At 45.0% G+C, this 115,343-nt stretch carries 93 protein-coding genes, 1 tRNA gene, 2 other RNA genes and 2 riboswitches; of the genes, 27 read left to right on the forward strand and 69 right to left on the reverse strand.

Features of this window, described 5'->3' with window-relative positions; all coding sequences use genetic code 11:
• Positions 1 to 190: 190 nt before the first annotated feature.
• Both B9N86_RS27810 and B9N86_RS27815 read right to left on the reverse strand, forming a co-directional pair.
• Positions 191 to 832: a CpsD/CapB family tyrosine-protein kinase gene (locus B9N86_RS27810; RefSeq protein ID WP_208916307.1), complete on the reverse strand. Its 642-nt coding sequence runs from the start codon at positions 830 to 832 to the stop codon at positions 191 to 193.
• Positions 813 to 1,583: a YveK family protein gene (locus B9N86_RS27815; protein ID WP_342193424.1), complete on the reverse strand. Its 771-nt coding sequence runs from the start codon at positions 1,581 to 1,583 to the stop codon at positions 813 to 815. The genes B9N86_RS27810 and B9N86_RS27815 overlap by 20 nt, the downstream gene beginning before the upstream one ends.
• A 370-nt stretch (positions 1,584 to 1,953) precedes the next feature.
• On the opposite strand from B9N86_RS27815, the gene B9N86_RS27820 reads away from it, so the two are divergent.
• The 4 genes from B9N86_RS27820 to B9N86_RS27835 all read left to right on the forward strand — a co-directional run bounded on the left by B9N86_RS27820 (position 1,954) and on the right by B9N86_RS27835 (position 5,629).
• Positions 1,954 to 2,382, forward strand: a complete 429-nt coding sequence (locus tag B9N86_RS27820; RefSeq protein ID WP_208916311.1) for a VanZ family protein — start codon at positions 1,954 to 1,956, stop codon at positions 2,380 to 2,382.
• A gap of 135 nt (positions 2,383 to 2,517) precedes the next feature.
• Positions 2,518 to 4,467 (forward strand): asparagine synthase-related protein, encoded by a 1,950-nt coding sequence (locus B9N86_RS27825; RefSeq protein ID WP_208916313.1) that lies wholly within the window; start codon positions 2,518 to 2,520, stop codon positions 4,465 to 4,467.
• A 15-nt stretch (positions 4,468 to 4,482) separates the two neighbouring features.
• Positions 4,483 to 4,608, forward strand: coding sequence for a paeninodin family lasso peptide (locus B9N86_RS27830; protein ID WP_208916315.1), 126 nt, complete (start codon positions 4,483 to 4,485; stop codon positions 4,606 to 4,608).
• A 100-nt stretch (positions 4,609 to 4,708) separates the two neighbouring features.
• A complete protein-coding gene (locus B9N86_RS27835) occupies positions 4,709 to 5,629 on the forward strand; it encodes a phosphoenolpyruvate carboxykinase (ATP) (RefSeq protein ID WP_208916317.1) in 921 nt (306 codons plus the stop codon).
• A gap of 244 nt (positions 5,630 to 5,873) precedes the next feature.
• Here the strand turns inward: B9N86_RS27835 and B9N86_RS27840 are convergent, their stop codons facing one another.
• Positions 5,874 to 8,660 (reverse strand): glycoside hydrolase family 3 C-terminal domain-containing protein, encoded by a 2,787-nt coding sequence (locus B9N86_RS27840; protein WP_208916319.1) that lies wholly within the window; start codon positions 8,658 to 8,660, stop codon positions 5,874 to 5,876.
• A gap of 1,045 nt (positions 8,661 to 9,705) precedes the next feature.
• On the opposite strand from B9N86_RS27840, the gene B9N86_RS27845 reads away from it, so the two are divergent.
• The 3 genes from B9N86_RS27845 (at position 9,706) to B9N86_RS27855 (ending at position 13,140) form a co-directional block, all read left to right on the forward strand.
• Positions 9,706 to 10,209, forward strand: coding sequence for a MauE/DoxX family redox-associated membrane protein (locus tag B9N86_RS27845; protein ID WP_208916321.1), 504 nt, complete (start codon positions 9,706 to 9,708; stop codon positions 10,207 to 10,209).
• A gap of 5 nt (positions 10,210 to 10,214) precedes the next feature.
• Positions 10,215 to 10,775 carry a TlpA family protein disulfide reductase gene (locus B9N86_RS27850; protein WP_208916323.1) on the forward strand — a complete coding sequence of 187 codons (561 nt, stop codon included), beginning with the start codon at positions 10,215 to 10,217 and terminating at the stop codon, positions 10,773 to 10,775.
• 559 nt (positions 10,776 to 11,334) lie between these two features.
• On the forward strand, positions 11,335 to 13,140 hold the full coding sequence (locus B9N86_RS27855; protein ID WP_208916325.1) for an ABC transporter ATP-binding protein: 1,806 nt from the start codon (positions 11,335 to 11,337) through the stop codon (positions 13,138 to 13,140).
• Here the strand turns inward: B9N86_RS27855 and B9N86_RS27860 are convergent.
• The 15 genes from B9N86_RS27860 to B9N86_RS27930 form a co-directional block, all read right to left on the reverse strand.
• The gene (locus tag B9N86_RS27860; protein WP_208916327.1) at positions 13,128 to 13,313 is read right to left on the reverse strand and encodes a hypothetical protein; all 186 of its coding nucleotides are present in this window, start codon (positions 13,311 to 13,313) and stop codon (positions 13,128 to 13,130) included. The genes B9N86_RS27855 and B9N86_RS27860 overlap by 13 nt on opposite strands.
• Positions 13,314 to 13,362: 49 nt before the next feature.
• The gene (locus tag B9N86_RS27865; RefSeq protein WP_208916330.1) at positions 13,363 to 15,684 is read right to left on the reverse strand and encodes an ABC transporter permease; all 2,322 of its coding nucleotides are present in this window, start codon (positions 15,682 to 15,684) and stop codon (positions 13,363 to 13,365) included.
• 1 nt (position 15,685) lies between these two features.
• Complete coding sequence (locus B9N86_RS27870; RefSeq protein WP_208916332.1) at positions 15,686 to 16,447, reverse strand: ABC transporter ATP-binding protein; 762 nt, start codon at positions 16,445 to 16,447, stop codon at positions 15,686 to 15,688.
• 144 nt (positions 16,448 to 16,591) lie between these two features.
• Positions 16,592 to 17,851, reverse strand: coding sequence for a HAMP domain-containing sensor histidine kinase (locus tag B9N86_RS27875; RefSeq protein ID WP_208916334.1), 1,260 nt, complete (start codon positions 17,849 to 17,851; stop codon positions 16,592 to 16,594).
• Positions 17,848 to 18,534 (reverse strand): response regulator transcription factor, encoded by a 687-nt coding sequence (locus B9N86_RS27880; RefSeq protein WP_208916336.1) that lies wholly within the window; start codon positions 18,532 to 18,534, stop codon positions 17,848 to 17,850. The genes B9N86_RS27875 and B9N86_RS27880 overlap by 4 nt, the downstream gene beginning before the upstream one ends.
• Positions 18,535 to 18,832: 298 nt before the next feature.
• Complete coding sequence (locus B9N86_RS27885) at positions 18,833 to 20,413, reverse strand: SagB family peptide dehydrogenase (protein WP_208916338.1); 1,581 nt, start codon at positions 20,411 to 20,413, stop codon at positions 18,833 to 18,835.
• Between the two features lie 59 nt (positions 20,414 to 20,472).
• Positions 20,473 to 22,407: a TOMM precursor leader peptide-binding protein gene (locus tag B9N86_RS27890; RefSeq protein WP_425298625.1), complete on the reverse strand. Its 1,935-nt coding sequence runs from the start codon at positions 22,405 to 22,407 to the stop codon at positions 20,473 to 20,475.
• A 5-nt stretch (positions 22,408 to 22,412) separates the two neighbouring features.
• Positions 22,413 to 24,371: a putative thiazole-containing bacteriocin maturation protein gene (locus B9N86_RS27895; RefSeq protein WP_208916342.1), complete on the reverse strand. Its 1,959-nt coding sequence runs from the start codon at positions 24,369 to 24,371 to the stop codon at positions 22,413 to 22,415.
• Between the two features lie 290 nt (positions 24,372 to 24,661).
• On the reverse strand, positions 24,662 to 24,967 hold the full coding sequence (locus B9N86_RS31065; RefSeq protein ID WP_425298626.1) for a heterocycloanthracin/sonorensin family bacteriocin: 306 nt from the start codon (positions 24,965 to 24,967) through the stop codon (positions 24,662 to 24,664).
• A gap of 780 nt (positions 24,968 to 25,747) precedes the next feature.
• Positions 25,748 to 26,032 carry a copper amine oxidase N-terminal domain-containing protein gene (locus tag B9N86_RS27905; RefSeq protein WP_425298627.1) on the reverse strand — a complete coding sequence of 95 codons (285 nt, stop codon included), beginning with the start codon at positions 26,030 to 26,032 and terminating at the stop codon, positions 25,748 to 25,750.
• 231 nt (positions 26,033 to 26,263) lie between these two features.
• Positions 26,264 to 26,653: a DUF8051 family protein gene (locus tag B9N86_RS27910; protein WP_208916347.1), complete on the reverse strand. Its 390-nt coding sequence runs from the start codon at positions 26,651 to 26,653 to the stop codon at positions 26,264 to 26,266.
• Positions 26,654 to 26,747: 94 nt separating this feature from the next.
• Positions 26,748 to 27,542, reverse strand: a complete 795-nt coding sequence (locus tag B9N86_RS27915; protein ID WP_208916349.1) for a helix-turn-helix domain-containing protein — start codon at positions 27,540 to 27,542, stop codon at positions 26,748 to 26,750.
• A 79-nt stretch (positions 27,543 to 27,621) separates the two neighbouring features.
• Complete coding sequence (locus B9N86_RS27920) at positions 27,622 to 28,935, reverse strand: alpha/beta hydrolase family protein (protein WP_208916351.1); 1,314 nt, start codon at positions 28,933 to 28,935, stop codon at positions 27,622 to 27,624.
• 133 nt (positions 28,936 to 29,068) lie between these two features.
• Entirely contained in the window at positions 29,069 to 29,506 is a 438-nt protein-coding gene (locus B9N86_RS27925) for a DUF3021 family protein (RefSeq protein WP_208916353.1), read from the reverse strand.
• Between the two features lie 14 nt (positions 29,507 to 29,520).
• Entirely contained in the window at positions 29,521 to 29,958 is a 438-nt protein-coding gene (locus B9N86_RS27930; RefSeq protein WP_208916355.1) for a LytTR family DNA-binding domain-containing protein, read from the reverse strand.
• 643 nt (positions 29,959 to 30,601) lie between these two features.
• On the opposite strand from B9N86_RS27930, the gene B9N86_RS27935 reads away from it, so the two are divergent.
• On the forward strand, positions 30,602 to 30,778 hold the full coding sequence (locus B9N86_RS27935; RefSeq protein WP_208916357.1) for a hypothetical protein: 177 nt from the start codon (positions 30,602 to 30,604) through the stop codon (positions 30,776 to 30,778).
• 335 nt (positions 30,779 to 31,113) lie between these two features.
• Here the strand turns inward: B9N86_RS27935 and B9N86_RS27940 are convergent, their stop codons facing one another.
• Positions 31,114 to 31,341, reverse strand: coding sequence for a hypothetical protein (locus B9N86_RS27940; RefSeq protein WP_208916359.1), 228 nt, complete (start codon positions 31,339 to 31,341; stop codon positions 31,114 to 31,116).
• 517 nt (positions 31,342 to 31,858) lie between these two features.
• On the opposite strand from B9N86_RS27940, the gene B9N86_RS27945 reads away from it, so the two are divergent.
• Entirely contained in the window at positions 31,859 to 33,199 is a 1,341-nt protein-coding gene (locus B9N86_RS27945) for a lytic polysaccharide monooxygenase (RefSeq protein WP_208916361.1), read from the forward strand.
• 99 nt (positions 33,200 to 33,298) lie between these two features.
• Here B9N86_RS27945 and B9N86_RS27950 read toward each other — a convergent pair whose 3' ends face one another.
• A complete protein-coding gene (locus tag B9N86_RS27950) occupies positions 33,299 to 33,661 on the reverse strand; it encodes a hypothetical protein (protein WP_208916363.1) in 363 nt (120 codons plus the stop codon).
• 1,286 nt (positions 33,662 to 34,947) lie between these two features.
• On the opposite strand from B9N86_RS27950, the gene B9N86_RS27955 reads away from it, so the two are divergent.
• Complete coding sequence (locus B9N86_RS27955) at positions 34,948 to 36,699, forward strand: S41 family peptidase (RefSeq protein WP_208916366.1); 1,752 nt, start codon at positions 34,948 to 34,950, stop codon at positions 36,697 to 36,699.
• A 361-nt stretch (positions 36,700 to 37,060) separates the two neighbouring features.
• On the opposite strand, the gene B9N86_RS27960 is transcribed toward B9N86_RS27955, so the two are convergent.
• Positions 37,061 to 37,852, reverse strand: coding sequence for a sensor domain-containing protein (locus tag B9N86_RS27960; protein ID WP_208916368.1), 792 nt, complete (start codon positions 37,850 to 37,852; stop codon positions 37,061 to 37,063).
• A gap of 333 nt (positions 37,853 to 38,185) precedes the next feature.
• On the opposite strand from B9N86_RS27960, the gene B9N86_RS27965 reads away from it, so the two are divergent.
• Both B9N86_RS27965 and B9N86_RS27970 read left to right on the forward strand, forming a co-directional pair.
• A complete protein-coding gene (locus tag B9N86_RS27965; RefSeq protein ID WP_208916370.1) occupies positions 38,186 to 38,638 on the forward strand; it encodes a hypothetical protein in 453 nt (150 codons plus the stop codon).
• A 1,025-nt stretch (positions 38,639 to 39,663) separates the two neighbouring features.
• Complete coding sequence (locus tag B9N86_RS27970) at positions 39,664 to 40,059, forward strand: VOC family protein (protein ID WP_208916372.1); 396 nt, start codon at positions 39,664 to 39,666, stop codon at positions 40,057 to 40,059.
• A gap of 32 nt (positions 40,060 to 40,091) precedes the next feature.
• Here B9N86_RS27970 and B9N86_RS27975 read toward each other — a convergent pair whose 3' ends face one another.
• The 26 genes from B9N86_RS27975 to B9N86_RS28095 all read right to left on the reverse strand — a co-directional run bounded on the left by B9N86_RS27975 (position 40,092) and on the right by B9N86_RS28095 (position 75,104).
• Complete coding sequence (locus B9N86_RS27975) at positions 40,092 to 41,021, reverse strand: amidohydrolase family protein (RefSeq protein WP_210190622.1); 930 nt, start codon at positions 41,019 to 41,021, stop codon at positions 40,092 to 40,094.
• A 377-nt stretch (positions 41,022 to 41,398) separates the two neighbouring features.
• Positions 41,399 to 42,046, reverse strand: coding sequence for a 2OG-Fe(II) oxygenase (locus B9N86_RS27980; protein ID WP_208916376.1), 648 nt, complete (start codon positions 42,044 to 42,046; stop codon positions 41,399 to 41,401).
• 484 nt (positions 42,047 to 42,530) lie between these two features.
• On the reverse strand, positions 42,531 to 43,955 hold the full coding sequence (locus B9N86_RS27985) for a PQQ-dependent sugar dehydrogenase (protein WP_208916379.1): 1,425 nt from the start codon (positions 43,953 to 43,955) through the stop codon (positions 42,531 to 42,533).
• 6 nt (positions 43,956 to 43,961) lie between these two features.
• Positions 43,962 to 44,546, reverse strand: coding sequence for a hypothetical protein (locus B9N86_RS27990; protein WP_208916381.1), 585 nt, complete (start codon positions 44,544 to 44,546; stop codon positions 43,962 to 43,964).
• Positions 44,547 to 44,570: 24 nt separating this feature from the next.
• The gene (locus B9N86_RS27995) at positions 44,571 to 45,320 is read right to left on the reverse strand and encodes an energy-coupling factor transporter transmembrane component T family protein (protein ID WP_208916383.1); all 750 of its coding nucleotides are present in this window, start codon (positions 45,318 to 45,320) and stop codon (positions 44,571 to 44,573) included.
• Positions 45,321 to 45,330: 10 nt separating this feature from the next.
• Entirely contained in the window at positions 45,331 to 46,182 is an 852-nt protein-coding gene (locus B9N86_RS28000) for an ATP-binding cassette domain-containing protein (RefSeq protein ID WP_208916385.1), read from the reverse strand.
• The gene (locus tag B9N86_RS28005; RefSeq protein ID WP_208916387.1) at positions 46,158 to 47,006 is read right to left on the reverse strand and encodes an ATP-binding cassette domain-containing protein; all 849 of its coding nucleotides are present in this window, start codon (positions 47,004 to 47,006) and stop codon (positions 46,158 to 46,160) included. The genes B9N86_RS28000 and B9N86_RS28005 overlap by 25 nt, the downstream gene beginning before the upstream one ends.
• A 175-nt stretch (positions 47,007 to 47,181) precedes the next feature.
• Entirely contained in the window at positions 47,182 to 47,490 is a 309-nt protein-coding gene (locus B9N86_RS28010; protein WP_208916389.1) for a hypothetical protein, read from the reverse strand.
• Positions 47,491 to 47,696: 206 nt separating this feature from the next.
• Positions 47,697 to 49,016, reverse strand: a complete 1,320-nt coding sequence (locus tag B9N86_RS28015; protein WP_244562875.1) for a BaiN/RdsA family NAD(P)/FAD-dependent oxidoreductase — start codon at positions 49,014 to 49,016, stop codon at positions 47,697 to 47,699.
• A gap of 38 nt (positions 49,017 to 49,054) precedes the next feature.
• Positions 49,055 to 50,371, reverse strand: coding sequence for a BaiN/RdsA family NAD(P)/FAD-dependent oxidoreductase (locus tag B9N86_RS28020; RefSeq protein ID WP_208916391.1), 1,317 nt, complete (start codon positions 50,369 to 50,371; stop codon positions 49,055 to 49,057).
• Between the two features lie 199 nt (positions 50,372 to 50,570).
• Positions 50,571 to 50,880: a transfer-messenger RNA gene (gene ssrA, locus B9N86_RS31075) on the reverse strand.
• Entirely contained in the window at positions 50,835 to 51,590 is a 756-nt protein-coding gene (locus B9N86_RS28025) for a GIY-YIG nuclease family protein (RefSeq protein ID WP_208916393.1), read from the reverse strand. Before B9N86_RS28025 ends, ssrA (B9N86_RS31075) begins: the two co-directional genes overlap by 46 nt.
• A 77-nt stretch (positions 51,591 to 51,667) precedes the next feature.
• Entirely contained in the window at positions 51,668 to 53,065 is a 1,398-nt protein-coding gene (locus tag B9N86_RS28030; RefSeq protein ID WP_208916395.1) for a restriction endonuclease, read from the reverse strand.
• A gap of 635 nt (positions 53,066 to 53,700) precedes the next feature.
• The gene (locus B9N86_RS28035; RefSeq protein ID WP_208916397.1) at positions 53,701 to 56,493 is read right to left on the reverse strand and encodes a TrlF family AAA-like ATPase; all 2,793 of its coding nucleotides are present in this window, start codon (positions 56,491 to 56,493) and stop codon (positions 53,701 to 53,703) included.
• A gap of 54 nt (positions 56,494 to 56,547) precedes the next feature.
• Positions 56,548 to 58,974: an HD domain-containing protein gene (locus B9N86_RS28040; RefSeq protein WP_208916399.1), complete on the reverse strand. Its 2,427-nt coding sequence runs from the start codon at positions 58,972 to 58,974 to the stop codon at positions 56,548 to 56,550.
• A gap of 470 nt (positions 58,975 to 59,444) precedes the next feature.
• Complete coding sequence (locus B9N86_RS28045; RefSeq protein ID WP_208916401.1) at positions 59,445 to 59,912, reverse strand: hypothetical protein; 468 nt, start codon at positions 59,910 to 59,912, stop codon at positions 59,445 to 59,447.
• A gap of 179 nt (positions 59,913 to 60,091) precedes the next feature.
• Positions 60,092 to 60,456: a transfer-messenger RNA gene (gene ssrA, locus B9N86_RS28050) on the reverse strand.
• Positions 60,457 to 60,858: 402 nt separating this feature from the next.
• Positions 60,859 to 61,338, reverse strand: coding sequence for an SsrA-binding protein SmpB (gene smpB / locus B9N86_RS28055; protein ID WP_208916403.1), 480 nt, complete (start codon positions 61,336 to 61,338; stop codon positions 60,859 to 60,861).
• 245 nt (positions 61,339 to 61,583) lie between these two features.
• Entirely contained in the window at positions 61,584 to 64,349 is a 2,766-nt protein-coding gene (gene rnr / locus B9N86_RS28060; RefSeq protein WP_208920877.1) for a ribonuclease R, read from the reverse strand.
• Between the two features lie 233 nt (positions 64,350 to 64,582).
• A complete protein-coding gene (gene secG, locus B9N86_RS28065; RefSeq protein WP_208916405.1) occupies positions 64,583 to 64,813 on the reverse strand; it encodes a preprotein translocase subunit SecG in 231 nt (76 codons plus the stop codon).
• A gap of 228 nt (positions 64,814 to 65,041) precedes the next feature.
• Complete coding sequence (locus B9N86_RS28070; protein WP_208916407.1) at positions 65,042 to 65,491, reverse strand: PaaI family thioesterase; 450 nt, start codon at positions 65,489 to 65,491, stop codon at positions 65,042 to 65,044.
• 144 nt (positions 65,492 to 65,635) lie between these two features.
• A complete protein-coding gene (locus B9N86_RS28075; RefSeq protein ID WP_208920879.1) occupies positions 65,636 to 67,315 on the reverse strand; it encodes a long-chain-fatty-acid--CoA ligase in 1,680 nt (559 codons plus the stop codon).
• 124 nt (positions 67,316 to 67,439) lie between these two features.
• Positions 67,440 to 69,230 (reverse strand): acyl-CoA dehydrogenase family protein, encoded by a 1,791-nt coding sequence (locus tag B9N86_RS28080; protein WP_208916409.1) that lies wholly within the window; start codon positions 69,228 to 69,230, stop codon positions 67,440 to 67,442.
• Between the two features lie 38 nt (positions 69,231 to 69,268).
• The gene (locus B9N86_RS28085; protein ID WP_208920881.1) at positions 69,269 to 70,453 is read right to left on the reverse strand and encodes an acetyl-CoA C-acyltransferase; all 1,185 of its coding nucleotides are present in this window, start codon (positions 70,451 to 70,453) and stop codon (positions 69,269 to 69,271) included.
• A 32-nt stretch (positions 70,454 to 70,485) separates the two neighbouring features.
• Positions 70,486 to 72,927, reverse strand: coding sequence for a 3-hydroxyacyl-CoA dehydrogenase/enoyl-CoA hydratase family protein (locus tag B9N86_RS28090; protein WP_208916411.1), 2,442 nt, complete (start codon positions 72,925 to 72,927; stop codon positions 70,486 to 70,488).
• Positions 72,924 to 75,104, reverse strand: a complete 2,181-nt coding sequence (locus B9N86_RS28095; protein WP_208916413.1) for a (Fe-S)-binding protein — start codon at positions 75,102 to 75,104, stop codon at positions 72,924 to 72,926. Before B9N86_RS28095 ends, B9N86_RS28090 begins: the two co-directional genes overlap by 4 nt.
• A 349-nt stretch (positions 75,105 to 75,453) precedes the next feature.
• On the opposite strand from B9N86_RS28095, the gene B9N86_RS28100 reads away from it, so the two are divergent.
• The 3 genes from B9N86_RS28100 (at position 75,454) to B9N86_RS28110 (ending at position 78,145) form a co-directional block, all read left to right on the forward strand.
• A complete protein-coding gene (locus B9N86_RS28100; RefSeq protein ID WP_208916415.1) occupies positions 75,454 to 76,044 on the forward strand; it encodes a fatty acid metabolism transcriptional regulator FadR in 591 nt (196 codons plus the stop codon).
• A 72-nt stretch (positions 76,045 to 76,116) separates the two neighbouring features.
• Positions 76,117 to 76,884 (forward strand): electron transfer flavoprotein subunit beta/FixA family protein, encoded by a 768-nt coding sequence (locus B9N86_RS28105; RefSeq protein WP_208916417.1) that lies wholly within the window; start codon positions 76,117 to 76,119, stop codon positions 76,882 to 76,884.
• A 283-nt stretch (positions 76,885 to 77,167) separates the two neighbouring features.
• Positions 77,168 to 78,145, forward strand: a complete 978-nt coding sequence (locus B9N86_RS28110) for an electron transfer flavoprotein subunit alpha/FixB family protein (protein WP_208916419.1) — start codon at positions 77,168 to 77,170, stop codon at positions 78,143 to 78,145.
• Between the two features lie 384 nt (positions 78,146 to 78,529).
• Here the strand turns inward: B9N86_RS28110 and B9N86_RS28115 are convergent, their stop codons facing one another.
• Both B9N86_RS28115 and B9N86_RS28120 read right to left on the reverse strand, forming a co-directional pair.
• Positions 78,530 to 80,407, reverse strand: coding sequence for a M56 family metallopeptidase (locus tag B9N86_RS28115; protein ID WP_208916421.1), 1,878 nt, complete (start codon positions 80,405 to 80,407; stop codon positions 78,530 to 78,532).
• Positions 80,400 to 80,771 carry a BlaI/MecI/CopY family transcriptional regulator gene (locus B9N86_RS28120; RefSeq protein WP_208916423.1) on the reverse strand — a complete coding sequence of 124 codons (372 nt, stop codon included), beginning with the start codon at positions 80,769 to 80,771 and terminating at the stop codon, positions 80,400 to 80,402. Before B9N86_RS28120 ends, B9N86_RS28115 begins: the two co-directional genes overlap by 8 nt.
• Before the next feature lie 635 nt (positions 80,772 to 81,406).
• On the opposite strand from B9N86_RS28120, the gene B9N86_RS28125 reads away from it, so the two are divergent.
• Both B9N86_RS28125 and B9N86_RS28130 read left to right on the forward strand, forming a co-directional pair.
• Positions 81,407 to 81,805, forward strand: coding sequence for a hypothetical protein (locus B9N86_RS28125; protein WP_208916426.1), 399 nt, complete (start codon positions 81,407 to 81,409; stop codon positions 81,803 to 81,805).
• Positions 81,806 to 81,875: 70 nt separating this feature from the next.
• Positions 81,876 to 82,094: a hypothetical protein gene (locus B9N86_RS28130; RefSeq protein WP_208916428.1), complete on the forward strand. Its 219-nt coding sequence runs from the start codon at positions 81,876 to 81,878 to the stop codon at positions 82,092 to 82,094.
• 38 nt (positions 82,095 to 82,132) lie between these two features.
• On the opposite strand, the gene B9N86_RS28135 is transcribed toward B9N86_RS28130, so the two are convergent.
• The 4 genes from B9N86_RS28135 to B9N86_RS30530 form a co-directional block, all read right to left on the reverse strand.
• Complete coding sequence (locus B9N86_RS28135; protein WP_244563178.1) at positions 82,133 to 82,762, reverse strand: methyltransferase domain-containing protein; 630 nt, start codon at positions 82,760 to 82,762, stop codon at positions 82,133 to 82,135.
• A 427-nt stretch (positions 82,763 to 83,189) separates the two neighbouring features.
• Complete coding sequence (locus B9N86_RS28140; RefSeq protein WP_208916432.1) at positions 83,190 to 85,379, reverse strand: DEAD/DEAH box helicase; 2,190 nt, start codon at positions 85,377 to 85,379, stop codon at positions 83,190 to 83,192.
• A complete protein-coding gene (locus tag B9N86_RS28145; RefSeq protein WP_208916434.1) occupies positions 85,376 to 86,707 on the reverse strand; it encodes an ATP-binding protein in 1,332 nt (443 codons plus the stop codon). Before B9N86_RS28145 ends, B9N86_RS28140 begins: the two co-directional genes overlap by 4 nt.
• 6 nt (positions 86,708 to 86,713) lie before the next feature.
• Complete coding sequence (locus tag B9N86_RS30530) at positions 86,714 to 88,720, reverse strand: TerB N-terminal domain-containing protein (protein WP_244562876.1); 2,007 nt, start codon at positions 88,718 to 88,720, stop codon at positions 86,714 to 86,716.
• Between the two features lie 275 nt (positions 88,721 to 88,995).
• Between B9N86_RS30530 and B9N86_RS28155 the strand changes: the two genes are divergently transcribed.
• The 7 genes from B9N86_RS28155 (at position 88,996) to B9N86_RS28185 (ending at position 97,100) form a co-directional block, all read left to right on the forward strand.
• Positions 88,996 to 89,679 (forward strand): M50 family metallopeptidase, encoded by a 684-nt coding sequence (locus B9N86_RS28155; RefSeq protein ID WP_208916436.1) that lies wholly within the window; start codon positions 88,996 to 88,998, stop codon positions 89,677 to 89,679.
• Positions 89,680 to 89,930: 251 nt separating this feature from the next.
• Positions 89,931 to 90,030, forward strand: a riboswitch (purine riboswitch).
• Between the two features lie 274 nt (positions 90,031 to 90,304).
• Positions 90,305 to 91,360 carry an ABC transporter substrate-binding protein gene (locus B9N86_RS28160; RefSeq protein ID WP_208916438.1) on the forward strand — a complete coding sequence of 352 codons (1,056 nt, stop codon included), beginning with the start codon at positions 90,305 to 90,307 and terminating at the stop codon, positions 91,358 to 91,360.
• A 115-nt stretch (positions 91,361 to 91,475) separates the two neighbouring features.
• The gene (locus B9N86_RS28165; protein WP_208916440.1) at positions 91,476 to 92,522 is read left to right on the forward strand and encodes a nucleoside hydrolase; all 1,047 of its coding nucleotides are present in this window, start codon (positions 91,476 to 91,478) and stop codon (positions 92,520 to 92,522) included.
• A gap of 28 nt (positions 92,523 to 92,550) precedes the next feature.
• Positions 92,551 to 93,369, forward strand: a complete 819-nt coding sequence (locus tag B9N86_RS28170; protein WP_208916442.1) for an ABC transporter permease — start codon at positions 92,551 to 92,553, stop codon at positions 93,367 to 93,369.
• Between the two features lie 16 nt (positions 93,370 to 93,385).
• Entirely contained in the window at positions 93,386 to 94,177 is a 792-nt protein-coding gene (locus B9N86_RS28175) for an ABC transporter permease (protein WP_208916444.1), read from the forward strand.
• A 22-nt stretch (positions 94,178 to 94,199) separates the two neighbouring features.
• A complete protein-coding gene (locus B9N86_RS28180) occupies positions 94,200 to 95,309 on the forward strand; it encodes an ABC transporter ATP-binding protein (protein WP_208916446.1) in 1,110 nt (369 codons plus the stop codon).
• Between the two features lie 72 nt (positions 95,310 to 95,381).
• Positions 95,382 to 97,100 (forward strand): adenine deaminase, encoded by a 1,719-nt coding sequence (locus B9N86_RS28185; protein ID WP_208916448.1) that lies wholly within the window; start codon positions 95,382 to 95,384, stop codon positions 97,098 to 97,100.
• A gap of 356 nt (positions 97,101 to 97,456) precedes the next feature.
• Here the strand turns inward: B9N86_RS28185 and eno are convergent, their stop codons facing one another.
• The 10 genes from eno to B9N86_RS28235 all read right to left on the reverse strand — a co-directional run bounded on the left by eno (position 97,457) and on the right by B9N86_RS28235 (position 107,122).
• The gene (gene eno, locus B9N86_RS28190) at positions 97,457 to 98,743 is read right to left on the reverse strand and encodes a phosphopyruvate hydratase (protein ID WP_208916450.1); all 1,287 of its coding nucleotides are present in this window, start codon (positions 98,741 to 98,743) and stop codon (positions 97,457 to 97,459) included.
• Positions 98,744 to 98,792: 49 nt separating this feature from the next.
• Positions 98,793 to 100,337 carry a 2,3-bisphosphoglycerate-independent phosphoglycerate mutase gene (gpmI, locus tag B9N86_RS28195; protein WP_208916452.1) on the reverse strand — a complete coding sequence of 515 codons (1,545 nt, stop codon included), beginning with the start codon at positions 100,335 to 100,337 and terminating at the stop codon, positions 98,793 to 98,795.
• A 1-nt stretch (position 100,338) separates the two neighbouring features.
• Complete coding sequence (tpiA, locus tag B9N86_RS28200; RefSeq protein WP_208916454.1) at positions 100,339 to 101,091, reverse strand: triose-phosphate isomerase; 753 nt, start codon at positions 101,089 to 101,091, stop codon at positions 100,339 to 100,341.
• Between the two features lie 130 nt (positions 101,092 to 101,221).
• Entirely contained in the window at positions 101,222 to 102,403 is a 1,182-nt protein-coding gene (locus tag B9N86_RS28205; protein ID WP_208916456.1) for a phosphoglycerate kinase, read from the reverse strand.
• 191 nt (positions 102,404 to 102,594) lie between these two features.
• Positions 102,595 to 103,599: a type I glyceraldehyde-3-phosphate dehydrogenase gene (gene gap, locus B9N86_RS28210; RefSeq protein ID WP_208916459.1), complete on the reverse strand. Its 1,005-nt coding sequence runs from the start codon at positions 103,597 to 103,599 to the stop codon at positions 102,595 to 102,597.
• A 101-nt stretch (positions 103,600 to 103,700) separates the two neighbouring features.
• Positions 103,701 to 104,747 (reverse strand): sugar-binding transcriptional regulator, encoded by a 1,047-nt coding sequence (locus B9N86_RS28215; RefSeq protein ID WP_208916461.1) that lies wholly within the window; start codon positions 104,745 to 104,747, stop codon positions 103,701 to 103,703.
• A 199-nt stretch (positions 104,748 to 104,946) separates the two neighbouring features.
• A riboswitch (purine riboswitch) is annotated at positions 104,947 to 105,047 on the forward strand.
• A 131-nt stretch (positions 105,048 to 105,178) separates the two neighbouring features.
• On the reverse strand, positions 105,179 to 106,054 hold the full coding sequence (locus tag B9N86_RS28220; protein WP_208916463.1) for a DegV family protein: 876 nt from the start codon (positions 106,052 to 106,054) through the stop codon (positions 105,179 to 105,181).
• Positions 106,055 to 106,301: 247 nt separating this feature from the next.
• Entirely contained in the window at positions 106,302 to 106,562 is a 261-nt protein-coding gene (locus tag B9N86_RS28225; protein WP_208916465.1) for a hypothetical protein, read from the reverse strand.
• The gene (locus B9N86_RS28230; RefSeq protein ID WP_208916467.1) at positions 106,525 to 106,857 is read right to left on the reverse strand and encodes a serine hydrolase; all 333 of its coding nucleotides are present in this window, start codon (positions 106,855 to 106,857) and stop codon (positions 106,525 to 106,527) included. Before B9N86_RS28230 ends, B9N86_RS28225 begins: the two co-directional genes overlap by 38 nt.
• Complete coding sequence (locus B9N86_RS28235; RefSeq protein ID WP_208916470.1) at positions 106,805 to 107,122, reverse strand: serine hydrolase domain-containing protein; 318 nt, start codon at positions 107,120 to 107,122, stop codon at positions 106,805 to 106,807. The genes B9N86_RS28230 and B9N86_RS28235 overlap by 53 nt, the downstream gene beginning before the upstream one ends.
• Before the next feature lie 223 nt (positions 107,123 to 107,345).
• On the opposite strand from B9N86_RS28235, the gene B9N86_RS28240 reads away from it, so the two are divergent.
• Positions 107,346 to 107,420, forward strand: a tRNA-Arg gene (locus B9N86_RS28240).
• A gap of 167 nt (positions 107,421 to 107,587) precedes the next feature.
• Positions 107,588 to 108,184, forward strand: coding sequence for an ATP-dependent Clp endopeptidase proteolytic subunit ClpP (clpP, locus tag B9N86_RS28245; RefSeq protein WP_208916472.1), 597 nt, complete (start codon positions 107,588 to 107,590; stop codon positions 108,182 to 108,184).
• 284 nt (positions 108,185 to 108,468) lie between these two features.
• Here the strand turns inward: clpP and B9N86_RS28250 are convergent, their stop codons facing one another.
• On the reverse strand, positions 108,469 to 109,545 hold the full coding sequence (locus B9N86_RS28250) for a PdaC/SigV domain-containing protein (protein WP_208916474.1): 1,077 nt from the start codon (positions 109,543 to 109,545) through the stop codon (positions 108,469 to 108,471).
• Between the two features lie 228 nt (positions 109,546 to 109,773).
• Here B9N86_RS28250 and B9N86_RS28255 point away from each other — a divergent pair, with 228 nt between their 5' ends.
• Positions 109,774 to 110,304 (forward strand): hypothetical protein, encoded by a 531-nt coding sequence (locus B9N86_RS28255; protein WP_208916476.1) that lies wholly within the window; start codon positions 109,774 to 109,776, stop codon positions 110,302 to 110,304.
• 180 nt (positions 110,305 to 110,484) lie between these two features.
• Here B9N86_RS28255 and B9N86_RS28260 read toward each other — a convergent pair whose 3' ends face one another.
• The 5 genes from B9N86_RS28260 to B9N86_RS28280 form a co-directional block, all read right to left on the reverse strand.
• Positions 110,485 to 111,537, reverse strand: a complete 1,053-nt coding sequence (locus tag B9N86_RS28260; RefSeq protein ID WP_280174961.1) for a polyamine ABC transporter substrate-binding protein — start codon at positions 111,535 to 111,537, stop codon at positions 110,485 to 110,487.
• A gap of 64 nt (positions 111,538 to 111,601) precedes the next feature.
• Positions 111,602 to 112,408 carry an ABC transporter permease gene (locus tag B9N86_RS28265; RefSeq protein ID WP_208916480.1) on the reverse strand — a complete coding sequence of 269 codons (807 nt, stop codon included), beginning with the start codon at positions 112,406 to 112,408 and terminating at the stop codon, positions 111,602 to 111,604.
• On the reverse strand, positions 112,405 to 113,256 hold the full coding sequence (locus tag B9N86_RS28270) for an ABC transporter permease (RefSeq protein ID WP_208916482.1): 852 nt from the start codon (positions 113,254 to 113,256) through the stop codon (positions 112,405 to 112,407). The genes B9N86_RS28265 and B9N86_RS28270 overlap by 4 nt, the downstream gene beginning before the upstream one ends.
• On the reverse strand, positions 113,253 to 114,224 hold the full coding sequence (locus B9N86_RS28275) for an ABC transporter ATP-binding protein (protein ID WP_280175011.1): 972 nt from the start codon (positions 114,222 to 114,224) through the stop codon (positions 113,253 to 113,255). Before B9N86_RS28275 ends, B9N86_RS28270 begins: the two co-directional genes overlap by 4 nt.
• Positions 114,225 to 114,524: 300 nt before the next feature.
• Positions 114,525 to 115,280 carry an SIMPL domain-containing protein gene (locus B9N86_RS28280; RefSeq protein WP_208916484.1) on the reverse strand — a complete coding sequence of 252 codons (756 nt, stop codon included), beginning with the start codon at positions 115,278 to 115,280 and terminating at the stop codon, positions 114,525 to 114,527.
• Positions 115,281 to 115,343 lie beyond the last annotated feature (63 nt).

A 115,343-nucleotide genomic window follows, 5' to 3' on the forward strand; every position in this document is an offset into this window, starting at 1 on the left:
TAAATTTTCTAATAAGGGCATTAAACCCATCCTCACATCACACCCTCGACAATGATGTCTAAGGTCATTAAGACCCACAGCGTAACCGAGTGTCTACAGTGATAGAGGTGCAGTAGACATTACCTTTACTTCCGCTGGCTATCCAGCCTTTTAATTCGTAATAATCCACCTAGCAACCCTGAGGGTAATCTCACCTGACCCGATTAAGTACAATACCCAGCATTCGAGCATTCGCATGATCCAATTGTTCTTTTGCTTTCTTTAGATGATCCTTCTTCACCTTGCCTGCAGCAACCACCATGACAACGCCATCGCACAAAGCGCTGACTATGACGCTGTCCGATACGGCAAGCACTGATGGCGTGTCCATGAGAATAACGTCATATTGTTGTTTCAGCTGCTCCAGTAGTTCCCGCATCGCCGTTGAATCCATAAGCTCCGACGGATTCGCGGGTACCGGTCCAGAAGGGAGTAGCGATAGATGGCTGACGGTCGTTTCCTGGATCGCGTCTTGCACACTCGTATGTCCTGTTAACAACGTGCTTAAGCCTTGATGGTTCAACTGGGAGAAAATACGATGCAGGGAAGGCTTACGCATATCCGCATCAATAAGAAGTACCTTCTTGCCTTCCTGTGCATAGGTAACAGCCAAGTTGCTGGTCGTTGTGGTTTTGCCCTCTCCTGCCTGGGAGGATGTAACCATAACGATCCTCAATTCCTCATCTTTAGAAGAGAATTGAATTTTTGTTCGAAGCAGCCGATACACTTCCGATATAGGCGATTTAGGATTCATGAATACCATTAGGCTGCTATCATTGGTTGATCGTCGCATACTGGCCCTCACTTGCTTTTGTTTTTTGTTTTGCTTTCATTCTCGCGGATCTCTTCAGGTCACCTTTGGTGATCTTTCCTACAACAGCAAGCACCGGAACGTCCAAAATTTCAGTGATTTCAACTTCTGTCTGGAGCGTATCATCCAGATAATCGAGCAGAAATACAAGTCCGATCGCTAACATAAGTGAAACAACAAAGCTGATTAACATGTTCATAATCGGATTGAAATTGATTGGCGCAGGGGATACTGCCGTATCTGCCTCACTTAAGATGGTGATGTTATCCACCTTCATAATCTGAGGAATTTGATCTTTGAATACCGTCGAGACAGCATTTACGATCTCGGCGGCTTTGGCGTAGGATGTATCCTGGTAGACCAAGTTCATAACTTGTGAATTGTTCGCCGATGTGACGGATATCTTTGCGGATATTTGCCCGGCACTTTCCCCCAAGTTAGGGAATTTCTCGACAACCTTATTCATAATAGCGGACGATTTGATAATCTCCTTATAGGAATTAATAAGGAAGATGCTCGTTTGTATCGTGCTCGCATTGAGGGTTGCTGCGCCATCACTTGAAGACTGATTAACTATAAGTTTGGCATTTGCTGCATAAATCGGTGTTGTAAAGTAGTAGCTTTTGATTCCTGTCGCTGCCATAGCAAGGATTATAATTGCCATGATTAACCACCATTTCTTCTGAAGAATTCTAAAGTACTGTTTGAGTTCCATACGCTTACAACCCCCCATTTAATTACTGGAATAGTAAAATGTATATATGTGAATTTTATTTCGAATGTTCCGGATGCTATTTCTACATTCACGCTCTCTGATACAATTTGTATAATTTATATCCCATAACTTACGATACAATTTGTATCATGTCAAGGCTATATTTTATGGAATACTCCAATAATCGTAGCGTTTCGTATCTAATTTTATTTTAATATTCAATTGATAGCGCTTTCTTATCTCGTATTTATTTTTATTTTAAAAACAATACTAAAACTGTTATAATACACTAACTCCAATCGATACAATTCGTATCTTATTTTTCGAGTTCCGGTATCTATGAAAACGGCATATATATTGAAGCGCTTTCACGAAAAGGAGATAACCAATGCGTATTATTCTTACTTTCATGTGGGCTTTCGCCCTGTTCATCTTCACTTGCTCGGTTAACTTCCATCTTCTGATCAAATATCATATTGTTGATTTCCGCTTCAATCCGAATCCCGATTGGTCGGAGCTGTTAAAGCTTGATTTTCAATGGTCGAGTAACGATTGGATTTTGCGAAAAATAGGACATTTCATTGGTTTCTTCATTCTCGCTCTGCTTGCATCAGACTTCGGTAAATACAAGTCAGCCTTTTACTTGTCTGTCATCTACGCTGCATTAACTGAAATTCTCCAGTTATTCTTCTTCCGGGGCGGTCGGATCTATGATGTGGTCAACGATTCCTTCGGCATTCTCCTTGCTTATCTATTCTGTATGATCTTGTTCCTCAAAAAATCAGGGCGTACAAGAAACATAAACAATGTACATTAAAACTTTTTATTCGAAATGGGTATGATACAGCAAAAAAAGTATTGATACAAATTGTATACTTGTTATATAATGACTGTGATACGGATTGTATCAATATATATTTCAGCAGGATTAGTCGTAACGGAGGAAAATCGAATGAGTGCAATTGCTGGTATTTATCGTTTTAATGGAGAACCGGTTCAAATGAAGCATGGCGGACTTGTAATGGAAGCATTGAGGAAATATCCAGCTAATCAAAGCGGGGCGTGGCATAAGGATCACATCATGCTGGGTTGTCATGCGCAATGGATTACGGAACAGTCCACTCACGAATCATTACCTTCCTACGATCCGAATCGGGGGCTGGCCATAACGGCAGATGCCATTATTGACAACAGAGACGAATTAATGGATCAATTGCAAGTCCCCTATAACCTTAGGCCAAACATGACAGACAGTGAGGTTTTATTGCTGGCATATGAAAAATGGTCAGAACGAATGCCGGAACGACTGGTCGGAGATTTTGCCTTCGTTATCTGGGATGAGAGAAAGCAGCTCCTTTTTGGAGCAAGGGATTTCTCAGGCGCGCGAACGCTCTATTATCATCATGACGAACAGCAACTTTCCTTCTGCACGATGATTAACCCCTTATTATCTTTACCTTATGTACATAAAGAGCTTAACGAACCATGGCTGGCAGAGTTTCTGGCGATTAGCGGTGTTTTCGAACCGCCGGATGTTTCAACCACAATTTATAAAAATATTCATCAGCTGCCGCCATCACATACGATCACGCTCAACAACAATAGGGTTTCGATTTCCAGATACAACAGCCTTTCGGATGTAATTCCTTTAAACCTTGCATCATCGCAAGAGTATGAGGAGGCATTCAGGGAGGTGTTCAATAAAGCCGTTACGGCCAGGCTCCGACGTACTCACCGAAATGTCGGTGCTCATCTTAGCGGAGGATTGGATTCAGGCGCTGTCGTCAGCTTCGCTGCCAAAGCCCTGCAGAAGAATAACCGTCCCCTTCATACATTCAGTTACATACCAGAGGATGGATTCGTGGATTGGACACCAAAGCACAGGTTTGCAGACGAAAGACCACTTATTAAGCAAACAGTGAATTTTGTGGGGAACATTAACGACAATTATTTGAATTTCCAAGGAAAAAGCCCCTTCTCGGAAATCGATGATTGGCTTGACATCATGGAGTCTCCCTACAAGTTCTTCGATAATTCATTCTGGTTAAGAGGTATCTATGAGCAAGCTGAGCAGCGAGGGATAGGCATTATGCTCACCGGAGCCAGAGGAAATTACAGCATCTCTTGGGGCCCCGCAATCGAGTATTACACTAAGCTCATGAAAAGGTTCAACTGGCTTAAATTATCCCGAGAAATCAAACAATATAGCAAAAATGTCGGAGTAGGACGCAAGCGAATCTACTCCATTATCAGCCGTAAAGCATTTCCCGCACTCGAACGATTAAAACCTCCTAGTTCAACATATGAATTTCCGCAATTGATTAATTCAGACTTCGCCAAACGGACCGGTATCTATGACAAACTCAGAGACCGCAAATTTATCGGAATCGGCTCAACAGACGATCTGCCGGCAGATCCACTAGAAGCAAGAAGGCAGCATTACGACCGTGTAAACATGTGGAGCACAACCGGAACAAGCGGATGCAAACTTTCTCTTCGTTATTCGGTATGGAGCCACGATCCTACCAATGATCTGCGGGTTATACGTTTCTGCCTATCGACTCCGATAGAACAATTCGTTCAGAATGGCATGGATCGAGCATTAGTTCGTCGGTCCACAGAAGGTTGGCTACCTAATCCTATCCGGCTCAATCAACGAACGAGAGGGATACAAGCTGCGGATTCCATCCATAGGATGTTAAGCGACTGGTCTGTTTTCATCGAAGAGTTGGATCAATTGAACCGCGATTCTCGAATGCAGCAGGTCATCAACATGCCTGTTATCCAAGATGCACTAGCAGAAGCCCGTCATGGCATTAACCCAAATCAAGCCTACAATCCGTCCATCAAGTTGTTAATGCGCAGCTTAATTTTGTACCGATTTCTCGAAAAAAACTTTTGAAAGGAGGTGAAATCAATGAAAAAGGAATGGAACACACCTGCTTTGGAAGTTCTTGATATTAAGATGACTATGGCTGGTCCTGGTGGTGCAATTCCAGATGGAGTCCAACCAGATCCTGATGAAACGATACACTACAGCTAAACATAAGCCATCATCACTAGAAGCGCAGCCCCTATACGCCTTATTGGGTATAAGGGCTTTACTCTTTTTATTTGTAATTTGAGCAAATGGAGTGAGGACCGTGTTTCAAACTCTTAACAAAACCATATATAAAGCCTTCGGGCATTCTATACAAAGTGACATCCCCCTGCCTGAACTGCAGCAGATAGATGATCCCAATGAATCCGTGGATATTGTTATACGCTATGCCGATTTAACCGCAAAATGGTTGGAGCATTCTGACTCGTCGAGGACATCCGTATGTACAGAGACTATGGTCATGTTCAGGGTTCCTGATCTGGCTATTTTCGCCGTAGAAAACGGGACCATCATTTACATTTCGCCCGAAAATGGTGCTGATGAAGATAAAATGCGATTATATATTCTTGGAACATGCATGGGTGCTATTTTACTCCAGAGAAAAATACTTCCTTTGCACGGCAGTGCCGTCGTCATTGACCATAAAGCTTACGCATTCGTCGGTCATTCCGGACACGGTAAATCTACACTTGCTTCAGCCTTTTTGCAGCAAGGATACCAGCTAGTAACCGATGATGTCATCGCCATTACGCTGGATCACCGGAATATTCCTTATGTAACGCCGGCTTACCCACAGCAGAAACTTTGGCAGGAAAGCTTGGATGTCTTTGGCATGAGTTCGAATCAATTCCGTCCATTATTCGAGCGCGAAACCAAATACGCCGTTCCTGTGGAATCTTATTTTTCTTCCGACACCCTTCCGCTGGCCGGTATATTTGAGCTGATCAAGACAGACTGCAATCAGGTCCAGATTCGGGCGGTTGATAAGTTAGAACGGTTACCGCTTCTATACCGACATACATATCGCAAATCCTTACTTTCAGACTGCGGGTTAACCAAATGGCATTTTGACATGACAGCTCGCATGTCTGGCAGTATCGACATATACCAGCTTCAGCGACCATTAAACGAGCCTACAGTGCATCAGCTAACGGATATGGTTTTACATGCTATTGGAAAGTAAAAAGACGGAAAGGCGACCTTTATGGGTCGTTATTTCTTTTTGTAGCGAGTCTAATTCGGGTCAACATAGTTTTCTAATCATTGAAAAATAAGGCTTACAAAAACAAAACCCCGCTCATCTGAGCGGGGTTTATGTATCGAGGCGAACCGTGGAGAGATAAATCCACAATTCACCGCCGCATGTTGATTCAGTCGTTTGCCGAGGCCGTTTGATAGTTTAATAACCTCATTTACGCGTTTCTACATTAAACTCGTTTAAACTCAATCCAATCGATCTGCAAGCCTGGTTTGACGAAATCCAACTTCATCTCATAAAGACCTGCTTCCAATTCGACTTTTACAAGCTTCTGTCTGATCCATCTGCCGTCTGTACCATTCGTTTGAATGGTCGTCATCGGTTGATCGTTCAGTGTCACGTTGCAAGCGCTTTGCGCCAGTTCGGATTCCGGAGACATGATGCGCACAATGATCCGGTACTCGCCGGACTGATCTACTTTCATAAAAGTCGATCCGGCTACGGAAGGTTTTACCTGTGCGTTTTCGGATAAAGTTTGGACTTGTTCCGGCGAAAGAGAGTGATCGGCTTTAAACGTAGCGACCGCTTCTTCGATCACCTGTTTTCTGGAGAATACCGGCGCTTGCATCAGGAACTTGCAAATATTGATGGCGCTGCGCTGCAGTTCTCCACGAGTCAGGGTTCCATTTTCTAGGGATTCTATGGTATTGTCGTCCCACGCATTGATTTCCGCACCGTAGTTCATGACCACCATATAAAGATCGTTTTGTGCACGGACCATCCAGTTCGTATGTTTTCGATCTGCAGGGCCTCCATGAACCACGTCGTTCATAATGGCCCACCAGTCCGTCATCACGATGCCTTGAAATCCCCACTCCCCACGAAGAATGGTGGTATTCAAATCATAATTGGAAGCCGCCCAGTGTCCATTGATCGGATTATAGGAGGTCATAATTGAATTTGCTCCGCCCTGCTTCACCGCAATTTCAAAGCCTTTCAGATAAATTTCCCGAAGAGCGCGCTCAGAGACAACGGCATCAACTTTGCTGCGATGCTTTTCTTGGTTGTTACAGGCGAAATGCTTCAGCGTGGCATTGGAACCGCCTTTCATAATCCCGCGCGTGCATGCTGCAGCAAACACCCCAGAGATCAGCGGGTCTTCCGAGAAATACTCAAAATTGCGTCCATTAAGCGGGCTGCGCCGAATATTCAAGCCAGGTCCAAGTAAAGCGTCAATGTTGTAGCTTAATAATTCCCGGCCTTCCATGACATAAAGCTCTTCGACCAGTTCCGTGTTCCAGGTAGCCGCAAGCAAGGTTCCAATGGCAACCTGCGTTGCTTTTTGCCCGCTGTCCATCCGAATCCCGGACGGTCCGTCCGCCGTACAAGCAACCGGAATTCCGTAGTCTAACAAGCTGTCGCTTACCCCGCCGAAAGCCGAAGCCGTACCCGGTGTGACAAGCGGACTGCTCATTCCTTCTCCTCTGACGATCACCGCCAGATCCTGATCGCTAAGCTGGGCGATAAAGGCTTCCATGCTGACTTTTCCATCATACACGTCCCTTAATTTGTAGCCCTGATTGCCGGTTTGCTCCAGGGTTTGCGGCAGATTTTTTTCAATCCGTTCCGCCATGGAAATCTTGCGCTTCGGTACCTCTGCAAAGGTCAGTTCATACGAACCGTCTTCTTTGCGAGCGCCCGGCTTCATTCTCGTAAAGTTTTCCGTTGGCGCCATTGCTTCTTGCAGCTGTTCAACGACTTGAAGAGTTTCTACAACATAACCGTTTTGACCTTCAATGCCGATTTCCTCCACATTTTTGACACTGGTTCCCACATACAGACGGTACGTTCCGGCTTCTAAGACATAAGCGGAAGGCTGCCCCGTCACACCGGCGTCATCATACGAAGCCATGGTAGCAACAGGAAAGCTCACGATCAGATGCTGCGATTCACCCGCTTGAAGTTCTTTTGTCTTCCCAAATGCTGCCAAAACTTTAGCAGGCTGGCCCAGCTTTCCTTGCGGCGCTTCGTAATAGACCTGCACGACCTCTTTACCTGCATAGGTGGTTCCGATATTTTTTACGGTTACGCCGATTTCAACGTATTGTTCTCCCTCTTTGACGGTCAGTTTGGCTTCTTCGGGCACGATTTCGAACTGGGTATAAGACAACCCGTAACCGAATTCGAACTGAACTTTATCCGGTCGAAACGTTTCGAAAAAACGGTATCCCACATAGATGTCTTCCTGATAAACATTGTTAAGTTCATTGCCGTAATTACGGGTTGATGGATAATCCTCGATCGAAAATGCAATGGTATCGGTTAATTTACCGCTTGGTGTCACCTCTCCGACCAATACGTCAGCAATCGCATTGCCCCCTTCCATGCCGCCATGCCAAGCGTAAATGACACATGGAATCGGGTGTACATAACCTTCATCGTACATCCAGCTCATATCGATAATATTCGATACATTCAGTGCAACGACTGTTTGTTCGAAATATGCAGTTACCTGCTTTAGCATCGCTTTTTCTTCTACCGTTAGTTGGTAGCTGCCCGGCTCATTGGCATTATCTTGATCTTCTCCCGCTGTACGTCCGATGACAATGATCGCCTTGTCGGATTTATTTCTTGCCGCTGATACCAGCTCATCGCTTAAAGGCATATCCTTCTGATGCCACGGCTCAGCCGCCCAGCCGCCTCCGCCATTATCAAATGGATTTTGCTCAATCCACTTTTCATATACAGCTGCTAATTCTTCGTTGATGGTAATGTTCTTTTTATTTCGAAGACCACCCAGCAGATTGGTTGTATGGGTTACATGGACACTGCCCCCCGAACCTGTACCGCTGCGATAATAATTAACCTGAGTTCTGCCAAACACTGAAACATTTTCGTTTTTTTGAATGGGAAGAACTTGTCCTTCATTTTTTAACAGCACGGCACCTTCTGCTGCTACTCGTCTGCTAAATTCAGCAAAACCTTCTAATGGAACTCCGAGTTTCTGTGTGCTCAATTTATTCCCTCCTGGTTGTCATCTCTATATTGATAGGTATGAATCTTTCACTAATTGCTTCTTATTTCGTTAATTTCAGGTTGAAGCATAGAGGTGTGACATCTACCTAATATCATAGTAACAAATTCTATAGAAGAATATAGAAACTCCTGCAAGATTATTTTCTATCACTTAAAGGACGTTAACTTTACTATTACCTTAATATCTTCAATTTCTTCCGTCACCCGATAACACTGTATAACAACCATACTCTGCCACAAAAACTATGCTTCCGCAATGATCTTGTTCCAATTCTTCCGGAATATCAACTCTAAAGGAACAACTCAATATTTTGATATACGCAATTCTGAACGGCCTCATAATTCCTACAATACAGAACACCGACAGCAATTTTCAATACTTAAGTTTGGCCCCCTGAGGAATTCAAATCTTATGCACTTATAAAACCTAAAATCGTGTCTTGACAACAGGATATACCATAATATACTATAAAAGTAGTTTATTGATATTGATAGTATAAATCCCTAAAAGTATTATTTTTTAGTGCGGAATCGCTGCCTATATTCCAACGTTTCACCACATCCACGCACCTGAATCCAGGCTTGCGTCGGTCTACACTTCATTTCTCCATAATTATCATCCTCAAGGAATCACTACAATCGCCCATTAGGGCATTCACAGCAACGCAACCAACTCTTCGTACACATAATGAGATAGAACTCCCTTAAAATTCCTGCACAGGGTAACGGCCAAGATATTATAAGCCCCTGTTTAAGCTAACCTTTCGTAAGACATCAAAAAATCAAACACCTCTGTAACTCTTTCCAGCCGCTTCCTTTTACCTTTTTCTCGTTGCTCGGATAAGGCCGACTCTTGGTCCCCAATAGATCTATACAATTATCAAAATTGTATATTTGTTACTTATAGTCAACAGACATTTATTTAATATGATTTTATTTGTGAATGTAAGTGTTTACATTAATTGGTCATGTCCTCTGCACCACTTTCGCAAGCAAACTAAATAATAAGAGTTGGGGGGATTTTCATGGACATTAACTTGGTTGTGTCAGTTGCTTTAGCTACCCTATTGTTATACTCCTCTATCGCCAAAACTTTGTCTTACCAAGATTTCAAAACGACTATACAACAACTGAAGTTTCCGTTGTATTTCACTTGGCTGGTTGTAGCGGTGGAGGGGATTATCGCAGTGCTACTTGTTTTGGATTTCACTCAGCAGATTGGTCATTTCGCCGCAATGTTGTTGTTCCTGTCTTTCTATGTGGTTGCGGGCTTGGCTATTTATAAGAAATTGAATATAAGTTGTAACTGCTTTGGGAAATCAAGTGAAGAAAAGCTAGGATGGGGAACGATTTGGAAGGTCACACCGCTCTTGTTATTAGCATTGATCGGACTTTCGGTTGATCGCTCACTAGCCCTAACTTCTATGAATCTGACAGAGATGATTAGTTGCGTTGGACTAACAGTTGGGATATTGAATATGTACTTCATGTTGAAAAATAGAAAACTACTATTAGAGGGAGGCTCATAAATCCAATGAATCTGTTCAATCTATCCTATGCATTTCTATGGGCAATTATTGCTCTGCAGTCCTACTTTATTATTCAATTTGGACGAAAATTACAAGCCGCAAAAAGCACAGCGGATGCTGGGCCCGGCCTTATTGAAGAAGATCACGGACTTCCCAAAAGAGCATTGTTTCCTCAGTTCCAATTCGAAAGCGTTAACAAAGGCTTGATTGATTTAAAACAACTCGGCAAACAAAAACATGGATTCTTGATAGCTTTTACAGATGCAAAGTGCACTTCTTGCAAAGAACTATATCCTGTCCTGGAGAGGTTCCACCAGCAGAGCCCTCAATTTCAATCGCTTATTCTGATGGTTGGTCAAGAACCCGATGTAGTAGAGATCATCAATCAGTATGGACTGACGGTTCCAGTTATGCCAATCGACTCTCCGACATCCTTCCAGACTGGCATCTTTCCTTTTGTCTATTATTTATCTCCTAAAGGAGAGGTTATTGCCAAAAGTGTGGTGCAGTACAGGGAACAACTGAACGCATTGCTTCAACAAACCGTCGTCCCTAAAGCATCATAAAAATGAAAACGATTATTATGAAAAATTAATTTAACAAGAAATTAGAATTACGGAAAGGAGGTGAAACTATGTCATGTCCTTCAGCAGGTAGCTATTGTGTTTCTCAGCGTTGTGCTTCGAATACTTATGAAGTAAAAATAACCTATTGGTACGCGGGAACAAATTGCAGGTATGAGGAAGAGTCCTCTTGCGGTTGTTAGTATTTTCTAAAGAAGTATTCAGGATGACCGTTGTATCTATCCGTGGTCATCAGGATTGTAATCTACAAGATATCGTTACATGAATGTATTTAAAATAAAATTTATTTAAAGGTGGTTATACTTATGTCATGTCCTTCAGCAGGTAGCTATTGTTATCAACAGCAATGTTCTCCAAATACTTATATGGTAAAAGTAACATATTGGTACGCGGGAACAAATTGTAGATATGAGCAAGAGTCCTCTTGCGGTTGTTGAGCATCTCCTAAAGATGCGGTAAATGTTATCTAATAGTAACACACAAAAGAGGAGAGCGATCGATCAGCGCTCTCCTCTTTATTATAAAATAAAGGTGAACTTACATGCAGATAAATAACGCGGATAAAAATAAGGTGGTTTTAAGTGTATTCAGCCGTTTCATGCCGCTTATGCTTAAAGTCATTCCTGGTGCAACCCTCCTGCTCATCCTGCTTAGAATCATTACTGCTTTACTTCCTGTTGCCCAAATTTACATCGTTAAAGAATTGGTTGATTTGGTAACCTTACTATTTACACAACAGCAGGGGATCGCTTCCGAAGTTTATTTCATCCTGTCTCTGCAGGCGTTGATTCTGATCGCTGATCGCTTCTGTAGTTATCTAGATTCTGTCATTGGATTTCGAGCACAACAAAAACTGAAATTTTATTTTGAACAATTATTAATCAACAAAGCCACTCAATTACCGTTAAGTTACTTTGACCGCCCCGATTATTATGATCAATTGGAGAGGGTGGCGTTTGGTGTAGATGTTAAAGGTTTTAATCTGGTTAATTTAATGCTAACCATTGGATCAAATATAATAACTTTAGTGGGACTAGTATCCATTTTACTGTCTTTCCATTGGATATTGGCGGCCATCGTCCTAATCATGATTATTCCCAATATTTTGGTTAATGCTCATTTCGGTAAACAAAAATATAATCAGGCAATGACCCAAACACCGGAACAACGAAAAGTTCATTATTTGCTTCGCATCCTACATAGCCGAAGCTCAGCCAAAGAAGCACGAATCTATGATTACGTGCCTTATTTAACCTATAAATGGAGAAGCCTGTTCTGGAAGACCGGGGACGAACAATATGATCTGCGCAAGCGTACCGATAGCAAGATGCTGCTTGTGTATGTTTCCCAAATCGCACTGGATATCGGCGTGATTATTGTGCTTATTATGTTTGGTTCCAGTGGCGCATTAACGATTGGTCATTATGTATCGTTAACGCAAGCGCTCCAGCAAATTCAGTCGATCATTTCCGGATTGGGCTACTCAATCGCCGCCGTCTACGAAGAAAGCCTGTTTATTAATGAAGTCTTGCACTTTCTCGATTTGGAAGAGGAGAACTCCAAAGATCGAGACCGCAAATTTCCTGAAAAATTAACGTCGCAAATTGAGGTCAGAAATCTGTCTTTCACTTATGCGACGCACACCTCTCCTCAGCTAAAAGGGATCAGCTTCACTATCTCGCCGGGAGAAAAGATCGCGATTGTGGGTGAAAATGGCGCAGGCAAAAGTACGCTTGTGAAATGCTTGCTGGGGCTGTATTTGCCCAACGAGGGAACGATTCTTTTCGACGGGGTGGACATCCGTACAATCGATCCCAAAGGCATGCGTCAGAATGTTTCTGCGGTGTTTCAGGATTTTGAGAGTTATCAATTGACCGCTCGCGAAAACATCGCCATGGGACACCCCAAAATCGATGATGATGCTTATATCGAAGCTGCAGCCGCTAAAGCCGGCGTGGGAGAATTAATCGGAAAACTGCCTAACGGCTTGGATACGGAACTCGGTGCGATGTTTCATAATGGACACGAGCTGTCCGGCGGACAATGGCAGAAAATAGCGTTAAGCCGCGCTTTCATGCGAGATGCACAAATTGTTATTCTTGATGAGCCGACAGCAGCGCTTGATCCGCGAGCGGAAGCGGAAATCTATGATAACTTCGCTACTTTATATGAAGGAAAAACAACGATCATGATCTCTCATCGTTTGAGTAGTTGCAGACACGCAGACAAAATCATCGTGCTGCATAACGGGGAGATTATCGAAGAAGGTAATCATGAGACACTACTCGCTGCGCAAGGCGCGTATGCCGAAATGTTCCATACGCAAGCCAAACGTTATGCATCATAATCGTATCTGGCAAATTCCCAATCCATCGGATTCCGCTGATCCATCACAGAAAATGAAGCTTCCATCTCACGTGGTCCGTGGTTTTTGGAAGCTTCTTTGTTTGCCTGCTGCCAAGTACACGCGTCGAAATCATTGTTCCTATCGTATCTCTGAACACAAAAATCAGTCGTCACAGAGAATATCTGCGACAACTGGTTTTTGATGGTTAAGCCAACAAATCATCTACTCCGTAATCAACCCATAAGCTGTTATCCGCTTAATCCTGCGAGCTACTAGCATCGATATGAGATAGGCCAATACGATAAGACCGACGCAAAGCATAACGATAAGGGGAATATTCACAATAAATTGCACGTTGTATATCCCAGCGCCCGATAGCAGCAGTGTAAGTACAGAGTTGGTACACAGGCTTCCTAGCACCCCCCCGATAATTACACCCACGATCACAACGGGAACAAAGCTCAGTACGATTTGGGTCATAAGTTGAAGAGTGGTGTACCCTGTAGCTTTTAATATCCCAAATTCCCTCTTGCGCTTGAGAATCATCGTTTTGATGACGAGATATAGGATCAGAGCGACGACCAGCACGGTTATCGCAAGAATGGTGACCATGACGGATAACACTGCTGAGATATAAACACTGCTTTGGCTAGCCAACATCTCATCTACATCCGTTATATCCTTTATCAAAGTTCCGTACTTTGCTTTGAAGTCTCGGATAAAGTCGGCATTACCTACATCTTTTAGATAGACATTTATTATCGTGCCTGTATAGTCAGGGATTAGATGTTGTACCCCAGGTAAAGTTACAGATGTAATCTTCCCCATATAGTTTAAAGACTGGCTCAGCCCGGTAATCAAGAACTGACGGGATACATCGTTCATTTCCACCTTAACTGTATCGCCGATACTTTTATGAAGCAGCTTTGCCAACGCCCCAGAAACCGCGATTTCGTTGTCGTATTGCGGATTTCGACCTTTATAGACCACATTGTTATTTAGCTTACTGTAATCATCCGATATACTCATATAAACGCTTTGTCCATCCATTGTCGCTGTAGTAAATTCCAGTAATGCGGTCTTTGTCACACCATCCATTTGTTCAATATCTGCAAGCAATTTGTCGCCATCGACGTCGTGATTAGACTGAATAACTACATTAGACGTCTCCGAACCCACTAGATGAATAAACGCAGTTTTATCTACCGCAACGTTGTAATATAAAACGATGGAGAAGATGGAGGCAAAGGTGATTGCTGCAATGATCATGGCAATCATGATGTTCTGCTTACTATTCTTGATCATTGTTTTGCAAGCGAGCACGAAATGGAGTCCACCCTTGCCTTTCTCTAACGGGAAAAGATTCTTTTTAAAGCTGTGAGTCATGATACCTCCCCTCAGCGCTGCAACGGGATGAAGTTTTCTGATACGTGAGGAGGAGAGCAATGCCACCGTCAGCACCAATACAACAACAGCCAGGATACTAACAAGATTAATCGCTATGTCGAAGCTCTGGGACCATTGCAGTCCGGCTAAAGAGGAAATAATTCCACCGAACACGGGCATTGCGGTATAAGAGATTAAGACTCCTATGACACCAGCAGAAAGCGCGATTAGCATAAACTGTAATGCCATGGATGCGATGATCTGCCAGCTGGTATAACCAACCGCTTTAAGGACGCCGATATTCACCATGCCATCGTCGATACTGTTGGTCACACGGAACTTGATGACGATCAAAGACACAAGCACAATCACTGCCGCAAACGCAACCAGAATCATCGCGACAATATTGACCGTCATCGTGTTGACACTTTTCATCATCACGATGTCAGCCCCCCAATGCGGATGCGAAAATTGTTTGTTGTAGTCGTTAAGCAGCTCAGCCGATTGTGTACTGTCCGTAAGGCTCGCGGACATAAGGATGCCGTCCACAGTCTTACCCAGCTTATCCGACAACTGATGATAGGAAGTATCTGGTAAAAGGAATTTCATCATGCCATTATTGTTCGTACCCATCATGGTTGCCTCAAAAAATCCAGCAATTCGATAACTGTAGTCCTTATCCTGGTAGTTGATTGTGAAGTTGTCACCCAGCTTGTAGCCACCGCTTGTTTTAAAGCTGTAGGGAACATACATATCTTGGTTATTGATCGAATCCAGCTTTTCAATTAGCTTCAGTGGTGAAAACCTTCGGCTTGCATCCGCATTGAGTATCGCAGCACCAAGAGACAAATCGCTATCACCATATCGGAACTTGGCCGTGTTCATTAGAATGATTTGTTCCGTTTCTGTTTCTCTCACGCCAGAATAGTTTTTGAGGAAATCTTCATAGGATGGTTTATATTCAGAGCTGTTCATAATAATGCTCACATGCGCATCATGCAGTTCTTCGACCTTATCATCATAGAAGGTATTCATTTTGGAAATAACCGTCATTCCTACGTTGAGCAGCAGCGCGGCAATAAATATCAAAATAAACAGAGAGATTGCCGCACCTTTGCCTTTTTTGATGTTGGCCAAGGCAAGATTAACGATTTTCATCTTACCACCCCATTTCAGCAAGAAATGCGTTTAACTTTTCATGCCGTTCACGGTTGTGATCCACATGGTAGGCACCTAACTTTAGGTCTCCGTAAATAACGCCATCACGCAGATAGAGCACTCTGTTTCCCCGCAAAGCCGTCTTGATGTCATGTGTGACCATCACAATACTCTGTCCATTGTGGTTGACTTCGGTCATCACATCTAGCACACTATCACTTGCAGCGGAGTTGAGCGCACCGGTTGGCTCGTCTGCGAAAACGATTTTCGGAGAGTTGATCAATGCGCGCACGATGCCTGCCCGCTGTGCTTCACCGCCGGAGAGCTGGGAGGGGAATTTCCCCCATGAAGCTTCGTCTAATCCCACTTGTGCAAGCAACTGTTTTGCTTTGGACACAATTTCACGCTTATTTTTACTCACCAACAAGCCACTTGCCAGCACATTATCTAATACACTCATGTTGTCCAGTAAATAGATCTGTTGGAACACAAAACCGCAATTATTTCTTCTAAAAACGGCAAGCTGATCATTATTCAACTTGGAGATGTTCTGCTCCTCAAAATGGATTTCACCCAATGTGGGTTTATCCATACCCGATAGCGCATAGAGCAGGGTGGATTTCCCCGAACCCGAGCTGCCCATAATTACCGTAAAATCCCTCTCCATAAGACTGATATCTAGATTTTTCAACACATGCTGCTGAATACCACCACTAGAAAAGGTTTTGCATAATTTTTCTGTTCTTAATATTACGTTTTGCATGGATAACCATCCTTTATTGACATATTTAAAGTGTTATCTATTCAATCCACATACAAATAAGACTGTAAAGTAGATTACAGTCTTATCATACAAGAGCAATTCTTATTTAATCTTTGTCCAATCCTTAACCGTTTCTTAATTCGCTTAGGCAAGCTTAATTTTTAGTGTAACGGTAAATCCATCCTCACGGTTATAGCATGCAATATCACCCTGCATATTTTGCATAAGATACTTGGAAATGTACAAGCCAAGCCCTGACCCGCTTTGTCCCCCTATATTATTTCCTCTATAAAATTTGTTGAACAAGAGAGGTAATTCATCCCCCGAGATGCCATTCCCATAATCATTGATGTCCATCTCTAAATAAGTGCTGCATATACGAGAAGTAATCGTAACATTGGTGCCCGCATATTTATATGAATTACTCAAAATATTATCAATTACTTGCTGCAGACGCATGACATCCGTTAAGAGGATACAATCCGGTATTGGCTCACAGCTGATTTGATCATCGTAATTTACATTCGCAATCATACCGTTAAGGACATTGCTGTATTCCTCTCTTACCGTAACCTTTAACTCTTTCAATTCTTCCAAAGTCGCATGGAACATATCGGTCACAAGTAGATTAATCTGCTCTGCTTTTGAATAGACCATGTTTAACTGCTTGATCACCTTTTCATCGGCAGCACGCAGCAGCATGAGTTCGGTCACCGCTTTAATGGAGGCAACAGGTGTTTTAATGTCATGGCTTAAGCTGGCAACGAGTTCCTTCTTGCTGCGGTTTGCAGCATATTCACTATTACGCGCTACTGCCAATTCCTCGCGCATGATATCAAAGCTTTCGGTAAAAGCGCCGAACGTATTATTTTTGTCCATTTCCAAAGGAATGTCTAGATTTCCTCTCGCCACATTTAGAGCAAAGCTCTGCAACTTTTGGAATGGTTTAAATACCGTATAATTTATAAATAATATACATAGTGTAAACAGCACCGCTAACGTGGTAAATGTCATAAAAATCACAATTACAAGTTGTTTCTTGATCTGTTGAATCATTTCTTTATAATCATTGTAAATAATAAGCTTACCTTCAGGGGTACCATTTACCATTATGTCTGTGATCGTATCTCTGTTTTTGATGGCATCATTTATCGTAGTGGAAAGTCCGCCTGCCGTTTGGTAGAGCACGTTGCCACTGTTATCGAGAACGGCAAAGTGCTCCCTTAATGTGCTGTAATCTCCTTGTCCGATATGTCCCCAATGGCTTTCAACCGTCTTTAATACCTCATTCACAGCGACAATATTCACATCGGTATTTTCCTTCGTCACAAGTACTAGTACAGAAAAAGAAACACCTGCAATAAAAACAATAAGGATTAATAAGAAGATCCATTTTATTCTCATGACTTACTATCCTCTAAGACGTATCCCGTTCCCCATACAGTTTTGATATATTGCGGTTCGTTCGGATTGACTTCAATTTTTTCACGTAAATGACGGATATGTACATTGAGCGTTCCATCTCCGGTAAAGGAATCCCCCCACACATTGTGGAACAACTCTTCTTTGGTGACTACCTTGTTTTTATTTTTCGCTAAATAGCAGAGCAATTTATATTCCAACGTCTTGAGTCTTATATCTACACCGTTCACACGGACACGGCAAAGCATACAATCGATCTTGATCTGGCCGAATTCCAGGATTTCAGTAGGACTGCTATTCCCGCCGTACCTTTTGAGCACAGCCTTCACTTTGGCAAGCAATATGCTGAGTGTATAGGGCTTCTGTATGTAATCATCTCCACCTATGTTGAGTGCAATGAGTACATCGTCATCACTAGAACGGGCGCTAATAAACAGAATTGGAATCTGCGTTGTTTGCCGTAGCCTCTTGCATAGATCAAAGCCGGATGAATCACCGAGATTGATGTCCAGGAGGATGAGCGATGTTTCATTTTCTCGTAAAAACTGTTCGCACGCTTCTGCGCTAGTTACATAAGCGGATTTGACCTCGAACATATTAAAGTACTCACTTGTTGTTTCCGCAAGGACAGTCTCGTCATCCACAATTAAACAATCATAGTTCATAAGCGTTCTCCATTTAGTGATAGAATAGTAATCATTTTGCCTGAGACTTTCGATATCTCTAATTGCATGGTAAAAACGGTCAACGACAGAACCAAGCAAATTAATTTTACTTCCGAAATTACGAAATAACGTCCTCTCGCTTACGCCTTATCGCTTATCTTCATGTTATATTCTCCGGATGTTAGTGTCCACTCACGAATTAATAAAAGCTGGGAAACCTAGAGCTGAAGCGGTTTACCTCAACCCCTTCGAGACTGAATAAGCAAAAAAGCGACCTCATGAGGTCGCTTTTCTAATACTAGCCATGTAACCCTCCCGTTAAGCGGGGGCTATGACGATAGGGTCCTACCGGGATTTGGATTAGGCTGGTTAATCCTCCCGAAGTCATCTTGTAGATTTCATCACATAATCTGGCATCAAATCCGAGGAGCGGATGTCCCCCTAACCCGATAGCCGATGCTGCTAACAGCAAACGCTGTACGAGCATCCCCGCTTCCATCTGTTGGATGCGGTATCCCCTATACCCCATCGCTGTTACGAGATGATCCTTGTCCCCTGCTATATGAAAGCATAGCGGCACTTGAAACAGGTTCACATTATCAGAAGGCATTCCTTGCTGCAGCTGGAGCCGATGATCCCCATGACGTATCAATCGTAATGCATGAGCAGCGCTGTCATAATAGTAAGCACCTTCCGGAATACCATCAACGTTATACAAACAGACGTACAATGAAACGCGGGAAACAGGGTTCTCACGGTCCCCATCCAAATCATTCCAATATTTGAAGGAAGCCGTTGCCTCCTGCAGCAGTAAGGCCAGCTGCTCTTGGCTTACCTTGCTCATCATAAAGTCACTGTCCGGCGAATACCGCTTTCGGCTTACTGACGCCAGATCATACAACAATCGCTTCACGCGGGGAAGAGCCACCGCTTGATCCTCACAGTGAACGATCATCTCCTCCCCGATTCGCGGTATCGACCGAAGCGATTCCAATAGGGATGCTTCGTTCATTTTGATTAGCATCGGAAATTCCTTAACCCTCCAGGACCGGACGTAATGATTATGCTGAACCGTTGGCAACTCCCGGCATAATTCGGTGGCGGAGACAATCTCCTCTCCCTCATTCCTATTGGCAAACCCGGGGATTGCGGGCTCCACCGACAGCGGAATCACCGCATACACGCTTTCCTCTTGTTCGGATACCCCGAGAAGATCATTCACGGCTCGATCAAGAAACTGAAAAAACACCCCCGACGCAAAGCCAAACCGTTTGGCTACTTCCAAGAGTTGCCCGATCAGCGCACCCGCATCAAGTCCTTGCAGGCGGTAGGAAAAGTTATTGTATTTAAAAAAGTTTTTCCAAAACATAGTCGATACAAAAACCGCACCAAAGCAAGCCGAAGCGTCATAGCGATTACCAAGAGCCCTGGCTAAATAAGAATCGAAGTCACCTTCGCGTAGCAACACCAAACGGTGATGAGCCACATCATAATGGTATACCCCCGCAGGCAAATCCTCTATTTTCAGATACACGTATAATTCATTCGGATATAACGCTCCCCCGGAGGGAGCAAACCGCCGGTACAGCTGCAGCAGGCCCATGGTTTGCACCATGGAATTCGAGGCAAGGACTGACTGGGACAATTGAGTGAGCCCGAATACATACCAGAGAAAATGACCTATTAGACGAAGGTCGGGCTTCACCGGCGTTTCACCGCCTTCGAGCGTCAGCGGTACTTCCGGAGATAACGGAACCACAGGTAAACCGCGATAGAGCTTATATGCAAGCGGTCCGTCTTCCCAATCCACCACCAAGTCCAGCGGTTTGGTCTTGTCAATGTCATACTGCAGATTGTGCAGAAACGCCTCCAGACTCATCCTTGTCCCTCCTTATATGAACGAGGGTGGTCAACCACGCCACGTTTCTATTTTTGATACTATGGAAATGGATGCGGATATGGATTGAGATCTTCTAGCTTAAGCGGCTCCTTCGCGTACCCGAGTTCCACAGGTACCCGGAGCACCCGCTCCAACCCTGCCAGGCGGGTAAACTGATGACCGAATGTCATCGGCAGCATCCCCGGGATCAGCACTTTCACGCAATGCAGTCCATTTCGATTAATTTCCGGCGCTGTTACATCCACCACGATCACATCGAGATTCAATCGGTGGAATGCATTAAGAATGTCCTTCAGATCATCCGTTAAATCGGTATGCCTTGCCCCCCGCTTAAACTCCTCTTCAAACGTTCTCAACGGGCGATTGTCATCCAGCAAAAATTGCAGGCGCTCCTCCGCTTGCGGCAATCCGTAAAGTAGTGAATGATCCTCCATCTCCTGTACCAGGGATGAATCATGGAACATTCGAACATACGCCTCCCGGTTCGCATCCAATTTCTCGTCAAGCGTCAGCACCATACCGGCCAACTCGTGAACCGCACTTTTCACGGCCCGTATCGGATCTGGATGAGCTCCGGCTGCACAGATGAGATTCACTCCTGTTTGTTTCCTGTTTTTCGCCACTCCCCACACGCTTGGAATCCCATTCTCCATCGTCGAATTGAAGAAATACACATCAAACCCTGCCACTGCCTGCAAACGATCGATCATCAATCGCAATTCTTGGTCGTTAGCGGAATTTAGGTCAAGGCGCGGGAGAGGCAGCTGCGCATACCATGTCATTAGAAATGAATCCCGCTCCACCACTTCCAATATGCCGTAAAAAATAGCCTCCTCCAAACTTCCACCTAACGCACATCCGTTGGAAGTTTCAAACACAAAGCTGTGCCCGCAGCCCATGCTGTAATAGGCAAGCTGTTCCGGAACTAGAATCGGACGCTCTTGCAAAAACGAATAGCCCCATACCCAATTCATCGGGTGGTCAGGATTAAACGTTGTGTACGGAGCCCCCGGCTGGGCATATTGTTCCTCCGTATGCACCCCTACTTTGACGGGATCGAGTGCTTGATCTTTCAAATTGTTGAAGCTGTCACGGACTACCGTCCGTTTGCTTCGAGGCGCCAGACCGCAGTACCGCTCCAACCCCTCCAATATGGCGGTCAACTCGCTCACCGCATAGGAATGAGTCCGGCCTGCTGTTCCAACGTCCTCTGCGAACAACGGCAGATTCACACTCACATCGGCAAATAGCGACTTGAGATCAACCATTTTCCCATTCAAAAAACCGGTCTGGTAATCCATGTAGTCTTGGGTCAAAACTTTACTCAGCTCATCCACCCGGCGGCAGCGGTAACTGTCTGAGCTGATCTTTGGACTTGGTTCTAGCGAAATATGGGCTGCTGTCGATGAATCGTCAGGCAATTGACTACAAACCGGACATAGCGGGTCAGGGAGAATGAGGTGAAGTGTGCTCTCCAGCGTTTTAAGGTTGATCAAAAACACACTCCCTGCAGATTGAACCGTTTCGCCTTGTAACACTCTCCGTGCCTCTACTACCAGCAAGTGAGCCACCTGCAAAAGTCCTGTACGTGACGCCCATGCATCACGCAGCATTCCCCCATGTGTCACCAGCCTCTGCTGCAGCTCCCGCATTTCCTTGCGTTCGCGTCCTGCCATGAGGCGCCGCGTGTCTGCACACTGGGAGCACCCTTGTGTACCCGGGCGAACCAGCGGTCCGATCACGCCCTCACCAAATGAAACAAAGCCGCGAAGCCAAGGAATGCCGGCGGACTGCAGCACCTCTTCTGCCTTTTGATGAACGTAAGGATGCCAAGCATCGTGCAACACCAGAGCCAAATCTACCGCTTCCGGTACTCCTGCCTCGAAATCGATCTGACGAACGACCTCAAATTGGGTTGACAGTTCTCCGCACACGCAGTCCGCCAGCACCCCTTCGCCAACAATCACAATCATAGCGCTCACCGGGATCCCTCCTCTCGTAGCACCGCGCCAAACACCCCTGCCACTTCCTCCTTCAAAAACGGTTCTACCGCCAGATCGAAGACCAACAGCCTCTTACGGTTCCGATTCAAAACCTGTAAGGCGGACTGCAGAACCTCCGATTGTGACGATGCTTCACATGTAGGGATCTCAAGGCTTAGTGGGGCCTGTTCTTCCAGATGTACGGTCGAAAACTCCAATGATTGCGATTTGATGCCATCCGGTTGGTTTTGTGCCCCCAGCAGAGCCTGTTGTAATGCCTTCCGCAAAGCCAATGTCACATTTAAGTCTACACTGCCATACCAGCAATCACTCGTACCGACCCATACCACAGGAAATCCGGACACTTCCTCTCCCAAGGCGATCACCGGTGCTCCCTTCATCGTCGTCAATGCCTCTATATAAAAAAGGCAGTGTTTATCTTCTACCGCACCTAACTGTACCGGAGAGACCGAAGGCAACTGACACGCCTGCTGCTTGCCCAATACTTCGTCTAAACACCTTTGCAACCCTCGGCAAATGCCTTCCGCAACCGTTTCTCCTGCTCCGATGCCAATAAACTCCTGCGTTTCAATCCAGCTGCCCTCTACTCCCGGATGGGAGGGCAGCGTCGAAACGATCCGATCTGCCATTCGCGAAACATATGCTTCAAGCCCGACCAGCCCCGCTTCCCGCCGCGCCTCCTCATGCGTCAGAGCGGTACAGATCATTTCCGGTAGCAGCCCAGCCGGTCCTTCCGATAACGGATCGATAGCCTGAACGCGGCACTGAGAGAGCGGTAGCTGCGTTAAATCCCCCTCCTCCCAAACATGAAAAATCCCTGATTCCACCGATGTCAGCCGGCTGAAATGAGGAATCAATCCGTTCTCACTTTTGTTTGTTCCCCGTTCAAGCTGAAGATCGAAATCATGAATCCATTCAGGTGCGCTAAGTCCGGTCACAAGCGGATGGGGCAGGAACGAATGCCACGTTCCTTCCAAAGTCTCCAGATTAAGCAGAAAAAATCGATTATTCTGTTCCGAATCGTTCGCTCCCGTAATCTTTTTAAATAGTTCAAACACGCTCACATTGGCCAACATCGCTCCCGCTGTGGAAGAAAAGGTGTGCAGTTGTGGGTCTTTAGAAATTGCGGATTGGTGTAGGCGACGCCACGCTGACTCCCAGCATCCCTCAAGATCCGGATGTACTAACGGTCCCGCCAGACCCACCTGTTGCAAACATACAGCAGAAATAAATACCTTCTTCTCCTCCTTGCAAGCCGCATGAAGAACTCGAAGTTCCCGGGCATCGTCCTCCCGTGACACAAACAAAATCGAATCAAACGGCCTCACAGCCTCCCGCCAACAACTCCCCCCCTCCTTCTGCAAGGTAACCTCCTCTATTGCCACCTCGGAGTCGGTTTTACGGGCATGTGCCGCCAGTTCTGACATCCGTTGCTGATCCGTCGAATCTGAACCCGAGACCAGTACATGAAATTTGGGCAATCCGGATTCAAGGAGCGCTGAAATCGCCGAGATCAAAAATGGACCGGAACCGACCACCAATACTTTGGTCTGACGATAGGACTGAAAACGATACGCACCCGAATCACCGAAATGATCCAAAAATTCAATTTGAGAAGCATACTTTTTGAGAACCTCTTCCGGCAATTGATGTGGAGTATCTTGGCTCACATCCCGAGCAAAGCCGTTACGATACAAAACTTCTGCAATTTCATATACCTGATTCCGGTGTTGGTCCGGCAATCCGTCAGTCAAATCCCCCAATCTATGCTCCCCATTGAATATCGGTATCAGTGTTTCAATCCACTGATCGATCGCCTCACCTTCCATGCGGAACGAGCTTACATTGTTTCGAAAATACACACCGCTCAAATCAGGGAGAAAAAATGTATCCCTTTTAACCTTTAGACGCATCGAAGGGTTCAAATTTGTCATTCTATTCCTCCTCCGTAGGCTGTTCTCAATCTGCCTCAACACTTCACAAGTAATCTTATGTACAGCTATTTGTCCCTCATGACTGTAACGTTTGAACTTCTGCCCTTTCGTTACCAACGCAAAACACCCCTAAATTAGATTAGATTAACCCAGGGGTTTTTCTAACATCTATTTTAGGGATGCACATCAAAATGATACACGTTCCTTTCTCTTCTCATTAAGCAGCCACTGTTTCCGTAGAGAAATAAGTAATATTGGACACAAACATTGCCTTATCGGCAAAAACTACCTTATCGTCCTCCACGGTGACAGTTCTGACAGTTCTGACAGTTATGGCAGTTATGGCAGTTATGGCAGTTGTGGCAGTTTTGGCAATTGAAGCAGTTTTGACAATTGAAGCAATTAGAACAATTGAAGCACCTGAAGCAATTGAAACAATTGAAGAAGAAGCACAGTCGAGCTGACTGATCGCTTTGAGCGTTCCAAGGAGTCATCTCACTCGCCTTAAACTTGGAAACATTCAATTTCTGCAGATCATTTTTAAAATCATTCATACTCTTACCTCCATTTTTAAAAAACCGTTTTACTGGCAGCATAAACGCCAATTCTAATACTCATGACAACATATGAATCGCGCTCCGCTCTTGTTACTGATCTAAATGCCTATATTTTCTTTTTCTTCGTAAATCCAAGCTCGAAATTGCTTCTCCGTGTTAGCTGAGACAACACTATAAAAAAGAGCTTTTCCGGCTGAACAGAGTCATGCAGGGAAATACAAAAAGAAGCCTGCCACCATTACAGTGGCAAAGCTCCTTTTTCGTTGTTGTGGATTTATAGTATGGAGGCGAACCGTGGCTGTGCGAAAACACAATCCGTCGCTGCGTGATGCTCAGACTGTGTAGGGAGGTGGCGTAGTAAATCATCCAAAAAGTCGAGAATGTTAACTTGCTTCATAACTCTTAAGTAACAATGATTTGGCCTTTTTAAACTGCTCGTCATTCACGATTGTTATTTCAAGTTCACCGGTTCCATAGTGCCTGATCTTTCTCACATCTCTGGTGAATCCTGGTTCAATAGTGATGGAGTCGGGATTCACCTTCACATATACTGTAATTTTCTTCGATTGGGGGTGAATCTCGATACAGTTCCGTCAAAGCAAACCGAGGGGAGTCCAACCCCTATTCGAAGATAACGATAGCACAAGCTTCTACGGGTTAGTGACAGATTTGATGTCACCCTGAACACACAGTGCCCCTCCTGAAGATTTATCATTGCTTATTCATTTACCCTAACTATACCCACAAGTAAAAGCTCTACCATTTGATCTAACGCCTTCTCTAAAGTTAATTCCTTTTGAATGGCAGCCTGATAATCCATCAACTGATAGGAGCAACATCTAAATCAAATTTTTTACCATTTATTTTGGCATTTTTATGACCCATAAATAATTCGATCGTATTTTCTGCATCAATAATAGTAACTTTTCTTGTTTTAGAGTTCCATTTAATTTGAGCGCCTAAATTTTCGGTTATAATCCTAATAGGTAGTAAAGTTCTATCACTTTCAGAAATCAAATTGGCATTTTTTATTATAGATCCATTTATAAATAATGCTACAAAATCTTTGCTAATTAACTCTTTGGTAGAGTCGCCATATAGGATATAAAACTCGCTTTACAACCAATTACACACATGCATTATTTATCAACAAAATCAGAAATTTCTGCCACTATTGATTTTTATAATACTACCTCACTATTTTAAAAAAAGAACACCCAGACCTCTTTCGGTCTAGGTGTTCATGATTTTTAGCTGAAGACGTAAGTTCCAACATGGTGAATGCCATTTTGGGCGTTGCCGAAACCGTAAAGGACAACGTACAAGGCTCCGTCCTCACGATCCAACATGCCCAATCGCCGTCACAAAGAGAAAGAGAAATACAGCCATTGATGTGTTAATTATTTCGAAAAGCGTAAGCGGCTTAGACATTTTAGTCGGTGATTTCGGAAAAATACCAGCTAAGTCGATAATGTACACGATAAAGTATAAAACAGCGATGATTTGCGTGATGAAAATGGCATGAGAATGTGATATCAACAAGAGATAGCACGCGATGAACGACGTAATTCCAAGTAAGATAAGAAACAGATTAAACCCCCAAAATACAACCCCTTTTAATTTTGAAAAATCTCTATTCTCAATCGGTCCTCCCGGAACCAATATCGCCAACAATGTTACATTTAAAAACACTACTAAACTTGCCATGATCATGATGTTCTGCATCGTTATCTCTTCCTCTCATCTATTAGTGTCTCCAGATTAACAGGAAGAAAAGAACGTGTATTGTAAAAAATCAGCATCTATGATCAGGCGTTCATCACTTCTGACCATGCCATACATAACGAAGGGTTAACTCATGTGGCAGTTTCTCTAACTCTTTGACGGTTTTGCCTGCAAATTTCTTGGATGTTTTGATGAGGTGAGACTGATCATAGTAACGATACTGCATATCCTTCCTCAATCCTTCATCCTCAACATGTTTTCTGAACTTCACAATATCTCCATAGACCTTTGGGGTCAGTCCGACATGTTTTTTGAAGAAACGCTCCAACGTACTTACTGAAATACCAAAAAAATTCGCCATACTCACAATGTTCAAGTTTTCATACTCTCGTTCTACATATGTAAGCATTTTCTCTATGCGACCAGTATCCTTTTTATTCAACGCAAATTTTTGTAGCAAATAATGATTGATTGCCGGGATATGTTGCTCCACATCTTTAGATCTCATCATCATTCGGTACAGTTCATCTAGATCAGGGTCCACATCGATAGCCTGTACGATTCGCTCTGTCAATTCGAGGCTGGACACATGAAACAATTGTATAAACCCTAACGGAGTTAATGAAATCCCGATTTGATACAGCTGTTGTCCATATCGAACATGTTTCGCCCTTTTCATTTGACCAATCACAACCGTATTGGGGATCACCATTTCCTGGTCTTCTCCCACCAGCCTATAAGCAGACCCATAATTGAAAATGATATTGATATGCCCCAGCGGCATAATAATATCTTCTCTGTTGTCATCAGCGGGAAAGTCGAAGTCTACGACCCAGATATAGTCCACTATCTTATGCAAGGCATTTATAGGTTCAAAGGTTCGAATCATCGTATGCATCTCCTTACTCACTGGTGGAGGCGAACCGTGGATCAACAAATCCACAATTCGCCGCAGCAAAGTAAGTTGTTTACCTTGATCCGTAGGTTCCTTCGGCTGTGAAGCGCCCAGTGCCTTTCAATGTATAATCAAAGAATTTAAGAATAAGTTCATTCTCCGTTTCTATACAGTAATATGAGTCAATAGCTGCTTTTCCACCCTGCAGCATATTTGCGAGCAGAGGAGAGAAAAGCGGTAAATCGGTGAGGCTTAAATGCTTTGCACCTTGAAAATGAACGGTATATGCTTCCATGAAGTTTTTGTCTGCGGTGTAGTTTGCCGCATAAGTAGAGTTACTTCCAAGCTGTTTCCAAACATCGTCAGAATAAATGTTAAGGATTGGGGTCATGTAAGCTTTGCCACTTGCCGCTAAATTACCAGTCTCATTGTTATAAGCAAGCTCGCTAAAAAACGGGGCATCAATATTGACAACCGCACTTACATCTTTACGATCTCGGCCGATCCAAACGCTTGCCGCGCCGCCCATGGAGTGCCCGAAAACACCTATTTTATCTTTACTGATATGTTGATAAACAGGGGCCGTATCGTTTCGGGATTTTTCAATGATTGTATCAATGACAAAATTCATGTCGTCCGTTCGCAGTTTCATCCATTTTTGAATGAGCCCATAAAACTGCTCCCTTGTGTAAATGCCCTCTTTGTTGGCATTATCGACTTCCATCTTATAATCCGAATTGATTAAGGTAAACGACCCATCGTCTGAAACTGTATAAAAAGAATGATAAGGATGATCAATGGAACATACGACATACCCGTGACTTGCAAGCTCCCTAAAAGTAGAGTCATTGCTTGTCTTAATACCAGAAGCTCCATGTGAGAATACCAAGAGCGGATGTGTTCCATCGGCATTTTCGGGATACCAATATTGTACATTAACAAACCTATTCTTACCGGTATCGGCAAATTCCTCGATGCGGTTTTTGTCTATGTAAGTGTATGTTGCAGTTGCGACTTCATATTGGCCCGTAACTTTTGGCAGTTTATGCTGCGGAAAAACAAGTGCAGGTACAAATACAAGTATCAACAATAATGTCATCATGACTGCTTTTACGACAATACGGGAGGTTTTGTAATCACGGTTACTCGCTTTATTGCGAATAAGGGAAGCCGTTCCGATTACCGCTAGTATGACAAGCAGTGCTGCAAGCAATACCCAGCGGAAACTCCAGACGATTACCGATGAAAATACGAGAATTACAAATGCTGCGAAAGCAACAATTCTCACCCAATTCCTAAACTTTAGATGGTTCTGCTTCGTTACAATACAGTACACGGTGAAAGCAATTTCGAAAATCAATGCGATAAAAAATAATATTGTTCCCACGGCAGTTTCTCCTTTTTGTTTCTTACTAGTTATTTTGTGAATTCAGCATACAAAACCGCGGAAATGATGTATATAGAAAATCAATAAGCTGTATCTACAGCCCGTTAAGTTGCACAAAAAAGGGCGGTAAGCTCTAAAGCTCACCACCCTTTTCTTTCAATGATTTTAGTCCCTCGTTAATTTGATCAGCCACTTTTTTATCGTTGTTCCATGAGAGCAGACGAACGACAGCATAGATCACCGCTATTTGCAATGCTAAAATGAGTATGCTTGATGTGCTATTGGCAATACCAAGAATAGCTCCAAGGGAGATCAATATCGTTTCTAAAGCAATAAAGTGAATTGCCATTCTGATACGCATATTCTTCTCGCTTATGTTGATAGAAGAATTCAAAATAAATCCCGCCAGCGCACCTATAAATGAAAAGGCCATGATTATATAAATCGACTTCAAATCGAAAGCCATATCGGGATATAAAAATTGTCGCAATATCGTTATAACAATGATGATGGATGCGAAGATGACTAAGAAATTTTGACTCACCTTTTTAACCGGTTCATTCAGCCTCATTGTCGCCCCTCCTCTCACAATCCAAGCATATTTTTAAGTACCGGCACATACTGCCTCGATATGACAACACGTTCCCCATTATCAAGCACTGCTTCAAATCTGCCGCTTAACGATGGACGAACGAATGAAATTTTGGCCATGTTCAAAATCGTTGATTTGGATGTGCGAAAACATTTCCTTCCTTTGCATAACTCCTCCAACTCATAGAGCTTGTGCTTCACCTCATAAATCTCATCCTTGCAATAAATAAAAACTTTCCCGTCAACGGCCTCGAAATAATAAATATCGCTAATTTTTAGACGGTGAATCCTATCATTGTGATATCCTAGAAAAATGAGGTCTTCCAACTTTAGCTTGTTTACGATTTCGTATATTTTGTTATTTACCTCATGGCACCTGATAAGAATTTCCTCTTCCTGCTCTTTACTGATCTCTTCTATTGAAACTTTCATAAACTCACTCACTCGCTCGCATCGTCGTATATGATTTTTGCCGCGGGCTTATACACCGCAAAGAAAGCATCTAAAACTTCGGGACGGAGATTCTCTATAGCATACGTACATTCTAACAAATCTTTCTATAGACATACAGCAAAAATCCACAACCTCATGCGGTTGTGGATTTACATGGTGGAGGCGAGAGGAGTCGTACCCCTGTCCGAACCTTAGTGCTTTTTTCACTCAAACGTTTAATTAAACACCTTATGTGAGAAAACTCAAAAAAAAGAGACTATAATTCGACAAAATACAGGAAGATCCCTCCTATTATTTCAATATATTAGTTTATCCTTTAGGAGTAGTAATTCTACAAGATAGCAAAGGCGTCCCTTAAACGACAAAAACCCGCTTACTGAGTAGGTTTTATTTTAATATGTATGGAGGCGAACCGTGACTATGCAAACCCACAATCCGCCGGAGTGTGATGCTACGATTATTTAGTGATGTAGCATCCGTCTTTCACGTCGTATTTTCTGCTCAAATTCTATCTGTGATGTATCCTTAGGTTTTCTGTAGAAATACAGCACGAATAGCCACACTGCAGCCAGCACATAATAGACTGCACAACCTATTCCAGTAAACAAGGAGGACCTTTCAATTGAGCACAAACCAACCGGACAAGAACCTAATCAACACGGTGAAAGATCTGGATGCGGCACCCGTGAACAGCCAGGAGGCCCAACAGCAGCAACAGGCCCGCAATGATCGCCGGAAACAAGCGCTGCATGACAGCAATGGCAAATACACGGAAAATGAATCTGACAACTATCATTAGAAGTCCACGTCATTCACAATCTGCTGCCCTTAGCTATTCATCGAACAAAACACTCCGGAGACCGTGTAGCTCCGGGGTATTTTTCGGAGCAAATATAAAAGCTAACGACATTTCAGACGCGATGATAGATAACCTGAGTGTAAATGTGAAGATAAATTTCAAAAAAGCCGAAAAACGCAAGAAAGCGACCTATCATAGTCGCTTTTCTAATGGTATAAATGAATGCGAGGGGAGTCGAACCCCAATAGCATTTTCCTAATCATCCTGCAGTCCGTTACTTCTCTACTCCATTTGAATTTTTCTATCTCTCATATGGGCGTTAATGGTATTAACTTCTAAGCATCCTGCGAAAGGCTTTCAACTGCCGTAAAAAACACATCCAGCAGGTCTTTATCAAAATTGGCTTTTACGTAGTCGGATATTTTGTCTAATTCTTCCTTGCTTTCATACTCTAAGCATGCACGCCCTTCACACCATAACACCGTGCATTGAAATAACTGCCTCACTTGCTCAATAACATAATCTTGCTCCACGACCTCACGGCTAACTGCCAACGTTCTCATGCCCCCTTTGTAAATGATTCCCTCTATAATCGTTCCTATCCATATTATTCAAAATTTAAATTTATGTTTTCGATGACATATGTCACAAATGTAAAACCTCTTTCAGGTCTAGATGTTCACGATTTTTAACTGAACATTTTTAAAAACTCATCAATTGAATCTGCGAAAACTCCGTTAGGATTCTCATCAAACACCTCAAATAAAATTTTAAGCGAATAGATGAGCGTTTTTTTATTTAAATCGAGTATATTCTCATTCCACTTCGCATCTTAGTGTAGATCAATTCAAAAAAACACATTATCCAACATCAACATTTATTTTACTACCTACGTCAGCAATAACCTCTTATTCACCAACACAATCATTTATTACCCAAAAAATTAGTTATTTATGTTCACTTATTGAGCATACATATTGACCTGGAAGGAGGTAAGGAAGTACGTCGTTATGCAATCAAGGTACGAATGATCGTTTGGTTCTTCGTGCATAGTTTATCGAAAAGAGGAGGAGTTTTTTGATGTCAACCCTAAGTTTTCCTAATTCTGGGCTAATTAAGAAGGTTTTCGCCGGCGGTCTATTGATGACGCTCGCTTTTATGGCTCTATTCTTATTCGAGTCCAAAGCATCCGCTCACGGATATGTAAGTAATCCTTCCAGCCGTGCGGATTTATGTGCAAGAGGAATCAATACGAATTGTGGACTTATTATTTATGAACCGTATAGCTTAGAAGCAGCCAAAGGATTCCCGGCAGCAGGTCCAGCCGATGGTAAAATTGCAAGTGCTAACGGCTTGTTCGCTCCACTTGATCAGCAATCCGAAACTCGTTGGACAAAAGTAAACATTTCACCTGGACAAACGACTTTTGACTGGAAGTTAAAAGTACCTCATGCAACAGCTAGCTGGAAATACTACATTACCAAGCAGGATTGGGACCCGAATGCACCATTAACTCGTGCATCCTTCGACTTAACTCCTTTCTGTAATGTACCGTATAAAGGTACGCCGTCAAATACCTATTCCGACACTTGTAACGTACCGAACAGAACGGGATATCAAGTCATTCTCGCTGTTTGGGAAATTGCGGACACAGGAAATGCATTCTATAACGTTATCGATGTTAACTTCTCCGGTGATGGAAATCCAGATACCACAGCGCCAACTGCTCCTACAGGAGTAACAGCTTCCAATGTTGCAACCACTAGTGCAACAATTTCTTGGAATGCTGCCACAGATAATGTAGGCGTTACGAATTATCGTATTTTTAACGGTTCAACCCAAATCGCTTCCACAAGTGCACTGAATTACAATCTAACAGGCTTAACACCTAATACAACCTATAACATTACTGTTAAAGCAGTAGATGCTGCCGGGAACGTATCACCGGCTAGCAATTCTGTATCCTTCACCACACAAGCCGTAGAAGGTCCTGATACTCAGGCTCCTTCAGCTCCTACAAGCTTACATGTGATGGGTACAATTACATCTACTACAGTTCCTTTAATGTGGAATGCTTCAACGGACAATGTGGGTGTAACAGGCTATCAAGTGTTCCAAGGCTCGACATTAGTCGCTACGGTTTCTGGTTCAACGCTTGAATACACTGTTATTGGTCTGTCACCAAATACGCCTTACTCCTTTACTGTAAAGGCTGTTGATGCTGCTGGTAATGTATCCGTTGCTAGCAATATTGTCAATGTAACTACACCTAGCGCACCTGTCACCTACCCAGCCTGGGATGCATCCACTGTTTATGTTGGTGGCAGCAAAGTAACCTATAACGGTGTAAACTATGAAGCTAAATGGTGGACTCTAGGTGAAACTCCGGGTGGAGCCGACGTATGGAAAGTCATTCCTTAGTATTCAGATTTTCATGACTACAGAATTTTTCTGTAGTCATTTTTCTTATCTTTTATTTATGAAACATATGATTCTCATGCTCACAGACACAATGCCACACTATAGTGAAAAATCGGTAACGCCCTTCTTATATGCATATTTCAGAGTATATGTTTCTTCTTTTCCATAGGGCATTGTAGCGATTTTTATACGAGTATAATCAAGCCTGCTATCTCTTAAAACTCTTTTCACCAAGGTAATACTCCGTTCTTCTTCCGTAACAACACAAAATATATTAAGAGCATACTTTTTTGGGTCGGAAATGCATTTCCCCATATCTGATCCATCGACATAGCCTAAGTTAGCATCTGCTAGAGAGATCTCCAAGTATTCCATTACTTTATCTCTTAACCAGTGGTCACGTTGACTGCCTTTGGCACTTTTCATTGGAAATTGTACCACTAACCAGAATTTTTCACTCATTCAGATTCACCAGCCAATCTACAGTTAATATATTTAATCCGATCGCATGAGCGAAGATCCTGCATTACCAAATTATCTCATATATAATTATAACAAAGAAAATTTGTAACAACAGCAAAAACACCATCCTCATGCGGATGGTGTTCATGATGGTGGAGGCGAGGGGAGTCTGGGGTAAAGTACGCAAAAAAAATATGATAATATAATCTCGCCATCTAGCACTATCACTTTTTCAATTGCACTAGCACTGCTTGAGTAATCTCTTGGTGGTCATTGACATTTTTCCAGATCGCTACGAAAAAGAAAAACCACTTGGAGTTGTTATACTCGTATGTGGCTTGGCTTACAATACATAAGTATTAGCCTATCTTTTCAACCTCTCAAGAGGTTATCCAATTATCTTCCATTTCCAAAACGTCCGCGATATCCTGACACAACTGTCTGAACTGATCAACATCTTTCAACTTTTTGATTACTTTTAATCTTGCAAAAATGAATTGCCATCTCTACTGTACTCCAATAATTGAAATGGTTTAATATCCTTTCCCGGTATTTGATAAATCCAATGCGTTAAAATTGCTTTCATCCCCAAAAGATTGGATTCAAAATCTTCAAAACCCCCAGTGACACTTACAGTTAGTTTGATTGACAGCATCTCCCGTTAAAAGTGCAGACAATGGTAATGAAGGTGCAAATCCCCTACCCGCAGGAAAAATTTTTAACAACAACCTGCTGACAGCTATAGCGGCCCCAACTGTGCTCAGTTCTTTTATGTTCCGTTACCTCGAACTTCGTACATAGAATATATTGCATCACCAGCATTTAGGAATTCCACTCTCATTTTTATATTACCAAACCAAAAACAGTTATATCGGATATTGTATTTAGTTTCTCACCTAATGTGAGACCACCTATTTCTCAATTGATCTTTAGGGTCCTTACCATTTATGTTTTAACTTCCCAGACTTTGGCGCCTATTACGATAGATATCAGCTTCGTAAGTTTTCTTAATTCCCAACCAGTTTCTTTCGCCCATAGGCAGCACTGTTGGAAAGGGCAGGATTGATATGCTTCAGGATGAAAAGTAATACTTCATTATAGAAATGTAAGAATATTTTAGGGGCGCATCAGCGCTCCTTTTTTCATATCACGATGAATGAATTCCAATGAAAGTGAATTTCATGGTAAACTAAGTAATAATACGGACAATTTGTAAAAATTCCATTTGCTGCAATTAAATAGGTTAAAAGATCCAATTAGATTTTATGATAAAGGCGGGTGAGTAGATGAAAGAAGATAATAAGAAAAAGTGCAGGATTTTGATAATTTTTCTTAGTTTATTGTTTATTTTCATTATCATCACAGGATGTTCTGCGTCACAAGAGGTTCATCAGACTGAAGTAAAGAAGGACCAAGAATTTGACCAAGGAAGTATACTGGAATTTTCTGATATTTCCGAACAAAAGATCGAGGATTTTGCTAAGCTCAGTAAGGTATGGGGACTGGTGAAATACTACCATCCTAAGGTTGTATCTGGGGATATAAATTGGGATTATGAGCTATTTCGGGTGATGCCTTCTATTTTAGAAGAAAATTCGGATGTGAACTCAATTCTCTATGAGTGGGTTCATACGCTAGGTAATGAGACCGTTCCCGGGGATCTTGAACAGCTAAACCGGTTTTCCGAAGATTCTATACAGCTCAGTCCAACTACAGATTGGTCCAAGGACAAGGAATATCTCGGAACAGATCTGAGTCTTGAATTATCAAAGCTTTTGGATTCTAACATTTCAGAACGAAAAAATGCATATGTTAGTTTTAATGGTGATTCACCCTTTGCGATTATGCATAATGAAAGCTCTTATACTAGTATGAAATTTGATGATACAGGCTACAGGTTGCTTGGTTTATTCCGCTATTGGAATATTATCGAATATTACTTTCCTTATAAAGATGTCATCGGAGAGGATTGGGATCGAGTGCTTCTGGAGTTTATCCCAAAAATAATAGACGGGTCTGATTATGATTCCTATTTCATGACCTTAGCAGAACTGACATCTAGAATACATGATTCTCATGTTTATTTGACGGGCAAAAATAGAGAGTCAATTACTGAATATTTTGGAATTTATCGGCTACCCGTAAACTTTGTCGAAATTAACAATCAGATTGTTATAAGTAAAGTATTTAACAAATGTGGACTTAAGGTCGGAGACATTGTATTAAAAGTTGGCGACAATAGTATCGATGAATTATTAGAAGATAGAAGAAAATACATCTCACAATCTCGAGAAGACACGGCAATTAATTTCTTTAAAGCATTATTCCGAACTCATCAAAAGAATATGGACGTTACCTTAATCCGACAGGGAAAAACGATGAATATAAGTGCGACGAGCAACCTACAAGAGATTAATTTCCTTGTTGATACGAAATCACAAGCAATGGAGAACGGAGAAATCTTCTATATTAATGCCGGTCTGTTGGAAGAAGGCGAGATTGATAAAATCATGAAAAAATGGTGGAACACTAAAGGTCTGATTGTTGATCTTAGAAACTACCCTTCTAGCGCACTTGACTATAAATTAGCCAAATATCTGATCCCTTCTGAAAAAGAGTTTGCCAAAGCGTCGCTTCCTAATCCTGCAATACCGGGTGAATATTATTTTGAGCCTCTTGCCTCAGAGAAGCCTCAAGATACAGATGACGAGGTTTATAAAGGGAAAGTCGTGATTTTAATCAATGAACATACTATTAGTAACGGTGAGTTTACAACGATGTTGCTGAGAAAAACAGAAAATTCAATAGTTCTTGGGAGGCCAACTGCTGGAGCTGATGGTAATGTATTTGGAATTACTCTTCCAGGAAATATAAAAACTACAATAAGTGGAATCGGTATATTTTATCCAGAGAAAAAACCAACGCAAAGAATAGGAGTGCAGCCTGATATTCGTCTTGATCCAACCATTGAAGGAATTATGGAAGGCAGAGACGAGTATGTTGAGAGAGCTGTTGAATTAATTAAAGATGGTTATTAGAATTCCCAGAGAATCTGGAAATCTCATTTGGGGGGATTATTTGCTTGTTGGTAAGACAATTTGGAGTGTAACGAATCAATCAGTTTATTATTGGGTTCAGAACTGCAAGACACGAGCAATACTGATGGGAATATTTTTGGTATTCATCAGCCAAACGAGTATGCAAGATAGAGTTATACAATCGCATAGACAAAAGCCCGGCCTCACACGGTCGGGCTTTTCATATAGTATCTTTTAAACCTGTCAGACGAATTTCGTTAAGCTCTTCAGTTGTCCAAATAAATCACGCATCAAGTAGTGGATTTTAAAAAAAGAGAGCTTCTAAAGCTCACTATAGCTCTCTATAGCTCTCTATAGCTCTCTAAATCTCTCTATAGGCTGGCTGCATCATCCCTTGAGTAGGCTGATCCTCTTGGTACTCATAATATTGCGGCTGAACCGTCGCATGTATTTGTGTTTCCACTGGCACTGACGGCTGCTGATATGGCTCATCCACATACATGATTCTGCGCTGAATTTGCATGAGCCCATTCACGACGCGAAGTGCGACCCAAAAAAGTACAAGGCCAACTCCTACGTACAGCAAATATTGCTGATTATAGGTCCAATCTATATGAAAATAACTAAACAAGCTATTCTCTAAAATATCAAGCTGCATTTCATTCATCAAAATGATATGCACGACTGGAAGAGCAATAAATCCTAGTCCTAGTGAAATCACCGTTACCATAATAACAAAGAATACAATGCCTGTTACAAATCTTAGTAATACGAGCAGCAGGTTTCGAATGAATAGCCCCCCGTCAAAACCTCTCATCATTCGCATCAACCAGTTCTGCCCAGCTTCAGACTGTCGATTGTAGGTATACGAAACAGGAGGAGTAGGTAAACCTAAAATTTGTCTAATCATGCTTTGTTCAAAATTCACAATCCCATTCAACAGCTTAGCTACTCCAAAAAACAGCGGTATTCCGATAAATATTGGAGTTAAACCGATTGATAGTGCAAGTCCCGTTATCGCTACTGTAAAATAAATAATCCCTAACGGGAGAGATAGCAATAAATAGAGGATCGTTGCATAGGTTTTTGGATTAAAAAGCACCCAATTCACCTTACCTGCCCGCTCCATTGCAGTCGTTTCTATTGCCTTCATATTCAAACACTCCTTTGGCTTCATAAGTCACGCTCTGAGTTATAAATCCATTATATCCGCCTTATTCGCCTGACATAACCGTCTTAGGGGGTATCTGAAGCTAGACTTTAGGCTAGGACTGGTCCTGATGATTTTGTGTACAGCCTAGACCCACTTCAGACATTTATTGTAGTGAGAAAGCCTTAAACTTAACTTATACACAAATCTTTCATATCTATCATTTTTTTCAAAATAATACTTAATGAATTAAAACATCCTGAATTTTACTACCAAATCCTTCCTATGCCTGATAGACTAACGAATGTACTTTTATATTATTCCAAGGGGGAAAACATGAAGAACTTCACAAAATTTCTATCTATTTTATTCGCCGCAGTGATTATATTATCTGGATGCTCAAGTAATAATGCTGCGGATTCGGAGAAACGATCTTCGGATGAGAAGCTGGCATTATCCTATATCACGGACTACTTCAATGGAACGAAAGAGGACAGAATGAAGTTTGTTGAGGAGAATGTGCACCCTGATATGCAAGGTAAATTCCGCATTGGGGCTAAGTCAGGGGTTCCGGATGACCAGAAGCTGAAGGATCCGAAGGTTGCAGAATCTGTGCCATATGATGACGAAGACTCAAAAGGATCATTAGTACTCATTCAATCGGCAAACGATAAAGAAATGATTGTGCTGATTACCGATAATAAAGTTACCTTGGGTTTTGCCCCATCCGAGAACGCTGAGTCTGATGTGTTCCAAGACATGCGCAGTCAATTTAAAACAGCTAAATAATTTAATGGTAAAAGAGCACCGAGTCTGAACTGACCCCCGTCAGTAGACATCAGAATAAAATGATTAAGCTGCCTTAGCTCGTACTTTCGTCGGGCTAAGGCTGTTTAGTTTTTTCTGCAACCGCTCATCGTGGTAGAAATGAATGTAATCATCGATATACACCCCTCCTCACCTCCATGTGAATCATTATGTACGGAATGTACACTATGTAGTACATACACACCTGATGCGAAATATGCTCGAATATAAAAAGACAACATTCGACAAATCTTTATTTTTTGTTATAAGATACAAATTGATTGTAAAGAATAAAATAAAACGGATGGATGATTATGTTACAACTACTGCCTTTCATGATCGAAAAAATAGGAATCAATGAGTGAGCGTCAACCGTATGTGGATCAATTTAGCAAAAAATCGCACTATCCTGCCCGTTAGCTTAACGTCGCTGCCAGTTCATAACTTTATATTCAAGACACATCCAATCAAAAGAACCGGCCATCATGGCCGGTTCTTTATTCTCGAGTAATTTAGATGATTTTCATCCTTCAATAAACCAATCGCCACGCTCAAGCATAACTACACATTCTCTTGATTTTTTATTAGTAGAAGATAAAGAGAATGAGGTTTTTTAACTATTCGTGTATGAATAAGAATTCAAGAGATGAAACCAATCTTTTTCCCAATATACCCGCGTTGAGTCATACCGTTATTTATGATCTTGTTCATCAACTGCAACAGACCAAGACTTGACTACGTCATTGATAAAACCGAAGTGTTCCCACTAGTCTAAAATTAAAGCCTACATCCGGATTCGGTTGTGGATTTTCAGTATGGAGGCGAGGGGAGTCGAACCCCTGTCCGAAGATAACGCAACATAAGCTTCTACGAGTGTAGTCACGGTTTTTTATGTCACCCTAGCCTCGCACAGACCACAAAAAATTTTCAATTAAATTTTATATTTTTAGTGAAAAAGGATAGTATAATAATAAAAAATGTAGGAAGTCAAACCATAGGAGGAAATCATGGGCCGACTAGTTCATTTCGAAATTCATGTAGATGACATGGAACGTGCTAAGAAGTTTTATGGCGAGGTATTTGGATGGACGTTTGAGGATTGGAGTGATTATGCTGGAATGCCTTATTTGGGAGCTGTGACAGGCGATGCAAATGAACCCGGAATCAACGGGGCTTTGATGCAACGTCAAGGCGCTTCCCCCCAACCCGGTCAGGCTATGAATGGTTATGCATGTACTATGGGAGTAGAAGACTACGATTCTACTGAAACAAAAATTCTTAATCTTGGAGGCAAGCTCGCATTGCCAAAGTATGCACTGCCTGGAATGGCGTGGCAAGGATATTACATTGACACCGAAGGGAATATTTTTGGTATTCATCAGCCAGACGAGCATGCAAAATAGAGCTATACAATCGCATAGACAAAAGCCCGACCTCACACGGTCGGGCTTTTCATGGTATCTTTTAAACCTGTCAGACGAATTTCGTTAAGCTCTTCAGGTGTCATCAAACCGGATTTGTAAAGATTCATATATTCCTGAGAAACACTTTGGTTAAAGATCAACAAATCATCGGTATTTATGGTCACCGGGACTCCATATTCATATAGACTACGAATGGGATGGGTACCATAGCTCTCAGCCACACCAAGCATAATATTGCTAGTCGGACAAACATTCAATTGAATATGATTCTCGGACAACCATCTCATGATCTGAGGTGAGCTGGCTGCCGCAATCCCATGATGGATCTCCTGAAGCTCCAACTCCTCGACGGCCTCCATGACATCATCAGCGGTACCAAACTCCCCCACATGAGCTTTTAGAGTCAGTCCCGCAGCTTTTGCTGCTCTGTATATAGATTTGAAGCATGCAATAGGTTGAGCAAATTCATCATTGCAGATATCGATCGACCGGAACCATTGGCAAGCCAATATAGCATCCAGACGTCCGTATACTTCATCTACATTGCAGGCTCGATCCAAAGCCAGTTCCGGCAAAAACTTCGTTCGGGGAGCATAACAACGATGAAAGTCATTCATTATCCGCGAAAATGGCTCCATCCCCCCCAAAGCATCAATCTCATCTAACCCAAAGCTTAACGCCAATCTTTCAATGTGATCCTCGGCCGCCTGTACAAAGGAAGCTTCGATACGTTTTAAATAGCCTTGAATACCGGGGCAATGTCGTTTCACATTTTCATCAAACCAGCTCTGCATTCCATGCAACGATTGAAACGGCTCTGTCGGCGGTTGAATGCTAACATTAGCCCATTCGCCAATATATTCAATCGTCCCTCCGCGTCCAGCGTGGTTATGCAAATCGCTTTTTGGTATGGCCTGCAATCCCATAAGAGATTCATTCATTAAGCTATCTATAAATACTTGTTTGATAGAGAACTCCTCAAGTTCAAGCGACACTCCCAACAATCCTTTCAAGGTTTTGGAATAGGATAAATCCGTAGGCCATCGTAATATTTTTCTGGGATATCCATTGATTGCATCAGCGTCTTATTATCTATGATGAAAACTTGATCCGCGATAGCTAGAGCAGGCTTTAGATTTTGTAAAGACTGACCGCAAATACAGTCATCACAGGTATGGCATCATTCATGATACTCAAACTCCTGATGATGATGAACCAGACTTCACCTCACCAGAATAATAGATTTGTATACAAAAAAGACACTGCATAGATAACGTCGTGACATACCTGAACCAACAAATATCTTTCCATTGGTCTTCTAAGACACCCGAAAGCTTTGTCTTCTCATCCACATCGTTGCCACCCATTTTTCCCCTTTGATCACTGGTGAACCTGCATGCAGCGTAAGCTCATTTAATCTATGATTGCTATAAAAATATTCGAAGTAGACAGCCATTCCTTTGTTGGGGAAAACAGAAAGATTAAGCATAGGAAACGCCGTTTCTCCGCCTTCCTCCACATCATTCAAATATATCACGAGCGTACTGATTCGATTGTTGGTACTTGCCCGACTCGTCTCTGCAAAGAAATCATAATGGGGCTTATACTCTTGACCGGGTGTGTATAGCAGAACTTGCAAGCCATCGCCATGCTCAATGGGTATATTCATAGTTTGAGAGATTCGTTTCTCAATTCGTGTAACCGTCTCACTCTCCTCACAGAACACACCGCTGCTCGTTCTAATTTGATTGACCTCACGACCTTCCCCAATTCTCGAGCGTTGCAGTCGTTCCTTGGACAGTTCTATGATCTCATCGCATTCCTCATCACTAAGCATATTTCCTAATACAACAACCAGCGGTTCCTCGTATTTGACAAGTATTCGAATCTCTCGATCCTCTGTTTTGATCGTATTTCCAACATGATCAAATATCGTCCGTTCTTTCTTCGTGGCATTCCCTATCATCCTTGAGCAGCCCCCATATATATGACATCCATCACAAAAATAACATACCATAAAATGGATATATCCGCTTTACTAATTTCAAAAAATTTCAAATTATCTTATTTTTTTCATTCACCTGAATTTGTTTTTTACTTCGAAATCGATTCAACATAGAATTTATTACAATGAAAAAAAGCCCCCTCAAAATCAAGGAGACTTCTCTAATCTTCATTTGGTATATATATGCCTCATCATTTCACGGTTCTCCTCTGTGAATAATTCATTATGGGAGGAAACCATGCCATACCCATTGGCATCAGGTGTAATATTGTTTAGCTTTGTTTACCGTATTTGCAGCGTCGTTCCTCTTAGTATCGAATTGTTTCTGTGATCCAAAAAAAGCACCCTTACGGGTGCTTTTCGGGTGCTTCTTATTATGTATGGGGATCATGCCTTTTGGCAGTCATAGTGATTGGAATGCCTTAGAGAGGATTATAGCTATGAATTATGGAACAATTTCAAAAACAGTACCTTGGTTAAAATCAGTTACTTTCATAGAGCCATAAACCCCTAAATATAGTCTGGTTTGATCTAAATTCGTTCCCAAACTAACATAATAAGCTGATTGAGACCCAAAATTATAATCGGTTTCAATAACACTAAAATCATTTAGTTTACAATCCGTTCTTACCCTAGTATAAGCTAAAACCCCTCTAACCGGAGGCCCAGCTCCTTCATTCCGGGCAAGATCGGTAAACACAACGCTTCCCGTTAAGCCGGGGATTTGATTCCCCCTATATGACTGGACACCTGTAAGTGCAGTTCCTCCAAACTTATCGGGTCTGGGATCTTTATGAAAATAACTTATTAAAGGCTGAATACGCCTTACAGAAGTCTTTATTGCTTCATTGTAATAAGCATTTATTTTCTCATCCAAAGTCGGATTTGCAGAGCAGCCCCTTATAAACGAAGTAGGAAAAGCACCTTCCCACCCTCGCCAGCCAAAGTTAATAAATCCTTCTTGGTCATGTTCAGAATTCATTAAAGAAGCTTGAATAAGCTCAGTAACCGGTATTGGTTTATAATGAACGAATGAAAAAATCGACTCTACCAAATCCTGTCCAACATTTCCCACATATTTGATGTACTGATTATAATACCTTTGAAATGAAATGCCTGGTATATTGCGAACCCCTTTGGCAATTACCGTAAGCGTTTCCTGAATAGGTGCGGGAAGTTCATTAAAACGTGTGACTACAGGTGGATTATCGATAAATGTATGCTTAACTACATCAATTTCAATTATTTTACCGGCGATTTCCATATCGTCCTGGCTTAAATTAAATGGATCATAGCCTGATCCTCCATCTCCGGTTGTTAAAACAAGCTTTCCTGTTTCAGGTGAAAAGTTCAAGCTATTGACACCATTATGATTTAAAAATGGTCTTCTTATGTTAAGTAATGTCCGTCGTTTTTGAGATTGACCATTCGGCTGTAAAATCCATTCTTCAACTGTATCAATATGATCATATTGTATTTCCCTATTTATCCACCTTAGGTTTAAAGTTCTGGGATCACACGGGTTAGGCTTAAAAGATTCAAAAGCACCTGGAAGGGCGCCTGGACCTTGGGTTCCAGCTACTGAAAAATGAAGATAGAAAAGACCGTTATAATATAATTCGGGATGAAACGCTAGCCCTAGCAGTCCCCGTTCATCATATCCCCCACTAGAAATACCTAGTTTTATGATTCGCGGGCGAATATCCAAAAAAGTTCTTACAACTCCGTTTCCTATGTAAAAGATCTCTCCTACCTGGGTTGCAATAAATAATCGTTCAATTGAATCACCCGGAAGTATAGCTGTTTTCAAAACAGTGGGTAAATTTAAATTACTTACAATGGGCCGTAAACCAACCTTAACTTTTATCAACTAACATCACACTCCTTCTTTAGCTTTATTTAATCTCGCTAATAGCCGGAGGCTAATTTCCGTCCATATCCCGCTATAAATCAAGCTAAAAAGAAATACATATACGCTGATGTCAATCTGAAAGTTTATCCGGACCGACGGTCCGAGTAATGGAAAGCGAAAGGCATATACCACTAGCGCAATACCAACCCATAACGCGACTGAGGAAAATAATACAACCTGAATCCGATTTTTGAAATGCGTAATGCTAAAGCCCAATGCTAATCCTAGTAATCCTGTAGTGAATGGAAAGACGATTAGTTCGCTTGGTTGAATGAGAAGCAATAACAAGATGCTAAGTGCATAGGCAGTAAGGCCCGAGCGTAACGAAATGAGCGTCGACAATACAATAGGGGCAGTAGAAAACGGGCTGATCAAGTATCCCGGTCCTGGTAAGAAGCCTCCCGCCGACTGGAATAATGCGGTAATAGCGCCGAAAAACGCAATGGTGATCAGTGTTTTGGTTTGGTTTGCACCAACCCGGGGTAATATTTTTTCGGACTCCATTTGCGGTAGCGGTTTTGTCCAATAATTTAGGAGAAGTTCACGCATTGTTCTGAAGCCTCTCTCCTTCCTTTATTTGGTGTACAAAAGAATAAGTGGAAGCAGGAGCGCCAGGATTAAAACGATTATATCGTGTTTAGCTATTTTCAGTTGATAATAACCAGTTCGCTCGCATCCGGGCTGATAACATCGGGACTCCATGGCCTCTGACAATCGTTCTGCTCGCCTGAAAATCATGAGGAGTATAGGTGTCAAAAGTAAAAACATATCTTTACCCCTCCCTGCTATATTCCATCTGCCGCCATGCAATCCACGAACTCTCTGTGCCTGCAAGATTCGCGTTGTGTCCTCCAAAAGAAGAGGCATATAGATAACAGCTACAGAGAACATAAACACGAACGTTTCCGTATTTATCCCCAAGCGACGCAAAGGTGTTAATAATTTACGGAGCCCCTCCATTTGTTTTTCAGGCGGTGTTGTAGATAAAATCAACGTGATCATCAGGAAAAAAGAAAGCACTTTTAACGTCATTTGAGCTGCCGCTTCTATCCCATTTAAACTGGCTTGAAAGCCAGCCAATATTAATAGGACGACAATAATACCTCGAATACTTTTCCACACCATAAGAAGACGAAGCCCGGAAAACATATACAGGAATATGACGATAACCATACAGACTAGGGTCATTATTAACGAATTGGATGAAACAAGGGTTACCGAATAACTGATAGCAAAACCATATTTTGAGCGGGGGTCCAGCCGGTGAAGTATGGAATCGCCTGCTGCATACTGCAAGGAGGATAATGCGCCAAGGTTACTCATTGTCCATCTCCTAGTTACGTATGAGTCGCTCGGTTACGTAGGTGAGGAGCTTGTTTTCCTGCACGATCTCCGAATCGATTATTTCAGGGAAAATGAATTCAAGCTCCTTTACTAGACGTAGTAGTGGGGTTGGAAATAAAGGAATGCCAGGATGCTCAAGTACTCTTTGGATTGAGGTTGCTTTCAAGTCATAGACTAATTCTCCGTTATGTAAAATGATCAAACGATCTGCATGCTCCAATGCATCCTGAAGATCATGAGTAATGTAGACTATGGATATACGGCGTGTTCGTTTAAGAAAGGTCAGCAAAGCATGAAACTTCATACGGGCTAATGGATCGAGTCCGACTGTCGGTTCATCCAATATAACAATATTTGGCTCTTTGATCAGTGCCCCTGCCAATGCAGCAAGTCTTTGTTCTCCACCGCTAAGCTGAAAAGGGGAGCGATCCTTGTATCGTTCAAAGTCCAATCCTACTAATTCCATTGTTTTTTTCACTTTGGTAATTATTTTATGATCGCTATACTTCATCCTACGAAGGCCAAAGCCGATATCCAGAAATACCGTTTCTTCAAACAACTGGTGCTCCGGGAATTGGGATACATAAGCGATTTTGTTCCGTAATTGAGAACGGATTTTTCTGTTGTCGATCGGGATATTATCCACATACACTGTACCCTTATCCGGTTTCAACAAACCCGCACAGATCTGTCCCAACGTGGATTTTCCAGACCCGGATGAACCCATGATCGCAATAATTTGTCCGTCGGGGATGGAAAGAGTAATACACTTAACCGCTCTATGCTCCATAGGCGTCCTTTTGGCATGCGTATAGCTTACATCACAGAAATATATTCCCATATGGATTTAGCCAATTCCTTTTCCGATTTGCAACCGCCTGAAAGCTCTATACCTCTCCTGTAAAGCGCTTTTTTGAAGCGTACTACAAAAGGCGGTAGTGTATGAGCATCTTCGAGAATCTCGGACTGTTTCATTAAGGTGGGGACATCCCCCTCAAAAGCAAGTCTACCTTGATTCAATACCAATACCCGATCTGCCCTTAATATGTCCTCCGGATCATGAGTCACCTGGATGACAGTGAATCCCTTTCGATGAAGATCAGACATTAAGCTGTGCAAATTGGCGGTATTTTGTGGATCCAACATGGATGCAGCTTCATCGAAAACGATAATTTTGGGATGCATGACAAGTATGCCCGCAATCGCAACCAACTGTTTCTGTCCTCCGGATAAGGTTCGAACTGGACGGTTCCGAAACTCCTCCAGTTTCAGTAAACTCATAACATGATCTACTCTCGAAATGATCTCATTCCTCTGAAACATCAGGTTTTGCAAACCGAATGCAATATCCTCTTCAACGGTTATTCCCACAATCTGTTCATCAGGGTTTTGAAAAATAACCCCCACACACTTGCGAATCTTAAGTAAATTCTCCATTTCGATATTTTCACCGAGGACATACACTCTTCCCAAACTTGGTTTCAACAAGCCGTTCATTATTTTAATTAAAGTCGATTTCCCCGAACCATTTCCTCCCACGATGGTTACCCATTCACCCGAAGTAATGCTGAAATTAATATCCTTTATGATCCATTCACTTTGTTCCGAATATCGAAATGAAACGTTCTCGAAGCGGACGGCTAGCGATTCAGAGGAATCGGTCATCTCGTTACCCCATTTCCAAAGTCTCGATACACAATATTTGATCAGCCATTTCGGCCATATTATTTATACATTCACCATTTATATGATCAAAAGCTTGTTTGTTATGTTAAGCAGTCAGCCAAAAAGTGATACGATATACTGCATTAAAAAGAGCACCATATTAGGTGCTCTCTACTTAGCCTTCTATATATTGCGCATTTAAATGCTCAACCACTTCTAGCATTTTCTGAAAAATAATCTCATGCGATACTGCTACATACAGGTCTCCTTCATAATATCGGAATGGAATTGTCACCTCTCCTAGCTGCCAAAGAAAAAAATCTCCCGGAATCGTCACTGTCGTATCAGCTGACCGAAAGGAATATTCCTCTGCATATACAAAATCCGTTTGAGTTGCAAAATAGCTTTTACATTCATCAAGAGACATGACTTTATCACGGTGATTACCGTCAGCATTTCTCGTAATTCGATATCTAGTATTCATCCAGTACCCCCACCATCTTTAATACGTTATCTATTGTATGCGAATCGCCTATAAGAGCATGTGAAGCCAATACAAAAACTAAATGCCGGAATAAAGAAAAATCCATCACCATACGGTTGTGGATTTACATAATGGAAGCGAACCGTGGCTGTGCAAATCCACAATTCCCCGGCGTGTGTTCCCTGCGTGCAAGGAGCAAACAACTATCAATCTTTTTCCATGATACCTGTAAGTTGATCAGCAAGTGCCGTCGCGGCGGAATAACCGGAGCTCCAGGCCCATTGCAGGTTATAGCCACCGCAATCTCCATCCACATCCATCACCTCGCCCGCAAAATAGAGCCCAGGCACTAGCTTCGATTCTAGCGTTCCTTCTTTTAACTCTGTTGTATCGATGCCACCGGCCGTCGTTTGTGCATTCGTGAAACCATTGGTATCGGTTACGATAAATTCCCAACGCTTTATGAGTTGGCACAAGATTTTCTTAGTTTTCCACGATAAATCCTGACATAGGAGGTTCGGCTCTTGGTCGATCCCCGCCTCTTTTAACAGAATAGGGACCAGCTTCTTGTTAAAGATGCCGATCAAGGAAGCTGCAACAGTCCGGTATCCGAATGTCCCCCAATGCGTATCCAAAAAATCGACGACTTCTTCCTCCGTGCGGTCTGGCATCAAATCAAGCGATAAGGTTACTGTTTCTCCTCTTTTGAGCTGATACGCAGCCTTCCGGCTTAGCTGGAGAATCGGTGGGCCGGAGACGCCGTAGCCTGTAAACAGGATTTCCCCATATTCGCTGCGGATAACTTCGCCGTTGACGATGATATGGCCCAATCCCTCAAATTTGACTCCGGACAACTCCTTTAGATTCGGATATTGCAGCTTCAATTGTACGATCCCAGGTACAGGATCGATCAGTGTGTGTCCCAGTCGCTGGGCAAGCGTGTAACCAGATCCATCCGTTCCTGTCTTTGGTGCGGTAAGGCCGCCCGTACAGATAAAGAGATAATTGCTGGTATACACGACCTCTCCCTCTGTCTCCGTTTGGCACAAAATCGTGAATCGCGGATGTCCCTTCGATACGGTAACATCCAATACTTTGGTTTTGAAGTGTATTGGAACATACCGATCCTCTAGTGCAATTCGGAAAACTTCTAATACAGATGCAGCCTGCAGCGACATCGGATACATCCGGCCATTCTCAACAGCGATCAACGGAAGGCCGAGTGTGTTGAAGAAATCGACGGTTTGCCGGACGCCGAATTGCTGCAGCACAGGCAGCGGGAATTCCATTTGATTGCTGTGATATTTACGCGATAGTGCGACCGCTTCGTCCGTACCCTTCGCCGTAGATTGATTCGTAATGTTACAACGCCCATTGCCGGTCGTGAGTACCTTCTTTCCTACCCGGTCATTGCCTTCAATGATTGCGACATCGATCCCTCGGTCTCGCGCGGTAACAGCGGCCATAAGACCTGAAGCGCCTGCACCGATAATGAACAGCTCGTGGTGCATTGTAGATTTCGACATATACATATGTGTTGAATTCATTCCTTTTTCTAATGGCTTCATTTGAAAATGTGTTTCCCTAACGCCATAGCGGCCGCATAGCCGGAACTCCAGGCCCATTGCAGGTTGTAGCCGCCAAATTCGCCGTCGACATCCATCACCTCGCCAGCGAAATAGAGCCCAGGCACGAGCTTGGATTCCAACGTGTCGGCGAAGAGATCTTTTGTAACGATACCTCCGGCTGTCGCTTGTGCCTTCTCGAAGCTATGGGTATCTGTTACTTTGAAGTCCCAACGCTTCAATATTTTATAAAAGATCCCTTTAGTTTTCCACGAGAGATCCTGGCAAAGTAGGTTTGGCTCTTGATCGATTCTCGCCTCTTTCAGCAAGACAGGGATCAGCTTCTTGTGTAAAAACCCGATGAAGGATTCCGCGACCGGCCGGTGGGCGAATGTTCCCCAGTTCATCTCCAAGAATTCGATAACCTCTTCCTTCGTGCGGCTCGGCATCAAATCGATGGATAAAGTCACGGAATCCCCTCTCGAGAGATGAACGGCGGCTATCCGGCTGAGTTGAAGAATCGGTGGGCCGGAAAAGCCGTAATCGGCGAAATGAATTTCACCGGTCTCGCTGCGAACGACCTCGCCGTTCACGAGGATGTGGGCTCGTCCCTGAAGTTTGATGCCGGATAGAGCCTTCATATATGGGTATTGCACCTTTAATTGCACAATTGCCGGCACAGGCTCGACCATGGCGTGCCCCATGTTTTGAGCAAGCACATACCCAGACCCATCCGTCCCCGCATTCTGGCCAGTAAGGCCGCCCGTACATATAAACAGGTATTCACTGGTATAGACAACCTGCTCGTCTGTCTCGTTTTTTCGGCATGTAATCTTGAATCGCGGATGATCCGTCGATACGGTAATATCCAGCACCTTGTTGTTAAGGTATACCGGAACGTTCCGTTCCTCCAGAGCAAGCTCGAAAATATCCAACACGGATGCAGCCTGCAGCGACATCGGATACATTAAGCCCTCTTTCAATTTTGTAAGTGGCAATCCAAGCATATTGAAAAAATCAATGGTTTGACGGATGCCGAATTGCTGCAGTACAGGCAACGGAAATTCAGCCTGACTGCTGTGATACTTGCCCGATAAAGCCACTACTTCGTCGTCGGTATCCGTCATAGTGGAATCGTTCGTAATATTGCAACGACCGTCGCCTGTCATTGAGATTTTTTTCCCAATTCGGTCGTTACCCTCTAGAATGGCGGTATCGATACCCAAATCCCGCGCTGTAACGGCGGCCATGAGTCCTGATGCGCCTGCACCGATAATAATCAACTTGTGGTGCAAGAAAGTCTGATAATCGTGCATGGTTGGTCAATGCACCCCTTGTCCAATAGATTTATATATAGGAAATGTGATTTTTCCGAATGAAACTGCGCTATATATAATTATAGCATACGAGTATGCACCTCATAATCCCGATAGAATACTCCTGACATCACGTCTCATTACAGTGATACCCTAAATATAGAAAAAACCCACAACCTCGTGCGGTTATGGATTTGCAGGGTGGAGGCGAGGGGAGTCGACCCCCTGTCCGAAGGCAACGCCACATAGGTGTCTACGGGTGTAGTCACGGTTTTGATGTCACCTTAGCAAGCGCCCCGTAACCGGCTATCGCTAAGGTCAGCCTGATTGTCTTCTTCAGCACACCCCAGGCGGAAATGTGACAGCGTATCCCACTAAAGTTGGGCCCCTAATCTCGGCACATGGGCGATGCAGAGTAGAAGCTCGCTAACAGGTTATTAAGCTATTTAGTAATTAAACATAACTAAAGATTAAAGTATCCCTCTTCAACCAATCTGTTAAATACATCTTGGTGTGTAATACAATATAGTTGCTTAGCAGTTTCAAATGAGACGCCCATTAATAGCATATACATCCTCATTGCATGCATATTTTCTTCAAAATAAAGAGCAGTACAATCTTCAGATAACTCCCTTAAGGAGTATTTGGAGACAAGTATGGATGAGGCACCATTACTAAATAAGTCAACAATAGTATAGTTCCCGCTTGTCGCGGCTTTTTGCCCCGAAATAGAACCGCCAATTTTATTCCACTTTGGTAAGCGATTATGTTTTTCCCTAAAACTTTCAATTAAAATTCCTTCAACTATCTTTAATTGATCATATGATTTCTTACCAATTAACTCAAATGCTTCTTGATCACTAGGCGATATATCCTTAAACTTATTCCTATTTTTATACACTTTGGTCTGTTCATTTGCAGATTGTACAAATATTGAGAAACCTATCTTATCGTTATTTCGAAAATATTCCTCGATATATAACTTCTTGCATGCATTCTCATCAATTGATGTTAAACCATTATGTTGCATAAATCGAATAGTTAGATCTATAGCCAATCCAATGTATAATACTTCTTTTGTATTCAAGTCCCAGAAACAATATATTCCGGAAGATGACCAACCAATACTATCATCAGGGCAACATAAATCATCAAGACATTCAACAATCAGTCCAACTTCATCTTTGCTATAGCTATCTCTTATTATTGTTCCGAACATCTAACCACCTACTTAAATAATTAAAATGAATAGAAGCAAACTATTAAATAAAAACATCTATAAAAGAATCGCTATAACTATCCTCTGAATTTTTCAATTATTTCTCTTAATTCATTAAAATATTCAGTAAACATCAATCTTAAATTAACCTTATCACTCCCATGAGGAAGAACTGCTATTTCCCAGTCAAAGACCTCTTCAGGTGTCTCTTTTTCATTCATATCAGGAAGATAAACATATCTCTTTGAAATTCTAAAATACTTTAAAACTGATAAAGGCAATTTTCTCATTAAATTATCTAATTTATTTTCATCAGTAACCCTGAAAATAATTAAAGCAGAAAATAATTGTTCCTGTGAGATTGAGTTTGTTGAGATAACTTGCTCCCAATCATCTGAATAATTAAATAAATCTATAGCCTCAAAGTTACTATTTTCAGATCGTATTACTTCAACAAAATCCAAAGTTGAAAAGTTACTTACTAAGGATTCAAAAGACTCTATAGCTACGCGTTCTCTCTGACCTAGCTCCAGCTCCCAATTTTCATTTTCATATATTTCATATGTATTTATTTGCTCTTTTCGATGATATCCCCAGGCAAAACTCCCTAAATACGGTTGGTAGTAATCGTAATGATCTATATCATAATGATCACTGCCTGAGTTAACTGGATATATATGTACGTCGAAGGAATAATATTGCCCATCTTCTAGTACATTTCCGTGCCCGAGCAAACGTTTTATTGATTCGTGTGATAAATACGGAATCTCTTTAGTAGGGTATAGATAATCAACGTACCATGTGTATGAACCATTTTTATCATCGTAATATACTGCTCTTGGTCTTATAGAATGAAACTCAGGCATTGATATTTTTTCAATAGCATTTATTCTTTTCTTAATACTTTCTAGGTGAACTTCTGCATAAGAGCCAATACGATTAGATAGATGTATATAATAACCCATTATATTTATTATCCAACGATTCGGATTTTCAGTTGCATATATCCTCCACCCATCCAAATTTGACGAAACAGGAAAAAACCGCTGTGCTATTGTCCAAGCTTTAGGTGTAGAAAGTAACCTCTCCAACATTGCACTATCCCAAAAAATAGCAGACAAATTGTTACTCCTACTATTTATTGCTTCTAATTTGTTCACTACAGTCGATGACGGATATGTGGAACATACTAATAAATATCCCGTGGCATCGTGTTGAATACATAAATCTATAATATCGCCCACATCACTTATTGGCACAGCCCTCTCTGCGTGAGCATAGTGTTTACACTGAACTAACCAGCGTTTTTCAATTGGAAGTATCTTGCTTTTTGGTGATTCCACACATAACAAATCTTTTCCACCATCCGGCCCTTTTCCACTCCAATAAACCCGCATCCCCATATTGAATAAAATTTCTCTTATTAATAATTCAAACTCATTACCATCAGTATTAAGTTCTTTAAAGTCCAGCATCAATGGTACTCCCTTGGCATATGATATTAAACTTTTCGCAATTTATTTAAGCACCTTATTATGGCTCAATATAAAAATTAGTACTTGAAGCTACGCATGAACAAAGCGGAGGGGCGGAGGGATTCTGAAGAAACGATAGCGTTCGCCTTTAAGACCGATTTCAACCTCAATTTATCATTTCAACAAAGAAGTCGGGCTTTAACAGCGATCGGAAGAACCCTCCAACCCATAGCGATACTACTTACAGGATCTCAAGCACTGATTTTAGTTTTGAGCCCTTATTATTTAATAGAAATAATTATTAACTCAATAAGGGGGCTTCATAGTATTACGTAGTTAAAAAGTTCATTATAAAATTTATAGAGTAATCGGCATAGAGCTTCTACGAGTATGAGTACTCGCGATGAACCCGGAGCGACAAACCTTCGCGTTGCTGATCAGCTTATCATGCTCGTCCCTCCATATAAAATTGCACACCTACTTAATCCACCCAATATAGCAAAGCACCAAAATAAGATTACTCAGTCATATTTAAACCATATTTTTTCGTCATACCATTGGGTACAATATTTAAAATGGTCAGTCAGGTAAGCAAGTATTTTATATCTATAACTGGCCTATATTAAATCTCTATTTTATTTTGAAAACCCATACTTACTCTCACGTTGTTTAAAAGCTTCTTCCCCACCTTCAAGTAAACTAGCAACTTCTTTTCGAATTTCAAAGTTCTCAATGGAACCTGCTCGATATAGAATTTTATTATCTATAAAATCAGCAACTATTATTTGCTCAGCATCAGAATTAACTACTAAATTAGCATTATGGGTTGCAATAATAATTTGTCGTTTCTCTTTTGCTTTTCGGAATGTGGTAAGCAACTCTTCAGAAATAAATCTATTGTCCAAATTATCCTCTGGTTGATCTAATATTATAGGGTAATCTCCGTCTGCTAAATATAATTTTAATATTACCGCTCCCTTTTGACCAACACTCAATTTAGATAGTTCAACATCATTAAAATATACTTTTGTATCTAATTGAAAATAGTCATGAGTAAGCCATTTGAAGTAGTCAAATATAGTTTTATTTTTCCTTAAATATTTGACTATTAATTTGTAGCTTGTTATGTCTATATCCGTACTATTTTCAAGGTAACCTATAATATTACTACCTGTTTGATCTAAAAATTCACTTGGAAGTTTCCTTTTATCAAAAATATCATCTGCCAGTTCCTCAAACTGAGTTCTATCAAAATAAACTTCTGCTTTAAAGTCAATGTTCTGGAGAATGTCTTTTTCAGATGACTTGTAGGCTTCAATTATTCGATCATATGAATTTTGTTGACCTTTATAGTTAAGTAATAGTTCCTCATATTTAGTATTCAGTTCAACAACCTTACTGTCTAACTCACTCTGTTTTTTCCGAATTTCTGAGATTTTTTCAATTATCTCCTCTTTTGCTTTCTCTAATTCACCCTTCTCTTTCAACAAAACAGCCTGCTCACTTTGTCTACCAGTAAAACTCTTTATATCTTCAGTATGCTTCTTTCTCTGATCTTCTAGATCTAGTTTCCCTATAGTAGCATATACTTTATTCTTGTTAATTGCCGCTAAAATATTGCTAAAATCCACACGAGATACTTCCTCAATTACTAACTGTGAATTTTGTTGATTAAGTCTCTCAATTTGAGCATTTATAGAAACTTGGATTTCATCAAGTTCTTTAGCCAAGTTCTCACAATCGCTAATAAATTCTTTCGCTATTTCAAATTGTTTATCTAATTCCTTTAACTTTCCAGTTAACTTGAGTGTATCTTCTTCTTCTTGCCTTGTAAGTGTACCTTCAAAATCAAGTAACTTTATTACTCTATCCTTCAGTTCACCTTTCTTAATTTCAAGCTGTCGATTCAGGCCCTCAATAATCTCCGGAGAAGTTTCGGCTATTAGTATGTCAATTTCAGCTATAAGTGTAGCTATCTCTCGATTAACTTGTAGAATTTTATTATCCATTTCAATATAAGAACGATATTCGTAATCATCTATTTTTGATAATTGGGTAAAAATTAAATTCTGTATATCTTTGTGCATTGCCTTCGTATTACCCGCTACTTCTTCTATTTTCCCCTGTGGTAAATAGCGAACTTGCCCATTAGAAAAGAAAGTATTTTCAGTTAATTTTTTTGTGAATGAAGTCTGGTCATCTAAAAAATCAATTGATACCTCTAAATCAGAGCAATCTTTCTCAATCCTCTGTACAAAGGAGTTTTGATCTTCATTATTGTTATTAGTTGCTCTTCCCCTTAAATCATAATGACGACTTCTATCGTATTCACTATAACAATTCGCAATTAGATCCAGTACAGCAGTCTTACCTGAGCCTTTTCCTCCAATAACGGCCACTAAATTCTTATTAAATTGCAAATTAACATCATTAAATCCTAACTCTTGGTTTATTTCCACTGCGTTCATTTTAAACCTTTTCAAAGAAAAAATATTTTTTTTGCTATCTGGTTCATCTTTTTGAATTCTCACTCTAGTATCTGGTTCAAACAGTAACTGACGCAAACCCGCAAAGGTGGGTTCACCCTTTATCCAACAAAACCGATCTAGATCCGGTTTAAACAACTTATCAAAATCATGTGCATCTGATCCGTGTAAACATGCCTTTAAAGTTCCACATTTCCTAATGACCTCATCTTTCGAATCAATTCCCTGACCAAGAAAGTACTTACAGTCGTTGTTATTGCCTGAGAATATAAAGTGCACATTTCGATATAATTCTTGTCTAGTAGAAGCTATAGAATTGTCTTTAAGACCCGAAATACCATCAGATGAGCTATTGCTTGCAACGATAAAAATCTTATCTTTGTATCTTTGCTCTGTTTCTATTAGATTCTTTAAATCATTAACATTTACTTTAAATTGATTAACTCCTTCTTTATAGCAATCGGACTCATTTAAAAGAGCAGGATTAAATGCCTTTCCTAAAGAAGAAAGATCATCTTTATTACATCTATATTTACTCCCATTGTAATCATATTTTAATTCATCTAAAAACCTTCTAATATCCTGCACTGTCAACTCATTTGAGAAAATACAATGTACGTTTATCGCCTTATTCTTGTCCGTAATTGGAACAATACGAAATTCGACATTAGCTAGTATCAAATCAAAGTTTTTTAACCGGCCTTTATCTTTATATTCCATAACCCTTTCAAATCCATCTATTGAACAATAGTCAGTAATACCAACAACTGAAACAGATGAATCTGCTGATTCAAGCTTATCAATATATTTTCCCCAAATTTGTTCTCCATATTGAGTTGATTCTTCCGTATTCTCAAATTTATACTGCATATTAAGAACTGACTCTGGTGTATGGACATGCAAATCCCATCTTTTCCATGTTGAACCGATTGATTTATGCATATAATTTGTGTCCCTTCTCTCCCTAAGTAAGAAATCAGCATTGAAGTTTCGTAATCATCTATTTACTTTATTTAGCCCATTAATAAAAGGTTGACTCTTGGCATTCGTTAATAATATATCTTTTAATATATTCCAATAATTTTCTTCAACTTTTTCTGATATAGCCTCACACACTATATATGCTAGATCTTCTTCAAATTGAAACCATTTATCAGTAAGCAATACTTGAGTTCTAGATGAATTTAAATCTAAATCTCTACTACCACATACATCCAATACTAATAATACAGGTATCGGCCATTTAATCTGCACTTGATTTCTCTGTGTTCTCCAGTAATCCGGAAATAGTGTAGTTGGGACTTCTATTCCGTGTAACGAAAATCTAGATTTTGATTTAACAATACTACTACTACTGAAAGACTCTTCTATTTCATTCCCTATAGTTATACTAATTGTGGTAGAACTCATTTGTATTGCATTTTCTGTTAATTTGTAAGATTTCTCTAAATTGTATGTTTCAAAATCGATTTCAACATCTTTCGATTTCAGTTTTATTTGATCGGCAGGATGACCTTCTTTTTCTAAAATAAATACTGCAATTGAGCCAACAATGCCAGATTTGTCGTTTACAGAGAATTGAATTTTATTTATATTATCATGCTCTGACCATTCAGTACCTCCTAAAGAGAGAGCATCAATAGTTCTAAAGCTATTCTGGTCTCTTTCTTTAGTAATAGTAGCTGTACAAATTTTAATTTTACATGGTGGATTTGGTATTGCACTTTCTACTGCTTCAATAAATTGCTTATCATCCATACGATTCCATGGATTTGTTTTTTTTCTTAGAATTAGTTTTGTTGAAGTTCCTGGTTTAGTTCGCTTGCCACTCTTTATCCAGAAAATACTTTCCTGCCCTTCAACAGTCAAATTAATAGGTTCACTAGACTCATGAGGACCGTAAACTCTTCTAGTATCAACAATTAAAGTATCTGCCACCATAAAACAAGATAAAATGCCAATTCCAAATCTTGAAGTCGGTGTAAATGACGCATTAAATTCTGATTTCATATCATAAAAATCTGACGACTTATAAAACGATGAGCCCACTTTTGTATAATATGAATCAATAATATACTGATCCATACCAATTCCATTGTCGATAACTTCTAAAATATCCTCATTCTCTTCAGTCTTATATCCTACGGTAATCTCAGGAGTATATGAATTTCCCCATTCTTTTTCTAATGCTTGTCTAAGTAAACATGCATCTATTGAATTTTGAATTAATTCCCTTAATGCAACTTCTGGATCACCATACAATTTTGTACCCATTAGTAGGTCTATAACTTGATTCTTACTAAGATTAAACTGAGTATCGCGATACATATATAATGGATTGCCACGAATATCTTTTTTAGTCGTAATTTTAGATCTATCTACTTGAAAGGGTATCTGAATACACAGATCTCTATTATTACCTCTATGATATTCATTTAGTTTATTTATTAAATTATTGCAAGAGCTTAACTCTGAATCTATCAAATTACAAAATTGATGAATTGAAGCTTCAATAGCTGGATGAGTGCACTTTGCTTGAAACTGTATAACTTCATCACTAATAAACCATGACTCAATTGAACGATGTTTATTCCATTCCTGTAATGAAACTGGATTTCGCACTGCTAAATGTGAAAATAAAACTGCTGGCGTTCGCTTTGCATCAAAATCTAATATATCAGCAAGTCTTAATATAATTGCTATTAAAGGTAGACAGGCATAGATACCTTGACCACATAAGAACTGCTTATCTAAGTCCATAACTGAATGAACATTTTCATTGTGACTAAAACATATCTCTGCAACTTCACCAGCTAAATCAGTATCCCTGTATCTAATCTTATCTGCCCAATCCCTAATAATAATTTCTTTCGCACGAAATGAATGTGTTTCTCTTATGTAGTCAGAAATTAAATAGCTTTTCATCAATTCAGCTTTACTATTGTTTCCTTGATTAGATAAATCATTAATTACCGCAGTTCTGTCCGGCTTTGCGGAAACGTATCTTTTGAATTTTAAGTATTCCTCTTCATCCAACTCATCTTCAAAATCCGGATATTTATCCCATACTTTTTTCCATGAAACAACTGACTTTTCATCAGGTGCCATACCTATATCGTGAAAAAAAGCACTTAGAATTAAAATCAGTAATTCAGGAACAGACAATTTAGAAATATTTTTTGGTGTTAACAAGTTCTCCATTAGCTTTAATACTCTAAATAAATGATCGCCATCATGTAGTGTGTATTCCCCCATATGACGAAGAATTGTTTTAGTTCTTTGATATGCATAGTGTGAAACATCATCAACAAGTGTCAACACATGCCTACCCGATACATCGTCTTCACATTTCAATGCTAGAGTTTTATATAGATTGCTATTTTCTAGTCTTAATTTAGTTTCTTCCCGCCAATCTTCTGTCATATCATATCCCCTCTCAATTTATCATCAAATTATAATTAACATTATCCATTAAGAAGCATACACCACTACTATAAGAAAACTTCAACACTACTCGACAAAATCCCTGCTCATATTACTATTTGCTAGTATAACAGGCATATCAATAAGATATGCGCCCTGAACTTTCAGGGCTCTTGTTTATAGGCTGGGTAGGTATACTGAGAACAACTAGATGACTTTTATGTAAGAGGTCTGGTTAGCGAACTTGTTCTGGAAAAAGATTTAAAATTTTTATTCAAGAATATTAATGATCCGATTAAGACATTATTATAGACATTTCGTCTACAATGATCTTTTAAAATTCTGCTGAGAAATTCTGATGTCTACATTCCGTCTACATTTTCAGGCATAACAAAAACCCAGCCCTTATCGGGGCTGGGTTTTCACAATGGAGGCGAGGGGAGTCGAACCCCTGTCTCCATCTAAGTGAGTTACCTAAGATATGTCATCTTAATATCTACGAGGGTATCCAAATTGATTTCAATCCCCATATCCTCATGTTCATTAATAGCAATTAATGTTTTATCTTTGATACTTAATTTTTTTATAGGATTTGTTTCATCAAAAAAGATACCCCAAACCAAATTGTCATTTGCATCTGTGCAAGCAATGAAGCCTTCATTTCCCATTTGCCCATCCCCGCCATAAATTTTACCGCCTTGATAGTCAATATTCGTCCATGCATCAACCATTGTCCAGCATTCGGCGTCATATTTTTCAATACTTTCAATAGTTGTATCACACTGGGGAGAACAGTAAATTTTGCGCTCATTGTTGTTAGGATTGTAATATGTCGCGACATTTAAAATGATTATTTTGCCATTTGGAAAAGCAATGCAATTAATTCCAGGCAACTCACGTTGTTCAGCAGACCAATGTTTAATTATTAAATTGCTCATAACTTTATCCTTTCAAATTTTTTTCACAAGAGTTGTAATATACTTTCTAATACTATAAATCAGGAATCTTTTGTTCAACTCGTCTACAAGAATTGAGATATCACCAAAGTCTCGTGTCTACAATCCGTCTACAATTTCAGGCATAATAAAAACCCAGCCTTATTAGGACTGGGTTTTAACAATGGAGGCGAGGGGAGTCGAACCCCTGTCCGAAGATAACGACAACACAAGCTTCTACGGGTGTAGTGACAGATTTGATGTCACCCTAGAGACTCCCTGTCACCGGATTCCCTTCAGGTCAGCCTGATTATCTTCTTCAGCACACCCCAGGCGGAGATGTGACAGCGTATCCCACTAAAGTTGGGCCCTTATCTCGGCACATGGGCGATGCAGAGTAAGAGCACGCTCACAGGTTATTAAGCTGCGAAAGCGTAGTTGTTTTGTTGTTTGCCGTTTAATAGGCTTTAGCGTTGATGAAGTGGACGCGTCCCCACTACCCGCTACTCATGCCCGAACTATCCCCGTCGAATCCAAAAACGCCCCCTTAATGTGAGAAACAGCGACCTTCCTTTATGGAAGTGAACTGTCTACTCAAAAGGGCTTCTGGATTAGATCAAAGACGATCAGCCATAGCAGATCGATCTATTCCACATCCTTTCCCTCCAAGAAAGAATGACGAAGCTTTACGCTTGTTTTCAATGATCTTAACGATCTCTTACATCACTTAGTATATCACATTTTGCTGCAAAGTGATATACATTTCACAGGGAGAACAGCTAAAATCTGCCATCCGCTGTGTTTATTATTACACCATATGTTTATGACTTAAACATGATGCCACATTCGTAATGTTCTTACAAATCACTGTAAAAAATCACAATTTGATGAACCATCTTCGACATGCATCCGAGAGGCCATATTTCCCTAACAACTACACCATGCCAGCTTATCTCGCGATCTTCTGCTTCTCGCGCAGAGCCCGCTGGATATCACGCTGAGCATCCCGCTTCGCGGCTGTATCCCGCTTGTCGTACTGCTTCTTACCTTTACCCAAGCCGAGCAGCAGCTTCGCATAGCCATTACGGACGTACACCTTCAGCGGCACAATAGAGTAGCCGTCCTGCTTGGACTGACCCAGCAGCTTGCGGATCTGCTCCTTATGCATAAGAAGCTTCCGGGTCCGGGTTGGATCCGTTGGATTGCTTCGGTTGCCCTGTTCAAACGGGCTGATGTGCATGTTATGGATATGGATCTCGCCATTCCGGATCGTAGCAAAAGCATCTCCGATGTTCGCGCGGCCATTACGTATAGATTTAATCTCCGTGCCGGTCAGCACCATACCGGCTTCATACGTATCTTCGATGAAGTAATCATGGGAAGCTTTCTTGTTCTGGGCCAGAACCTTCCCGTCACTTTTCTTACCCATAGGATCACTCCTTATCCCCTAAAAATAACTACCAAATGAAACAAAAGAACTTCTGGAAGATGCCTTAACAAAAGCAACCTTACCAGAAGTCCATTGTATCAACAGAACCCGTCAAAAGCAAGGCAGGACAAGCGTTTGGGAGCTTTTATTCCCATAACGAAAGTCCAGCTGGAAAAAGAGCCTTAACTTCTCCCAGCCGATGTACTTTGCTTTATTGCATTTGGTTTGGCATCTCAAGGTTCCAGCTACTTTTTCTTCTTCCGCACAAAAGCGGCTGTGCCGTTTCCACCGTTGCCTTTGCTTTTACGCTTGCGTCCGCCTCCGGCACCTGGTCCAGGCGTTGGTCCTTCCCCGATGAAAACACCACTGCCGGACGTTTTTTTGCGTCGGCTCTTGCCGCCGTTATCACCTTTGCCACTGTAACCACTTCTAGCGTTACGGTCAAAACCAGTGGAACTTGTGCCCTGCGAGCTGTAACCACCTTTGCCGCTGCCGAAGCCGAAGCTTTGCTGCTGCTCACCAGCAGCCCCACCTGCTTCGCCCACACGGATACCAGTGCCGCCAGCCTGCCCGGCATCTCCGCTACGCTTGCCGCGTCTGCCGCCATTGCCGCTGCTTTCGCTGCCTGCAGCAGCCGCGTCTCCGCCGCGCTTACCGCGTCTGCTGCCATTGCCACCGCTCTCGTTGCCTACAGCAACTGCGTCACCGCCGCGTTTACCGCGTCTACCGCTCTTGCCACCATTCTCGCCGCCTGCAGCAGCCGCATCACTACCGCGCTTACCGCCACGGCCCGGTTTAGCCCCGCCACGCGCGCCACCATCACGGCCGCCAAATCCTCTGCCGGCCTGTCCACCGCGTCCGCCTTCTTTACGCGGCTTCATATCCACCATCTCAAAATCGATGGTGTGTTCGTCCATGTTCACGTTCGCCACACGGACCTTCACATCATCACCGATCCGGTAAACCTTCGAAGTCCGCTCGCCGATCAGCGCCATGTGCTGCTCATCGAAGTGGTAATAGTCGTCGGTCAATCCTCCGAGACGGATCAAGCCTTCTACTGTATTCTCCAGCTCAATAAACATACCGAAGCTCGTTACACTGCTGATAATCCCTTCGAATTCTTCGCCGACCTTATCCAGCATGTACTCGGCTTTCTTGAGTGCTTCCGTATCCCGCTCTGCATCGACTGCTACACGCTCTCGTTCAGACGATTGCTGAGCAACGTCCGGCATCCGTTCCGCCAAATACTCCTGACGCTTCTCGGACAGCATGTTGCCGTTCTCAACCACTTCCCGGATAACCCGGTGAATGACAAGGTCCGGATAACGGCGGATCGGGGACGTAAAGTGGGAGTAATACTCGGCCGCAAGCCCAAAATGCCCAGTGCTCTCGGCATCGTACTTCGCCTGCTTCATCGAACGGAGCATCATTGTGCTAAGCACTGTCTGCTCCTTCGTGCCTTGGATCGCCTCCAGCAGATTTTGCAGCGCCCGTGGATGAATCGAGTTACCCCGCCCCTTCACGTGATGCCCAAAATTCGCGGCAAACGCCATAAAGTTCTGTAGCTTCTCCTGATCCGGATCTTCGTGAATCCGGTAAATGAACGGAACCTTCAACCAGTGGAAATGCTCTGCCACTGTTTCGTTGGCCGCCAACATGAATTCCTCGATAATCTGCTCGGCAATGGAGCGCTCTCTTTTGACGATATCTACCGCTTTACCGTTCTCGTCCACGATGACCTTGGATTCCACAAAATCAAAGTCTACCGCGCCGCGCTGCATCCGGCGATTTCTCAGCTTTAACGCAAGCTCGCGCATCAACCTGAAGTCGTCCACCAGATCGCTATAGCGTTCGATCAGCTCCGGGTCCTCGTCGATCAAAATTTTACGGACATTGTTGTACGTCATCCGCTCTTTCGTCTTGATCACACTTGTGAAGACGTCATGCTTCACAACCTTCATCTGCTCGTTGAACTCCATCTCACAAGACAATGTAAGACGGTCCACCTGCGGATTCAAACTGCAAATACCGTTGGACAGACGGTGAGGAAGCATCGGAATTACCCGGTCTACAAGATACACACTGCAGCCCCGGTTATACGCTTCAATATCCAAAGGCGAACCCTCGCGTACGTAGTAACCTACATCCGCGATATGTACGCCCAGCTTGTAATTACCGTTAGGCAACCGCTCCACATTAACTGCATCATCAAGATCCTTGGCATCCTCGCCGTCAATCGTTACGATGTTCAGCCCGCGCAGATCCCGGCGTCCCTGCTGTACAATCTCTTCGTCCGTAATAGAGTCAGGCGCATGATCCGCCTCCGCCAGCACTTCCTCCGGAAATCCTTCCGGCAGCTGATGCTTCCGGATAATTGACAGGATATCTATGCCCGGGTCGTCCTTGTGGCCGAGTATCTCCACAACCTCGCCCTCAGCCGCCGCCCGTCCTTCCGGATAGCTTACCAGCTTCACAACAACCTTTACACCGTCCACAGCACCGTTAATAGCATGCTTCGGTATGAATATATCCCGGTTAATCCGCTTATCATCCGGCAACACAAATCCATATGCCTCATGATTCTGGAACACGCCTACTACCTGGGTAACTGCGCGTGTTACAATGCGCACCACTTCCCCTTCCAGCTTACCGCCAGCCGGGCTCTTCGAACTGACGCGTACAAGCACAATATCGCCGTTCATTGCGCTTTTCAGGTCATTCGCATGAATGTACACATCGGGATGCTCACGATCATCCGGAATGAGAAATGCAAAGCCCTTGGAATGGACCTGCAGGCGTCCCCGCTGCAAATCCAACCGCTCCGGCACACCGTAGCGCTGGTTACTGGTTAGAAGGATTTTTCCAGACTGCTCCAGCTCATTCAACAGCTTCAGAAACTCGCGGAATTCATGTGCGTCACTTATTCCAAAATGCTTCTCCAATTCCTGATACGTCATCGGTTTATAGTCGGTTTCCCGCATAAATTCCAATATTATTTCTTCTGTTATCATCATTATCACCTCGAGGGAACGTGCGCTCCTGTTCGTCTTATACCGCAAATGTATCCATTGTTTACCTTCATAATACTCATACCCTAGTATACACGAATTTAATCCCGGGTATCCTTATCACCATGTCTCAGCGCAGAGGCAGCAATAAATCGAAACCATAATATGTATGTATGACAAATATAAAAAAACCTCCGCTCTTCCATAGTTGAAAAAGCGAAGGTTATGCTTGTGTACTATTTCAAGACAGCGACAACGACTGCTAGAATAAAGAATCCCGCCGCTACCCCAACGGTCACGCGCTGCAGCACGAGCTCCATACCGCGGGCTTTAGTCTTACCGAAAAGATGTTCCGCACCGCCGGAGATGGCACCGGAAAGACCTGCGCTTTTCCCTTTCTGCAGAAGAACAATTGCAATCAACGCGATCGAGAAAACAACAAGCAGCACCTCAAAAAACATTACCAATACTTCCACCTCCTAAACGTGTAAACATCCGAATTTATTACAATTAATATAATCAAAGATTTACATAGAAAAACAGCATTCTTATTGTAGCATATCTACAAAGGATTGACAAGGCAGATGTGGCGATCTAAGGAAGTTACCGGCATATCTTTTTAGTCTTCCAAACAAAGCATCAAAGGCCTGCCTCTCTTCAAGATGAAGAATGGCAGACCACTGATATTCCCTGCATCACTTCACACGAAACGATCCAGTGCTGATAGCCACCAGTTCACCGTTTTCGTCCGTGATCCGGGATTCCGTCGTAACAGACCGCCGTGTGCCGTGGACGATGTTCGCCTTCACCGTCAGCCGCCCTTCCCTCGCGGGTTTCACAAAATGCACGTTCAAATTGCTGGTCACGGTCGATTCACCGGGGCGATCCAGCATAACCGCAATCCCCATCGCATTATCCATTAGAGAAGAGAGAACGCCACCGTGGACGATCCCCATCATATTCATATGATGCGGCTGTGCATCCAGTGTAACGACTACCCCTTCCCTACCAGCAGACTCCATCTTACAACCGAGGTATCCCCAAAAGGTCGGTTCGGCAGCCTTGGTCATGGCCTGGATATATGCCTCACGTTCCTCTTCGCTCGGTTTGGGCTTTAAGTCAGGTTCGGTATTGGCATGGTTCATAAAGAAAGCACCTCCCTTCTTCATCATCAGTGCTGTTACGCTAGTTGGGACACAGGTCTAAGCAAGTAGGCTGCCCCGCAGGATAAGCCGGCTAATGGCACATCCTCGGCACGTTGTAGCAGCAACACGCCTATTTCTCTAAGTTCAACCCGTCGGTCTACCTTCGTCTTCCTCTTCTAGCAGCTTGCGTCGCAGCACTTTACCAATCATTGTCTTGGGTAGCGAGTCGCGGAACACATACTGCCTCGGCACCTTATAGGCGGCCAGCTGACTGCGGCAAAATTTCTCCAGATCCACCGGATCCGGCTTTGCTCCGTCCTTCAGCACAATGTAAGCTTTAACGGTCTCACCACGGTAGTCGTCCCGCGTTCCAACCACGACGGCCTCTTTGACAGACGGATGCTCATACAGCACTTCTTCAATTTCACGGGGATATATATTGTAACCGCTCGCGATAATCATATCCTTCTTCCGGTCAATAATCTTGAAATACCCTTCCTCGTCCATCGTTGCCATATCGCCTGTAAACAACCAGCCGTTCCGAAGAGTATCAAACGTTTCCTCCGGCCGGTTCCAATACCCCTTCATCACCTGTGGCCCTTTCACGATTAACTCGCCAGGCTCTCCCAGCGGTACCTCTTCGCCGGTATCCGGGTTTACGACCATGGCCTCCGTATCCGGCATCGGCAGCCCGATGGTACCAAGCTTGCGTCTTTCCCAGATCGGATTCACATGCGTAACAGGTGATGACTCGGTAAGTCCGTAACCTTCGATCAAACGGCCCTTCGTCATTTCTTCAAATTTATCCTGCACTTCTGCCGGTAACCCAGCTGAACCGCTAATACATGCATTTAGAGAAGACAGGTCGTACTCAAGAATGCGTGGATGATTAATGAGTGCAATGTACATGGTTGGGGCACCTGGGAACAGCGTCGGTTTCCTTTTCCGGATCAAATCCAAAATCATCGTCACCTCGAATTTTGGCACCAGCAGGAGCTCACTTGCCCGGTAGATCGCCTGGTTCAGCAAAACGGTCAGACCAAACACATGAAAGCAGGGCAGTGCCGCTAGATAGCGTTCTTTGCCCTCTTCCACTCTGTAGCACCAATTCGCACTTTGTAGCGTATTGGCAATGAGGTTGTAATGCGTAAGCATAACCCCTTTGGGTACACCCGTCGTACCTCCCGTGTACTGAAGCAGCGCCAGATCCTTCTCTGCGTCAATCTTTTCGCATAACGGAAAGTCCGACGATTCCGCGAGAAGTTTTTTAAAGGGATGCACCGTCTCACCATACGTAACAACCGGTAAAGGGCCGGCTTTTTTGGCCTTGATCGGGTACAGCATGTTTTTCGGAAAAGGAAGATAGTCTGGTATAGAAGTCACAATCATGTGTTTCAATTCCGTCTCTGCAATGACCTTCTCCACCCTGGACACAAACATATCCATCGTAATCATCACTTTTGCGCCTGAATCCTTCATTTGATGCGCGATCTCCCGCTCCATATAGAGGGGGTTCGTCATCACCACAATCGCGCCGGCGAGTAGCGCCCCGTAATAGGAGATAACGACCTGGGGACAATTGGGCAGCATAATCGCCACCCGGTCCCCCTTTGCCACTCCCTTGCCCCGAAGTGCCTGTGCCATGCGATATGAAGACTCCAGTAATGTTTTATAACTGATACTTTTGCCCATAAAATACAGCGCCGGCCGATCCGGAAATTTCTGTGCAGACGTTACGAGAAATAACGCCAAGTTCTGTTTCGGATAATCAAACGTGGGGGCTACTTCAGCCGGGTAAAACGGCAGCCAAGGCTTTGCATGCATACAAAACCATCCCTTTCCTGAGGAATGCTGTAAAGCTTCCTTCACTCCTACTCCAAGTAGAAACGACTCCGTCGTCCTTATCCAATTTCAAAAAATCTAAAAGGCTCCGGCTTCTTTCGGTCAATTACACCGTGTACCGTTCGTTATTTACCACACGTGCCGCGATGCTCCGCTTGAGAGCCACCGTATCCACTGGGTTCGTACGCGTCAGCTTCTTCAACACCGACATCTGCATACGCAGCATATCACCGGACTCCACCGAAGCGAGCGTTTCCTTGGCCAGTGCTTCAATGCGCTGGAACGCTTCATACGCGAACACCTGCGTCATTTCAATCATACTCACTGCCTTCTCTTCCGAAGTACGGGCAATCTGTTTACGCGTGCGCAGTAATGCACTTTCAAGGGCATAGATGTCGATCATCATGTCGGCCAGATTCGCAAGCGCCTCTTGTTCTTTTTCCAGCTTCGTTCCGAATTTCTGGACGGCAAGACCGCCGGCGAGAAGGAAAATCTTCTTGCTCATATCAAGATAATGCGCTTCTTGCTCAAGTGTTCCTTCAAACGTCTGTCCCGGTACAAGCTGCAGCAGCTCTCCCTGAAGACTTTGAGCTTTTTGCAGCAGAGCAATCTGGCCCTTCATCGCTTTCTTGACGAGTGTACCCGGGATGAGCAGACGGTTGATCTCATTCGTACCTTCAAAAATACGGTTGATACGGGAGTCACGGTAAATCCGCTCAATCTTGTACTCTTGGATATACCCATAACCACCATAGATTTGAACCCCTTCGTCGGCTATAAAATCAAGACCTTCAGAGGCATATACCTTGTTGATCGAGCACTCAATCGCATACTCGGATACAGCTGCTGCCGCCTGGGCACCTGCATCATTGCTGCTGTAATCGATATCCTGCATCGCTTCATCCAACAGTCCTGCCGTGCGGTACACCATGCTTTCCATTACAAAAGAAGTAATGTTCATTTCCGCGAGTTTTTTGCGCATGAGCGGAAAATTGGAAATCGGCGTCTCGAACTGCTTGCGCGTATTCGCATATTTGGCACTCAATTCAATAGACTCTTTCGCCGCACCCACTGTTCCAGCCGCCAGCTTGTAACGTCCAATGTTCAAAATGTTAAACGCGATCCGGTGCCCCTTGCCGATCTCACCCAGCAGGTTCTCCTTCGGCACTTTCACATCCTCGAAGAAGAGCGGACGGGTGGAGGAACCCTTGATGCCCATCTTCTTCTCTTCCGGTCCGAGCGTGAAACCTTCCATTTCCTTTTCTACAATGAACGCGGTAAAATGCTCTCCGTCGATTTTGGCGTATACAATAAAGATATCCGCAAACCCGGCGTTCGTGATATACAATTTCGATCCGTTCAAAATATAATACTCACCGTCGTCAGTCAGACGCGCTGTCGTCTTCGCACTCATGGCGTCAGAACCGGAGGTCGGCTCTGTCAAGCAATAGGCTGCAATTTTGGCTCCTGTCGCAAGATCCGGCAGGTACTTCTGCTTCTGCTCTGTCGTGCCGAAGAGCACGATCGGCAGCGTGCCAATTCCGACATGGGCGCCGAAGGACAGGGCGAATGAGGAACCTTTGGCTAGCGACTCGTTAATAATCGTTGAGCTCACCTTGTCGAGTCCAACGCCGCCAAACTCTTCGGGAACGTCCGCGCCGAGCAGTCCAAGCTCTCCGGCTTTGCGGAGCAGGTCCACCGTCAGCTCATAATCCAGCTTCTCAATATGTTCGTCCTGCGGTACCACTTCACCTTCGATAAAACCACGAACGGTTTCACCAATCATGCGATGCTCTTCAGTAAAATCCTCTGGTGTAAGGATCCGGTCCAGATCCGGGTTATCAATGACAAATCCGCCGCCTACGATTTTCGGTTGTTTTGTTTGGTTCTCGCTCATGCTTTATTTCCCCTTTCACCATTTTGGATTAAGACTGTTTACGCGCTGTGAACTTCGAACACACCAGCTGCTCCCATTCCTCCGCCGATGCACATGCTCACGACACCGTATCCACCGCCGAGGCGAGTCAGCTCTGATACAAGGCTTGTCGTCAGTTTGGCGCCAGTGCAGCCGAGCGGATGGCCTAGAGCAATGGCCCCTCCATTGACGTTGACCTTGTTCTCATCAATTCCAAGTGCGCGAATAATGTGTAAGCACTGGGAAGAGAAAGCTTCATTGATCTCGAACAGGTCCACCTGATCAAGCGTAATGCCTGCCATTTTGAGCGCCTTCGGAATCGCCTCAACCGGGCCGACCCCCATAATTTCCGGTTCTACACCAGCCAAGGCAAAAGAACGGAATGTTGCCAGCGGCTTTAAGCCAAGCTCCTCCGCTTTCTCGCGACTCATCACCGCTACGGCCGCTGCCCCGTCACTCGTCTGTGACGCGTTGCCTGCTGTAACCGTTCCGCCAAGCGCGAAGGCTGGCTTCAACCGGGCAAGACCATCCGGAGAAGTGTCCGGTCGAACACCCTCATCCGTATCAAACACAAACTCCTTGCTCCGGATTTTGCCCTGTTCATCCGATGTCGTCAGCTTCACGCTCACGGGTACGATCTCATCCCGGAACTTACCCTCCCGGATGGCTGCTTCCGCCTTGCGGTGACTGCTAACGGCAAACGCATCCTGATCCTCCCGGTTGATACCGAACCGGCGTGCTACCGCTTCTGCGGTGTGACCCATGCCCATGTATACCTCCGGCATATCCTCTACCAGCCCCGGATGCGGAGCCGGTTTAAAGCCAGTCATCGGCACATGGCTCATGCTTTCCACACCGCCCGCCACGATCACCTCGGCATGGCCGAGCATAATGCGCTCAGCAGCAAAAGCAATCGCTTGAAGCCCGGAGGAGCAAAAACGGTTGACCGTCAATGCCGGAACGGTCACCGGATAGCCCGCATACAGCGAAATAATCCGGGCGACGTTCAGCCCCTGCTCTCCCTCTGGCATGGCACAGCCGAGAATGACATCCTCCACGTCCTCTTTTTTCAATCCCGGTGCACGTTCAATAACAGCTTCCAGTACTGCCTTTCCCAAATCCTCAACCCGAGTCTGGGCAAGACTTCCTTTCTTCGCCCTGCCGACTGCTGTACGCGCAAGGGATACGATAACTGCTTCTCTCATGCCATTCACCTCATTCACCTTTTAATGGTTTATTAGTTGCGAAGCGGCTTGCCTTTCGCAAGCATGTGCTGCATACGCTGCTGTGTCTTCACTTCTCCGAGCAGGCTCAGGAATGCTTCCCGCTCCAGATCAAGCAGATGCTGCTCCGTCACTATCGTTCCGGCCGGCACATCGCCGCCGCTCAAAATATGCGCTAGCTTCTTCGCGATCAGATGATCATGCTCGCTAATATATCCGCTCTGCTTCAGTCCAAGCGCACCCATCTGCAAGACGGCGCGGCCATCGCGGCCAACGACACGGGCACGACCCGGCTGCGGCGGCACATAACCGGCCCGATCCATGGCGAGAACAGCCTGCTTCGCTTCATAAATGCGCTGATCTGGGTTCATGACCACCGTATCGGTGGGTCTTCCATAACCCATGCGGATAGCATCGTGTCCACTCGTAGACGTCTTCGCCATCGCAATCGTCTCGAAAATTTTGTTTATCGCGGGCTGTAGGTCAGACTCAGGATCCGGCTGACTGTCACTGATACGAAGCGCCATCTCCTTACAGCCGCCGCCAGCAGGAATCAATCCGACACCGGTCTCGACGAGTCCAAAATACGTTTCGGATGAGAACACGACGCGGTCTGCCGGTAGACACGCTTCCACGCCGCCGCCCAGCGTCATCCGGTGCGGAGCAGCCACTACTGGCTTCTCCAGACCTTTCAGCTTCATCATGCTGCCCTGGAACAGACGGATGATGTCATCCACCTCATCCCAATCACCGCTCTGGGCTTCCATCAGCATGAGCATCAGATTCGCACCGACACAGAAGTTGCGTCCTTCGTTAGCAACAACCAGTCCCCGGTAATTGGCTCGAACCTCATCCACACTCTGCTGGATCATGACGAGAATATCAGCCCCAATGGCGTTGTTAGGCGAGGTGAACTCGAGGCAGGCTACGCCGTCACCGATATCGATCAGATTTGCGCCTGTATTCGAGCGGATAATCCGGTTCTGCAACTTCAGTGCCTGTAGCGAGATGATCTCCGGTTTCTTCTCGACTTCTTTGTACTCCCCTTTGAAATAATGGAAGAGTCCCCCGTCCTGTTGCTGATAAAACGATTCATGACCAGCAGCAATCCAATCCTTCACCCATGTCGGCACCGTAAGCCCTTCCGCTTCCATGCGCTGTACCGACTTAGACAATCCAATCAAATCCCAAGTCTCAAACGGCCCAAGCTCCCAGTTAAAGCCCCATTTCATCGCATTGTCGATGTCCTCAATTGAATCTGCGATCTCACCAAGCTTCTCAGCTGAATACACCAGCACTTGCTTCATTACATTCCAGGCCAGCTCCGAATAGCGGTCCGGCGTACCGAGAAATGCCTTGATTTTCTTTCTGGAACCTTTGGCTGCCTTGGCTGCTTCTAGGGATGCGGAGCTAATCTTCGCGCCCGGGTTGTACTCCATCGTTGAAAGGTTTAGTGAAAGGATCTTGCTGCCCTGCTCACCCTTCACTTTTTTGTAAAAACCCTGACCACCCTTCTCACCTGTCCAGCCGCGGGTCACAAGCTCATTCATGACCTCAGGTACAGTGAATACATCCTTCTCTGCTCCGTCTGGCACATAGTCATACACATTCCGCGCCACATGCACGAAGGTGTCGATACCTACCAGATCTAGTGTGCGGAAGGTCGCACTCTTCGGACGTCCAAGCACCGGACCGGTCGCTGCATCTACTTCCTCTACCGTATATCCGTTCTCGATCACCTCTTTCAAAGTCACCAGCAGGCCATAAGTGCCGATCCGGTTCGAGATAAAGTTCGGCGTATCTTTCGCCAGCACCACACCCTTACCGAGCCGCTTCTCACAGAACTCAGTCATAAACGCCGTAATCTCGGGGTCCGTATCAAAACCCGGGATAATCTCCAGCAGTTTCATATGACGAGGCGGGTTGAAAAAGTGCGTACCAAGAAAATGACGGCGGAATTCCTCACTGCAATCCTCAGCCATTTCGTTCACAGAAATGCCGGAGGTGTTGGTACTGACAATCGCCCCTTCCTTACGCACACCTTCAATAAGGGATAAAATACTCTTCTTGATCTCCAGCCGTTCGGTTACCACCTCAATGATCCAGTCTACTTCTTTCAGCAGATTCAGGTGATCCTCCGTATTGCCTGGTGTAATCCGCTTGGCAAAATCCGGCGAGTACAGAGGTGCTGTGCTCGCCTTCGGCAGTCCCGCCACCGCTGTAGCTGCCAGCCGGTTTCGAACCTTTGGGTCATCCAGCGTCAGTCCGGCTTTTTCCTCTTCAGGGGTTAAAGATTTCGGGACGATATCGAGCAGCAGACATGGAATCCCTGCATTGGCGAGATGGGCAGCGATGCCCGACCCCATGACCCCGGAGCCGATGACGGCTGCTTTGGATATAGTTCTGCTCGTGGCACCGGAACCGTTTATGGCTTCTTTAGTTATGGTATTGCTCATTGCATAACGACCTCCCGTTCATGGATTTTAGATGGACCAAATACGGATAACTCCAAAATTTCCGCGATATCGCGTGTTTTCACGCTTTCTTCCACTTCTTTTTCCTTCGTTCCGTCTTCCAGCATGGTGAGACAGTACGGGCAGGCTGAGCTGATCATCGTCGGAGACACGGCCAGCGCCTGTTCGGTACGAGCCAGGTTAACCCGCTTACCTTCGTCCTCCTCCATCCACATCCGGCCGCCTCCGGCGCCGCAGCACATTCCGTTCTCACGGGTGCGCTCCATCTCCGTGAGCTTGACACCCGGTATAGCCCGCAGCACGTCACGCGGCTGCTCATAAACGTCGTTGTAACGTCCGAGATAACAGGAATCGTGATACGTAATCGTCTCCGGCACCTCATACGTCGGCGTAAGTCGACCTTCCTTCACGAGCCTATCCAACAGCTCGGTATGGTGCAGCACTTCGGCCTCTAGCCCGAACTCTGGATATTCATTTTTTAACGTGTTGAAGGTGTGCGGACATGCAGTGACGATTTTGCTGACGTTGTATTTCTGAAAAATCTCGATATTCTCATTGCACAGCTGCTGGAACAAGAACTCATTGCCCATACGCCTTGGAGTATCACCCGAGTTCTTTTCCTCATTACCGAGAATAGCGAAGTTCACGCCGGCTTCATTCATCAGGCGCACGAAGGCGCGGGTGATTTTGCGGCTGCGGTTGTCATAGGAGCCCATAGAGCCCACGAAGAACAAATATTCGAACCCCGGATTCTCCTTCACCGTCGGTATTTTCAAGCCGAGACTGCCATCCGGATCGACTTCTGTTACCCATTTGTTGCGATCGCTGCGGCTGATGCCCCAAGGATTTCCTTGGCGCTCGATGTTCATCATCGCCCGCTGTCCTTCCTGCGGCACACTGCCCTGCATAAGCACCAGATGGCGGCGCAGGTCGATGATTTTGTCCACATGCTCATTCGCAACCGGACACTGATCCTCACAATTGCGGCATGTCGTGCACGCCCAAATTTCCTCCTCTGTCATAACCCCGCCGAGCAACTCCACATCCTGGGGGTTAACGCCCTCCACCTGATGCCAGGCCCGCTTCTGGGCCGCCATCGTCGGCCCGATGTCCGTGATCCCTTCACCTCTCCACTCTGCAAGAAGCTCTTCCCCAGCTTCCATCCTATGAATGCCCGGTGAACCGAACACCGCCGCCGGTATCCATGGTGACTTGGAGGTAAGGGCGGCTCCTTTTTCCGTCAGGTGATCCCTCAGCTTTACAATCATATGCATCGGTGAGAGCAGCTTGCCGGTATTGGAGGCAGGACACACATTCGTGCAGCGGCCGCACTCCACACAAGCGTAGAAATCAAGCATTTGCTTCTGGGTGAAATCCTCGATTTTGCCGACGCCGAATTCCTCGGCTTCTTCATCCTCCAGATCCAACTTGCTTAAACGTCCTACCGGTTCTGTTCTGCGCACTAATATGTTGATCGGCGCCGTAATGAGATGGAAGTGCTTCGACTGCGGCACATAGAGCAGGAACGAGAGCAAAATAATGAGATGTATCCACCAGAACGCGAAGTAGGTAACCGTTGCACCGATATGCGGCACCCAGGCGAACAGTGAGGCGATTGCCGACGAGATCGGTGCGAAACCAGACGCCGGCAGCTCTTCCATCACTCTTTCGAAAGCCATCGTCAGCAGTACAGAAGCCATCAGCGAAGTAATGAAAAAAACGACAATGCTCGGCTTCCAGCCTCGTTTCAGCCGCTTCAGCTTCTCGCCGTACCGCCGGTAGGCAGCATAACCAATCGCGAGAAGAATGAGTGTTACCGTAATCTCCTGCATCAGAATGAACGCGTCATGTCCAGGAATCGGCAGGTTGTACCCCGTCAGCCCTTTCCAGATGATGTCGATTGCACCGAACTGTAAAACTATGAACCCGTAAAAAACGATAAAGTGCATAATCCCGCTCTTGCGATCTTTAAACAGCTTGCTCTGACCAAACACCTGAATGAAAAATTGACCCAGGCGCTCCTTCATATCTTTTTTGAGATTGGCTGGCTGTCCCAGACGGATGTACAAATACCGGCGATATACGACAGAGGCGAACATATAAACCGCCCAACCTGTTATACCGACAAAGAGCAGCGCGTTGATTATTTGCCAGATCATCCTCATCAGCCCCTTGTGTTTAAAATCCTCTAATTGCTATCTTCTGCTTCATAAATCCTCATCATTGCCTCATGGAATGCAACTTGAAATGTCAACAGAACTTGTGACAAAAGTGGGACAAGTTATGAAGCGCTTTCATATATAGGACAAAAAATAACGGTCATTCGGCCGACCGAATCAGGGTCCCTCCTCTCTTCTATTTAGGGTGCTGCGGTCAGGCTGCGAACATTTTCATCGATCCTGTAAACACAGCATTGACAATGTTTCTGACGTATTTTATGATGGGAACAATAAATGAATGAGTATTCATTCATAAAATTTAACTGTATTCTAACATCGGGGTGAGCAGATGACAAGTAAAAAAAATGAGAAGTACCAACTTATACTCCAGGGTGCCCTGAAAGTGTTTGCCGAGAATGGCTACCACCGCTCCCAAGTGTCAAAGATCGCTAAAGCAGCCGGCGTAGCCGACGGAACGATCTATTTGTACTTTAAAAGAAAGGAGGATATTCTGATCCGGCTGTTCCAGGAAAAGCTCGGCGAGCTCGTCGGTAAATTTCATGACAGCGTGGAAGGAATCACCGACCCGATCGAAGCACTTCGCACGGTGTGCCACATCCACTTTACCGAGCTGGAGAGCAATCCGGAGCTGGCCTATGTCACGCAGATTGAACTGCGGCAGAGCGATCTGGAACTACGCAAGGAAATTGGCAGCGCACTGAAGCCATATATTGTGCTGATCGAGAATATTCTGAAGCAAGGCGTAGAAGAGAACCGGTTCCGCTCGGACCTAAACATTAAGCTTGTGCGAAACCTCATCTTTGGATCGATGGATGAAGCGGTAACCTCATGGCTGATCTCGGGACGCAAATACCCGTTAAGCGGTCAGGTCGAAGATACGCTGGGCTTTTTTCTGCATGGGATTTCCAGTAAAGAGTAAGTAAATGCAACATTAGCGAAGTGGACAGAGTTGTACGACCATGATTTTCATATTGAAGGGAGAGCTGGACCGATGAAGATTGTAGTGTTGCTCAAGCAGACGTTTGATACCGAGGAAAAAATCACGATTGATAACGGCGCGATTGCCGAGGATGGCGCGAAGTTCGTCATTAATCCGTACGATGAGTATGCTGTTGAGGAAGCAGTAAAGCTGCGTGATGAGCACGGCGGTAGTGTTACCCTCCTCTCCGTTGGCCCGGACCGGACAGCGGAAGCCCTACGGACGGCACTCGCGATGGGCGCAGACGATGCAGTACTCATCTCCGATGAACGAATACCGGATGATGAGTACGCCGTATCCAAAGTACTGTACACCTATTTGTCCAACGAAAATGCCGATCTAATTCTCGGCGGCAACTTCTCAGTCGATCGCGGCTCCAGTCAGGTGGCTGTTCGCTTGGCCGAAATGCTCGGCATTCCGCATACGGGATCCATCACCCGGCTTACGATCAGCGGTGGCAAGGCTGAAGTCCATCGGGACGCCGAGGGTGACCTCGAAGTGCTTGAGCTCCCGCTTCCGGCGCTGTTCACAGCCCAACAAGGCTTGAATGAACCGCGTTACCCTTCGCTTCCGGGCATTATGAAGGCGAAGAAAAAACCTTTTAAAACATTAACTTTGGATGACATCGGCATTTCGGCAGAAGATGTACTGCCGGCAACAAAGCAATCGGAGCTGTCCCTTCCGCCGGAGCGGAGCGCAGGCCGCATTTTGAAAGGTGATCCGGCAGAAGTAGCGCATGAACTGGTATCGCTGCTTCGCTCCGAGTCCAAGGTCATTTAATTGGGACGGCTGTACACATTATTTTTTGTATCCGGTTACATGTCCTAGAAGAAAAACGTCTATCGACATACCTCAAAAGAAGGAAAACCGCACTTAACGGTAGTTTTTCTTGTGAGATAAGGATGCAGTTTACTACGTACTTACTCTGAGTGTATGGCTGAGGGGCCGTCCGTCATACCATCCTCTTGAGGGGATAACACTGAAGGAGCGCTGACCTTGGACAGCAGGATATTTGTTTGATTCATGATGAACTCATTCCTATATTGATCTGGGAGGTAATGTTATGAGCAGAACCATTTTGGTTTACGCCGAAAGCCGTGACGGAAAGCTGCGCCAGGTTGCACTGGAAACGTTGGGTGCCGCCCACATTCTTGCCGGAGACGGTGACAGCATCCGCATCCTGTTAGCAGGATCGAATATTACTGAAGCTACTACCGCCTTAACCCCGTATGGTACCGATACGATATATACCATCGAACATGATGATATGGAAAACTATACTCCTGATGTTTATATGGCAGCGGTTCAGGCAGCCATTGGAGAAGCGCAGCCGGATGTGGTGTTGTTCGGTCACACAGCCATCGGCCGTGATCTGGCCCCGCTGACCGCAGCATCGATGAGTGCCGGACAGATTTCCGATGTAACCGCGATTGAAGTGGAAGACGGTGAAACTTCTTTTACCCGCCCTCTCTATGCCGGTAAAGCGTTCGAAAAGCGTGTGTTCCAATCCGGCCCATGGGTCGTGACCATCCGCCCGAACAATATTCCGGCAGCGGAACCGTCTCCAGACGGCGGTAGCTCAAACATCGTCGACATCGCCTATCCAGCTCCTTTGCTACGCACCATCGTGAAAGATGTAGTCCGCAAAACAACAGGCAAAATCGATCTCGCCGAAGCCAAAATCGTCATCTCCGGCGGTCGCGGCGTCAAGAGTGCCGACGGCTTCAAGCCGCTTGAAGAGCTCGCTGATCTGCTCGGCGGGGCTGTCGGTGCCTCCCGCGGCGCATGTGATGCAGGCTACTGTGATTACGCGCTTCAGATCGGGCAGACTGGCAAAGTTGTTACACCCGAGATCTACATCGCCTGCGGTATCAGCGGTGCGATTCAGCATCTTGCCGGTATGAGCCAATCGCGCGTCATTATCGCGATTAATAAAGATCCGGAGGCACCGATCTTCAAGGTGGCCGACTATGGCATCGTTGGCGACTTGTTCGACATCGTGCCGCTACTGACGGAGGAATTCCGCAAGGTGCTGGTGTAGACATAAGCTTCAATTGATGCATATCTAAACCGCCGTGTTGCACTAACAGCTGTACGGAAGCAAACGCTGTGCGATATGGCTATAGTTTTAAGAAACGCATGCTTGAGCATGCGTTTCTTTTTTCTATTAAAGGCATTCCTTACACAAGCTTCATTTCCATCTATTAATATCCATGTAATACAATGTAACTAACTGAACATGGGAAATAAGGATGTTTTGCAAATGTCATACGCCCCTTATCCTGCATTACAAAAAAATCCTACAACACCTAACAAAGCCCTCAAAACTTTCGTGTGTCGGCCTTAATAGGTAAGGAGGAAAAACAATAAAAAAAGGAGGCATCTCGCCCCCTTTTAGAAATTTTGCCGACTGACGAAATCTTCTTTAATTTGTTGTGCTCACTATCACTTCCTCTTTACCAGCCTTATACGTATAAATTTCTAACTTTGCATGATCTTGTTCCTCTCCACTTGCCACAACTTTAAAGGAATGATTCACTTCATTTTTCCCAGGCGTGTAAATATGCCTACTCCAAGTGAAAGAAGCATTGAAAATTGAATCCACGATTTTGCCAGTCGTCTCATCAATGATCGCCAAGTGAATCTTGGGCATTTTGTCCGACAATTCCTTTATATTGATCGCTAAAGTTTCGCCGTTCTTTATGACAAAGGCAGCACCGAGCTGTACCCCCTGATTTGCTAGAGTTTCTTCCGCCTGATTTATTTGATTTATTTCATTGATATCAGTTTTGGGCAGCTTAGCTTTTCCGTTAAAAATATCTGTTATTTTTATTTTTTTGTCATACGAAGTATACATTTTATGACCAACGATGGCGCCGCTTGTCTTTTGGGATAGTCTATAAGTAAACTGTTTCGGAGTAATAACCTCCTCTATTACATAAACTCCCCGCTTCATAAGCTCTTTGATAAATGCCTGATGATCATACTTATATTTTGGGTCCTGGTAGTCCAAGTCAAAAGTAATTTGATTGACTATCATCTGTTTAATCACTTTATCGTCTATGTAATCCTTCGCGTGTTCACTGAAAGCAACCGTTACCGTATGGCCTTCAATAGACATCGTTTTGTTGATCATGTTCGCAGCTGACTCTTTATCCTGCCAATATTGATGAATTTTATAGTAAGGCTCAGTATGGTTGAAATCATCGATCTTTCGTCCATCAGCATCAATATACAAATTTGTTCTTGTATGCATCGACTTTGTTCCAAGCGCGATTTCCACATTTTCTTCAAACGTTTCGAACGTATTGTAATATGTCTTAATGCCACCGCTATCTTCCATAAGAGGCTTGGATTTCTCAGCAAAAACAACGGAGGATGAGAAGACTGACACAGTTGTAATTAGAACAACAAGGAAGATGCCTAAGACCGTTTTTCCGCTTCCCGTATTTCGTTTCATGATTAGAGAAAACCTCCTGTACAACTGTTTTTTTGGTTGAGCCAGATTGCTGTTCAGAACAGGCGAACTTGAAGCAAAATGTAAAATCATCTCGCTGTATCGTTTCTTCTCAGCAGTTTTCAAGCCTTTCGTTATTTGTTCATCTACGGCGTATTCGCAGGCCTCGCTAATATTAGCTAAAGCAAGATAAGATACCGGATTGAACCAATGCAGGCAGTTGACCAACACCGCCATAAGCTTAATCCAAGCGTCTCTTTGCTTGTAGTGGATCCATTCATGCTGCAGCGCAAGTTTGTAATCCTCTGCATTTATGTTCGCGTTTGGCATTACGATTGTCGGCTTGAAAAATCCAATTAGCATAGGAGAGTGCACATAATCGCTGACTACCACTTTCAGATCTCCTATACGATCGATCGGGGAGGAATGAATCGCTTGCTTTTTAAAGCGAAAGTAAGCGAAAAAATAACGGTACAACATTGCTAAACAACCGACCATCCAGATTCCAAGTATCCACTGATCTACAGACATAATAGAAAAACCTTGGTTTTCAGACGTAGTGCTGGCACTTGCCGTCTGGTCAGGCATTGACGCTCCGATCGCTGCAGTCATCTCTATAACAGCGCTCGTTGAATCTGTTTGCACCTGTTTTTCATAAAAGGAAAACAGCGGCTGATTAATTGACACGTTAAAGTACAGCGGCAAAATAAAAAGCGATAATGCCATCAAACTGGCGTAATAATACCAACGGCCACCATATTTTGATGCCAATTTTGTTCGTAGCAGAATGAATAATGAGCTTGCAACACTACCGGTAAGAGAGGTCATTAACAACCATTTAATCATATCTGTCTGCCTCGCTATTTATAAAGGACCGGAGCTCTTCGATATCCTTCTTTGTCAAATTCTCAGCCTGGAACAATGAGCTAATCAAACTTTTGGCAGAGCCATTATGGATGGAGAATAGGAAGCTCTTTGTTTGCATTTTTCTGTAATCCTCTTCGCTTATAGCTGCCCAATATTCATGAGCATGCGAACGTCCGCGTTTCACGGATTGCAACGCCCCTTTGTCTAGTAACCTACCGGCAAGCGTGAGAACAGTCGTCTTATTTTTTTTGGGAAAATATTCCATGATTTCATTCGTCGTCATCCTTCTTCCACTTTCCCATAGGACTTGCATAATCTCCATTTCGGCTTTTGTGATTTGCATATCAGTAAATCCCCCTTTCTATTCTACATTACGTTTTTTATTCTACATTATGTTTTTTATTCTACAACACGTTGAAACGAAGTGCAAGCCGAAGTCGAGCAAACATTAATTGGTATCATTTTTATGATTTGGTCAACGTCATTCGACAGAGGTGGATGTCTCGAAAGAAACGCTATTGGGTGAGCTAAAATCCGCCATGGCGGAAGAAGAGGATTGATTGAAGCGATTATTGAAAAAATGCAGCGGGAACAGCCGTGTGCACCCATTATAAAAGCTTTAGTGAAGTCGTTGAGTGATTCGTGGACATTTATCAAAATGTACATTGTGAATCATTGTACTTAAATTTGATATCGTGCAATTCGGAAATAAAAGTAAGCCTATGACCCATTTTTACACGTATCTCGGCTGAACATATGAATAAAATCGAGTTCCTTAGCGTGGGTTTTATCCTTAGCGTTGTAAATTCGCGTTTTGCTGGCGGCACCCCATTAAGGAGTATCAACAAAAAATAGACACATGCCAGAGCATAAGTCTATTTTTCTTATTTATATTGCCAGTTCCCTCAACGTAACTTTTATCTGTCTATCCAGGTTATATTAGTTAAATCCTCATGAGGAATGATCGAGGTGATTATAATGAGAAAAATGCTGATTTTCCTCTTGTCCCTGCTGCTTCTGCTCACAGCCTGCTCTGCCCGCTCATCCCAGACTCAGGAGCAGCAGACACAAAACTTCGGCAACCCGACGGCTGAAGAAATACTGAAGAGCAATCCGGATGCCGATCTGCTGCAGCTAAGAAATATCGTGTATATAAAAGCCGAAGACAACAGTTGGGTGCAACAGGAAAATCTAGGCTCACTTCAAGAGGTCGGTGAAGTTCAATCCATATATGACGGCAACAGACCTTTTGAAAATGAAATGTCCACCAAGCTAGCTCCTGGTACCAAAATTTATGAACCTACCCAACATGGCCTGATTATCGTCGCAGTAAACAACGGCATAGAAATCAGATATATAGGTCTGGTTGAGGGGTAACCTGTTCCATAACTTACGTTTTTAGAAGGAAGGGTTTTTTAATATATTGAAGGAAGGGGACGTATCATTAATGGATGGATTTCATAGAGTTGTTGGAGTGGGAGGACTCATTGTATTTTTATTAATACTAGTAGCCAATTACTTAATAGTATATCTTATAGTTAGTAACGCATTGAAAAATTCAGATTTGAAATTAGAAATCAACAATCTAAAGAATGAAATTAAAGATCTAAAAGAATTATTGAATAAACAACCAATAGAAACACTATCGGATAACAAAGATAATTAAAAAATGATCCGGTAATTTTCTACCGGATCACCAAATTTTCACTTCTGCCGGATGCACAGCATGGAATTCGCATTTCTTAGAAACTCATACGGTACGATACGTTCCTCGGTCAGTAATCCCTCTGCTTTCAGCTCAGCCACCAGCTGATCCAGGTGCTCATATCGGGACCCCGTCAAATCTACCAGCGGAAAAATCCGTACCTCACCCGAGGTGACTCGCAGCAATTCATCAATCGTCTTCTTATGAAAGTCATAGTCCAGTCGGTCGCCATACATAAACAGAAAATGCGCTGACAGCACCAGATCAAACTGTTTATCTTCAAACGGGAGCTCCGGTAGCACAGCAGCGATATACCGTTCCGGTCGCTCCCTCATATCTGCCACACAGTCTTGAAGTGCCTGATGGCGATACTTGCTTAAACCCTGCACATCTTTATAGAAGTCCCAGAGATATAGATCCTTTGCTCTTTCCATCGTTTCCATCGCATGCCCGATATCCTGCAGTCCCTTACGCTCCAGATCATCGATTTGGTGATCATACGCAATATCACACGCGGTAATATGCAGTCCCTGCTGTCTGCCCACAGCTGTAAAAGAACAAGCCCCTGCCGGACAATCAAGAATGTTCAGACCGGTGAGTTGATCCAGTTCAAGATCAAACATCCGCATGTACTCTTCAAACGTACGGCCGATGAACACCACCCGCTCCAGCTCCAGCTTGGTTATCTTCACAGGTTCTTGTACCGCTTCATGCTCACATTCATTCGTTTTTGCTACAAAACACTGCTCTTCCTCATTTCTAGCCACTCCACTCTTCTCAACTCTACTCATCTCAAGCTCACCTCAACTATTAATTTGTCACTAAAGCACAAATGTTTTGTGCCTCCCTAAGCTTATGTTACCATATGATGGAAGTCGTGAAAATATATTATCAAGCGGTGGACCGACTCAAAAAAGCTGCCTAGAAATTAGGCAGCTTTGCTCAATTATGCAAATTTGTTAATCGTTGTTCTTGCTAGGTTTTCTCATCTCTTTATCACTGTAAAAATGAAAGCGTAAGACGCTCATGCATACATGTTATGGCATCTTCAGCATACTAACGCTCTTTCAAAACCTCCGCCAGTCCCTCCACATCCAGCCCGTCCACCGCAAATGCGGTCCGGACCAGCTCTGGTGCCACAAACTCATCATACTTACCGAGATATGGGGCTTCATCCAGATCAAGCAGAGTCGCGGAACCAGAGACTTCGCATTGGCTCAGTTCGGACAGAATCTCATCCATCAGATGACTGGCATCGGTCTTTCCTGCCACAACCATGTAATACGGCTCCATCGGCACGATGGAACGAAGTGCCAGCCGGTCAGCCAGATTGTGCTTCAGCAGACGTTCCAGCGTACGAAACTGCTTACTGCCCGCCCACGGCAAAACAAACATGGAGTCGCCTCCTGCCGGAATGACAACGCTCTTCAACAGCCCGCTTTCCCGGGCCAGACGCCGCGCCCGTTCGAGACGGTTCACGGCTCCCGGTGCCAAGTAAGGGTAGAGCGTGCTGTCAGCCAGCACCTCTCGCATTTTGTGGACGACACGGGTGTGTACGTCACCGCCTGCGCCGAGCCAAAGGGTATCAACCTTGCCCTTCGCAGACTTCACATAAAGAGCTTTATGCTTCGTATCCACTTCCTCCACCTTCCATAACTTTCCGGCCAATGAGAAGCAATAGCCTGGCGGAGGTACGGTGGTGATGGAGCCAATCTCCTCGGAGCCGTTATAGACGACATGCTCTTCATCATCCTTAAAGACGGCATAAAAACGGAAGTTGTTCACGATACGCTCACCCGTTAGCCCGATAATAAGCGGCCCTTCGTCCGTACGCTGGATATGGTCGGTCTGCAACAAATAGTTCAGGAAAATTCGGTATTCATCCGGATCAATGCCGCGAAATGCAGGCAGTGTCAGTACCGCACGTGCCAAATCGGCAGGCTCTGCCTCTCCCATGCTCTTCAAAATGCTCATCGTCTGGTGATACAGAAGACCGATCGGTTTTTCTCTCAACGTAAGCGGCTCTACCCATTTGTCCCGCACATACAGCTCGATGACCGCGATAGCCCGCAGCAGAGTCCACGGCATCCGTGCCGGTAGCTGAGCTTCTTCATCCTCTTCTTCCGGACATAGAAACAACATCTCTGATGTCTGTCCCCGCCGTCCCGACCGGCCAAGACGCTGCACAAAGCTGGAGCAGCTATAAGGCGCTCCGAGCTGAATGACGCGTTCCAGTTCCCCAAGGTCAATGCCGAGCTCCAGCGTAAGTGTGGCGGCGGCGACCGCAGGGCCGGGGCCGCTGCGCAGTGCGGCTTCCGTCTCTTCCCGTAGCAAGGCCGAGATGCTGCCATGATGGACGTGAAATACGTCCGGTTGCTGACGCTTCGCGGCAATCCGGCGCAGCTCCAGTGTTGTCAGCTCCGCGTCGGAACGGGAGTTGGTGAAGACGAGTGCTTTTTTCAGATGGGTATGGTCATATACAAAATCATAATAAGCCTTGTGGGCATGCTCCAGCTGCTCGGCCTGCTTCTCGTCCCGGGCATCCGGGAAGGAGAAGTGCTCCACACTCAGCCGCAGCTTCCGGCCGCCTTGAGGAGACACCACCTCGACGGGATACCGAGTCCCGGCTGCAAGCCATCCCGCTGCCGTCTCATAATCACTGAGCGTCGCAGACAATCCAATTCGCCGTGGCGAGCAGGATGCCATCCGTTCGATCCGCGTCAGCTGGCTCAGCACCTGGATACCCCGGTCCGCGCCCATAAAGGCGTGAACCTCGTCGATGATCACATATCGCAGATCCTGAAACAGCGCCGGTATCGCATTCGGTCGGTTCATAAGCAGCCCTTCGAGCGACTCGGGGGTGATCTGGAGAACGCCGGAAGGCTTTTTCATCAACTTCGTCTTCTCGGCTTGGGACACGTCCCCGTGCCAATGCCATACGGGAACTTCCCCCTCCCGCAGCAGCTCGCGGATTCGCTCAAACTGGTCGTTGATCAGCGCCTTTAATGGGCCGATATACAAAATACCGACAGATGAGGAAGGACGCTCATACAGCTCTGTAAGGGCCGGGAAAAATGCTGCTTCCGTCTTACCCGATGCAGTACCTGAAGCGATGAGCAGATGGTTAGGAGTATCAAACAGAACCCGGCACGCGTCGACCTGCGCTTCACGGAGTGTATCCCATTGTTTCCGGTATATATATTCCTGGATGAAGGGCGCAAGCCTGGAGAACGGGTTTGGGCTCATAACTCAAACTCCGCCAGGAAGTCTTCCATATCATCCGGATCTTTGTCCCCAGACTTAGCCGCAGACTGTGCCGTTATTTCACCCAGCAAATCTTCAAACGTCGTTTCCGGATGCTGATGCAGCGTATGCAGGAGGTCCATAAAGTCCCGTACCACCTCACGGGTTGTCAGCAGTTCCTCGGCACCCAATCGACCCACGGCATTTTGCATGAATGCAATCAGCTGATCATCGGTCAAGACGGCTGCATATTGAAAGTGAAGGGCATGGATATCCCGCAGCTTCTGCAAAAGAATAAGGATTTCCTCGTACGACAGCATGTCCAGCTTCAATATCGGTGAGGTATATGTCTTGAGTCCGCTACTGCCATAACGGCCGTCGATCAAACGAGACCGGAGGGCGTCATAGCTGAACAGCCCGCGCCGCTCATCTTCCACGAACTGAGGTGTGCCACCCATAAAGATACCGAGGTGCTCCGCCTTGCCCTGCATCGTATCGTTAAACATCGTCAGGAGCTTCTCGTAATTGCTCTGACGGGATATCGAATTTGTAATTTTGTAAAGGTTAACGCCCTCGTCGATGAAGAGCAGTAGCCCTTTATAGCCTATGGCCGCCGTAAACTCCGACCACAGCTTGATATAGTCATACCAGCTGTCATCGTCAATGATGACACCAACTCCAAGGTCTTTGCGTGCCTCCGTCTTTGTAGCGTATTCCCCGCGCAGCCAGCGGAGAGCAGCCTGCTTGCGGTCATCGTCACCGAGCTTGTAACTGTTCCAATAAGCAGCGAGCACCTTGGCAAAGTCGAACCCGTGCACCAGGTTCTGCATGCTGCTGGTTACCGCGTAAATCCGCAGCTCCACCTGCTCGTTCAATGCGGCGTCACCGGGGCGTAGCCCGGACTCCTGCATGATCTCTTGCTGGATCGCTGCGATCCACTTCTGCAGGATCATCTCGAGCGCCCCACCGTCCGGGCGTGTGCGTGTGGAGAGATGGGTCATCAGCTCGCGATAAGTGGCCAGTCCCTGGCCCTTCGTACCGACAAGCCGCCGCTCCGGTGATAAATCCGCATCGGCTACAACAAAATCCCGATCCATCGCGTAATTGCGAATAATTTGTAGGAGAAAACTTTTGCCGCTGCCGTACCGTCCGGTAATGAGCTTGAAAGCTGCTCCACCTTCCGCAATATTGTCCATATCACGTAGTATGGCTTCCACTTCCGGCTTGCGGCCTACCGCGATATGCTCAAGCCCCACTCTCGGTACAACCCCTGCTGTTAGCGAGTTGACTAGCGCCGTGGTCAGCCTTTTGGGTATTTTCAATTCATTCATCGTTGATCACCTCGTTAATTGATCAAGCATCGCTATATATTCATCCACGAGGGTTTCCCCGTCGATCAACAGATCGCCGATCGTTTCCATCGCGGCATCATTAATTTCATCTATGAGCAGTGCAGGCATCGAACCAGCCCGTTCAGCTACCGCTTGAAGCATAGCCAGATCAGGGCCGACCTTTAGAGCGTACAGTGCTTCCAGATGTGCTGGTGTCAACTGTTCAGCCAGAACGCGCCATTCACTATCCAGATTCTTTGTGTCCCAGTTTATGGATACATCGGGTAGAGTCGCTGTCGCTGCTAACGGTTCATTAGCCTTACGCTGTTGCGAAGCTAAATGATCGCTAACTGCCTGGGCAGATGCCTGTTCCTCCGCCTCTTCATTTCCAATGCACGCGAGATGGTCTACAAACTCAGTATCCACAACCAGTACTTCCTCCGTGAACAACCCCTTCTTCTCATTCACCGACATCATCGTTGGTGGCTCCAAGATCGAATCATCTGCGACCCTGTCCATTTCAAATATATCCATCTGAATCGGAACATTTCGGGTGTACGACTCTTTTCTCGACGTAGTTCCTAGAATAGGTTCTGAATTCTCTGGCCCATCCACCAGCAGCATATCGCGGACATCGTCCGATTCCTGCTGGATTCGCAGCAGCTTCGCACGGTCAATCTGAACCTCCGGCTGTGCCATCTTCCCTGTCGAATCATTCCCTGTTGGATGAATCTCCTTTTTCAAAAAGCGTGCCACCAGCTTTTCAATCTCAGGATCCACCTCGATTCCACGCAATCTTCCCTTAAACCCGCGCAGCTCCCGCAGCTTATTCTCCATCATCCGGATCAGGTTCGTAATGTAATGACGAAGCGGAGCATGTCCACTGATTGGCAGTGTCATAACCGAAGCCGTACGACCATAAATATCATAATCATATACAGCGCTGCGGAATATATATCTTTCTTGCATCCGCTCGCGGGGCTTAAATATGTCAATGAGACGCTGGCCTTTTGTTTTTCCAAGGTAGGCATCCACAAGAGCGACCACTTTAGGGCCGTAAGTCTTCATGTCCTTACGTCCGCCTTCCTGGTAAAATCGGCTCTTGTTCGGTTCATAGTCCATCAAGTCATTGAGCAAATCCCAGTTCAGCGTAAGCGGCTGGGCGGTAAACCTGCGCAACCACTCCAGCTCCTTCAGCTCACTGGACAAGCTGCGCGGAATACGATTGTAGGTTTCCATTACCGGCATATCCAGCCCATGAATTAACGAAAAATCAAACAGCCACTCCTTCGCATAAGTATCTAGCTTAGGAAATCGCTGCCGATAGGCATTCCACACACTGTCAAGCAGCTGCCAGCCCTGAGCCGGGTTGCTCCAGCCGATCCCGTTGATCAGCTCATACATATATAAAAACAAATAGGATAAGTCCGTATCCGGATAACGGCCCGACCTCACCTCTTCCCGCCAATAGAAGTACCATTTATATTGAGCGGACGACATATTATCGTAGGTAGGCCAATAACTTTTGAAGGGTACAAAAGGATGCTCCGGCTCCACATGCCATGCCAGTTCGCGGGCTCGTATTACAAATTGCTGTTCCCGTGAGTAATAGCGAACACCCTCGCTTGAAGGGATTTCTGTCGAGGGCGGGGATGCATGGGTGACTGCAGCGGTGATGACTGATTGCAGCGGAATATCTACCATATGCAAACGATCCTTATCACCTGAAGGGGATGACTCCGCCTGACTTGAAATCTCTGGTCCATCTGAATCTTTCTCATCCCAAAAGTTTAGATCATCCATCGAAAGCTCGGCTCCTGCACGACCTTCCTGCAGACCACCGAGGTTTCGATTCTGCCGACCTTCAACTGTCCTCGGTTTTCTCGCCGGAATCAGAGTATCCCTCTCTTCGCCGCCCAGTTCAAATTCAGCAAACCGGATGTCGTTGTTACGCACGATGGTATGCCGGACGTTATCTATGTTAATTTCATCTTTTTTCCTGAAATGTTCCATTGATTTGTACCTCCATCACTCCACCAATTATACCATTCACGTCCATTTATAAGGCCGCTCTTTTACAAGTTGTTATCCGGCATCTATACTACATAGTAGAAACAAAACAAGTACGCAATCAATCAAGGAACGTATGTTCCATTCTATCATAGGAAAAGGTGTGCTGTCTGCTGCTCACTACCAAACAGCTTTTCCCTGTTTACAGGCGTACGTATTAAAAATCAAGGCTTCTATTATTTACCTTATGGAGCCAGGGCACGAAAGGAATTTTATCCATGAACAAATGGCTGAAAACAATTCTGTATCTTGTCGGCGCAGCCGTGTTGACCCGGTTTATACCATTCTCCTCCTGGTTCCGCATTATGGACACCATGATTCATGAGCTAGGACACGCGGTCGCTACACTATTGCTGTCAGGACGTGTGCTCAGTATTGAGTTAAATCCGGATCACAGCGGTACGACCTATTCCGTCCTTGCTTCCGGATGGAGAACGATTGCGGTATCCCTTTCCGGCTACATTTCCGCTTCTTTATTCTCCGTTCTGATGTTCTATGGTTATGCCAAGCGGAAGCAAGGAGAAGGACTGCTGGTGATCTCAGGGATTGCCATGCTCATGATCCTTTTATTCGTACGTAACGGATATGGTGTGTGGTGGCTTAGCATCTTTATTGTGATCACTTTGGTATTCTATTTCCTCGGCACACGCATCCGGAACGCGTACTTTCTACTGCTCGCCTTCCTCTCGTTGGAGGAATCCGTCATGGGCCCGTTTTCACTCCTGCTGTATGCCATCCGTCAGCCGAGCCGGGCCGGCGATGCTGCGAACTTAGCGAACACAACCATTGTGCCCGCGTTGATATGGGCATTGTTGTTTCTGGTGTTTGCTTTATGGTGCGCCAAGCTTGCCCTGCAAGTGTTCTGGCGCAAGCGTCCGGCGCCGAGCCACGCTCAATCGTAAGGTAACAATAAGATTACTTGGCCTCGTTCCTCTATCTGGCTTCTACCATCTTTGCCCTGATACTTTTAATGTTCCGAAGTCGTCTGAAATAAGCACAAGAATAGTTTTATTTTATAGAAGAATTACTCACCGCCCCATAAATAAGGGGCGGTTTTTTTGTAAAACACGAACATAAAATAAATAAAAATGATCTAACGTTCGGATTTTACGTTGACAATCGCGCGTAATGCTTATACAATGTGTGTGTAGATAACCTAATACACCATGTTTTTCGTATAATCCCGGGAATTGGCCCGAGAGTTTCTACAGATCACCGTAAATGATCTGGCTACGAAGAAGAAGAATTTCCTCATGAATCCATCAGGGATTTGTTTTGCACGCTTTGCCTGTCCATCATCCGAATGCAACGAAGGATGAGAACTTGTTACACCCATACACGGACAGAGCAAGAAGGGAATACCTACTTTTTCCACGCCAGAACTCGGGAAATCTTCCTGAGTTCTTTTTATCGTGACAAAGTAAATTTAGAGAGGTTATTACAAGCGTAGAGCTTCTTCAGAATTAAGGAGAACGATTCGATTGTAAAATGTTTCAACTTAGACTTACAACAGGGGGAACTATTTTTATGAAAAAATTAAAGTTAACACTTGCACTCGTACTATCGATGGGAACATTGCTGACCGCTTGCTCCGGCGGAGACAAAGCAGCTGAAGGCGGCAAAGAAGCACCGACAGAACTGGTCATCTCGACATGGGGCTTTGCGGAAGATCAACTAAAGAAAAATTTATACGAGCCATTCGAGAAACAATATAACGTTAAAATCGTCACCGAGATCGGAAATAACACCGATCGCTTGAACAAAATTCGCCAAGGCAGCTCAAAGGTAGACATCCTCTACTTGTCCGACTACTATGCGCTGCAAGCGGCTGAGGAAGGCTTGCTCGAGAAGATCGATCGGAAGAACATTCCGAACATCGATAAGCTGTATGATATTGCGAAGGCTCCAACCGGAGAGGATTATGGCCCAGCTCATACCGTCGCCCAGTTCGGTCTGGCCGTGAACAGCGATGACGTGAAGACGCCGGTAGAATCGTGGAGTGACCTGTGGAAGGCTGAATTCAAGAATAAAATCGCGCTTCCGAACATTACGATTACGACAGGCCCGATGATGATGGATTTCGCAGCGAAAGTCGGAGGCGGCCAGGATATGGATACCGAAGCGGCTTTTAAAGCGATCAAAGAAATCAATCCGGGTGTTGTCAAATACTATTCCAAATCCGCGGATCTCGTGAACATGTTTGCGCAAGGCGAAATCGTAGCTGCTCCGATCCAGGATACGTTCTTCGGCAGCTTGAAGGAAGCATTGCCATCCGCACAATATATCACACCTAAAGAAGGCGCTTATGCGCTTATGAATACAGTCAACATCGTCAAAGGTTCGAAAAACAAAGAATTGGCGGAAAAATTCATCAACTGGCATTTGAGCCAAGAAGTGCAAGAGGCGAACGCTAAAGATCGTATCGACTCCCCAACGAACAAAGAAGTGAAATTGACAGCGGAAGAAGCTGAAGGTCTTACTTATGGCGCAGATGTCGTTGAGAACTTGAAGATCCTTGATTTGAACCAGGTAAACAAGCAAATGAGCGGTTGGATTGACCGCTGGAACCGTGAAATCGAGTAAAGTCCAGAAATAATGAAAGTTCGAACAGAATTTTTTTGAACTTTATCTAAAGGAGGAGGGCTGTCGTTTATCGCACCCTCCCTTTTTATTCTCACCAACAGGCAGGAGGCTTAACATGATGCTTACAGATACCGCTCCTGTACAGCGAAAGCCCGTTATTATAGATGTTGATACGGGCGTGGATGATGCATTGGCACTGGCGCTTGTATGGAAATGTAAACAACTGGAGCTTGTAGGCGTGACGACGGTTAATGGCAACGTCTCGCTCGCGCAGTCGACGTTAAATACCCGGAAAGTGTTGCACATGCTGCAGCAATTGGATAGAAACGGCCGGGGTTCAGATACTGGGGGAAGCGAAACCGTTTATGACACGGAGGCTAATTCTTGCCCAAGCGGCGTATCCACCTGGACGGTTCCCATCGTCCCGGGTGCGAACGAGCCCTTGATGCGCCCGACGTTCTTTGAGCATGCGGTGCATGGCAACGACGGGTTGGGCGGCGCGCTATCTGATATGGAACCGCCTGAGCTAGAACCCGATCAGAAGCATGCAGCTCAGTTCATCATCGAACAAGCGAAGAAGCGCCCTGGTGAACTGACGCTCATTATGACCGCACCGCTTACAAATCTGGCAATCGCGCTTCGTGCTTGCCCCGAGCTGCCACAGCTCGTCAAGCGTGTCATCGTAATGGGAGGCGCCTTGCAGACATACGGCAATGTAACGCCTGTGGCGGAATACAACATATACGTTGATCCGGAAGCAGCCAAGATTGTACTTCACGCTGGCTTCGATCTGACGCTAGTTGGACTGGATGTGACACGTCAGGCGCTGCTGCGGCCGGAGCATTTACAGAAGCTCGATAACACGCCGCTTGGCAGCTTCGTTCGTACCTGCACCGAACAGTATATGGAGCGCTACCGCATGCGCAACGGAGTTGAGGCGTGCGCCATGCATGATCCACTTGCAGCCTACGTGGCTATAGACGATAGCATCATGAAGACATGCCGGTATTATGTTGATGTCGAGACAAGAAGCGATCTGTGCGACGGGCAGACCGTCTGTGACGTACAACATCGCCTCGGCCAAGAGCCGAATGTAAATGTTTGTGTAGAAGTAGATGGAGACACGTTCATGGAACGCTTTATCTCCATACTGCAAGCTTAGACACCATGAGAAACAGGAGACGTAACCGATGAAAAAACCATTCGTATGGCTACTGCTGCCAGGACTATTGTTTTTGACTGTGTTCATGGTCATCCCCATCTTTATGACGATTGGATCCACCTTCTTCCGTGAAGGCCAATTTACAATCGAAGGTTATATCAAGCTGCTCAGCGATCCGTTCATGCTAAAAATATTAGGAACAACATTGCAGGTCAGTACCATCACCACAATTGCCTGCATTTTGATCGGATTTCCGGTCGCCTATTATATTTCGAAGCAGAAGGCACGCACGAAAGGAATCTTGCTGGCCTTGGCTATTTTCCCGCTCATGACGAGCGCCATCGTACGTTCCTTTAGCTGGATGGTCATTCTCGGCAAGAATGGACTCGTAAATCAGCTGCTGACCAGTATAGGACTTATTGATGAACCAATGAAAATATTGTACACCCCGACTTCGATGATGATCGGTCTTATTCATCTGTTCTTGCCGCTTATGATCATTTCGCTCGTAGGCGTTATGGAGAACATTGATCGCGACTTGTTAAATGCTTCATCCAGCCTTGGTGCATCCCGAATGAAAGGATTCATGACGATCATTGTACCGCTATGTGTACCGGGACTCATCGTCGGCAGTATCCTCGTATTCGTAGGCAGCCTGACGGCATATACAACACCGCAATTGCTGGGTGGCAAGCAGCGTGTAGTCGCAACGTTCCTATATCAGAATGCAATGACGCTCAATGATTGGGACATGGCATCGATTATTGCGACCGTTATGATTGTCGTCACCTTTATCATTATCGGGCTCATGAATCAACTTGCTCGCAAATTGAATCCGAAGGGATAACGGGGGTTAACTTCTTATGAAACAACAACATCGCGGACTTGCCGTATTTACGATATTGGCGTATATCTTTTTGCTAGGGCCGCTTTTTATCATTATGGCGACATCTTTCGGGGAAGGCTCAGTTCTAAAGTTCCCACCGGAAGGCTTTTCGCTGAAGTGGTACCAGAATATTTTTGAAGTTGAAATGTTTTTAACCACGTTCAAAGTTACGATTATCGTAGCGCTTGTCGGCAATCTGATTGCGCTGCTGCTCGGCGTCCCTGCTGCTTATGCGTTAAGTCGCTATCAATTCAAGGGTAAGGGACTGCTCAACTCGATCTTTATATCACCGATTCTAATTCCCGGTGTCGTGCTTGGATTTACGATGCTCAAATATTTAGTCGTTCGATTCCATCTGCCCGTATATACCAGCTTGCTCATCGGACATATCGTGCTCATGATGCCGTTCATTATTCGGGTTATTGGGTCGAGTTTATCAAACTTCGATTATTCGGTCGAAGAGGCATCTATGAGCTTGGGCGCTAGTCGATTGAAGACATTCTTTACGGTCGTGCTGCCGAATATTCGCTCGGGTCTCATTGCTGGTGTGCTGCTCGCGTTCCTGGAATCGTTCAACAATGTGGATATATCCGTGTTTATGACGGGCCCAGGGGTAAGTACGCTGCCGATTCAAATGCTTACCTATGTTGAGAACTATTTCGATCCGACGATCGCAGCGATTTCCGTGCTGCTTATGATGATAACGGCATTGCTTATGTTCTCGATTGAACGCTTAATGGGACTCTCCTACTTTACGAAAAATAACTAGCATACATCGGAGGCCAACGATAATGGAATTGCTATCCCTTCAAAATATATCGGTTGCATATGAGAAGAACCTGATTCTTAAAGACTTTAACTTGAGCTTGAACGAAGGAGAACTGATCTCTCTGCTCGGGCCTTCTGGCTGCGGCAAAACAACAACACTTCGTCTTATCGCCGGATTTCTGGAAGCGAAGGACGGCAAATTCCTTTTCCAAGGGAAAGACTACACGCGGGTTCCGGTCAACAAGCGTAACTTCGGATTTGTATTCCAGAGCTATGCGCTCTTCCCACACATGAATGTGTACGATAATGTCGCTTATGGATTGAAGCTGCGTAAGGTGGACAAGTCAGCCATCGCTAAGCGTGTGCATGAGATGCTTGAGGTTGTCGATTTAAAAGGATTCGAGAAGCGATTCCCTGGTGAATTGTCAGGCGGTCAGCGTCAGCGTGTCGCGATTGCCCGCTCACTCGTCATTCAACCGGATCTGCTGCTGTTCGACGAACCGCTCAGCAATTTGGATGCGAACTTGCGAGTTAATATGCGGGTTGAAATTCGCCGCATTCAGAAGCAGCTTGGCATTACGAGTGTATATGTATCCCATGACCAGGAGGAGTGCTTCTCGATTTCAGACAAGGTCGCTATTATGAACAAAGGCGTAATCGAGCAACTAGACGCCCCTGCGAACATTTACAAGTACCCTGCAACCGAGTTTGTTGCCCGGTTCATTGGCTTTAACAACTTTATTGATATCGGCGAAATGCATGATGACGGCGGCGTTATTACGCTCCAAGGCGCACAAGGCACACAATTGCAAGTTATCCACCGCTCTGGATATCCGCTGACGGATTCCATGAAAGGTGCGATTCGTCCGGACGACCTTATGGTAGCAATAGACAGCGAGTGTACAGCAGGGATCGGCGGCTTGACTGCAGAGGATGTCGCAGCAGGTCGAAACCTCATTGCCGGACAAGTCAAAATCAGCACATTCCTCGGTCGGAGCTATCAATATGTTGTGGACACGGCGCTTGGCGAATTCACGGTGAACCGGGAAATGGAGATGCCATTTGAGCGCGGCACTGCCGTGAAGCTGGTATTGCCGAAAGAGAAGGTTGTCCTGGTGAGAAGCTCGAAGTAGGAATACGTTCCAGCGCGGATTTTTGAACAACCTCTTAGGAGACCAACGAAGGACAACGAGGAGTGAAGTGCCATGAAGATAGATTTGTTGGTAACAAACGTCAACGTATATAACGTATATTTAAAACGATTCATCACAGGCAATGCAGCGATTAAAGACGGGAAATTCCTCTACATCGGTGCCCGTGGAACGGAGACTTTCGAGGCGGCTGAAGTCATCGATGGAGCTGGGAAATATATGGTTCCAGGGCTTGTCGATATTCATCTTCATATCGAAAGCACGATGGTAACGCCAAAAACGTTCTCACATGGACTGATCAAAAATGGGGTGACGACCATTGTATCCGAACCCCATGAGATGGCCAATGTATTCGGCGTGGAAGGCGTTAAGGAAATGATTCATGCCAGCGAAGGCTGCACTGCGGACATCTTATATGCCATTCCGAGCTCTGTCCCGGCAACGCCGCTTGAGACGACAGGCGGTGAAATCGATCTTGTCGATATTGATGAGCTGCTGCAGGACGAACGGGTTATCTGCTTGGGCGAAATAATGAACTCGGTTGATGTGCTGCGTGATCCGGAATGCAAAACGAATCGCATTTTGAATCATGTTCGAACAAATTATCCACAGCTCGTTATTGAAGGACACACACCGAAGAAGCTGGTCGATCTGGAACTGGCGCGCTTCATGTTCGCAGGTGTCGATTCAGATCATACGGAGCAGGCCGTGGATAGTATGCGCGATCGGCTGGCAAACGGCATGTTCCTCGAAATTCAAGAGAAGTCAATGACGCCGGATATTATGAATGTGCTCATTCATGAAGACGTTGCGGAGTTATTCTGCTTCATAACAGACGACGTAATGGCGGACACATTTGTGCAGAACGGGCATTTGAATCATCTTGTTAAAAAGGCGATTTCGATGGGCATGGCACCGGAGCGTGCGATCTATGCGGCAACCTATACACCAGCGAGACGGATGCGTCTCTACGACCGTGGTGCGATTGCGCCGAATAAGGTCGCGGACTTCGTTCTGCTTAGCGATATCGAACAATTTCAGATTGAGGCGGTATTTAAGCATGGTCGCCTAGCCTATGAAGCCGGGGCCGCTTATGAACAAGAGCGCGGTGAGCGTCAATTTCCGCCGCATTTCTACAAGAGCGTGCAGCTTGCTGCACTTACAGGAGATGACTTCCGCGTTGCTGTAGAGGCGGCGGATGGCGAGCATACCTGCCGTGTCATGGAAGTCATAAACGGAACGACAAACACGAATGAACTACATGAGCAGGTACGTGTGGAGAACGGCGTTCTAAACTGGCAGGACAGTTCGTATGGCTTAATTGCCACCTTTGAACGGTATGGCAAAAACGGCAATCGTGCTTACGGGCTTATTACAGGGAACACGATCAAGCACGGAGCGATTGCAACGACATATTCTCATGACAATCATAATCTGCTAGTCGTTGGACACTCGCCAGAAGATATGGCGCTTGCATCCAATACGGTAATTGCTGATCAGGGCGGCTTCTGTGTCGTAAAAGATGGCAAAGTACTCGCTCACATCCCGCTGCCTGTTGGAGGCATCTTGTCAGAGGAATCATTCGAGGAGTTCGGTCAAGCTGTAAAGCAGCTTCGCGAGGCGATGGAGTCTCTCGGCTACGAGCACTATAATCCGATTATGTCGCTGTGCACGCATTCCTTGCCGGTTAGCCCGGCGCTGAAGCTGACTGACCTGGGCCTGATTGATGTCCACTCCGGACAAGTTGTACCTCTTATTGTAGGGACGGATTAAATCCTACTGGGTGATTGTGCCCCAACATACTCCCCGCCCACACAAAAGCCCAGCTCATGCTACCGCATCGAGCTGGGCTTCTTTGCGCTTCCATGAGACGCTAACAAGGGAGCTGCACACCTTCTTCAATGGCACAGGTGCGTGTATCGTCGGAGGAGCAACGCGTTCGCCTTTAAAATCGGGAAACCTCCCTAACCTAATCATTCATAGTTTCCCGATTTTAACAGCGACCGGAGACGATACACGCACCGCCCCCCAGCTCCATAAGCCAAGTGTGCAGCCACACTCCAAGCTACCTCATGATAACGCAAAAAAGACCAGCTCCATAAAGCAGGAGCTGGTCTTTTCACATATTATTACTTCTTCAAGTTGTAGAACGACTTCAAGCCGTTGTATTGAGCCAATTCACCCAATTGATCTTCGATGCGAAGCAATTGGTTGTATTTCGCAACACGGTCAGTACGGGAAGGAGCACCTGTTTTGATCTGACCAGCGTTTGTAGCAACCGCGATGTCAGCAATAGTGCTGTCTTCGGATTCACCGGAACGGTGGGAGATAACTGCTGTGTAACCAGCACGTTTTGCCATTTCGATCGCATCAAATGTTTCAGTCAGCGTACCGATTTGGTTAACTTTGATCAGGATGGAGTTACCAATATTTTCGTTGATACCTCTTTCCAGACGCTCTGTGTTCGTAACGAACAAGTCGTCACCAACGAGTTGAATTTTGTTGCCCAATTTCTCAGTGAGCAATTTCCAACCTTCCCAATCGTCCTCGGAACATCCGTCTTCGATGGTGATGATTGGGTATTTATCAACCCAAGAAGCGAGCAAGTCAACGAATTCTGCAGGGGCATAGGACTTGCCTTCGCCTTCCAGAACATACTTGCCATCTTTGAAGAACTCAGTGGAAGCAACGTCCATACCGAGGAATACGTCTTCGCCTGGCTTGTAGCCGGCTTTCTCGATAGCTTCGATGATGGAAGACAATGCATCTTCGTTGGATGTGAAGTTAGGAGCAAAACCGCCTTCGTCACCAACTGCAGTGTTCAGGCCTTTGCCTTTAAGTACGGATTTCAGGTTGTGGAAGATTTCAGCACCCATACGAAGTGCTTCTTTGAAGCTTGGTGCGCCAACAGGCAGTACCATGAACTCTTGAACGTCAACGTTGTTGTCAGCGTGTGCGCCACCGTTAACGATGTTCATCATAGGTACTGGAAGCTGTTTCGCATTGAATCCGCCGAGGTAAACATACAGCGGAAGATCCAGAGCTTCAGCAGCTGCACGAGCAACAGCCATGGATACAGCCAGGATAGCGTTAGCGCCCAGCTTGCCTTTGTTCGGAGTTCCGTCCAAAGTGATCATCAGCTTGTCGATGCCGAGTTGATCCAAAGCGTCCATTCCAATTACTTCTGGAGCGATAATTTCATTTACGTTCTCAACAGCTTTCAGAACGCCTTTGCCCAGGTAACGGGATTTGTCGTCGTCGCGAAGTTCAACCGCTTCGTGAACACCAGTGGAAGCACCAGATGGAACGATAGCGCGTCCGATTGCACCGGATTCCAGATATACTTCAACTTCTACAGTCGGGTTACCACGGGAGTCAAGGACTTCGCGTGCGTATACGTCGGAAATAATAGTCATAGATAGAGTCTCCTTTTAATGTGATTTATTTTAAAGTCATTCGATTAATCTATTTGCGGGCTGCAATCATAGATGTTCCGGTCATTTCTTCCGGCTTCTCAAGCTGCATCAGATCCAAAATAGTCGGTGCGATATCAGCAAGAATACCGCCTTCACGCAGGGTTACGTTCTCGTCTGTGACGATAAACGGAACCGGGTTCGTTGTATGAGCTGTAAATGGCCGTCCGTTCTCATCGAATACCATATCTGCGTTGCCATGGTCAGCTGTAATGAGGACAACGCCGCCTTTAGCAAGGACAGCATCCACCACTTTGCCGACACATTCGTCTGTAACTTCAACTGCTTTGATTGTTGGTTCCAACATGCCGGAATGGCCTACCATGTCGGGGTTTGCAAAGTTCAGGATAATCGCATCGTGTTTATCCGCTTCGATCTCCTTCACACAAGCATCCGCCACTTCATAAGCGCTCATCTCTGGCTGTAGGTCATACGTGGCCACCTTCGGCGAATTAATCAGCACGCGTGTCTCGCCCGGAAGCTCAACATCACGACCGCCGCTGAAGAAAAACGTGACGTGTGGGTATTTCTCCGTCTCTGCAATACGCAGCTGCTTCTTGTTGTTCTGCACCAGCACTTCACCCAGCGTATTGTCGAGGTTCTTCGGCTTGTACGCAACAAAGCCCTCTACCGTTTCGCTAAACAAGGTCAAGCAGACAAAATGCAAATCTTGCGGAAACTTAGGTCCACGGTCAAATCCACGGAAATCCTTGTTCGTAAATACCTGGGACAGCTGGATCGCACGGTCTGGGCGGTAGTTCAAGAAGATTACAGAATCTCCGCTTTCCACCAGGCTCACCGGATTGCCCTGATCATCTACGATGACAGTTGGCTCTACGAATTCATCATAGACCGATTTCTCGTAAGATTCATTGATCGCTTTCAGTGGATCAGTGTATTTCGGGCCTTCGCCGTACACCATCGCACGGTAAGCTTTCTCTACGCGGTCCCAACGTTTGTCACGGTCCATCGCATAGTAGCGTCCCGATACGGTGGCGATTTTGCCAACGCCGACTTCCTCGATCTTAGCGATCAAGTCTTTAATAAACTGCTTACCACTGTCCGGTGCCACGTCACGACCATCCATGAAGCCGTGGATGTATACTTCGTGCATACCTTCCTTCTTGGCAAGGTCCAGCATAGCGAACATATGCTCAATATGGCTGTGAACACCGCCATCGGATACGAGGCCGTACAGATGCAGTTTCTTGTTGTTTTTCTTAGCGGAACGGATTGCTTCTACGAGGGTTTCATTCTCAAAAAATTCACCTTCGCGAATCGACTTCGTAATCCGAGTTAAGTCTTGATAAACGATCCGTCCAGCTCCGATGTTCAGGTGACCCACTTCAGAGTTACCCATCTGTCCTGCCGGAAGGCCTACCGCTTCACCACAAGCCGTCAGCGTTGTATTCGGGTACTGCTTCAAATAACGATCATAGTTTGGCTTGTTAGCTTGGGAGACCGCATTACCTTCAGTGGTATTGCGCAGCCCGAATCCGTCCATGATGATCAGTGCTACGGGTTTTGGTGCTGACATCTTATTTCGCCCCCTCAACGAGCTGGATGAAAGAGGCTGGCTGCAAGCTGGCTCCTCCAACGAGCGCGCCGTCAATGTCGCTTTGACCCATATACTCAGTTACATTCTCAGGTTTCACACTGCCACCGTATTGAATGCGCACCTGAGCGGCCACATCTTCACCGTACATTCCTTTCACAAGGTCACGGATGTAAGAGATTACTTCGTTAGCATCCTGTGCTGTGGAGGATTTACCTGTTCCAATCGCCCAGATCGGTTCGTAAGCAATCACAACATGAACAGCCTGATCCGCAGGAATTCCTGCAAAAGCTGCTTCCGTCTGTACTTTGCATACGTTCTTCGTTTGGCCAGCTTCACGCTCTTCGAGCTTCTCGCCGACACATACGATCGGAAGAAGACGGTGACGGAAAGCCGCATGGACTTTTTTGTTCACAATCTCATCCGTTTCGCCGAAATATTGACGGCGCTCCGAATGTCCGATAATGACATAGTCTACGCCCAGATCCTGCAGCATGACACCACTGATTTCGCCGGTAAATGCGCCATTTTCCTCAAAATGCAGATTTTGTGCGCCAATCTTGATGTTCGTGCCTTTAGCAGCTTCAACAAGCGCAGGAAGGTTCGTAAACGGCGCGCAGATCACACTTTCCACGCCCTCGACTTCCGCTTTGCCTTTTACCTCTTCAAAGAATGCTTTGGCTTCCGGAACAGTTTTGAACATTTTCCAGTTGCCGGCTATGATAGGTGTTCTCACACGATTCACTCCTTTACTCTTACTCCCCCCATATTATGGGGGACCCGCTTCTTTGCGATAGCTTACTCTATACAAGTAGAAACGACTTCGGCGTCCTTTTCAAAGGGCGACGGCGTTTCTTCGAGAAATACTACTTATCGTTCAGTGCCACAACACCAGGAAGCTCTTTACCTTCCATAAACTCAAGAGATGCGCCGCCGCCTGTAGAGATGTGGTCCATCTTGTCAGCCAAGTGGAACTTCTCTGCAGCTGCTGCGGAATCACCGCCACCGATAATCGTGTAAGCTTCTGTGTCTGCACAAGCTTGAGCTACTTCACGAGTACCGTTCGAGAACGGTTCGATTTCGAATACGCCCATAGGCCCGTTCCATACAACCAGCTTCGAGTTTTTGATAACCTCTGCATATTTCGCACGTGTTTTCGGTCCGATGTCTACGCCTTCCCAATCTGCAGGAATGCCGTCGATATCAACAATATTCGTGTTGGCATCGGCACTGAAATCATCCGAAACAACAATGTCTTCCGGGAGGTAGAAGTTCTTGCCCAATTCTTTTGCTTTCTCGATAAAGCCCAGTGCGGTATCCAGTTTGGAATCATCGCAGAGGGATTGACCGATTTCATGGCCTTGAGCTTTGAAGAACGTGTAAGCAAGTCCACCGCCGATAATGACGTTGTCAGCCAGCGTAAGCAGGTTGTTGATCACATCGATTTTGTCTTTAACCTTCGAGCCGCCAATAATCGCGGTAAATGGACGATCCGGGTTGGAAAGGGCTTTGCTCAATACAGACAGCTCTTTCTCCATCAGCAAGCCGGATACAGCCGGAAGAAGATGCGCAATTCCTTCAGTCGATGCATGTGCACGGTGTGCTGCACCAAAAGCGTCATTGACGAACAGATCTGCAAGCTCAGCGAACTGCTTCGCAAGCTCCGGATCATTCTTCTCTTCACCAGGATAGAAACGAACGTTTTCAAGCACAAGAACGTCGCCGTCCTTCATGTTAGCAATTTGTGCTTTTACTGCATCCCCAACCGCTTCATCTGCTTTCGCTACCGGTTTGCCAAGAAGCTCGGACAAACGTTCGCTAGCAGGTGTCAAACGCATGGAATCTACTACTTGACCTTTCGGACGTCCCATATGGCTAGCCAAAATAACTTTAGCGCCTTTTTCCACCAAATATTTAATGGTCGGCAGGGTTTCACGAATCCGAGTATCATCGGTAATCTTTCCATCCTCGAGGGGTACATTGAAATCGACGCGGACAAACACCCGTTTGCCGCTTACTTCCACATCACGTACACTTTTCTTGTTCATCTCCACGTTCCTCCTAAGAAACTATTCTCCTCGCCGACAGCAGGCTGCTCTCGTTCTCTCTCTATGTTTAGAGTCCGGTTTTATCTATTCTTCCCAGTACTCTGGCATGAAAACATGAAAATATATAAATCAGAAAACCAAAGAGGAGCGCCACAGGGAACCCCTCTTCGATTTATGGTTTAGATCAGATATTACAGACCTTTGCTTGCGATGTAAGCAGCGAGGTCAACGACACGGTTGGAATAGCCCCACTCGTTGTCATACCAAGAAACGACTTTCACCATGTTGTCACCTACAACCATAGTGGACAGGGAGTCGATAGTGGAAGAAGCTGGATCTGTATTGTAGTCGCTGGATACAAGCGGCTCTTCGGAGTAGTTCATGATACCTTTCAAAGGACCGTTAGCAGCTGCTTTCAGAGCGTTGTTAACGTCTTCTCTAGTAACGTTTTTGGATGTTTCAATTACGAGGTCCGTTACGGAAACGTTCTTCGTAGGTACACGCATAGCCATACCATTCAATTTGCCTTTCAGTTGTGGCAGAACCAAGCTAACCGCTTTAGCTGCGCCAGTTGTGGAAGGAATGATGTTCTCAGCTGCTGCACGAGCACGACGAAGGTCTTTGTGTGGCAGGTCGAGTACTTGCTGGTCATTCGTGTAAGAGTGAACAGTAGTCATCATACCTTTTACGATACCAAAGTTTTCGTCCAGAACTTTTGCAAATGGAGCCAAGCAGTTCGTTGTGCAAGAAGCGTTGGAGATTACAGTGTGGTTAGCTGGATCGTATTTATCTTCGTTAACGCCCATAACGATTGTGATATCTTCGTTAGTAGCAGGAGCGGAGATAATAACTTTCTTAGCGCCGCCCTTCAGGTGAGCTTCAGCTTTATCTTTAGCTGTGAAGATACCTGTAGATTCAACAACGATTTCAACACCGTGTTGTCCCCAAGGCAAGTTTTCTGGGTTACGCTCTGCAAATACTTTGATTTCGCGGCCGTTAACTACGATTGCGCCTTCTTTAGCTTCAACAGTAGCATTGAGCTTGCCGTGAGTTGTGTCATATTTCAAAAGGTGTGCCAGCGTGCTTACGTCTGTCAAATCGTTGATTGCTACGATTTCAACCTCGCTGCTGTCGAGCGCTGCGCGGAACACGTTACGTCCAATACGTCCAAAACCGTTAATACCTACTTTAACCATGAGTATTTCCCTCCATATAGTGAAAGTTTTTATTTATTCAAGACAGACCGTGAGGTCCGTCAAGACAACAAAGTTAGTAAAAATGCTTTATGTTTGAGCTCTTACTGCTCCGCCGTTTGATCCAACCGCTTCTCAATTTCTAGCGCTGCGGCCTCATCGATAACAAGAATATCCTCGTGTCCGAATTTCAATACGGCGTGAATAGCTCTGGCCTTGCTGCGTCCACCTGCGATTCCGATAATCGTCTCTGTACGCATAATGTCCTCAAGCCGCAGCCCAAGGGTAAGCATTTTGTGGACGACCGTACCTTCTTCACTGAAATAGTAGCCAAAGGATTCGGCAATGGCTCCTTCCGCTTTCAAGTCCTGAATCGATTTCTCGTCAAGCTTCCGGCGATGAGCCATCTCCATAGCATCTCCGATGCCATGAACAATCACACATGATCTTCGTATAACATCCACAATTTCTTGGATATGCTGATCTTGGACAAGTGACTGATAAGCATCGTCACTCAGCAGGTCAGGTACATGCAGTAGCCGATATTCGGCTCCCACCTTCTTGGCCATCTTGGATGCGATGGTATTCGCTTGAATCTCCATGCTCTCACCCAAGCCACCTCTTGCGGGTACGAACCACGAACCTTTCAAAGGACCGACCGACGACGGTGTCATCTGCTCCGCCACTTCGGCGAGCGTCGATCCACCTGTTACCGCGATAATGTCTCCGTTGTCGACAAAGCACAGAAGCGCTCTTGCTCCAGCTCTGCCAAGCTCACGTTTCACATCGGTTGAAGACTCACTGTCACCCGGGACAATAACCACTTTGCGTAGCCCATAAGCCTCGCGGATTTTTTCTTCCAGGTCAGCTAATCCGAACAGGTCCTTCATCACCGGCTCGAGCTGCTCCAGCAAGTTCGTTCCGGCACTGCTGACCCTCATCCCAAGCGTCTCAATCTCGATCAACCCCTGTGCTTTCAAGAGGTCCGTTTCGGCCCTCAGCACACGTTCGGTCATTGCCAGCGATGCTGCAAGTGTCCTGCGCCCAACAATTCCGGATAGCTTGATCTGATGAAGGATCGTATACCTTCGTTTGAGAGTGTCCATGAGATCGGGCAGAAGCTGCTCTTGTATTTCTAATAAATTACGCATGCTTTCCACTCCTGCAACTTCGTCTTGGATCTCCTTCTCTATGGTCGCAAAATGTCCCAGTCAAACGTTTTGAGTCCCACCTTTATTCTACTCAATATTTATGATGGTTGCAAGTGTTCCGAATGTATATTTCTCAGCCTCGGCCATTCTTATGCACCATATTCCCTCTGCCGATCCTGACAGGGTGAAACGGCTATCATTACCAGCGATTCTTTATTCTCGTATATGTGCAGGAATCGGCCTGCATGTATCTATCCGATCACCGGAAATGATTGGGCTGCGGCATGATTCGGACCGGTTCTCTAAGCCTGTACCACCCAGTTTCTTGTGAAATGCTTGGCGCGCGCTTTGCCATTGGCATGGTGCATCGAATGCGGAAGAAGACGGACAGGCCCCGTATCCTTCCGGAGCGGGGCTTCATTAGTGCCTGATTAATCAGCTTCCGTATAGGTGCGGCTGCGGAAGAACAGGGCGAGCGTGCCCGGACCAGAATGGGCGCCGATGGCGCAGCCGATCGAGCCGGTCATGATGTTATGCATCCCGAACCGTTCGCTTATGATTTGCTTCAGCATCTCCATCGCTTCCACGTCGTCGCCGTGGGCGATGCCGATCAGTTGATCCTTGTCTTCCAGATTGGCGCGCTGCTCCAGTAGGTCGGCCAGCCGCTGAATCGACTTCTTCCTTCCTCTGACCTTATCTACAGGAATAAGCTTTCCATCCTCCACATGCAGTACCGGCTTAATGTTCAGCAAGCCCCCGATAACGACGGAGGATTTGCTTACCCGGCCCCCGCGGTACAAGTATTCCAGATCATCCACGGTGAATACATGTTCCAGCCCCGCGGCCAAAGCGCGCACCTTGGAGACGAGACGCTCGCGGGACACCCCCTCGGCCGCCCAGCGCGCCGCTTGTTCGACGACGAGGCCGAAGCCCAAGGAGGCGCATTTGGAATCGATGATATCTATCGCTGCGTCAGGATAATCCTCCTTCACCATATCGAGCATCATCCGTGAGGATGCGTATGTACCCGATAACTCGGAAGAGAATGCAATGTAGATCGCCTCTTCGCCGGATTCTGCGATGGCTGTGAATATCTGCTGGAACCGCTCCATCGGAACTTGGGACGTTTTGTACACCAGACCCTGGCGCATACCATCGAACATTTGCTTCGGTTGTATAGTAACGCCGTCCTCGTATTGATTCTGATCCTGAGTTACGATTATCGGCAGCCCTGTGATGTTCAGCTCCTCCAGAACGGACCGGGGAAGATCGATCGCGCTGTCAGCAAGGACACGAACCTGATTCATGAGCATACCTCTCCTTAACCATTTTTTCTTTTATCATAACATGTCTTGGCCGGAGCGCGGAGCATGAAGAATGTAAGGAGAGAGAGAGCATGGTGAAAAATAACGGGGAAAATCGCTGTGGAAGCTGTCGGCGAAGGGAGATAATGTTTGCTTCGGGCTCATTCCGAGCCCGAAGCGGTCCCCCTATTCCTAACTCCATCCATAGGGGGACCTTGTTCAACAATATGCAATGCAATGCCGCATTCGATTACTGTACCGCTTTGGCAATCGAACGGAAGGCGAGCATCGTCTCATATTCATTTTCCAAAAAGTTCGGGTCCGTGCTCGTCTTGACGATGACGACCCCTGCTTGCTGATCGACATAAATATACTGCCCCCAAATGCCGATGGCGCTGAATTCCGTTCCATCGCTTCCAAGCGGAATCCACCATTGATATTGATAACCGAACTCCGGAGTCGCGTTTCCAGGCTCAAGCTCTTTCCGGTCCGGCGTGACCGATTCCTTCACCCATTGACGGGAGAGAAGTTGCTTCCTCTATCAACATCACTAAAATATGGGTATCAATGCTCTTATATACAAACGTTCCCGGTTCGGAGGAGCGGGGCAATGTGGTCACATATTCTGAGATCGACTGGTTATTTGCGGCCATTTCATAGGCCAATCGGTTCAAATCGGACGACTCATCCGCATAGTCTTCATTGAATTGAATGCCGGAAGACATTTGCAGCACTTGCTTGATCGTAACATCCTTATAAGCCCGAATCGCGTAGCTGCGGCAAATAGTTCGTGACCGGCTCGTCAACGCTTTTTATCTTCCCGTCCTGCAAAGCGAACCCGATTAAGGAGGACATGAACGACTTGGATACAGACATGGATAAGTTCCGCTGGCATTGGCGGTTGCCCCGATAGTAGTTTTCACTGACAATGCTGCCGTCCTTCAGCACGAGCAAGCCGGATGTCTCCGTCCGCTTCAACAGTTCGCTTACTTTTCTTTTCTTACCCTTATTTAAGTATAGGTGACATGCTGAATCGACTGCTTGTTCTCGTAGCAGCGGACGCAAAAACATATATGTCAATCGCCTGTGAAAATGTCACTTGTATGATCAGAGGTCAGGCTTGCCAGGTGACCTCTACATAGCTAATATGTTGTGATTACATTGCATCTTGGAACACAAAGCTTACCCATCCCGAGTTGCCGGTAATTGCGAAGCGTGAACACGTGATTTAAATCTTATCAATCACTTGTTTTTTTCTCAAAAACGAGGTATAATCATCTTCGTTGCTAATTTTGCGCCCGTGGTCCAATGGATATGACGTAGGCCTCCGGAGCCTGAGATCGAGGTTCGATTCCTCGCGGGCGCGCCATTTATTTTCAGAACTCTATATACTGTTTACCCATAAGTGCCTATGACGGCTCTTTTTTTTAACCAATAGTTTGACTATCTTTGACTTTATGGTTGAAATTGTTTATTATTTGGGTAATACGGTAACAGTATTTTAATGAGGAATGCATTTAAGGGGAGGTTTTCTATATGAGTTTTATACCTATGGTCGTTGAACAGAGCAACCGCGGTGAGCGGGCGTACGACATCTATTCCAGATTGCTGAAAGACCGCATTATCTTCCTCGGCTCCGACGTAAACGACGTTGTTGCCAATGCCATCATTGCACAAATGCTGTTCTTGGCAGCAGAGGATCCTGAGAAGGACATTCATCTTTACATCAATAGCCCTGGCGGATCCATTACTGCTGGTATGGCTATTTTTGATACAATGCAGTTTATCAAGCCTGACGTGTCCACCATCTGCGTCGGTATGGCTGCTTCCATGGGGGCTTTCCTGCTGAATGCTGGAGCTAAAGGCAAGCGATTCGCGCTGCCGAACAGCGAAATTATGATTCACCAGCCTCTGGGCGGAGCACAGGGACAAGCGACGGATATTGAAATCCGTGCTCGCCGCATTCTGAAAATGCGCGATAAGCTGAACCACATCCTTGCAGAGCGTACCGGCCAACCGCTGGAACGTATTGAGAAGGATACCGATCGAGACTATTTCATGACGGCTAGTGAGGCTAAAGAATACGGTCTCGTTGACCAAGTGCTTGAAAAGACACCATCACAAGGCATTTAATTATTCATTAAATAAAAGGGCTGATATCCGCAAATGTGGATGTCAGCCCTTTTTCTATAGAAATATTTGGATGTCTTTCCGCTCTATGGACTAAGGTTCTTTCTAAACATGCCCTCTGATATTATCCTTGTGGTCTTTTGCATAGCTATTGCTGTTATTGCAGGACTGACGGGTTATTCCCTCGGTCATTTCCGAAATAAAAAGGCATCCCCCACGATTGAGCGATAATGGAGCTCTCGCTCCATGCCCGCCATCCGGAGAATGCCTTGTCTTCATATTTTGCCTTACTTCCATTCCTTCAAGTTAAGCTCAAACTGAGGGAATCCATAAGCATAAGCTGTGTAGTCGTACAATTGGAAGTACAGAACTGCTGCGTTATCCTTCAGGTAGAAATCAGCATCGGCAGGCACGCTTTTAAATCCGCCGAGGTAGCCTCCGTCCTTCTTCATCTTGTTCAACACGAGATTGTTCAGCTTCTGCTTGTTCTTGCTCTGCATGTTGATGACATCGCCAAGCTTAAGTTGTTTACCATCCTTCAACGAGAACGTAAAGCTGTTGCGGAAAGTCATACCGTGAGCACCACCAGTGTAAGTGTAGTCATAAGCCGTGATGCTCAGCAACCCTTGTGCGTTGTAGTGAACTACAAAATCCCCTTGAAACTCATACGGATATTTCGTTCCGGATGGAGGTTGCGTTCCAACGTTTCCTTCAGCCGCGGTAATTACGTCCTCCGCGTTCTTTTTCAGCACCTTGTTGATTTCGGTCTGAGCCTGTTCATTTTCAAGCCCGCTCACCACTGGATAATTCGCAACAGCCTCCACATTTAGAACCTTCTTCTTCAACGTCGCCGACTTGATCGTAATCGAATTTTGCTTCTTCGGGGTCATGCTGAGTGATTTAAGAGATGAATTCCATTGTCCCTGAACACCCATGTACTCATTCAGTACTTTATACGGGATATATAGGCGGCCATTCACAATCTTGCCTCCTGGCTCCCCTACATCATATCCGTTCACGGTAAGGTAGATTTCATTATTAGCGTAGACAGCTGCACTCAGTTTGTTGTAGCCATTGCCAATGGTATAAGTTCTGTTTTTCGCATCATATTTTAACGGGATACCAAGTGCATCACGTATTGCTGTAGCAGGTACAAAAACCGTGCCATTATCCAGCATCCCCTTCTGGGTTAAGGCCTTGCCGTTCCATTTCAGTGCAATTTCCGATTTGGCAGATTTTTGAGCTGCTACGGTCACTTTAGCTTTAGATGAGCTGGCATCCACCACTTGTCCACTCCAACCAAGACCACCGAGTAACACACCCGCCGCAACGACTGCTGCACCATACTTCATTTTGTTCCCCATTTATTATTCTCCACCTTCCAAATTTAAGTATTTAATGTATTACCCGTTTTCCATTATAGGAAACACGACAGCAAGAGAGGTAACAATCACGGTGACAATTTTGATGCCAACAATTAGCAAATCCAAACAAATTGTAAAGATTGAGAATCTTACGCACCCCATATTCGCCAATTTTCAACATCCAATGTTCATGATATTCTTAATAAAAAAAGGAAAGAAGCATCTTAGATGAACTCTAAAAGAAATGTAAGGATTTTGTTATTTATTGTCGTCTTGGGATTTGCAATTTTTCAAACGTATCAGCTACAAACCGAACGCCATGCGGCACGGAAGCATGTCATAAGCGCCGCCTCCGACGCTGCGCAGCATTTAATGTCGGCACGGAACACCATCGTACGCATGGACAAGGAAAATGAATGGGATGAGCCGGAAGCCAGAGAGGATCTTAAGCTGTGGTTAACCCATACCATGATGTCACTTCAGAGCACTAACAAGAGCTGGCAGCAACTGCCCTACCTTGTACCCCAAGATTCGAGAAGCGATATGAACGCATTGTCTAATAACTTCTTTTCCTGGTATATGCCTGTACCGTCCATTCTCGATAAGTCCGGACCATTAACCGAGGGAGATAAGGATGAGCTATTATATCTTTCTCAAATTTTGTCCAAGGTAGATCTGTACAGTACTTTGAAATGGGATGAAGTTGCACAAATGATCTATCATGCGGAGCAGGAATGGAAGGCTGCAGGTGGGGAGTAAGTAAAATGTGTGTTGGTGGCATTTTGTTTGGCTGAACAGTGACTCTCGGGGGCAAGAGCGGTCGGAGGAACGATTCGTACACGCAGCGTCTTAGAAACAGATTAAGGGGTGTCCCAGGTCAACAGACCTTTTGGGACACCCCCTTTTTGATTCAATAACGTTCTTGCAGAGAATATTAACTTATCTTCCGCTCTTCAGTTCTGTCCAGAAGCGGTCATAAATTTGCAGAGACTCTCCGACATCACTGAGCCATTCGGTTCGCTTAAGCTCATCTTCTGTCAGATTGATCATCTTGTCACTACGGTATTCCTCACTGTGGAATTCCATCGCTTTAGCGTTCGGATTGCTGTAGCCGATGAATTCGTAGTTTTTCGCACTAACTTTCGGATCTAGCATATAGTTCATAAACTTCTCAGCCAGTTCCTTGTTTTTAGCGCCTTTTGGAATAGCGTAGTTATCGGAGAAGATCGTTCCACCCTCTTCAGGTACAACATAGCCCACATCAGGGTTCTCTTTCGCGATAAAGGAAGCATCACCAGACCATACGGTTGCAATCCAGCCTTCCTCTTGAATCATTTTTTGCTTAATATTGTCCGTGTCAAAAGCAAGCACGTTCGGCAGCAATGTCTTCAGATCATCCACAGCTGCTCCAATCTCTGCTTCATCCGTGGAACTGTTGGATTTGCCCTGCTTCTTGAGAGCCATACCGATCACTTCACGGTTGTCGTCAAGCAGCAGCACCTTTCCTTTGTAAGCCGGATTCCACAGATCATTCCAGCTCTTAATTTCTTCTTTAACATACTTCTTGTTATATGCGATTCCCGTCACACCGGACATATACACGATGGAATATTTATTACCCGGATCAAAATCCGGATCCTTAAATGTATCCGCAATGTTCTCCATGTTCGGGATATTATTCTTATCAAGCGGCTCTAGCAGATCCATGTTGATCATGGTCTTCACCATATAATCCGAAGGCTGGATCAAGTCATATCCGCCACCGCCAGCTCTAATCTTCGCCAGCAGGTCCTCATTGTTCGCGTAATTGTCGTACGTTACCTTGACGTCAAATTCCTTCTCAAAATCCTTCAGCACCTCTGGGTCAAAGTTGTCAGCCCAGCTGTAAATGTGCAAGGTTTCCTTTTCAGAGCCACAAGCCGCCAAGGATGTTATCGACACCACAGCGAGCATGCCTGCCAGCAGCAGACGGGTCCATCTCGATTTTTTCAATTCACTATCTCCTCTCTTTCCGCCATACATTATATTGAATTTATCCGAAAAGCGGTACTTCCGCTTAGATCGGCAGTGTCTTGTGTTTCTTCTGACCCTTGCCCCGATTAAGGAAATATTGCGCGAGCAGGATCAAGGTCACACTCACCAAAATCAGCAGTGTACAGAGCGCGTTAATTTCCGGGGAAATGCCCCGCTTCACCTGAGCGTAAATATAAATCGGGAGCGTAGTCGAGCTCGGTCCGGCTACAAAGAAACTAACCATAAAATCATCGAGCGACAACGTGAACGCAATCAAAGCCCCGGCGATAATCCCCGGAGAAATCTGCGGCAGGGTAACATGACGAAACGTCTGCCAACGGGTAGCTCCCAGATCTAATGCCGCTTCCTCCAGCTGCTTACCCATATTAGCCAGACGAGCCGTCACCACTACATATACATAAGACAGACTGAATGTAATATGAGCAATAATGATGGTTGCCTTGCCTGAAGGTATATTCAGCTGTGTGAACAGCACGAGCAATGACAGACCCATAATGATATCCGGGATGATAACCGGCAGGTACAGCAGTCCGTTCATGCCGCTGCGGCCCTTCTTCCCCAGATTGCGAAGAGATAAAGCCGCGAGCGTACCAAGAACAGTAGATATAATCGTCGATACGACGGCGACCGTCAAGCTGTTCATAAGAGCTTCCATGACGTGTCTATTGGTGAACAGAGATACGTACCAATCAAACGTAAAGCCTTCCCAGTTACCACTGAGCCGCGTATCGTTAAAGGAAAAGATGATGATCATAATGATCGGCACATAGATGAACGCCATCATTAGGAACGAGTGAAATCCAAGCAGAGGGTGATTTCGTTTCTTCATGCTCTCCCCTCCTTCACACGTTGGTGGCGGGCTTGCATCGCCCGGTTAAACAGCATAATCAGCACCAGCGAGGTAATCACGAAAATAACCGACAACGCAGCCCCGAAAGGCCAGTTCCGGGCCCCGAGAAATTGTGCCTGTATAATGTTGCTGATCATGGCTGACTTTGCGCCGCCCAAAATATCCGTAACGACAAACATACCCGTCGTCGATACATAAACTAGAATCGAACCCGTCATAATACCGGATTTGCTCTGGGGCAGTGTAATATGACGGAACGCTTTCCAGCGGGAGGCACCCAAGTCACTCGCCGCGTCAAGAAGACGTTTGTCCATTTGCTCCAGCGCCACATAAATCGGCAGCACCATAAACGGAATAAAGTTGTATACCATCCCCAGCAATACAGCACCTTTGGTATACAGCATCTGTAAAGGTTCATCGATCCATCCCAGATTCATAAGAAAGGTGTTAACAACTCCCTGTGTCCGAAGCAGCAGCACCCAGGCATACGTACGAATCAGAAAATTGATCCAGAACGGTACAGTAATAAGGATGAGACCCCACGTCTGGATACGCGGGGAGGCGTTGGCTATATAATAGGCCAGGGGATAGCTGACGATCAGGCAAATCAGTGTAGTCAGCACCGACAGGACAATCGTGTCCCAGTAGATTCCTAGGTAAAGTGGATCAAAAAACGTCTTATATCCTTCCAGACTGAAGGAAAAGACTATGTTACCCAGCGCATCACGCTGTAGAAACGAGATCCCCACTACGATAAGCATCGGAATGATAAGAAACAAAGAGAGCCACAGCAGGACGGGAGTCAGGAGGAATTTCGATTTTCTCATGACCCGATGCCCACCTCATCCCTCGCATTCCAGTTCAGTCCGATTGTTTCACCGACTTCCCAAGGCTCATCATCCGTGAAGTCAAGCGCAATCGTAACCCTCATCGGTTCGTTCTCGAGCTGTACCATCAGCTTATGCACATTGCCGAGATACTGAACGTCCTCGATGACACCCGTCTTCTTGGCGCCCGGTCCGCGCTGCGGAATGATTTTTTCGGGACGCACGGCAAAAAGCCCTTCGGGTGAAGAGAAGATGTTGTTCTCTCCAACAAAGGTTGCAGCGAATAGAGTCTGCGGTCTGGCGTATATTTCACGCGGTGTTCCGATCTGCTCGACCTTCCCGTTGTTCATAATCACGATTCGGTCAGATAGCATCATCGCTTCTTCTTGATCATGCGTTACATAAACAAACGTAATCCCGAGCGTACGCTGCAGATGTTTCAGTTCGGACTGCAGGTTTTTGCGAAGCTGCAAATCGAGCGCACCAAGCGGCTCATCCAGCAACAGCACCTTCGGCTTGTTTGCAATTGCTCTGGCAATGGCAACACGTTGCTGCTGCCCACCGGAAAGCTGGTGCGGATAACGGTCCACTAGCGGAGTAAGCTGCGTCATTGTTACGGCTTCCGCTACGCGTTCCTTAATCTGCGCACGGGGTGTTTTTTTCATTTTCAAACCAAAAGCTATATTGTCTTCTACGGTCATGTGCGGGAATAAGGCATAATGTTGAAAAACGAGATTCAAATCTCGCTTGTTCGCCGGCGTATCGGTCACGTTCTGCCCGGCGAGCCACACTTCCCCTTCCGTCGGCTGTTCGAATCCTGCAATCATACGGAGGATTGTCGTCTTGCCGCAGCCGCTGGGGCCCAGCAAAGTCAGGAATTCCCCTTCCTTAATGGAGAGCGACAGCGGATGCACGACCGCTTGTCCTTGAAATTGTTTTTCTACCTGGACAAGTTCAATCATATGCATCATCATCCCCTTACGGTTAATGGTAATAGTCTTTCCTATAGATTAAGAAAAAAAAGCCATATCCATTGGTATGGCTTATCGACAGATTTATGTTCAGTTTTTTGCATATTCACTATACCCTGTTTTGACCCCATACACAACACTTTTCTGTGTAATTCGACAGGGAGAGGCCTTGTCCCGTCTAGTTTCTGTCATTTGTGACCATTTTCCTAATATCCAGAAAGAATAAAACCGCCCAATTCCGCAATAACTGCGATTTGGACGGTTTTTGGACTTTCATACGTTTTTTACATGCATAAATTACTTCATTTCATACTGAACATACAGTTGTGTAATGAGTTTGATTTCTCCCGGCTTCACAGATGTGCCTGCGTCCATGGAAGTACTTTCCGCTTTCATTTCCATGTTGCCGAAGCTGAATACATCACGGTTCGCAGCCTCATCCTGAACTACACTCACAACAACACCAAGCTGCCGCTTGGAAGCCTTGGCAATTGCTTGTGCCTTGAGGTCCGCATTCACCATCGCTTTCTCAATCACTTGCGTCTCAAATGTTTCACGGTTCTCAACCGTAAACCGCGCGTTGCCAATGTTATTCGCTCCGGCCTCCGCTGCTGCATCAAGAATTTCACCAACCTTGCTCAGATCACGAAGAGTAACCTCAAGCGAATGATGGGCACTGTAATTTTGCACTTTACGTCCTTCTTTTTCGCTATATGAGTAATTCGGCTGAACATAGAACTGTTCGGTTTTGATATCCTTGTCATCGATTTTCCAGGTGTTTTTCAGTAATTCGGTAATCTTAGCCATTTTCTGAGCGTTATTTTTCTGTGCCGACTTTGCTGTTTCTGCGAAAGACTCCACGCCGATAGACAGATATACGATATCCGGCTTTACCGAAATTTCACCCTTACCAAGCACCGTAATCCGGTTCTGTTGTACTGATTCCGCCGCGTACACTTCCCCTGCTCCCAAGGCTCCTGTCCATACGGAACCACCTGTAAGCAGCGCGCCCGCGATCATAACCGAACCCAAACGTTTAGCCCATACCTTCATTGATTTCGCCCCCCTTTAATTTGGCAGTGCTATTAGCTTGCCTTACCTTCCAAACGGATTATA

Origin of the sequence: Paenibacillus uliginis N3/975, from assembly GCF_900177425.1 — a bacterium.
Lineage (GTDB): Bacteria > Bacillota > Bacilli > Paenibacillales > Paenibacillaceae > Paenibacillus_AQ > Paenibacillus_AQ uliginis.

Bases quoted from the DNA above. Each gene is read 5' to 3' on its own strand.
- gap (WP_208916459.1), bottom strand. From the start codon at position 103,599: ATGGTTAAAGTAGGTATTAACGGTTTTGGACGTATTGGACGTAACGTG.
- B9N86_RS27850 (WP_208916323.1), top strand. From the start codon at position 10,215: ATGAATCTGTTCAATCTATCCTATGCATTTCTATGGGCAATTATTGCT.
- B9N86_RS28215 (WP_208916461.1), bottom strand. From the start codon at position 104,747: ATGCGTAATTTATTAGAAATACAAGAGCAGCTTCTGCCCGATCTCATG.
- B9N86_RS28045 (WP_208916401.1), bottom strand. From the start codon at position 59,912: ATGAGCAATTTAATAATTAAACATTGGTCTGCTGAACAACGTGAGTTG.
- B9N86_RS27955 (WP_208916366.1), top strand. From the start codon at position 34,948: ATGAAAGAAGATAATAAGAAAAAGTGCAGGATTTTGATAATTTTTCTT.
- B9N86_RS28165 (WP_208916440.1), top strand. From the start codon at position 91,476: ATGATGCTTACAGATACCGCTCCTGTACAGCGAAAGCCCGTTATTATA.
- B9N86_RS28015 (WP_244562875.1), bottom strand. From the start codon at position 49,016: ATGTCGAAATCTACAATGCACCACGAGCTGTTCATTATCGGTGCAGGC.
- B9N86_RS28120 (WP_208916423.1), bottom strand. From the start codon at position 80,771: ATGCAAATCACAAAAGCCGAAATGGAGATTATGCAAGTCCTATGGGAA.
- B9N86_RS27865 (WP_208916330.1), bottom strand. From the start codon at position 15,684: ATGAAAATCGTTAATCTTGCCTTGGCCAACATCAAAAAAGGCAAAGGT.
- B9N86_RS28265 (WP_208916480.1), bottom strand. From the start codon at position 112,408: ATGAAGAAACGAAATCACCCTCTGCTTGGATTTCACTCGTTCCTAATG.
- B9N86_RS27880 (WP_208916336.1), bottom strand. From the start codon at position 18,534: ATGAACTATGATTGTTTAATTGTGGATGACGAGACTGTCCTTGCGGAA.
- B9N86_RS28170 (WP_208916442.1), top strand. From the start codon at position 92,551: ATGAAAAAACCATTCGTATGGCTACTGCTGCCAGGACTATTGTTTTTG.
- B9N86_RS28075 (WP_208920879.1), bottom strand. From the start codon at position 67,315: ATGCATGCAAAGCCTTGGCTGCCGTTTTACCCGGCTGAAGTAGCCCCC.
- B9N86_RS28145 (WP_208916434.1), bottom strand. From the start codon at position 86,707: ATGAATGAATTGAAAATACCCAAAAGGCTGACCACGGCGCTAGTCAAC.
- B9N86_RS27990 (WP_208916381.1), bottom strand. From the start codon at position 44,546: ATGCGTGAACTTCTCCTAAATTATTGGACAAAACCGCTACCGCAAATG.
- B9N86_RS28095 (WP_208916413.1), bottom strand. From the start codon at position 75,104: ATGATCTGGCAAATAATCAACGCGCTGCTCTTTGTCGGTATAACAGGT.
- B9N86_RS30530 (WP_244562876.1), bottom strand. From the start codon at position 88,720: ATGGAACATTTCAGGAAAAAAGATGAAATTAACATAGATAACGTCCGG.
- B9N86_RS28250 (WP_208916474.1), bottom strand. From the start codon at position 109,545: ATGGGGAACAAAATGAAGTATGGTGCAGCAGTCGTTGCGGCGGGTGTG.
- B9N86_RS28070 (WP_208916407.1), bottom strand. From the start codon at position 65,491: ATGAACCATGCCAATACCGAACCTGACTTAAAGCCCAAACCGAGCGAA.
- B9N86_RS28125 (WP_208916426.1), top strand. From the start codon at position 81,407: ATGAGAAAAATGCTGATTTTCCTCTTGTCCCTGCTGCTTCTGCTCACA.
- B9N86_RS27925 (WP_208916353.1), bottom strand. From the start codon at position 29,506: ATGAGGCTGAATGAACCGGTTAAAAAGGTGAGTCAAAATTTCTTAGTC.
- B9N86_RS27930 (WP_208916355.1), bottom strand. From the start codon at position 29,958: ATGAAAGTTTCAATAGAAGAGATCAGTAAAGAGCAGGAAGAGGAAATT.
- B9N86_RS28085 (WP_208920881.1), bottom strand. From the start codon at position 70,453: ATGAGAGAAGCAGTTATCGTATCCCTTGCGCGTACAGCAGTCGGCAGG.
- B9N86_RS27965 (WP_208916370.1), top strand. From the start codon at position 38,186: ATGAAGAACTTCACAAAATTTCTATCTATTTTATTCGCCGCAGTGATT.
- B9N86_RS28175 (WP_208916444.1), top strand. From the start codon at position 93,386: ATGAAACAACAACATCGCGGACTTGCCGTATTTACGATATTGGCGTAT.
- B9N86_RS28025 (WP_208916393.1), bottom strand. From the start codon at position 51,590: ATGTTCGGAACAATAATAAGAGATAGCTATAGCAAAGATGAAGTTGGA.
- B9N86_RS28135 (WP_244563178.1), bottom strand. From the start codon at position 82,762: ATGCGGATGTTTGATCTTGAACTGGATCAACTCACCGGTCTGAACATT.
- B9N86_RS27945 (WP_208916361.1), top strand. From the start codon at position 31,859: ATGTCAACCCTAAGTTTTCCTAATTCTGGGCTAATTAAGAAGGTTTTC.
- B9N86_RS28180 (WP_208916446.1), top strand. From the start codon at position 94,200: ATGGAATTGCTATCCCTTCAAAATATATCGGTTGCATATGAGAAGAAC.
- B9N86_RS28110 (WP_208916419.1), top strand. From the start codon at position 77,168: ATGAGCAGAACCATTTTGGTTTACGCCGAAAGCCGTGACGGAAAGCTG.
- B9N86_RS28080 (WP_208916409.1), bottom strand. From the start codon at position 69,230: ATGAGCGAGAACCAAACAAAACAACCGAAAATCGTAGGCGGCGGATTT.
- smpB (WP_208916403.1), bottom strand. From the start codon at position 61,338: ATGGGTAAGAAAAGTGACGGGAAGGTTCTGGCCCAGAACAAGAAAGCT.
- B9N86_RS27890 (WP_425298625.1), bottom strand. From the start codon at position 22,407: ATGATTGTGATTGTTGGCGAAGGGGTGCTGGCGGACTGCGTGTGCGGA.
- B9N86_RS27845 (WP_208916321.1), top strand. From the start codon at position 9,706: ATGGACATTAACTTGGTTGTGTCAGTTGCTTTAGCTACCCTATTGTTA.
- B9N86_RS28280 (WP_208916484.1), bottom strand. From the start codon at position 115,280: ATGAAGGTATGGGCTAAACGTTTGGGTTCGGTTATGATCGCGGGCGCG.
- B9N86_RS28220 (WP_208916463.1), bottom strand. From the start codon at position 106,054: ATGAATCAGGTTCGTGTCCTTGCTGACAGCGCGATCGATCTTCCCCGG.
- B9N86_RS27910 (WP_208916347.1), bottom strand. From the start codon at position 26,653: ATGCAGAACATCATGATCATGGCAAGTTTAGTAGTGTTTTTAAATGTA.
- B9N86_RS27855 (WP_208916325.1), top strand. From the start codon at position 11,335: ATGCAGATAAATAACGCGGATAAAAATAAGGTGGTTTTAAGTGTATTC.
- B9N86_RS27970 (WP_208916372.1), top strand. From the start codon at position 39,664: ATGGGCCGACTAGTTCATTTCGAAATTCATGTAGATGACATGGAACGT.
- B9N86_RS27995 (WP_208916383.1), bottom strand. From the start codon at position 45,320: ATGAGTAACCTTGGCGCATTATCCTCCTTGCAGTATGCAGCAGGCGAT.
- B9N86_RS27885 (WP_208916338.1), bottom strand. From the start codon at position 20,413: ATGAGTCTGGAGGCGTTTCTGCACAATCTGCAGTATGACATTGACAAG.
- B9N86_RS28205 (WP_208916456.1), bottom strand. From the start codon at position 102,403: ATGAACAAGAAAAGTGTACGTGATGTGGAAGTAAGCGGCAAACGGGTG.
- eno (WP_208916450.1), bottom strand. From the start codon at position 98,743: ATGACTATTATTTCCGACGTATACGCACGCGAAGTCCTTGACTCCCGT.
- B9N86_RS27830 (WP_208916315.1), top strand. From the start codon at position 4,483: ATGAAAAAGGAATGGAACACACCTGCTTTGGAAGTTCTTGATATTAAG.
- B9N86_RS27950 (WP_208916363.1), bottom strand. From the start codon at position 33,661: ATGAGTGAAAAATTCTGGTTAGTGGTACAATTTCCAATGAAAAGTGCC.
- B9N86_RS28275 (WP_280175011.1), bottom strand. From the start codon at position 114,224: ATGCATATGATTGAACTTGTCCAGGTAGAAAAACAATTTCAAGGACAA.
- B9N86_RS28105 (WP_208916417.1), top strand. From the start codon at position 76,117: ATGAAGATTGTAGTGTTGCTCAAGCAGACGTTTGATACCGAGGAAAAA.
- B9N86_RS27975 (WP_210190622.1), bottom strand. From the start codon at position 41,021: ATGAATGAATCTCTTATGGGATTGCAGGCCATACCAAAAAGCGATTTG.
- B9N86_RS27895 (WP_208916342.1), bottom strand. From the start codon at position 24,371: ATGACAAATTTGAACCCTTCGATGCGTCTAAAGGTTAAAAGGGATACA.
- rnr (WP_208920877.1), bottom strand. From the start codon at position 64,349: ATGATAACAGAAGAAATAATATTGGAATTTATGCGGGAAACCGACTAT.
- B9N86_RS28030 (WP_208916395.1), bottom strand. From the start codon at position 53,065: ATGCTGGACTTTAAAGAACTTAATACTGATGGTAATGAGTTTGAATTA.
- B9N86_RS28020 (WP_208916391.1), bottom strand. From the start codon at position 50,371: ATGCACGATTATCAGACTTTCTTGCACCACAAGTTGATTATTATCGGT.
- B9N86_RS27820 (WP_208916311.1), top strand. From the start codon at position 1,954: ATGCGTATTATTCTTACTTTCATGTGGGCTTTCGCCCTGTTCATCTTC.
- B9N86_RS27810 (WP_208916307.1), bottom strand. From the start codon at position 832: ATGCGACGATCAACCAATGATAGCAGCCTAATGGTATTCATGAATCCT.
- B9N86_RS28100 (WP_208916415.1), top strand. From the start codon at position 75,454: ATGACAAGTAAAAAAAATGAGAAGTACCAACTTATACTCCAGGGTGCC.
- B9N86_RS27815 (WP_342193424.1), bottom strand. From the start codon at position 1,583: ATGGGGGGTTGTAAGCGTATGGAACTCAAACAGTACTTTAGAATTCTT.
- B9N86_RS28185 (WP_208916448.1), top strand. From the start codon at position 95,382: ATGAAGATAGATTTGTTGGTAACAAACGTCAACGTATATAACGTATAT.
- B9N86_RS28160 (WP_208916438.1), top strand. From the start codon at position 90,305: ATGAAAAAATTAAAGTTAACACTTGCACTCGTACTATCGATGGGAACA.
- B9N86_RS28155 (WP_208916436.1), top strand. From the start codon at position 88,996: ATGAACAAATGGCTGAAAACAATTCTGTATCTTGTCGGCGCAGCCGTG.
- clpP (WP_208916472.1), top strand. From the start codon at position 107,588: ATGAGTTTTATACCTATGGTCGTTGAACAGAGCAACCGCGGTGAGCGG.
- B9N86_RS28140 (WP_208916432.1), bottom strand. From the start codon at position 85,379: ATGAGCCCAAACCCGTTCTCCAGGCTTGCGCCCTTCATCCAGGAATAT.
- B9N86_RS27980 (WP_208916376.1), bottom strand. From the start codon at position 42,046: ATGATAGGGAATGCCACGAAGAAAGAACGGACGATATTTGATCATGTT.
- B9N86_RS28235 (WP_208916470.1), bottom strand. From the start codon at position 107,122: ATGTTTTTGCGTCCGCTGCTACGAGAACAAGCAGTCGATTCAGCATGT.
- B9N86_RS28255 (WP_208916476.1), top strand. From the start codon at position 109,774: ATGAACTCTAAAAGAAATGTAAGGATTTTGTTATTTATTGTCGTCTTG.
- B9N86_RS28000 (WP_208916385.1), bottom strand. From the start codon at position 46,182: ATGGGAATATATTTCTGTGATGTAAGCTATACGCATGCCAAAAGGACG.
- B9N86_RS27825 (WP_208916313.1), top strand. From the start codon at position 2,518: ATGAGTGCAATTGCTGGTATTTATCGTTTTAATGGAGAACCGGTTCAA.
- B9N86_RS27940 (WP_208916359.1), bottom strand. From the start codon at position 31,341: ATGAGAACGTTGGCAGTTAGCCGTGAGGTCGTGGAGCAAGATTATGTT.
- B9N86_RS28115 (WP_208916421.1), bottom strand. From the start codon at position 80,407: ATGATTAAATGGTTGTTAATGACCTCTCTTACCGGTAGTGTTGCAAGC.
- B9N86_RS28090 (WP_208916411.1), bottom strand. From the start codon at position 72,927: ATGAGCAATACCATAACTAAAGAAGCCATAAACGGTTCCGGTGCCACG.
- B9N86_RS28130 (WP_208916428.1), top strand. From the start codon at position 81,876: ATGGATGGATTTCATAGAGTTGTTGGAGTGGGAGGACTCATTGTATTT.
- B9N86_RS27870 (WP_208916332.1), bottom strand. From the start codon at position 16,447: ATGCAAAACGTAATATTAAGAACAGAAAAATTATGCAAAACCTTTTCT.
- B9N86_RS27915 (WP_208916349.1), bottom strand. From the start codon at position 27,542: ATGATTCGAACCTTTGAACCTATAAATGCCTTGCATAAGATAGTGGAC.
- B9N86_RS31065 (WP_425298626.1), bottom strand. From the start codon at position 24,967: ATGCTGCCAGTAAAACGGTTTTTTAAAAATGGAGGTAAGAGTATGAAT.
- B9N86_RS28005 (WP_208916387.1), bottom strand. From the start codon at position 47,006: ATGACCGATTCCTCTGAATCGCTAGCCGTCCGCTTCGAGAACGTTTCA.
- B9N86_RS27960 (WP_208916368.1), bottom strand. From the start codon at position 37,852: ATGAAGGCAATAGAAACGACTGCAATGGAGCGGGCAGGTAAGGTGAAT.
- B9N86_RS28270 (WP_208916482.1), bottom strand. From the start codon at position 113,256: ATGAGAAAATCGAAATTCCTCCTGACTCCCGTCCTGCTGTGGCTCTCT.
- B9N86_RS28010 (WP_208916389.1), bottom strand. From the start codon at position 47,490: ATGAATACTAGATATCGAATTACGAGAAATGCTGACGGTAATCACCGT.
- B9N86_RS27875 (WP_208916334.1), bottom strand. From the start codon at position 17,851: ATGAGAATAAAATGGATCTTCTTATTAATCCTTATTGTTTTTATTGCA.
- B9N86_RS28040 (WP_208916399.1), bottom strand. From the start codon at position 58,974: ATGACAGAAGATTGGCGGGAAGAAACTAAATTAAGACTAGAAAATAGC.
- B9N86_RS28035 (WP_208916397.1), bottom strand. From the start codon at position 56,493: ATGCATAAATCAATCGGTTCAACATGGAAAAGATGGGATTTGCATGTC.
- gpmI (WP_208916452.1), bottom strand. From the start codon at position 100,337: ATGTCAGCACCAAAACCCGTAGCACTGATCATCATGGACGGATTCGGG.